We start from the raw sequence: 115,343 nt of genomic DNA, 5'->3' as shown, positions 1-115,343 counted from the left end.
ATAGATACGTTCATCATCTACTAAATGTAAACGTTCAATCAATTGTTCCATAGACTCATGAGCGATTTTCTTAAGCTCAATGTGGTCTAAACCGATTTCCAAGGAGCGAATAGCTTTCAATAAAGAACCTTCCAAGGTACGGTCGATGGCCATAACTTCGCCAGTCGCCTTCATTTGAGTGCCCAAGGTACGGTCTGCCAAATTGAATTTTTCAAATGGCCAACGAGGGAACTTAGTTACTACATAGTCAAGCGTTGGTTCGAAGCATGCTTTTGTTTCGCCTGTTACAGCATTTGTAATTTGATCCAATGTCATACCTACTGCAATTTTTGCAGCTACCTTCGCGATTGGATAACCAGTTGCCTTAGACGCCAACGCAGAGGAACGAGATACACGAGGGTTTACTTCGATAACGATATATTCGTTACTATCTGGATTCAATGCGTATTGTACGTTACAACCACCTTCAATTTTCAAATAGCGAATGATATCTACAGATGCAGTACGAAGCATTTGGTATTGAATATCGTTCAATGTTTGGCTTGGTGCCACAACGATGGAGTCACCCGTATGTACGCCTACAGGGTCGATATTTTCCATGTTACATACGATGATACAGTTATCTGCACTATCGCGCATTACTTCGTATTCGATTTCTTTCCAACCTGCAACGGAACGTTCCGCCAAGATTTGGTGAATTGGTGAAAGTTTCAAACCACGGCGTGTGATTTCATACATTTCATCTTCATTATGAGCGATACCGCCACCAGTACCACCCAATGTGTATGCAGGGCGGATGATGATAGGATAACCGATGCGATTTGCAAAGGCTACAGCCTCTTCAAGGTCATTGAAGATGTCAGATTCAGGAACTGGTTGATTGATTTCCTTCATCGCTTCCTTGAAAAGTTCGCGGTCTTCTGCATGTTTAATAGCTTCTAGCGTTGTACCAAGTAGTTTAACACCATACTCTTCGAGTACACCTGCTTCAGATAATTGAACGGCCATATTTAGACCTACTTGGCCACCCAATGTTGCCAATAAGCCCCAAGGGCGTTCTTTTTTTATAACTTCTGTTACGAATTCAAGGCTAATAGGTTCTACATATACGCGGTCTGCAATATCTGTATCTGTCATGATTGTTGCAGGGTTGGAGTTAACCAATACTACCTTGTAGCCTTCTTCACGAAGGGAACGGCACGCTTGTGTACCAGCATAGTCGAATTCTGCTGCTTGGCCGATAATAATTGGACCAGAACCAATTACGAGTACTTTTTTTGCTTCTGTGGTCATATTATTTTCCCTTTCTCATCATATCTTCAAATTCATCAAACAAATATAGGTTATCAGTCGGTCCAGGGGACGCTTCTGGATGGTATTGTACGGAGAAAATTGGCAATTCTTTATGGCGCATACCTTCAACAGTACCATCGTTCACACTGCGATGTGTGATTTCAATATAATCAGGCAAAGAAGTATCATCTACGGCAAAGCCATGGTTTTGAGATGTAATATATACGCGGCCTGTGCGAAGATCTTGTACAGGGTGATTAGAACCACGGTGACCAAATTTTAGTTTGAATGTAGTGCCGCCGTATGCTTGTGCTAATACTTGGTGACCCATGCAGATACCAAAGATTGGTTTCTTACCAAACATTTTCTTCACTTCTTCTACTGCATAACCTAAATCTTGAGGGTCTCCGGGGCCATTGGACAAGAAAATACCATCAGGATTAACAGCAAGAACATCTTCTGCTTTAGAATCTGCTGGGAATACAGTTAAACGGCAACCAGCAACCTCTAAGGAGCGAAGGATGTTTTCTTTTACGCCATAATCCATTACAGCCACATGGAATTCTGCATTTTTATCGCCACGCATGCCTTGCCATTTTGTAGTGACACGCATAACTTGGTCTGTAGGCAATTCTTGTTTAAATAATTTTTGAATATCTTCCATTGGATAATCAGCACGCACAAGTACGCCTTTCATAACGCCATGGTTACGAATGGTACGCGTAATAGCACGCGTATCTACATCATAGAGGCAAGGAATGCCATGTAGACGTAAATATTCACTGAACAAGCCTTCATTTTGCCAGTTAGATGGGAAATCGCACAACTCACCTACAATAAAGCCTTTACAGTATGGTTTAGGACCTTGTGTAATAGCATTTAATGTGCCATAGTTACCAACCAATGGATATGTTAATGTTATAATTTGATCCGCATAGGATGGGTCAGTCAAGATTTCTTGATACCCAGTCATGCCCGTGTTGAACACGACTTCGCCCACTGTTGGAGCGCCGCCCAATATGGAACCTTCAAATACGGAACCGTCTTCCAGAACTAATTTGCCTTTCATTATAGGACCACGCCCTCCTTCATAACGATATTACCGTCTACAACGGTAAGTTTTGCTTTACCAGTAACAGTCATGCCATCAAATGGGCTAACTTTACCTTTTGTATAGAATTTATTTCTATCTACAGTCCATTGTTCTGTAGTAGAGAACACTGTAATATCTGCTGGTTTACCAACTTCTAAAACACCTGCATCTAGATGCATTAACTCAGCTGGGCGCGTACTCATGTAGTACACCACTTGGTCGATGCTAAGTTTATCTGGCCCATAGGCATTTGTAATAACGCCGGCCAAGGATGTTTCAAGACCACTAAAACCATTTGGAGCACAGCAGAATTCATGGTCTTTTTCTTCAAATGCATGTGGTGCATGGTCTGTAATAATAGCATCGATAGTGCCATCTTTCAAACCTTCTAGCAATGCTTGACGATGATCTTCGGAGCGAATTGGCGGTGCCATTTTGAAAGCTGGATTATATTCGCGTAAATATTCATCCGTAAAGGATAAATGTTGGCTCGTTACTTCACAAGTTACATTAACCCCTTTAGCCTTTGCACGACGTACCATATCGACCGTATTTTTACTACTTACGTGAGCGATATGAATATGACCGCCTGTCATTTCTGCTAACAAGATATCGCGAGCTACGGCCAAATCTTCGGCTACAGCCGGACGACCGATAACGCCCATTTCATAAGATACGAAACCTTCATGCATATGACCATTTTTAGTCAAGCTAATATCTTCTGCATGGTCGATAACCATTTTATTGAACATGGATGAATATTCTAACGCACGACGCATGAAAGCAGCACTTTCTACATAGTGTCCATCATCAGAATACGCTACAACACCAGCCTCAGCCATATCGCCTAATTCAGCAAGTTCTTTACCTTCAAGGTTCTTGGATACAGCACCGATGAATTCTACTTTTACGACACCAGTAAGTTCAGCTTGTTTTTTCAAACCTCGTACAAGAGCCGCATTATCTACTACTGGTGTTGTATTCGCCATGGTCACGACGCGTGTAAAACCACCAGCAGCTGCCGCTTGTGTACCAGAATGGAAATCTTCTTTTGCTTCTTGTCCTGGTTCGCGCAAATGTGTATGAATATCGATAAGACCCGGTGCTACAATAAGTCCTGTTGCATCATATACTTCAGCACCATCTGCACTTAAATTTTGACCGATGGCTGCAATTTTACCATCTTTCACGAGAACGTCTGCTACTTCATGTTGTTGTTTTGCCGGATTGACTACCGTACCATTTTTAATAAGCAAGCTCACTACCGTCACCTCCATGAATTGTTAAGTACAATACAGCCATACGAACGGATACACCATTGCGTACTTGTTCTTGAATTACGGATTGATCCCAGTAGGCTACATCTGGGGAAATTTCAAGGCCACGGTTCATTGGGCCTGGATGCATAACCATAACATCGTCTTTTGCTAGGCTTAATACATCTTTATTGATACCAAAGATACGCGCATATTCGCGGTTTGTTGGATATAGAGCGGAGTGAATGCGTTCTAATTGAATGCGAAGTACATTGACAACGTCTGCATCTTTCACAGCTTCACGCACATCGTGATGAATGGTAACACCCATTTTTTCAAGTTCAGGATACAACATAGTACGAGGACCTGCCAAATGAACGTCGGCCCCCATTTTAGTAAGGCCGTAAACATCGGAGCGAGCTACACGGCTATGCATAATATCGCCTACAATAACAACTTTTTTACCTTCTAATGAACCTTTGCGTTCAATGATGGAGAACATATCGAGCAATGCTTGTGTTGGATGTTCATGGGCACCATCGCCAGCATTGATAATGATAGGATCAACGGCTTTTGTCGCATAGAGAGGAGCCCCTTCTGCACTACTGCGCATTACGATGGCATCCGTCCCCATATAGGACAATGTTAATAATGTATCGCGGAAGCTTTCACCCTTACCCATAGAGGAACCACTTGGTGTAATATTGATTACATCTGCCCCTAAATATTTACCTGCTAGTTCAAAAGAACTACGCGTACGTGTACTAGGTTCCATGAATAAATTGATAATCGCCTTACCTTTCAAATAAGGGATTTTTTTGTCATCAGACAAAACAACCTTCTTCATCTTTTTCGCTACATCTAGAATTAATTTAATTTCTTCAGGTGTAGCATGTTGTAACCCTAACAAATGTTTGCCATGCAAGCTCACTTGTCCCATGATTGCCTCCTAACCGTATAACAAAAAAGACCTCTTGCCCCAGGGCAAAAGGTCGAATAGTTTGCACAAAGAAGCCCTTGAGGGCGCTTCAACTATATGTCCTTTTTTAGCCTCTCTGGACCAATTTAAAAGGGATTTTGTAATGCTACAGTATCTCGTACTGTATATTGCATTTATCTCTATTCATTGTACTGAAATTACCTGTGAAAGTCAATGTAATTCCCATGAAGAAACATAAATCGGATGCCTCAAAAGGCATCCGATTTAATATGTAAATTCACCGATTCGTTTACTGTTGTTTTCTTGTCAACTGATCAATAGATACCGCATTTTGTGTAGTATCTTCATCTTGATCGGCAGATGTATTAACATCATCTAACTCAGCAAAGCTACGACGTTTACCTCCTTGTGCTGCAATACGCGCTGCTTCACGTTCTTCTGCCAATTTTTGACGTGCAATTTCTGCGTTTCGCTTAGCGATAATTTGTCGTTGTGCAGCTAAGCGGATTTCTTCAGCCCGTTGAGCTGCTTTTTTCTGAGCTTCCCGTTGAATATCAGCACGACGGCGTGCCTCTTTGGCTTGTTCTTGAGCAATTTCGTATTCACGGTACCGTTTTTCTGCCAATTGGCGAGCTTCTTCGGCTTTTCTAGCCGCTTCTGCTTGTTCCTTCGCAATCCGTTCACGCTCTGCTTTACGTGCCGCTTCTGCAGCGCGATTTTCTTCGCGGATGCGAGCTTCCTCAGCTTGTCGAGCGGCTTCCGCAATACGTTCTGCTTCCGCAATTCTTGCAGCCTCTGCCTTACGAGCCTCTTCGGCACGGCGTGCTTCTTCGGTTTTACGCGCTTCTTCGGCCCGTTTTGCTTCCTCTGCAATACGACGTTCTTCGGCTTTACGCGCTTCTTCTTGAGCTTTTGCAATAGCTGCTAGGCGAGCGTCTTCAGCTTTACGAGCGGCTTCTTGTCGAGCCATTTCGGCCTTGCGCAATGCTTCCTGACGAGCTTCTTCGGCTTTTCTAGCCTCTTCAGTGCGTTTTGCTTCGGCTGCAATTCGATCAGCCTCTGCTTTGGCTTCTGCAGCCTTGCGTTTTTCCTCGGCCTGACGAGCCGCCTCTTGACGCGCCGCTTCTGCTTTTCTAGCCGCTTCTTGGCGTTCTGCTTCGTTTTTAGCCGCTTGTTCTGCCGCTTTGTGTTCTGCCTCTATGCGTGCAGCCTCAGCTCGTTGTTCAGCCAAAATGCGTTCTTCTTCAGCCTTACGCTGCGCTTCTAACCGTTGTGCTTCTAATTTTGCTGCATATTCACGAGCTTTTTGCTCGGCTGCTTCTCGAGTAGCTTGCTCACGTTCCGCTTTTTCACGAGCTGCTTGTTCGGCTGCCATGCGTGCTGCCTCTGCTTTTTGAGCATCAGCCTTGGCTTTTTGTTCGGCTGCAATACGAGCCGCTTCAGCCTTAGCCGCATCATCTTTCGCCTTTTGCTCTGCTGCAATGCGTGCTGCTTCCGCTTTTTGGGCATCAGCCTTAGCTTTTTGTTCAACCAATTGTCGATCAGCTTCCGCTTTAGCACGTGCTCGTTCAGCAGCTGCATCGGCTTTTGCCTTAAGTTTAGCTTGTTCCTCTGCATCTCGTTTATCAAGCTCAGCCTGTCTATCTTGAGCCGCTTTATGAGCAGCAGCTGCCTTTTCAGCCGCTAATTTAGCTGCCTCTGCTAATTGATGAGCTTGTTCTTCTTTTTGCGTTTTCGCTGCTACATATTTTTCTTCAATGGCCACCTTCTTAGCTGCTTCGGCTGCTTCTTTTTGTGCCTCTGCTTCTAATGCACGCTGACCAGCTTCATTAGTAGCCAATACGCGCGCATATTGAGGGTTTGCTAACGCTTCTGGAATCAGTAAAAAACGAACTGGTAAATTCGAAGCACCAGCCGGCATGAAATCGATGGTCAACGTATCGCCACCGTAATAGTTCCCCATGTATCGAGAATCTAATACAGTATTATGACCTAATGCCATTAAACCATCATCACCACCGATATGATAGGTCATACTTTCACTAGGAGCCTTCTGCCAACGACGTTGTGCTTTCACAGTAAAAGAACCAGAATAACCGCCGCCTAATGGATTGAAATAGAGGCGGAAAGGGTCCTCGCCACTTGTAGGAATTTTAACGGTATAAGAAATACCATAGTTCCCTGCGTCCTTAACATAGGCTTTATTATCGAGCTCATCCACGCCCTCTACAAAACGGTCTTCTCTATCATTGCCCAGTTCCACATAGGCGCCACCTAATGTGGTATTATATTCTTTTGTTACTGCCATTTCGCGCTCAGCACCGGTGAAAGTACCACGCAACCGCACATGGTCTATAGGCAAATTATTCACCCAATACGAGGACTCAATAGAGTTCAGATTCATAGGAATCATCATAACCCGTGCAAATACAGGAGCACTTGTTTGCAAATCTACGATGCCTGTAAATAAAGCATCTTTAGGTATTGGGGAGTGTTCTAAATCGGTAAATACGAGTTGACGACTTTTGGGAGGCATCACAAAGGAATACAATGGTTTATCCGTCAATGGTTGCTCTAATTCCTTTCGTGATAAATCGCGGCCCGCCGCAAAATAATCTGATGTGGCGATGGATTTTAGTTCACGGAACACGGCAATACCATTTGGTTCATTACCGGTATTCTCCAAGATAATGGCAATCTTATGAGGTTCAGCCATTTCATTTACATGGTAAAAGTAGATACGCCCTTTCCCATTAATGCTACCAGCACTTAAAACGCCGCCTACGGGACCTACATATTCAGGACTATCAGATAATAGCAATGTATCCTTCTGCGCTTGTAACTCCGCTGGTAATGGAGTAAACGAAAAATATCCTATGGAGTTCAAATCAATATCGCTTGCCGCATGACCTGTTAATGCTCCCATAACTGCTAACATTGTCGCTAGCTTATATGTTTTCTTAAATAACATAATATTAAACCTCTTCCAGCCCCATAGGATCATATGTAAGGGCTAATGCTTCTAACTTTTTCAAACGATGTCCAATACCTGATTTAGATAAGGTACCATTCATCATTTCTTCTAATTCTTTTAAACTTGCTTCCGGATTATTCCAGCGCAATCTAGCTACAATTTTCAGTTTATCCGGCAATGCATCAATACCTATATGCTCATCCAATATACGGATGGCTTTCACTTGACGTACCGCTGCATCTACAGTTTTTTGTAAATTTGCAGTCTCACAATTTACCTGTCGATTGATCTGATTGCGAACGGTCTTCATGATGCGTACATTTTCAAATTCCATTAATGCCGATTGAGCACCCATGACCTGTAAACAATTTGTTACCGCATCGCCTTCTTTAAGATATACCACATATTCTTCTTTACGCTCTGTTAGGCCTGCATGAATGTGAAATAATTTCAATACATATACAATTTCTCGTGCAAAAGCTTCGTTGCCCGTCATAAACTCAAGATGGTAATCACTTTGTGGTTTATTAACGGATCCGCCCCCTAAAAAAGCGCCGCGCAAGAAGGCGCGTCGCGCCTCCATCGAGTGTAACCACTTCCGTGGCAACTGTTCGGTAACAGGCCACAGTGCCAAATCTTCTAAGGCTTGACGCCCCTCTTGTGATGGATCCACGGTTAATGTATACATATTCTTTTTCCGCAAATTTAAACCTTGGCGTACCATAACATGGGTCGGCAATTCGTATTGTTTTTTAAGTATGCCTAGCAAACGTCTAGCCACCGCATTATTAGCAGTGGCTAGTCGTATACCGATAGCTCCCCTCATACCGAGCAATAAGGAACCACCCATGCGCAATAAGCAGGATGCTTCAATTTTCATGGCCACATCGGTATCCGTTTCAGGCTCATAGGCACATAATTCATTTTTTACATCTTCTGCAAAAGACATAGGTTTTCCTTTCTAATGATCAGCACGGCGTAAATAGTATTCTAATACCCGTGGTTCCATATCTGATTTCATAGCATATATGATATCCATAAGGACCTTACCTAAACGTTCTGGGTCATGAATAGCCGGTTTTTCTTGGCTAATGAGCGTTGCTCTAACCGTGCGAATCCCCATGTCTTGTAAACGTTTAGAATCGATGGCCACAGGTTCTGAACCAACTGCGCTATACTGTTCTACCATTTGAATTGGCAAAGGTCCATCATTGGCGAGAACCGTATCGATGATGCCTCCTCCACTATGGTCGATGATAGCTTGTACGTGATCAGCCAATGTGTAGCCTGACGTTTCACCAGGTTGTGTCATTACATTGGCAATGTAAATTTTATTGGCCTTACTAGCGCGCACATGGTCCGCGATTTTGTCGGTCAATAAATTAGGAATAATACTCGTATAGAGACTACCAGGCCCTAATATGATAACATCTGCTTCATCAATGGCGCGCAATGCAGCGCCTTCTGGTTTTGGATGTTCAGGACTACTAAATACGCGTTTAATCTTCTTTCCTGCGTGTGGAATATTACTTTCACCATCCACAATTGTGCCATCAATGAGTTCAGCACTGAGTTGAATAAATTCTGTAGATGACGGAATGACACGACCGCGGACACGCAATAATTTACTAGCCGCTTCGAGGGCCTCCTCTATATCGCCATCATAAACCTGTGCCAACGCAGTGATAAAGAGATTCCCAAAGCTATGACCAGAGAGCTCATTGTTCCCTTCAAAACGATAGCGAAAAAGATTTTCCATAACACCTTCTTGTTCTGCAAGAGCTACAAGACAGTTGCGTAAATCGCCAGGTGCAATCATTTTAAAATCTTCTCGCAAGCGACCGGAAGAACCGCCATCATCGGCAACCGTAACGATAGCCGATAAATTAGATGTGTGAGCTTTCAAACCGCGCAATAAATTGGATAAGCCCGTACCACCACCAATAACGACGATTTTAGGGCCTTTATCAAGTCGGATATTTTGAAAGATAATATCTGATACCTTGCTAGATGGATCTGGTAAAACAGCACGGATAATGGTTTTAATAACCTTGCTCGTACCAACTAAAATTAAAATAGCCGATATACCAATAAGAACTGCGCCCACTAAAATCAATACATTGTAATTATAATATCCCGTTAAGGAATAGGAATAGGCAAGAACAATATCCTCTATATACGATAACCATTGATAGTTAAATAATAGTGAAATGCCTATGATTAATAAGCCTACCCCCAAGCTATAGAGAGCAAGCCAACGTTTTATATTAAGGCCCGGGATTAACCACCGGAACCAACGTTTTCGTAACATATAATCCCCTTTTAATCCCCTAGATCTGCTTGATGTGGATTAAAATCTTCTTCCACATTATTCTTCATCATATCCCGATGTTCCACCGTGACACGATAACCTTTTTCTAATAAATGAGCATACAAAGCCTCTGCCATGGCAACAGAGCGGTGCATACCGCCTGTACAGCCAACGGCTACAATAAATTGAGCTTTGCCTTCCTTCTCATAATTAGGCACAAGGAAATCCATGGTATTAAAATAGTGTGTTTTAAATTCATCCGTTACGTCAAAGGAGTGAATATAGTCGTTAACAACCTGTACACGTCCCGTTTTATGACGGTATTCTGGAATATAGAACGGATTTGGCAAGAAACGAACATCCCAAATCATATCTGCATCCAATGGCAAGCCGTATTTAAAACCAAAGCTCACAACAGTTATGGACATGCCGTGTTTATCCGCCACTTGAGTAAAGCGTTTTTTCAAGTATTCCTTTAAGGATGCGGTTTTCATATCCGTTGTATCGATAATATAATCCGCTTTGTGACGCACAGAATCTAGAATTTGACGTTCTTTTCTTAGGCCTGTTGTAATACGACCACTTGGTGCGAGCGGGTGACTACGGCGAGACTCTTTATAACGACGAATCAAGGTTTCATCACTAGCATCCATGAAAACGATTTCATAATCTACCTTCATCTCATTCAAGGTCTCTAACGAAGCAGACAAAGCTTCAAAGAATTCACCGCCACGAATATCGACAACGAGGGCCACACGATTGGTGCGGACCCCACCTTGACGACAAATTTCACTCAGTTTTGGAATTAATACAGGCGGAATATTATCTACACAAAGGTAGCCCATATCTTCTAATGCCTGTAATACCTGTGTTTTTCCAGCACCAGACATGCCGGTTACGATTAATAAACGAAATGCTTCCATACCTTACTCCATTATAATAAATGTTCTTCAATCCAATGAGCTACGCCGTCTTCATTATGATGCCCACATACCTCACAGGCTACCAATTTTACATGATCCACAGCATTTTCAACGGCTACTGAGTACCCCGTTTTAGATAACATAGATATATCGTTCTCTGCATTGCCAAAGGAAATGATATGTTCTAAACCAATTCCATATTGCTGTGCTAACTGCTCTAACGCATCGCCCTTGGATACATGAGGTGCAATGATTTCTAAAAAATCCTTTTGGCTCCGCACTAACGTAGCCGTATCACCTACAATGGGCGTCAATGTATCAATGATAGAATCTATGTTTTTAACAGTATCTATAGCAATTAATTTATTCGGCTCTCGTGAAAGTTCATACAACGAATCGCCTAAAAATTCAGCTTTAGCCCCTGTTTGACGTTCATATACATCCGATTGCCAATCCTGATGATGACACAATAGATGATCATCTACATATGACTGAATATGCCAACCATATTGACTTGCTATTTTCCAAATCCGTTGTACCGTATCTAATGGCACAGTCCGTTCAAATAGCTTACGACCTGATTCTAATTCTTGGATGAGGCCTCCAGAAAATAATATCATCGGCACATTACCAAGCTGCAATGAAATGCCAACAGGCTTTGCCGTTTGGTACATGCGCCCCGTTGCAATAGTGATACGAATGCCTTTCTCTTGCAATTGATGCAATACATCCTTAGTATACTCTGACACCGTATTATCACTGCGCAACAATGTCTCATCACAATCGATGGCCACCATCTGAATATGTGAAAAAGAAGGATTCATCAGCAGACCTCCTTATATAATTACTGTATTTATCTATTATACCATTTATAAGGGGTACAAAAAAAGAGACTCCCGAAGGAGTCCCTTTTATATTTGTAACTATCAAATTAGAATTTGTAGTTAAGTTCTGCACGGTAGAAGTCAGCTTTGTCAGTTTTAGCGCTGTCAGCTGTTTTCCAGTCGAAGCCGTAGTATGCGGACAAGCCAACGTTTGGTTGTAATGCATAGTCAACGGAAGCCATCCAACCTTTAGCGTTTTGGATGTATTTGTGGTTCCAAGTGGAATCGAATACAGGTGCGTTTTCTTTAGCGTTGAAGTATTGACCTTTAACGTCCCAAGAACCTTTTTTAGCGATGCTGTAGTCGCCAAAACCAATGCCTGCAGTCCAAGCTGTGGAGTCTTTAACGTTAGAAGCTTTTACCCATTCGCCACCAACCCAAACTTTGTCAAAGTTAGTGTTAGCATTGAAGCCATATACGTTTTTGTAAACGTTATAGTTTGCGCTACCGCCATCTTCAGCTTTAACACCTAAAGCTTTGCTATCGTTGAAACGAGCGTAGAAACCGCCTACATCAGCGTGTTTACCTACTTTACCATTTAAGCCCAAGTATACTACTTCAGCATTAGCATCTTTATCTACAGAAGCACCAGCTGTAGTTTTTACGTTGGAAGAAGTCAAGTAACCATAAGCAGCTTGGAAAGCAACTTTATCGTTACCAGCATTGAATTGAGCACCATCGAAAGTGGAGTCATATGCTAAACCAGAACCAAATGTTTGACCGAAACGACCAGCTTTAGCGGATACGCGTTCGCCAAATTTATGGTTTACATATGCACGATCCAAGGAAACTGCAGTGGAACCATTAGCATCACCAAATGTGTAAGCACCTTTGATACGAGCTACTGCTTCAGTGCGATCGTTTACTTTTGCATTGAATTGGATACGAGCACGACCGTTAGTATCGGAGGAAGCATGTTCTTGGTCTTCCCATTTAATACGCATATCGCCAGTTACTTTTACGTTACCAACGCGGTCTTCCAAACGAGCTACACGAACGCCCAAGTTGTTCAATTCGTTGGAGAATTCATCAGCCAAACGGTTGATCATAGCTTGTTGTTCAGCGTTAGCGCGGTCTTGGTTAGCCATAGCTTTAGCTACCATTTGAGCCATTTCGTAACGAGTGATATCGTTTTGGCCTTTGAAAGTGCCATCTGGATAACCGTTAACGATACCAGCAGCTGCTAATTGAGAAACTGCTTGGTATGCCCAAGAATCAGGAGTTACATCGGAGAATGGGTTAGCTGCGAATGCAGTAGTTACACCCAAAACTGCTGTTGCTGCGAAGATTGCTGCGAATTGTTTTTTCATAGTTGAATTCCTTCTTTCTGAAAAATAAGAATAAAATTGTTTTCACAAGTTGCGATTCACAATTCATTCTAATTTCAAGATTTAGAATTCTCTTGGGAGTGTCCACGTTTCCTCACCATAATTCTTCATCGAGATTTCAGTATGTTTTGCTTACCGCCTCTTGTTGCCATGATATTAGCACGAAGAAATTTTGATGTAAACCCTTTTTTCTCATTTATATTCTCATTTAAAAAAATTTATTTTTTAAAATCTTGGAAAAGTTAGATTTTATCTAATTTTATTACAACTCAAAAAAATCAAAATTTTATACAAATTTATCCATTTTTTCTTATAATGATATTTATTCTCATCATTATTATTAATTCTTACTTATTAAATACATTTCAATTATTTCTATTTATTAATATAGCTTCATGTTTGAGTCATTTTATACTCATACTACATATTGCATGTAACCATTTTCATATACAAAAAGGAGCCCTCTAAGGAGGACTCCTTTATATATACTATTATATGTTATTAAGAGATGGTTTTCATAATAGTGTTATTTGATTATCAATTAGAATTTGTAGTTAAGTTCTGCACGATAGAAATCGGATAAGTCTTTACCGCTTTGGTCTTTAGAGTTGAAACCATAACCAGCGCTTAAGCCTACGTTATCTTGTACAGCATAATCAACTGTTGCTACATAACCTTTATAACCGTTATTTGTATTAGTTAAGTCATATGCTTGATCCCAAGTGGAGCTTACGATTGGTGCATTAGCTTTTTGGTTGAAGTATTGACCTTTCACATCCCAAGTACCTTTCTTAGCGATGTCGTAGTTACCATAACCTACACCAGCTGTCCAAGCTTGAGAATTAGCTACGTCAGAAGCTTTCAACCATTCACCGCCAACCCATACTTTATCTTTGCGGAAGTCCGCATTGAAGCCGTATACGTTTTGATGATCATTTGGAGTTGCTACACCATTATGTTTTAAATTGCCGCTAGACAATCTGGAGTAGAAACCACCAACGGAGGATTCTTGACCGATTTTGCCTTTAACACCTACATAAGATACAGATGGGTTATCAGATTTAGCATTGCCTTCTGCAGCGCCTTCCATCATGTAACCATAAGCACCTTGTACTTGGATTTTATCGTTACCAACGTTTAATTGAGCACCGTCGAATGTATCATCGTACATTAAACCGCCACCAATTGTTTGGTTGAAACGACCAGCCTTAGCGGATACGTTTTGACCAAATCTGTGATCTACATACGCACGGTCAATTTTAGCAGTTGTACCATTGGAAGCATCACCGAATTCATAGCCACCTTTAACACGAACTACTGCATCAGTTTTATCATTTACTTTTGCATTGAATTGAACGCGAGCACGGCCATCAGTTAAGGATTTGCTACCATCTTTGTAAACGCCTTTGTCTTCAGAGCCTTGATAACGGATACGAGCATCACCAGTAACTTTTACATTACCTACACGGTCTTCCAATTTAGAAACGCGTACGCCCAAGTTGTTCAATTCATTGGAGAATTCATCTGCCAAACGATTAATCATTGCTTGTTGTTCTGCATTAGCTTTATCTTGGTTAGCCATTGCTTTAGCTACCATTTGAGCCATTTCGTAACGAGTGATATCGTTTTGACCTTTGAAAGTACCATCTGGGTAACCATTAACGATGCCAGCTGCTGCTAATTGAGATACAGCTTGGTATGCCCAAGAATCAGGAGTTACATCGGAGAATGGGTTAGCTGCGAATGCGCTTGTTACACCTAAAAGAGCTGTTGCTGCAAATACTGCTGCGAATTGTTTTTTCATAATAGATTCCTTCTTTCTGATATAGTCTTTTTGACTAACAAATTTAGAAAAAAATATATATTATCAGAAGACCGTACATCTAGTTATGATCTATATAAGAACATCCTGATGAGTATCCACGTTTCCTCATCTTCTGTTCTTGTATATCACCACAACTGGGTGTGTTGTCTTTCTGTGATGTCAATATACATCCTGTCAACAAATTTGTAAAGAATTTTATGCAATTAAATATGATGAAATTTCTTTCATGAAATAATTTTATACAATAAAATCAGTATTTATCTATATTTATCAAAATTAAATTTTACAAAATTTCATTTTATTTAAGTATAAAATAATGTATTTTAAGCTATTATACTATGCCAATTAATATGTAAAACTAATAAATATATTTTCAATTAATCAATTATAATAAAAAATAAGACCTATCATCTCTGATAGATCTTATTTCATAAGCATTAATTAGAATTTAAATAACAAGTCTGCACGATAGTAATCATTTACCTTATGGCTTTCTTGTGTTTTGGCATGGAAGCCATAATATGTTGTAATACCTACATTTTTTTCTGGTGCATAGGACGCACTAAGCTGCCATGCTTTATAGCCTTCATGGCGAGTCTTACCATATAAGTCATTACCTTCATATTTTTGTGTTTTGAATACAGGAGCATTCTTTTCTTGATTGTAATAATCAAGAGCTACACGCCAGGAGTTTTTCTTAGTGATTTTGTAGTCGCCCCATTTAACGCCTACGTTCCATACATCACTATTGTTAAGACCTGTTGCAGTCACCCACTCAGCATTAGTTGCGAATTTGCCACTATTGTATTGTGCATTAAAACCATATACATTGTTAAAATCATTAATAGTTTTGCCATTACCCATTTTAACGTTAGTAGTACCTACATGAGCAAACATACCACCTACATTTAAGTGTTTATTTACTGGTGCACTAAGGTTAATAAGCGCCATTTCAGTATTATTATCTTTAGAGGCCTTACTAAATCGACCTAGTGTTGGGTAACCATAAGCGGCATTTACTTTTACTTTTCCAACTTGTGTTGTATACCCAATACCATCAAAGTTACTAGAATAAATTAAACCATCACCAAAGCTTTGTGTATAGCGACCAATATCTACCATATGATTCTTGCCAAATTTGTGCTCCACATAAGCTAGATCAAAAGACATAGTATGATCTTTTGCTGCATCACCAAGTTCAATAGATCCTGTCGTTAATCGCGCTTTCACAGATGTATTCTTATTAACTTTAGCATCCATATTCAAACGTACACGAGCTGCAAATTTACCTTCCGAATCTAGATTATCAATTCCTTCCTTTTCAACATAGTTAATACGAGCATCCCCAGTAAACTTAACATTCCCTACACGGTCCTCTAAGGCGGCTACGCGTACACCCAAATTAGACAATTCATTAGAGAATTCATCAGCTAAGCGATTAATCATCGCTTGTTGCTCTGCATTAGCACGATCTTGGTTTGCCATCGCTTTAGCAACCATTTGAGCCATTTCAAAACGGGTAATATCCTTTTGGCCCTTAAACGTACCATCTGGATATCCATTAATGATGCCAGCACTAGCTAATTGCGATACGGATTGATAGGCCCAGCTATCAGGTGTTACATCAGAAAAAGGATTGGCAGCAAAGGCTGTCGTTACGCCCACAACAGATAATGCGGCAACTGCTAAAGATAGATTTTTCTTATTCATCATCTAAACCTCTCTATAAAAAATTCACATAACATAAAAATAATATCAATTTTCAATATCATTGTAAATGATATTGATTATATAAATCATTCATTGTTATATGTATAAAAGAGATAGATTGCAAGCATTATAGTATTGAGCTGTAACACTTAAGGCCTTAGATTTCTATATATTTTTATTATCTGTTATAGGGCATATTCTACAAAACCTAATACATGATCTACAGGTACAGGTCCGATGAATCGACTATCACTCGAGTGATTTCGATTATCCCCCATTACAAAAATATGTCCTTCAGGTACTACAACAGGTGTAGAACGGCTATAGTTCATTGTCGGATCTTTTGTATAAGGTTCTTGTAACTCTTCTCCATTACGCCATACGTGACCATCTTTAAACTCCAATGTATCACCAGGTCTACCAATCACGCGTTTTACCCACACATCATTTGTTTGAGCAGATTTATCGATAACACTAACATAGTTCATCAATGGTTCTTTCACATCATCCGTCCATGTACGTTCACGGTTCACTCGACTATCAATGATAACGATTTGACCATAATCAGGTACATCACGCATAATATGTTGCCACTTGGTAACAATTAAATATTGACCATTATGTAACGTATCCTCCATGGATTCACCGGATACCCGTGTTGGTTGTACGATAAAAATATGAATGACCATTGCAATAACTAGCGCCAATACAATGGCATATATCCAATCTAATGTTTCTTTTACAAATTTATTATTCATTAGAGCCCCCTTAATGTCCACTCTTAGTAAAACGTCCACCAAATACATCGTGTACATCTTGAATGGTTATAAATGCTGATGGATCCACTTCATATACAGCATCCTTCAAACGCGTAATCTCTAAACGAGTTACAACTGAATACAATGCATGCTTAGGTGTTTTCAAATAACCACCTTCACCATATAATATGGTAACGCCTCGATTTAGTTTTGCATTTAATGTATCCGCAATTTTCTCTGAATTCTCTGCATCAGTAATAATCATAACACCCTTTGATTCCTCAAGGCCTGTAATTGTAATATCGATCATTTTATAGGCGATAAAATAGGCTACTAAGGAATACATAGCACTATCCCAACTATATACAAATCCGGCAGCCCCTAAGATGACTAAATTCATGGCCATTACAATCTCGCCTACAGAAAATGTAGTTCGTTTATCAAAAATAATAGCTACGATTTCCGACCCATCTAAGCAGCCCCCATTACGTATAATAAGGCCTACGCCAATACCAAGTATGATACCACCAAAAATGGCGCCTAAAAAAGGATTGGTTGTAATCGGAGTAAATTCATGGGCAAAGGATGAAAATATAGCCATCCAAACGATAGAAAACAATGTAGATATGGTGAATACCTTGCCATTAATGCGATAGCCAATATACAAGAATGGAATATTAATTAATACTACAAATATACTAAACGATATCCCCGTAAGTTCAGCTGTCATCAAAGATATACCAACAACGCCACCATCGATGATATTATTTGGCACTAAAAATAGATCTAGGCCCACCGTATAAATCAGGGCCCCTATAATCATCCAAATACATCGCAGTAGTATACTGGACCAATGTATCTTTTTTATCACATTACTCATGTGCATCTCCTTCATTATATAATTTTTTAATTGCCGCTAAACGTTTAGCTTCTAAATCCTCTTCTACTTTACAGTCTTGAAGTTTATTATAATCCTCTTCCTTCAATTGTTTAGTATATCGCTTACCAATGACATAGGCTGTTAAGTCATCTACTGGTTCAGGTGGAAATTGCATGCCTTTTGGTACGAATCTACGCCAACCGGTAGGCGGATTATATTGCCAATATAATTTCCGAGCCTCTTCTGTGCTATGGGATTCATCAATCAAACTCGTCGTAATTTTATGATTGCGCCCAATTTGTTGTATAGATGGATACAAATGCTTATGATTGGTACCATTACCACATACGATATGATGTACACCAAGATAAGTACTTAATATACTTTCAAAGGAACCATTAAATGTCTTAGTTTCTACAATGGTTTGATATATTAGCTCACCTGCTTGTGAAAGAATAGCTACGCCGGTCTTTTCATTCCCCGGATCAACAGCGGCTATATACGATATATTATTCATACTATTTTCCTCATTCCTCAATACAATAGTTATATTTTATCACAAAATAAAAGACCTATGTATTAAATCTTAATACATAGGCCATTTATATAGAAACTAATTTGATTTTATAAGTTTACCCGTATCTGTCATCTGTGTAATACGCAATTTAATGTGTACAGGGCCAGATGAATATGTATCACCATCGGCATAGGCCTCTACATATACCTTGCCATGTAGCATGCTAATGCGACGTATCGCGGAAAATAATTCATCTCCAGGTATTGTACCAATATCACCGGACAAGGAATCTGGTATAACTCCTTTAGACTTAGCCTCTTCATTGACTTGTTTCAAGAAACGAAGCATATTGACTTGAGCATTACTACCACCATCGATAACAGACGTAGCAATCACGTCACCTGATTTATAAATAAATTGTTGTGGATACACGTGAATCGTCGCAACTGCTGGTTCACCAGCAATGATATTACCAGCTGCCACCACTTGAATAACCATAGGCGTTTTGGATTCTTCAATTTTAGAAATGGCAACCTCTATATTTTGACGGTCTACATATACAACAGATTCACCATGATCTTCAACACCTAAGCGACGAAGAACGAGTTTATTTGTATCTTCCACAATACTATTAACTGCATCACGTGCTTCATTAGGGGATAACCCATTACGCACTACTGCCTGTGCTAATAATTGGTCTACTTGGAATAAAATCGTGCCTTCTCTAAGATGAATAATCCCAGTTTTTAACTCTTCTTGTGTTTTCTGTAAGTCCGCAATATGTTTTTCCATACTAGCCCGTGTAGCTTCCAAGGCAGCTAATTTTTTAGAGGCCTCATCATAGGAGGCTTGTAATGCAGATAATTCTGCCTCTGTAGCAACCTTTGCAGCCTCTGCATCAGCTAATTCTTGACGGCTTTGTTCAACCTCTTTGCGAATTGTTTCAATCTCAGCCATACGATCTGCTAATTCTTTTTTATTAGCTTCCAATAGGGCTTTACCTCGTTCTAATTCAGCATTTTTAGCAGCTACCTCTGCTGTTAGCTGATTCATATCTGCCCGCAATTGATCCATCCCAAAGAGAGCAGTACGTACACTTTGCGATGTAATTGTAAGAACGCCAACCGTTGCGGCTGCAACGAGTAGACCTGTTACAATCGTTACAATAATCGATGTATGCTTAGGACGCAATCCAAAGAGGGACATTCTACGCTTACCGACCTTTGTTCCTAGTTTATCACCCATATAGGCAATAAGCCCGCCCATGATAGCAATGATAACGAGAATCTTTAATCCTACAAGCATGGCGTCCCTCCTTTCAAAATTAATTGTAATCCAACATACTATCTATTAGCGCGAAACACGCCAATTTAAATATAATCCGGCAATGATACCTAATGTATCAGGAATCATTGCGGCCATCCACGTTGGTAATGCACCACCCTTACCAAGAGCTCCGGCAAAGGTCATGACACCATAGTAAATAAAGATGATTAAAATACTGATACCAAATCCGATAGACGAACTAGACCGTTGTTTTTGTAAGCCCAACGGTGCGCCTACTAAGGCAAATACAAAGCTTGCCAACGGAATGGTAAAACGTTGATACATTTCCATTTCTAGTTTATTAGAATTTGTATATGCAGCTTTATATGCTTTAATTTGATGACGCAATTCTTTAATCGTCAATTCTTCTGGTTTACGTTGATCTTGTTGTACTTCATTTGGTGAAGATTTAATTGGCAATACTTGTTCTTTAAACTTCATTGTCCGCTCTACACCTTCACCGGCAGATACGTCATAGATTATACCGCTATGCATGACCCATACTTGGCCATTCCATTCAGCATTTTCCGCATTTTCTACCTGTTGTAGTTCACCTTTATCATTGAATTGTTGCACCGTAATCATGCTTAATTTTTTACTTTCACTATCATAGTGTTTAGCATACATCAAGGTACTAAGATTGTCACCATTCATAGATTTTAGCACGATATGATTTTGCGTTTGTGGCGATGCATTCTTCATAATTTCTTCGCGCACAATTGTTTGATACATATTGTTTGTACGTGGTACGACAAATTCATTAAATGCTACGGCACCAATAGAAATAAGCAACGCTAAAATATATACAGGCATTGCAAGTCGTAAGAAACTTAGGCCACCAGCCCTCATAACTACGATTTCACTAGTACTACTTAGTCTGCTGAATGCCATCAGTGAACCAAGCAATACAGACATAGGGAATGTCAATAAAATAATGCTTGGCATAGCTAAAAAGAAAGCTTTCATAACGAGTAGTAGAGGAGCACCATATTCTGTTATATATTGAGCAATGCGGAATAACGTACCTGTACCAATGAAAATACTGGTAAAAGCAAATACCCCAAATAGGAATGGACCTACAAAGGCTTTTAAAATATATTTATCTAATAAGCGCATGGTCCCTCCTATAATTTAAAATTGTTACCTAAATAATGTTCACGAGCGATTGGATTATTGGCAATTTCATCAGGTGTACCTTCCAATAGGATTTTACCTGTGCTTAGAATATATGCCTTATCAACAATGCCTAATGTTTCTCGCACATTATGGTCTGTAATAAGAATGCCGATTCCTCTATTTTTTACCTGTAAAATAATTTGTTGAATATCGGCAACTGCAATTGGGTCTACGCCGGCAAATGGTTCATCCAATAAGATAAAGTTCGGTTCTAAAGCCAAACAGCGAGCAATCTCTACACGCCGCCGTTCACCACCGGATAGTTGCATCCCCTTACGATCTCGCACATGACCAATATTAAATTCATCAATAAGAGAGTTTACAATTTGATCGATTTCATCACGATTTTTATTTGTTGTTTCCAACATGGCACGAATATTTTCCTCAACAGTCATAGATCTAAAAATCGATGCCTCTTGGGGTAAATAACCAATGCCTTCCGCTGCCCGCTTATACATCGGTAACATCGTGATATCCTTACCATCAACTGTAATAATACCTGTCGTCGGTTTTTCAATGCCTACAATCATGTAGAACGATGTAGTCTTACCAGCCCCATTAGGCCCCAATAGCCCCACGACTTGTCCTTTTTCAACATGAAGACTTACACCATCTACTACATTCCGACCATTAAATGTTTTGACTAGGTTCTTAGTTTCTATATACATACATTAATCCTTACTAGTTCGGTGTGATAACTAATGTACTACGTCCGCCTAATGTTTCCGCAGAGTTATCCTTCAAGTATAATTTTAACTCAGGCGCATTCAACACATTGCCATTTTGTACTGCATGTGCTGAGCCAGTAAGCAATACAACCCCATCATTTTGATTAGGCGTTTGCGTATATGTAGCACGATCTGCCGAACCAGATACATTTTTATCTGGATTATTAAATGTTACACCACCTTGTGCAACGGCGCGAATTTCTTTCAACCAACCTTCTACTTGGTTACCTGTCAATGTAGTGCCTTCTGCAATTAATTTAGCATTTCCCACTACCTTACCATATTCAGTATCAGAGTTGTACTCAACAGAGTCACCAAAGATTTGGCGATCATCCCGTTGCAAATGAACATCCCCCTCTGCACTGAACTGGTTATCATTTACACTATGTACAGATTGTGCTGACATGGACATATTATCACCAATCATAGAAACGCCACCTTCTAGGGATGCTTCACGAGTTTTAGTATTGTACCATCCATTCGCACCAGTCATCGTTTTATCTTGTTGTGTAATTACTACATTACCAGATGCCTCTGCACGACCTGTATTACCATCATAGGATAATGTATCCGCACTAATGGTCAACGGACCTTCATTGGCAGCCCAAGCAGTAACAGATAGCATCATCATTGCTGAGATTACAGCTAATCCCATATATTTTTTCTTATTCATCGCAATTCCTCAACTTTACTTTTTCGTCAATTTAGCATGACCAATCGCTTTGATTTGTTTCAACGACATATTACCTTCTAACTTATCACCAGTTAAGGTAATATCTTTTGAATCATAAGTGAAAGCCGTTTTTGATGTAAGCATTTTAGTTTTGTTATCAAAATGTAATGCATCGGTCTTAAAATTAGCCCCTTCCGTATTGGTAGCTGTTACACCACCATCAATATCAAGGGAACTATGATCGCCAGACAATACAGCATGAGGTGCCGTAATCGTTGTTGTCACATCATCTTGATAGAAAAGACCCTTTAAATTAGTGAGTACAATCGATTTTGAACGAGGGTCATACTCGATTTTCTCTGCAGATAGGGCCCATACCAACTTACCATCCTTCTCTTCTTGAAGCTCGGCACCTTGGAAATTCACCAGTTGCCCATTATTAGCCCCTTTAGAAGAAGAGTCTCCAGAGTCGTGCAAAATGAACGCGATTAGACCAACTAGAGCAATGACGATAGCCACGACAATAGCGATTAATTTTTTATTGTTTTTCATGTGCTCTCTCCCGAATCTCTAGTTTCTTATCATAATCAACGATTTCGCTCATCTTAGTCATCCATCGATGTTGGAACCAAATCCACTCATCAGGATGTTCACGAATAAAGTCTTCTGTTACGCGTACACACTCTTCTGTCAACGTATACATATCTACATCATCATCGCCACTATTATTGTAATGTAATGGTGGCAAGATATGAACAATATGTCCGCCTTCAGGCTTTCTAGATGTAAAAATTGGTACTACAGGAGAACCGAATTTTTTAGCAAATGTAGCCGGTCCTACAACAGCAGAAGAAGGTTGCCCTAAAAATGGCACCGGTAACCCGTGAATATATCCATCTTGATCGGCCAAAAAGCCCAACAATTTCTTCTTTTTCAATGCTTTTGCAGCAGAAACTATTTCATTACCACCGCTGGCAAACACATCGAGGCCAACCATTTCACGATATTCATTCATAAAGCGTGTAAATTGTGCATTAGGTTGTTTTTTTACAATAGTTGTAGATGGATAACCATGTGCAGCTAACGCAGCCCCCATCCATTCCCAGTTGCCTACATGCCCAGTAAGAACAATGACGCCTTTATCTTCTTTAATAGCATTATCCAAATGCTCTACACCGCGCATTTCGATATGCTCATTAATAAATTTCTTAGTCAAATTCGGCATATACAGAATTTCCATAACGCTTCGACCTAGGTTTTTGAATAGCTTTTCAATTAAAGCCTCTGCCTGTTCGTCATTCATATTCATGCCAATTTTTATATTTTTAATGCCTCTTAGCTTTTGCTTTTTTGCAATAACTCCATACAGGGGTCCTAAGCTAGCACCTATGAGCAAAATGAGCTTATACGGCAGTCGACATACAAGCCAACTGATTCCCTTAACGACATGGTATTGCCATTCATTATTCATTCTGCTCACCTCCTTTATTGACCATGGTTATGAGCCTCCATAGCATAGTCTTTTACGACTGAATCCCACATGTTTTGAGCTTTTAAAATATATTCAACAGCATCTCGCACGGCACCAGATCCACCATTGTGATTTGATACAAATTGAGCCAATTCCTTAACCTCAGCCGCCGCATCTTGAGGAGCCATCGGCAAGCCTACGAGAGATAAAGCCCCTAGGTCATTTAAATCATCACCCATATAAGCTATATGCGCCAACTCAATATGATGGCTTTCACATAGAGAACGTAGAGCCTCCGTTTTATTAGCATGCCCCATCAATAAAGCATCAAATTTTAATTCCTTAGCACGCCGTTCCACCATAGGCGATGTGCGAGCCGTTATAATGCCTAGTGAAATCCCTGCTTTATGAGCAGCAGCTAGACCTAATCCGTCTCTTGCAGAGAAGGCCTTTATTTCTTCACCACTCGATGTATAGATTAATTTTCCATCTGTTAATACACCATCAACATCGAGGATAATCCACTTAATATTCATTACACGATGCCTCGACGAAGTAAGTCTGTAATATGAACAATCCCCATTGCATGGCCTTCTTCATCTACTACAGGTAGTACTGTAATAGGACGAGGTTGATTTTTTTCCATTACATGAAGTGCTTCAGCAGCCAATTTATCCTTTGTAATAGTACGTGGCATATTCGTCATCATATCTTCAACTGGCCACTCTAAGAAGTTGCTACCAGAATCAAGACCGCGACGCACATCACCATCAGTTACAAGGCCGATTAAATGACCATCTTCATCGATAACGCTAGTGGCACCAAGTCCTTTTTCTGTCATGACAAACAAAGCATCACGAACGGTTGCCCCTTTGTGTACAACTGGATTATCTTCACCACCATGCATAATATTTTCAACAGTCAACAATAACCGTCTTCCAAGTGAGCCACCTGGATGGAAAACAGCGAAGTTTTCCGGCGTAAAATGATGACGCTCTAGTAAACATACCGCCAAAGCATCGCCCAAGGCCAATGCTACTGTTGTACTTGTAGTTGGTGCCAATCCTAACGGACATGCTTCGCGTTCAACTTGCGCCAATAATACAACATCGGAATTTTTAGCCAATGTAGATTCAGGTTTTCCTACAACGCAAATCAATTTAGCACCTATGCGGCGCAATGAAGGCAAAATACCAATGATTTCACCTGTTTCCCCACTATTAGAAAAGGCAAGTACCACATCATCTTCAGTAATCATACCTAGATCGCCATGAACACCTTCCCCTGGGTGCATAAATAATGCTGGTGTACCTGTACTCGCTAATGTAGCAGCAATCTTACGACCAATGTGTCCAGATTTACCCATGCCAGTACATACAACACGACCTTTACATGCAAGAATCATGTTAACAGCATTTACAAAACTTTGATCTAATGTTGTTATTAACTGTTCTATCGCTTGTGCTTCCTCATGAAGCACTTGAGCGGCCTGTTCTAAAATATCCAATACTATCGCCCCTTATCGTTTAACGATTTTATCAATAGCTACTAAGTCTTTTAATAAGTCTTCGAATTGATTTAAATATACCATGTTTGGACCATCGGAAAGCGCTTCTTCAGGATTATCATGTACTTCAAAGAATAAACCATCTACACCACTAGCAACAGCGGCACGTGCCAAATTTGGCACAAATTCTCGATTACCACTGGATTTTGTACCAGCCCCACCTGGTAATTGCACACTATGAGTAGCATCAAAAATTACTGGATAATCAAAGGAACGCATAATAGGGAATGATCTCATATCTACAACGAGATTATTATAGCCAAAGCTAAAACCACGTTCTGTAAGCATGAGATTTTCATTGCCCGATTCTTTCATTTTATTAAGAACATTCTCCATATCTTTTGGAGCCATGAATTGACCTTTTTTTACATTTACGCATTTGCCCGTTTTAGCAGCACCGTAAACTAGGTCAGTTTGACGACATAAGAATGCAGGAATTTGAAGAATATCCAATACTTCTGCTGCTGGTTCAATTTGTTCAATAGAATGGATGTCGCTAACAACTGGTACATTCAATTCTTTTTTGATGGACGCTAAAATTTTTAGACCTTCTTCTAGGCCTGGACCACGGAAAGAATTGAAGCTAGAGCGATTAGCTTTATCAAAAGAAGCCTTAAATACATAAGGAATGCCTAGGCGTTCACAAATTGCTTTAGCCTCTTTGCCAATTGCCAATGTGCGGTCGTAATCTTCGATTACGCATGGGCCTGCTAATACAAACAGCCCTTTACCGCCACCAATTGTCATATTACCAACGTTTACTGTTTTCATTTATTTCTCCTCTTGCTCGAATATTTCATTTACACGAGCTAAGTCTTCTGGTGTATCAACACCAACAAATCGTTTATCTGTAGTAATGACGCGAATGGAAAATCCATTTTCTAACGCTCTCAATTGCTCTAACGACTCTGTTTGCTCTGCTGCAGTAGGCTCCATCTTTGCATAGTCTAATAAAAATTGACGGCGATATGCATAAATGCCAATATGCTTTAAAGGAGCATTAACAAAATCATGACGTGGATAGGGAATTAAGGAGCGGGAAAAATACATCGCATCATTTCGTTTATTAAGGATAACCTTCACCGCAGAAGGTTCATCATACTCTTCTTTTAATAAAGGGGTTGCTACTGTAGCCATTTGTAGATGTGCATCATCTTCAAAAAGTTCTCCTAACTGATCGATTAAATGCGCATCAATCATAGGTTCATCACCTTGTACATTGATGATAACATCTAGGTCGGTATATTGTTGTGCTACTTCAGCTAATCGGTCAGTTCCAGTCGGATGATTGGCATCAGTCATAACAACCGTACCACCAAAAGATTTAACCGCATCATATACGCGTTGATCATCAGTAGCCACAATAACAACTTGTGGTCTCTTCGCCTGTGTAACACGTTCATAAACGCGTTGAATCATAGGTTTACCCGCGATATCTGCCAAAGGTTTTCCTGGCAATCTCGTGGAACCAAATCGAGCTGGAATCACACAACCAATATTCACAATAAAACCCCATTTCTTTTATTTGCGTATCTTATTATTATACACTAAATCTCTAAATTTTCTATGAATTCTTGTTTTCCAGAGATGAATTCAATACCTATGGATAGCACTAGAATCGGTATTTTCAAGTCTTCAATTGTATGCAACTGACTTAATTTAACAGCATCTTTTTCAGTAATCATAATCGCCTTAGCTTGATGAGCAAAAGCTTGCTTCCAAATTTCTACCACATCATCATCCGAAAAATCATGATGATCACCAAAACCCATTGTATGTACTACGTCGTAGCCACAGCCTTCCAGCGTCTTCGTAAAGGATTTAGGATTACCGATACCACTTACGGCCATAATAGGTAAATCGACATCAGTACCAATAGGATGTCCTTCATCACCATTAGCCCATGCCTCAAGTGTATAGACTGCACGTGGTTTATGAATGGTCTCATAAACAGGCTTTTGTGGCGCCATCCGAGCTAATCGTTTTCTAAGTGCTGCAACCAATCCTGGATCAACTTGATCTACTTTTGTAAGCACAATAATATCAGCTCGTGCAAGGCCCTCCATAGGCTCACGTAATAATCCTCTTGGCAATACATGTTCATAGCCAAAAGGATTCGATGCATCGATTAATACGATATCCTTATCTCGATGCAACGCTCGATGTTGAAAACCATCATCCATTACAAGATAATCAGCACCTAACTCTTCAATTGCTATACGTGCCGATTCTATACGATTACGACCAATAATCACACTAGATTTTGGTAGCACTTTCGCTAATAGCCAAGCCTCATCTCCACTTTCCTCTGGCTCTACTAAAATAGATCCATGCTTGGAAATAATTGTATTTTGACTATTATCTTTAGCTCTATAACCACGACTCAATACAGTTGGATGAAAGCCTTTCTGTCCTAAAATATCACAGATAAGTCTAACCATTGGAGTTTTACCAGTTCCACCAGCTGTTATATTACCAACACTAATTACAGGTACCGATACTTTTACAACACCTTTATTTACATCAAACTTTGCGTTACGCATAGTAACAGCTTTTTTATATCCCTTACTAAGAAGTGATAACCCAGCCCTGGCTACATCGCCTAAGATAGATTGATCTTCGCCGCTTACAATGCTCTTAAAAATATCTTCACCATTCATAGTAGGCACCTCCTTCCGTATCGATTACACCAATATTTCTTAAGGAATAATATGATGTGATTCAAATAGTTGACGTAATTCTTGCGTATTGCGACGCGTTGCACCACGATTTTCACTGATAATATCTAAGCAATTCTGCCCCATTTCTTTCGCTAATTCAGGGTGTTTACAGAGATGTAAAATCATAGTAGTTAAATCTTTTTGATTTTTAACTTGCTCACATGCATGTCTAGAATGTAAGAGATTAAAAATTTCCTTAAAATTAAACATATGCGGGCCCACAATAATAGGTTTTCCATGAGCAGCTGGTTCTAGAATATTGTGTCCACCTGTTTTAACAAGAGAACCGCCTACGAAGATGATATCACCTAAGCTATATAAACGGCCAAGTTCCCCTATCGTATCAAGTACTACTACAGGAATTTCCTTATGCACCGGTTCGGTCATATCACTACGACAAATGGCTTCCAAACCATAACGTTTTGCTAAGGTCTGTACATCATGGCCTCTATAAATCTCACGAGGCGCAATAAGTAATCTTGCATTAGGATACTCTACTAAAACCTGTTTAAAAGATTCAAATACGGCTTCATCTTCACCCTTGTGTGTACTGCCTGCCACGATAATAGGATGATTATGACCAAATCCAAATTCGTCTAACAAGGCTTGCTTTTCTTCTTCGGATACTGTTGCATAGGTTTGATCATACTTCATATTGCCAGTAACAGTGATTTCATCAGGGTTCGCACCAAGCTGTGCAATATATTCTGCATCAAAATTTGATTGCATACAGAATCGTTCGATAGAGCTCAACATTTCCCGCGTGAAAGCACTAATATAGCGATAGCGTTTCATACTGCGATCGGAAATACGACCATTCACCATCATAACTGGAATCTTTTCAGACTCTGCGATACGCAAGAAATTTGGCCAAATTTCTGTTTCTACTAATAAAATAGCAATCGGTTTAATGATATGCAAAATTTTACGTGTTAAGTACGGTAAATCTAAGGGGAAGAAAATTATGCCTTCAGCTTCCGGTATAATTCGATGTGCCATCGCATGACCTGTGGCCGTAACGACAGATACAACGACTACCGCTTCTGGAAACTCTCGTTTAATTTCTTTTACAAGAGGACTCGTTGCAACAATCTCCCCAACTGATGCAGCATGAATCCATATCGCACGACGTCCTTCTATTTTTTTTAATAGTGTAGCAGGCATATATCCTGCACTTTGTTTTATACGCTCATAAAAACCATCTTCAAAAGCAAGACGATATAGGATAACCGGAATTAGGCCAATCCAGTAAAATATGAGCAATACATTATATATCCAGTACATGTTTATCCTTTATTAGAGAACTGAACGGAATAAAGATGATTATATAAACCATTTTCCAAGGCTAATAGTTCTTGGTGAGTTCCCTTCTCTACCAACTTACCTTGATTTAATACAACAATTTGATGTGCATTTTGTACAGTGCTCAAACGATGGGCAATAACAAAGGCTGTACGACCTTCCATCAAGCGGTCTAACGCTTCTTGTACAAGTTTTTCACTTTCTGTATCAAGAGCAGACGTAGCTTCATCGAGAATTAAAATCTTAGGATTCTTCAAGATAGCACGTGCAATTGCAACGCGTTGACGTTGACCACCTGATAACGAACTACCTCGTTCACCTACAATAGTATCGAGGCCATCAGGCATCTTATCCACAAACTCTAATACATTCGCCGCCTTAGCTGCTTCGTAAATTTCTTCATCACTCGCATCTAAGCGACCATATAAAATATTCTCTTTAATGGATGCATTAAATAAAACTGTTTCTTGTGGTACTAACCCAATTTGATTACGTAACGATTTAAAGGTTACGTCTTTAATATCTGTACCATCAATTGTTATAGATCCACTCGTCACATCGTAGAAACGAGGCAATAGATTGGCTAATGTCGTTTTTCCTGCACCAGACGGTCCTACTAAGGCTACGCTTTCACCAGCCTTAACAGACAAGTTAAAATCACATAATGCCATTTTTTCACCATCGTAGGAGAAACTAACGTGATTAAAATCTACATCGCCTTTAATATCAGGCAATTCTATAGCGTTTTCTTTTTCCACTACATCAGCTTTTGTATCTAAAATATCAAACACACGGTCAGCTGCAGCCAACGCTTTTTGGATATTACCATAGACTTGGCTCAAACGCTTAACAGGATTTGATAGGTTAATAGCATAAATCAAAAATGCTATTAAGGAACCAGCTGTAATCGTTCCTGTAACTACGGAATAACCACCATACCACAGGATAACAGCCACTGCAATCGCTGCAGAGAACTCAACCATAGGACTTAATAAGCTAGTCAATTTAGTGGCTTTAATAACGGCATTAAAGTTATTTTGATTTTCTACTTCAAAGCGCTTAACTTCAAAACCTTCGCGGGCAAAAGATTTTACGACGCGAATAGCGGAAATCACCTCTTGTAAAAGAGCTGTAATATCAGCGATACGACCTTGTACATCATGGCCAGCTAAACGCAACTTTTTACCAAATACATTTATGATAATCAGCACCATTGGTACCGTAATAAATGTAACCAGTGTTAACTTCCAATCGATGAGCAACATGGAAACTAAAGAACCAATCAAGGTAACGGACTCTGTAATGAGAGATATTAGATTATCTACTACTGCTGATTGAAGAGCAGATACGTCATTTGTGAGATTACTCATGATGACGCCAGTTTTACGGCGATCAAAATAGGATAAGGACAAGCGTTGTAAATGCTTAAAAATTGCTTCCCGTACATCGATGATAACCCGTTGACCGATATAGGACATATTGTAAGTTTGCCCATATGTGGCAAAGCCACGAATTAAAAATATCAAAATGATGGCCCCAACGATGAGATTGAGCATAAACATATTTTTATCTTGTAATACTTGGTCAACGACGTTTTTGATTAGCCATGGTACTACGAGATATGCTGCAGCTGCTACAATCATGCAAAATACAGCAAATATCATTCGTTTATAATAGGGTCTCACAAAATACAATAAACGTGAGTAACTATTCATTAGTTTTCTCCTTACCTAGGTCATAAATCAATTGAGCCACGCGATTAACAGCACCTGACTCACCTAGTTTTTCTTTGACGTTGCGCAATTCGGAGCGCATATGTTGATTAACTTGCAAATCATCTAGTAGAGGTAAGACGGTATTCACTATAGCATCTACAGAAACATCATCTTGCAATAATTCAGGAATGACTTCCTTGCCGGCTACAATATTAGGCAACCCTACATGCGTAAGATTTACGACCATCTTACCGATGCCATATGTAATAGGCGATACCTTATATAATAATACAGTTGGCAACTCCATCATCGCTGTTTCTAGTGTAGCAGTGCCCGATGCAGCTAAACATACATCACAGATTTGCATCAAATCATAGGTGTAGTCTTCCGTAATCGTTACAGGGACATTTCGTTCATTGATGAAAGCTTCTAATTCACTGCGCTCAATCGTATGAGCACGCGGTAAAAAGAACTGCACATCTTCGTGAGACTGTAACAAACGTTCCCCACTTTCAAGCATTACATCCAAGAGGGATAACACCTCTTGTTTTCGACTGCCCGGCATCAATAGAACGCGTTTTGCTTCTGGCCTAGCCCCAAAGTAGTCCATCGCCTCCTCCTTAGTCATGGATGGATGCACGATATCTACTAATGGGTGCCCCACAAATTCTACGTCACAATTGAACTTGCGATATGCTTCTGCTTCAAACGGAAAAATAGAGGCCACCTTTGTAACAAATTTCTTAATCGTCTTGCCACGGCTACTATGCCAAGCCCAAATAGTAGGCGCTATATAGTACAATACAGGGATTCCTAACTGGTGAGCTACTTCAGCCAATTTCATGTTGAATCCCGGATAATCGATACATACGAGTACGTCCGGTTTTTCTTTCAACATAACCCGTTTTAAATAGGTGCGTAATTTAAAGAACTTTGGCAATGATTTTATGATTTCTACGATGCCAATAACGCCGAGATTTTTGATATCATATACGATACGAACGCCAGCTTGTTCCATCAAGGTGCCACCCATACCGAACATTTCTATATTGGAATCTATTTGTGAAAGCGCTTTGGCCACGCTAGCGCCATGTGTGTCTCCAGACGCTTCGCCAGCAGAAAACATAATTTTCATCATAGTTCCTTTCTAGCATCTACAAATGCTTGATCTACAGCACAAATAATAATACTATGGCGATTAGCCATTTCTAGTACATCTTCTTGTTGTACAAATATCGTCTTTTCAGCCTCTACAGCCAAAACATTACAACCACTATCAATCATGGACATTAATGTCTTAATACCTACAGCAGGCACATCAAAGCGAACATCTTGATTTGGTTTTTCAGTCTTAACGACTACGGCCTCACCTCTACCGAGTTCACCACCGCGCAATATGCATTTATCCGTTCCTTCAATAGCCTCAATAGCCATTGCTGCTTTATGCTTTACTACTACAGTTTGACCAATATCAAGCTTGCCCATCTGTTTAGCCAATTCAAAGCCGAAACAAATATCCTGCCATTGTTCTTCTGTCGGTTGTCGTTTGGTCAACACCCCAACCTTAGGCATGAACGGTTTCAAATACACAGTTTGATCTAGAACAGAAAAACCTTCTCGTTCGATTTCATCAACAATAGCGAGCATAATAGTATCATCTTTACGATTTTTCAATCGTTTAAGAACACCCAAAGTTTTTAAATCAGGGAAGGATAAGCCTTTATATAAAATTTCCTTTGTTACCTTCCCGAGCATAGTAAGCTCAGTAACGCCCTCTTTTTTCAAGGTTTTAAATATTTTGCCTAACTTAGCCACACTAATGTTGTAAAAAGAATCCGCTTCTTTCTCTAATATGGGATCTGTATCAGGCACAACTCCGATGACTACAACTTGATGCCCCAACATATGAGCAGCCCGCATGAACTCAACAGGTAAAACGCCAATACCTGCAATTAAACCTACCTTTGCCACGACTATACCTCCTATGTGAAGCCTTATATGGTCCACAATTTTTCGTCAAATCATTTGTTTTGAGTATAATTTTAAGACATACTCATATACACTATATTGTACTATAAATCACGCCATTTTACTATAATTTCAACGCTTTTCTAGCTATAAACGCACTGTATTTTCCTACATTCTTGCTCAAAAAGGATGCGTCTAAAAAGAGTATAAAATAACCACAAAAAAACTCTACATTATATAAACATAATGTAGAGTTTCATATTAATCACGACGGGTACGCATAATGCCACGATCAGCATTGCGTAAAAAGCGTAATAAGTTTTCAATTTCAACGGAAGAATCAAGTTGCATTTCCATCTCTTCAATCGCTCTAGACAAGCTAAAGCCTGAACGATAAATGATGCGGAACGCTTGCTTCAAGCTACGGCGTACCTCTTCCGAAATACCTGCACGAGATAGACCAACAGAGTTCAATCCGATAACACGAGCTGGTTGACCATCGGCAATAACATAAGGCGGAATATCTTGTACCACCTTAGCCATACCGCCAACCATAGCATTACGGCCAATTTTTACAAATTGATGAACACCAGCGAGGCCACCTATAACCACGCGATCTTCAACGATAGCATGACCAGCTAAGCCTGCGCAGTTACTCATAATAACATTATTCCCCACAATGCAGTTATGAGCCACATGCGTACACGCTTGCAATAAGCAGTTATTGCCAACACGTGTTTCTTCGCCTTCTCCAGTAGCGCGGCTAATGGTAACGAATTCACGGATAACCGTTTCATCACCTACGTAACAATAACTTTTCTCGCCTTTAAATTTTAAATCTTGCGGTTCCAAACCAATGGATGCACCTGGATAGATTTCACAACGTTTACCAATGGTTGTCCAACCACCAATAACTACATTGGCACCAATCTGAGTGCCATCCCCTATTTCTACATTTTCCCCGATGACAGCACCAGGTCCAATGACAACATCTTTGCCCAGTTTAGCATTCGGATGCACTATGGCCGTGTTATGAATGTTGGATTCCGCATTTTCCATGCCTACAACTATCACTACAATCACTCCTTAAGTCTATTATACAAGGGCAAACATGTATTCACCGCTAGCACAAAGTTTATCGCCCACATAAGCGCGACCTTCAACCTTGCCCATACGGCCCTTAATTTTTACAATGTCTACTTCCATGCGTACAACATCACCAGGTTTTACTGGATGACGGAAACGTACTTTATCAATGCCTGTAAACATAGGTGTTAATCCACGATTTTCTTCAGGATATAATAAAGCAATGCCGCCAACTTGAGCAATAGCTTCTGTTAATAACACACCTGGCATAACTGGATTTCCAGGGAAATGACCTTGGAAGAACAATTCATTGAATGTAGCATTTTTAATGCCCACAGCACGCTTCATTGGTTCCAATTCAATAATACGATCTACCAATAGCATTGGGTAACGATGTGGTAAAATTTCTAAAATGTCTTCGTGGTTAAGAATCATTGCTGTGTCTCCCTTATTTCTTCTATTATACTATGAGCCAAACGAGAATTGAGTTCATGGCTCGATTTTAACGCAATTACATGTCCCTCAATAGGTCCCAATAAATATAAATCACCAATCACATCAAGGGCTTTGTGACGAACTAATTCGTCTTCAAATCGTGGAACAGATAAACAGGTTGTATCATCGTATACAAGAGCATTATCTGTACTGCCCCCCTTTGCCAATCCCATGGCTTGCAATTGTTCTAATTCTTTTACAAATCCAATGGTTCTAGCTTGGGCAATATGTTCTTTAAAATACTCAGGTGTTACATCAAAATCACATTGTTGCGTACCAAGCAACGGATGTGGATTAATCGATGTAAATGTAACGCGATATCCATCATAAGGTACGATAAGAATAAATCTATCGCCATCATAAATGGAGTGACTACGTCTCACCTTATACACATGTCGTTCAGCTTGTTGTTCTTCAATTCCCGCCTGAAGGATTAAGTCAACAAATACGGCACTACTTCCATCGCCAACTGGTGGCTCAGGAGAGTCCATTTCAACAAAGCAGTTATCAATATTCATAGCACTGAACGCAGCCATTACGTGTTCAACAGTGAAAACCTTTGCTTCACCATGTTCCAAAGTAGTAGCGCGCATAGTGTTCGTCACATTATCAATATGTGCTCGAACGGAGGGTTTTCCTTCTATATCTGAGCGCACAAACACAATTCCTGTATTTTCAGGTGCTGGCTTAAAAACCATGGTTACAGGTTCCCCGCTATGAAGGCCAATTCCCTTATATGAAATAGCCTGTTTAATTGTTTGTTGGGGCTTACTCATAAGAATGTCCTTTCATAATCTAATTCCATGTCTACTATACACCATACTGTATTATACCCTATTTGCATAGCTGTTACAAGAATATAGGACTATTTATCAACTGACTAGATGTAAAAAATCGGCATTGCAAAGCTTTATTCAAAGACATCTGCAACGCCGATTATACTTTTTATATTTTTTTAATGAAACACATCTGGTGGCGTATCAATCTTGTCACCATAGTAACGACGAGTCCATTTCCAACGATTATGTAGCCAGAACCAATCTTCTGGATAACGACGAATATAATCTTCAATAAATTCATTGAGTTTAATTGTAGTAATCGCTATATCACGTTTTTTATCATCTGTTTTTTCTACATATAATGGTGGATGTACTTCAATTTCATGCTTTCCTGTGTACGGACTATAGTGCATGGTTACAAAGATAATAGGTACATCTTGCATACGTCCTAATACGGCAGGACCATCTGCCGTTAGCGTTTCATAGCCAAAGAATGGTACCAATACGCCATTCTCTCCAGGGTCCTGATCCATGATCAACCCTAAGAAGGCCCCCCCTTTTAAAGCTTTCACCATATCGCGCACACTCGTTTTATACATCACATGTTGATGCATAAGCGCACGATATTCATTGATAAATTTATCTGCATCACCGTTTTGTTTTAACGCAACAGAAATTAGAGGGTACCCTTCAGAAGCCAGTACACCTCCAAGCAATTCCCAGTTACCGCTATGAAGGGCAGCCAGAATAGCCCCCTTGCCATCAGCTAAGACTTCATCCAAAATATCCTTATTGGTAAAGTTGACCATATCTTTATAGCCGCCGTCTTTAATTTCAGGGTATCTCAATACATCGATAATCATACGACCAAATCGAGTCGTACTCGCCTTAGCAATTCGTTTTGCTTCAACAGGATCATCAGTGATTTTACAAAACAAAATCTGCCCGATTGCCAACCGCTTCCGTTTAGGAGGCACAGCAAGCCAAGCAATTTCACCAAGCAATGTACCTAATGCATACTGCCAACTATGAGGCAACATACAAATAAAGGCACTAAACAACTTCATAAACCTATACATAAACGTATTAGCTCTCCTTAAGCTGCGCTTTTAAAGCATCGATTTCCTTCTGCAATTGTTTTACAGTTTTTACCATTTCTGGTAAGCGATGTTCATAAGCGGATAGTTTTAACCATTCCTTATGAGGACGCATTGGGTAACCAGCCATAACGGCATCTGCTGGCACATTACCAGTAATACCTGTTTTGCCAGCAAATTTTGCATTGTCACCTATAGTAATATGCCCTGTACAACCGGTTTGTCCTGCAAAAATTACATTATTTCCACATTTCGTACTACCTGCAATGCCAACTTGTGCAATGAGGAAGCAGTTTTCACCAATTTCAACATTATGTCCCAAGTGAACTAGGTTATCAATTTTTGTACCCTTTCGAACTAATGTAGAACCCATAGTTGCATTATCGATGGTTGTGCATGATCCAATCTCTACATCATCCTCTAAAATGACATTGCCGACTTGAGGAATATGCGTATGTACGCCATTTTCAGTAGCAAAACCAAAACCTTCGCCACCAATTACTGCTTTGGCGCGTAATACAACACGATTTCCTAAGATACAGTTTTCATGAACAATGGCACCAGCATATATATCGCAATCATTACCAACACGAGTATTATGACCAATATAAACATATGAGCGAATTGTAACATTATCACCAATCACTGCATTATCATTAATTACACAATATGCACCAATAGCAACATTATCGCCTAGCTTAACATTCTCACCTATGATTGCAGTAGGATGGATTTCACGTGGTATTACAACAGGTGGATGAAATAATTGTAATACTTGTGCAAAGGCAGCCTTTGCATTATCTACAATGATTTGTGTAATTGGCGCATCGGGCACTTCTTGCTCTAAGATTACAGCACCAGCTTTACATAAGCCAATGTGTTCCACATATTCACCAATAGCAAATGTAATCGATTGAGGTGCCGCTTGTTCAAAGCCACGTGTTTCTGTGATTACTAGCGATTCATTACCAACCACCTTACCACCAATAAGTTGAGCAAGCTCCAGTACGGTCTTTTCCACTATTAAGTCCCCCCCAAGTGTTAACTAAACTATTGCGCAGCTTCAGCAGGTTGCGCTTGTTGGGCTTCACCTTGTTGAGCATCACCTTGTTGCGCTGGTTGAGCTTCTTGTTGGTTCGCTTCATTTTCTGCAGCTTTAATATCTTCATCAGATGCTTTGCCCATTTTATTGATTAAGTCATCAGTTACATCTACGCCGCCACCAACAACAGCACCTTTAAGCAATACTACATCTAGCTTTTTCTCTTTAGCTAATTCATTAACTTGTTGATCGATATATTGTTTCAACTCTTGATTTTTTGCAGTTGTGAAAGCATTAAAATCTTGTTTTGCATCAGTCGTAACTTGCGCTTTAGATGCTTCATCAGCAGCATCGATTTTGGCTTGAAGTTCTTTACCTTTTGCATTAATTTCTTTGTTAATCTCAATAGATTTCGCAGTTTGTGTCACAACTTTTTGGGAATCTACATAACCAATAGTATTGCTACCACAGCCACCAATAATTGGTAATGCCATAATCATTGTTGCACCTAAAATTAAAGATTTCATTTTCTTATTCATCGTATACTCCTTACTGAACTCGATATGACGCTTTCACAGCATCTGTTATATCTAGCCCTTTGATATTTCCACCATGATCAATCAAAACAAGGTCTAAATGACGTTCTTGAGCAATAATAGCAACGCGCATCCGCACGTCCTCTAAAATGGCCTCATGAAGTGCATTTACCTCTGCTTCTTTATCCGATAATTTCTTTGCCCAACTATCGTTCCACTCTTGAGGAACTGGCAAATTATTCGTCGATACAATCGCTTTAGCTTGATTTTGCATCATTGTATCGCGTTTCTTTGCTAGTTCAGCTTGTACAGATTCGGCATATTGTTTAAGTTCTTGTTCCCCTGCATCACGGATAGGTTTTAATTCTGCATCTACTTTAGCCCGTATAGCATCCATATCAAAATTGGATGGTTTACGTTTAGCCAGCAAGCTTTGAAGTCGGTTTTCCAATTCAGCTTTTTGTGCCTGAGCCGCTTCTTTCTGCGCATCATCGATATAAACACGGCTATCAAAAGCATATAGTTGTAATTGTAGATTTACAATCTCCAAGTCATATCCCTTGTTAGCAACTTTGAGCTCTTTCATGTATTTTTGTACCAGTTCAGCCCGTTTAGCATCTAGCTGTGCATTAAGTTGATTTTGTTTTGTAGCGATTCGCGTTTGTAATTCAATATTTAACGCATCCGACAATGTCGGGTCTAGAGACAAGGATTTAAGTTGTTCATTCTGCAGATCAGACTTGGTATTCAACGCCTCCTGTTCTATGGCATATTGAGCTTTAAGCTGTTCCAACTCTGCTTTTGCATTCTTATAATCTTCATAAGACGGATTAAACTCTAGTACATCATCAATTTGTACGACCCCAATAGATGGCCCTTCTGAAGATTGCCGATTAGTAATAAATCCATAGGCTCCATACATCGCAATCAGTGCAGCTGCTAAAAACAGAAATAATCCTATATACCGTTTATTTAGCTTCATACTGCTCACCCTTATCTGATTACCTTTGTATCATTATTATTTTGCATCAGATGCTAGTTTTTTTAGTACTTGATCAGTAATATCTACACCACCATAAAGAACTGCATCTTTAGGAAGAACTACAGATAAACCCTTCGCATTACCAACAGCTTTAGCTGCTTCCATTGTTTGGTCAGCCATCTGTTTATTCATTTCTTCCATTTTCTTTTCTACATTAGCTTGTGCTTCTTGCTTAATTTTAGCTTTAGTAGCATCATCTTGAGCAGCATCTACCTTTGCTTGCATATCTGCTGCTACTTGACTACGATAATCAGTAAATTCCTTAGCAGCTTTTACATATACAGGGTTTTCAGGATTATCCAAACGGCTCATATCAATTACACCTACATTACTAGCAGCACTAGTACCAGGTGTAGCCATTTGAGTATAGGCTAACGCACCAATACCGATAATAAAAATTGCGGCAATAACAATGGAGAATATTTTCACATTCTTCTTGTTATTCATCATTCTCATCATAATGAACATTCCTCATTTCTGTTAATCTACGCACTATGAGTGCCATAATAGAGATATTGGTGAAAGCCCCCTCTATAGAAGGTGCTTTCACCATAATATGTGTCAATATTAGAATTGTGTACCGAAGCTGAAGTGGAATTTCTTCTTATCCTTGCCAATACCATAGTCGAGTTTAACAGGACCGATTGGTGTAGTGATTCGAACACCGGCACCAACGCCATAGTTAAAGCTCTTAGTATTTTTATACCAAGGAACATTAGGAGCATCCCAAGCATCACCGATATCTGTAAATAATACGCCACTTACCTTTTTCACGATAGGGAAACGGAATTCCAATGTCGCATTATACATATTTTTACCGCGGAATTGATCATCTTCGTAACCACGTAATGTATCTGCGCCACCTAATGTGAACAATTGGCTATATGGTGCATCACCTTGGATGAAACCACCGCGTGCACGGAAGGCCAATACATTTTTGGAACCTACTTTTTTGTATGCACGCATTTCAGCTGTGAATTTATAGAAATCAAAATCACCGCCTAAGCCATGACCAGCCCATTGTGCAGTGTAGGAAATACGACGACCACGAGTTGGTTCATAAATGTTATCACGGGAATCGTATACCTTTTGCCATGTAATGGAATTGATGCGACCAAAGTTTTTACCTACATAATCCATGCCGGCAAAATCATATGTTTTATTATCCCAACCATTACCAGATGTTCCTGCAGGAGATTGACCAGCACCTTTGTCATAGCGGAATCCGGAACTATCATCAGAATCCCATTTGTATTTATCGGATCGAGATTCAAGTGTTAAGTAGTCGCGTGTATATTCGCCTGTTTGACGACCAAAGGAGATATTAAAGCCTTTGGATTTTTTGTTGTATTCTGCTACTTCGCTACCATCGCTATCATAGTCAGTGTATTCATCTTCACGGTTGAAGAAGGAGAATCCAAGAGAAGTACCTCTGTGGTCAATCCAAGGTTTCAAGTAAGAAATTTGGTAGTTTTTATATTTCTTCTTACCACCGATTTCCCAGTGAACTTTAAATTTATCACCTGTACCGCGAAGGTTATCTTCACCAAATTCAACGATACCCATCAAGCCATCGGATTTAGAATAACCTGCACCTAATGTAATAGTACCTGTTTTATGTTCCAATACATCGATTTCGATGATTACGTTATTAGGATCTTTTTCACCTGGTAACATACGTACATTTACATCATCAAAGAAGCCTAAATTGTATACGCGTTCTACGGAACGACGAACTAAGAACTTGTTGAATGGTTTACCAGTTTTTTGTACAAACTCACGAGTGATAACTTTATTACGAGTTTTCTTATTACCAGCTGGTACAATGTCTTCTACAATACCTTCTACGATATGGATATGAAGCATGCCATTGTCATCTACAGCAATACCATCTACATGAGCTAACATATAACCATCACGAGCATATGCCGCATTGATACCTTGTACCTTTTGTCCTACATATACGGAGTTCATGATTTGGCCTTCAGGAATTGCCATATATTTAGATAATACATCAGATGTATACACTGAGTTGCCTTCAAATACAACACCATGTACTACAGGGTTAGTTACTACAGCAAAGTCAATTTTTACGCCTTCTGGAACAGATGTAAAGACTGGGTTTACTTCTGAGAAATAACCACTATTGCCCAAATTTTGTACATCTTTAAATACACCATCAACGGAAACAGCATCGCCTACTTTTTCAGATAGCAATGTCATTAATTGCGCTGCTTGATCCGCAGAAACGCCAGAGATAGATAAACCTGTAATTGTTTTACCTACATATGGGTTAACAGAATCAGCACTCACACCGGTAACATATTGTGCTTCAACAGATGTTACAGCTTGAGCTTGACCATTTTCTGCAACCTTATCCAAGTCTGTGCCTGCTGTAGTTTTAGAAACCATTTTGACTTGTTTATCGTCTGTTTTTAAAGCTCCGTTATTAACGGTAACTGTACCATCGGAACCTTGAACGACAGTGCCATCAGTGGATAATGTTGTGTCACCACGAGCAGCTAAAATAGCCGCATCAGTATTATCTTGTGTATTAGCGCCCTTTTCTGTACCTGCATTGTATACAGCTGCTTTAGTCGTTGTATCATCAGTAGTCGCAGTGTCTGCTGTAGCAGTTGCATTCATATCTGGTGTATAGCCTGTTTGTACTTCTGCAGCAAAAACACTGCCTGTACCCATAACGGCAGTCAACACAGATGCTGCGAGCATACGTTTATAGGCTTTGCTTGTTAACATAAAATCCTCCTAAAATTATCCCTCTTTAAAGAGTATTAAATCTTTATTATTATATCATATAATACTGGGAATTAGTACTACTATAATTCAATTTTATGAAATTAAAATGACTATAATGAAGGCCCTTATTCAGTTTCTTCATTATAGTCATCATTGTTAGAATTCTCGTGTCCAACGTCCACCAATATAGGTACTACCTTTTGATGTATGCCAAGCATTAAACTTAACACTTCGCCGTAACGAATATTCAATACCGTATTTATTTTGTTTATTATTGATACCTTGTGTATAGGTAATCATCGTTCTCGGCAAGACATATTTGCCAATTTCGATATTATAATTCCCCGATGTTTCCCTACCAGTAGGTTCATTCGGATCGATAGAGCCGGTCGTAATATTAACACGATCTAGGCCCAATGCATTTTGCACTGCATCTTGTACATAGCCAAAAGCAAACATTTGTGCACTAGCTACGGCTAATGCATTTGCATCTTCATTGGTAATTGTACTACTATTCGACGGCTCACCGCGACCAAAGGTCAACATGGAAATGATTTGTTGGCGCGACAATGAAGGTTCTGATTTAAGCGTTAAATCCATATGATCCACAGTACCTTTTACACCAAGATAAATATTATAAGTACCTACATTAGTTTCCGCATCAAGTTGAAGCATAGGTAAGTACGACCCAGATGCAAAAGTCGCAGTGCCCTTTGTAATATCAAATGTGTGACTTAAATATTTAAAAGTACCATTGGTCACATTAAATTGCCCACTAGAAGTAGGCTCAAATACAGATCCACCAAAATGGACATCCCCTCTAATTTGCATATTATATAAGGACCGATCGTAAAGACGTACATTTTTACCAGCATGTACATTAACATCAATACCAAGATTGCGCGTACTTTCACTAGTTTCTAGGGAAAGTGGAATTTTGAACTTCATGTTCTCTAGATTTAAATCGCCCATCAATGTAGGGATTCCCTCTTTTTCAGCTATATAGAGTTCACCTTTTAATGGACCAGATATATATTCATTAGCTAAATCAAACCCATCCAATTGAACAGCCATCCGATAGTTAGTCATCTCATGACCAGTCCAATTAACCTTTGCCGCTAAACCAGCGGTCCCTTTACCAGCAGATATGCGAGATTGGAAATCGACTTGTTGACCTGAGAAAATTAAATCCCCATCGATATCCTTAAGCTCATTACCTATGGTCTTTATCTTCATGGTACCATTGCGAACAGATACTGTACCATACGCTTCTGGTTGATCAATAGTTCCTGTTACATGAACAACACCTTTTAACGCCCCAGTTGCGTCTTTTACCATAGGAGTAATCAAAGGGATAACAGCCATATCAGCCTCATTAAAGTCAATAGTCATATCCATCGCTTTAGAGTCATTCGCATCGAGATATCCAGTCGTATACAACGCAGCTAGCGGAATCTTACCATATGCACTAAGCTTATAGTCCCCTTTAACCCCTTGAATGCGTTGAACATTGATAACATGATTTTCCATAGTGGCCAATACGAACCCTTGATCAATATCGATACCATTATAAGAACCATTAGCAAGGCTTGCAGACAATTCAACCTTAGGATTTTTTGTAACCCCTGTCATATTGATAACACCGGTAATGGAACCAGTTGCATTAATATTATCACCAATAAGCGGTAAGAATGGTTCTATATCAACATCGCGAACTGCAATTTGTAAATCTGCATCACCATCTAAATCAACAGTACCACCAGCAGCAATAAGTCCATCATCAACAGGTATTTTTAATGTGCGAATTTTAAATTTACGATTTTCTAGACTTGCATCTATCTTTGCATCGCCTACTACCTTAGAATCAATAGTTACATCCTTAATTGAACCCACCACATTAAGGCTTGGATTACCATAGGTACCACCTAAATCAACTGTACCACTCAAAGAACCGTCTAGTTTATCCACCGGTTTTCCCAGTAAAGATAATAGATTGCTTACACGACCATCTTTCACCTGTAATGTACCAAATAGTCGCTTATCGCCCACAGTAGACATGCCGGCACGAGCCATATAATGGCCACCTTGTTCTTCATCGAATTCAAATTTTTCTAAATTAACGACAGTTGTATCTGCATATAATGTACCAGAAATATTGGTGATACCTTCGCCATTGATGGTTAGAAAATTAGATGTTACTGAGCCATTAAAATTAGGATTATATAAGGAGCCACCAATATGCCCCTTAGCCTGTACATATCCTTTTACATCATAATCAGTATTAACTAATAATCTACCAATATCTATATCTTTACCTTCTAAATCGATATTTAGGGCATCTTCTGACATAGTACCAGAACCTTGAATAACAGCACCATATCCTTGAATAGTAAACTTAGGTAATGTAAGAGTCTTATTTTCTAATGTATAATCTGCCTTTGCATCACTAATCAATTTGCCATTATAAGAACCGTCATATAAATGAACATGGCCCTGAACATATGGATTATCTAAAGTACCACGAATCTCATTTTCAGATTCAAACCACCCAGTAAGCGGAGCATCAGAAAACGGCCTAATTAAGTTCTCTATTCGGACAGCTTTGGCACGTGCCCGCATATTAAGTGCATTAGAATTTAAATCAAATGTACCCCCTATAGTAATGGCGCCATCTCCATCACCTATAGATGTATTTGTTAATTCTAATATATGATTTTTAATAGTAAAGCCTGCATTAATGGAATTAAAATGAGCCCCACTATAGACAATCTCAGGACTTGTAACACTACCTGTCACAGATGGATTATCTAAATTTCCTGTAATAGACGCATGACCTGTAATATTGCCAGATATACTATTACCAACAAGACTTGAAAAATTAGATGCATCTAATGAATCCGCCGACAAGGATAGATTCAATAGATTATTATCAATCGTTCCATATCCACTAAGTTGGCCATTTCCTATCGCCCCCGTAACGGCTATATTTGTCAAGGCGCCTACATTATTAAAGCTAACGCGAGCAGAATCAATAGATATACCACGCACGGATAGACTCGTTCCCACTATATTACCTTCTATGGAGGTAATATCACTATTTTTTCCTTTTACAGAAAATTCTCCATTTACAATACCTGACGCCGGTGTAGATAAATTTTGTGTAAATGGAGCTATTTCTGCATTATGAATCGTGCCATCAATGGAAAATTCACCACTATCAATGCCGTATTGTCCTTTGGCTTTTACGCTACCATTACCAATGTATAATGAAGCATCGTGAATATCCACGGTACCATTAAAGTAACTAAAATTAGCCTCTCCACTATCGATCTGATAGTTATCATACGAGATGGCATCACTCTTTATAGAACCAGATACATACGGATTAACACTAGTACCGCCGATATGAACACGGGCACCTACGTTACCAGTAATTTGATTTTTGGTGAAAGCCTCTAAAGCTACGGAATCAGCAACCACATTTAAGTTTAAACCAACCTCATCCCCTAATGTTACCAACCCATTTACCTTAACGGCTTGATCGTTTACATACCAGCCACTATGAGTGATTAAAACAGTATTATTTTGGAAGAAAATCTTACCATTGCCATGTCCAATTTGGTATGTAGTAGACCCGTTTTTATAGGTACCACCAACGCCATCAAAGGCTAAATTACCAGACATAGAATACTTGCCATCACGCCCCGTAATCTGCGCTTTTACATCATGTAATATACCAGATGTTATAGAGAAATTTTTATTGGATGGAACCATATTCATAATGCCTGATATATCAACAGACTCGGCTCGAACAAACAAATCAAAATCATCCACTTTATTCATGTCGATAGAGCCATTAACAGCGATCGAATGGTCATCTAAAAGTCCATTTAATGCCCCTTTTGTCATACCATCAACATTTAAGGCTATATTTCCATCTAGATTGGATAGCCTATGTACATTACCATCTTTAAATCGAACAGCACCTGTAGCATCATGAACGACGATATTGCCATCAAATGATTTCTTATCACTTTTAGGCGATGGTTCTAATAAAGAATTTACATTCCAAGATCCATCAGCTAATTGCCACACATGAATGTCCGGTTTTTCTAAAGTAATGGTAGAAACGATGGCTGCACCACTTGAATTCCCCATCAAAATCGATGGAACAGATGTATATTTCATCGATACATTCATAGTTGGAACAGCTGCCACCAAATGGTTATTCTCATCGCGCAATGATACATTTTGCAGTACTACATCGCCATTCCAAGCAATGTGCATAGAATCATACTGAATTGTACCTCTAACTGTATTATGTAGTTGTTCCTGTACCATGGGCGCCACATATCGCTCTGCAATTGGATTGATGGAAGTAGCTATTCCAGCTACACCCAATCCTAAAACTGCTGCACCAATTAGGCACCATTTTTTCCTTGTCATAGGAAACCCCACACCTAAAAAAATTACGCTTATTTATACATCAATATTACCATACTCTATGATATTTCAATAGTATATGATGTATAAATTTTATGAAATCAAAATGTAATACAGTTCATTCAACGATAAAAAAATGACGACCGCCGAAGCAATCGTCATTGTAAATAGAGTGTATATTATCTCTATGATTATTTTTTTGCAGGTGTAGCTGTCGCTAATGCTGCTAATTGTTCTACAGCACCACTATTAGCAATAATACTTGCCCCTTGACCTACAGGAGTATCCAAAGGGATACCTGTTGCTTGTTCAAGAGCAGAAATACTTACATTGTAATTATATAAAGCATCTACATAATTATTGCGAGATTCAGTCAATTTAGTTTCTGCATCGAGTACATCAAGGTTTGTACCCACGCCAGCGCGGTAACGAAGTGTTGCAATACGGAAGTTTTCTTGACCTTGATTTACTGCCGTTTGCGTACTTTGAATTGTTTGTTCTGCAGAACGCAAGTTAAGGTATGCTTGTTGCACAGCAAGATTTACCTTATCAACAGCTGCTAAATTAGCTTCCTTAGCCTTTTCTAATGTATCTTGAGCAACCTTAATTTTATTTTGTGTTTGGCCCCCATCCCACAAACTCCATGTAGCGGATGCGCCAATATGCCAAGATTTACTGCTTGTACCAAAGTAGCCATCTGGATCAGCATAGCCACGGCCAGCTTCGACACCTACTGTTGGTAAATAACCAGCTTTCTCAGCTTTTAAACCCTCTTCAGCTTGTTTTACAGCCATCGCAGATTGTACAAGAGCAGAACGATGAAGCATAGCATACGCTTTTGCTTGTTCTAATGTAACAGCATATGGTTTGTATTGCAAATCATGTTCTGCTGTTGTAATAGACGTTTGTGTTGGATATGCAATCACCAAATTCAAGTTTGCTTCCGCTAAATTCGCTGCATTTTGCGCTTTTACAAGGTTTGTTTGAGAGTCAGCCAAATTAGTATCCGCAGCCAATACATCAGAATTAGCTACAAGACCTACATTATATTGAGCCTTTACATTATCCACATGACCTTGGTAATCCTTAACAGCTTGGTTTGCTACGTCTACCTTGTTACGATACATAATCAATGTGTAGTATCCATTGATAGCATCATATTTAGCTTGTTGTAAAGCTTCTTCATAAGCAGCACCACTACCTTCTCGAGCAAAGCGAGACTTATCAATATTAGCATCTAACTCAGGGTTAAATACAGGGGCCTTAATAGTGAAGCTATGTTGACCAGTCTTACTAGTAACAGTTCTCCCCGTCATAGTATTGGCACCGCGATTACGAGCGCCTTGCCATGTATAGGATACATTAGGATTTTTTCCTGCTGCTGTAGCACTTACTGTGGCTTTTGCAGCTTGATAATCCCACAAGGATTGTTTCGCCGTGCGGTTATTAGCCAGTGCAAGAGAAACTGTGCTATCTTCATTTAGGTTCAATGCGACTTCATATTGTTGTGCATCTTGAGAAGCTTTTTGAGCTAATTGTTGTTGAGTTAATTGAATAGCTTCTTTTTGAAGTTTTGTGAGTTTGTCACCATTATTGACAGATGTAGAAACAACGTCACTTGCGAATGCACCTGTTGTAGCCATCGATAATATTATGGCTAATGAAAAGGCCTTCTTATTCATACGTATACCTCCACACGATATGTGTTTTAAAAGACTTGTTTAATACCAAAGTAGGTGCCTCCATTTGAAGAGCCAAATGGGCGTGTCATTTGCACAACACCGTACGTATTATTATGTAAGCGTATATCAGAACGTAGTCGATATTTAGGATGATTCAAATCATACATAGCTGCAGAAACACCAAAAGACCCACGTGGATTATAGTCAATGCCAAATCCGAGCTTGCTTTCAAAAATACCACCGCGTACTAACCATTTATTTGCGATAAATTTACCGCCATTCAAATCAAAATCGGTATCATCACCAATATTAGAAAGTCCAAATTCACCCATGCCTTTATCTGTGTAAACGCGAGCACGACCATTGATACGGACCTCTTCTTGATTTGTATTATAAAGTAAATCCACAGAAGGTTCTACTTTAATAGATGACTTTTTTTCAGAACCATTAGCCTCCGAGGAACCATTAACAGTTTCAGATGCATATGGTTTGCCACCTAACAATTTATTGACACGAGCAGAAATTTGCTCCGTATTATGCAATGTTGCTTTAATATTTTCTTGTGCTTTTGGATCCGTTACTGTTCCTTCCATGGAACGCGCCATGTGATCAACACGATCCGTAGTTTGTTTAATATTCGTCAAGATAGCACGCATGTCATTACCAGCATTACCATCGGCATTAAATTGTTGAGCCGCTTGATTTAGCTGAGCCGTCACATCTGCCATATTTTGTGTAACCGCTACCGCATTGTCAGCCATGACAGCCGTAGATTGCAACGAATGTTTTAATGCGTCTTGTGTTTTAGGGTCGCCAATAATATTATTAATGGATTGCAACATTTGTTCTGTACCAGCCATTAATTTTTGAGCACTTTGCATGGCTTTATCCATCGCATCGACCCCTTCACCTTTAACGGAATCACCATCATGTAAATATACGGTTGATTTACCAGGTGAAATTTGAATAAATTTATCCCCTAAGAATCCATCAGATCCTAAGGAAAATGTTGAATCGCTTGGTATTTGAGTTTTATCATCGACTTTCATCTTCACCAAAACACCAGATGGTGTAATTTCAATATCAGAAACCGTACCAATTGCGACACCAGAAAATTTAACCTGATTACCATTTTTTAACCCATTAACTTGAGCAAAATCACCGGTAATCGTCATCTGAGGTTTTGCAAATACGTCTATACGCCCCACAAATATGATGCCCAGCACGAACAACACAACACCTACAATTGTGAAAGCCCCTACTTTAGCTTCCGTCGTCCACTTCATTATCTGTCTCTCCTTGTTCCGATATCGATAGCCTCCGCCTCACCATGAATAAATTGTTGTACTTTAGGATTAGGTGAGTTTTTAAAATCCTCTGTTTTAGATACTTCTATAAATTTTCCCTTATCAAGTAATGCAATTCTGTCAGCCACATAAAAAGCAGATTGCATATCATGAGTTACTACGATAGATGTACAGCCCAACCGTTCTTGCATCCCCCGGATGAGCATGCTAATCGTTCCCGATGTAATAGGGTCTAGACCAGACGAAGGTTCATCGTATAAGATGAGCGTCGGGTCAAGAGCGATAGCCCGAGCAAGACTAACCCTTTTCTTCATCCCCCCAGATAACTCATTAGGCATGTAAGACTCATATCCGCTTAACCCAACCCAACCGAGTCGCTCATCAACAATATGTTGAATTTTTTCATCACTTAGATTGGTATGTTCCCTTAGTCCAAAGGCGACATTCTCCCCCACTGACATAGAGTCAAATAATGCGGAGTATTGAAATACCATGCCCATCTTTTGACGTACCTTATTAAATTCTTCTTCAGATAATGTAGTAATATCTACACCATCAACAATAATTTGGCCTGATGTGGGGCGTTGTAAACCTATAATCAAGCGTAATAGCGTACTTTTACCACTACCACTACCACCCAAAATAACAAGCGTCTCCCCATCTTTAATGGTCATATTAACAGAATCTAATATTACACGCGTGTCATAGGCTACAACCACATCACGTAATTCAATCATAAAGCCCTCGTTCGAGATAATCGATTAAAAGAGTAGAGTCGATAAAAAATAATTTAATACAAATACTAAGATAATACTTGTTACTACAGAACTAGTAGTGGAGAAACCAACAGCTTCGGCCCCCATCTTGGTATGCATTCCCTTATAGCACCCTACAAGAGCGATGACAGCACCAAAAACACTAGATTTAATTAACCCTAATGTAAAATCAGAAATGGTTGAAAACATTTGTATCGAATCTAAATAGGTGGCTGGTGCTAACCCCTTAATGGCAGTAGCTACAAAATAACCACCTGCAATACCAATGACAACGCCATAAAATGCGAGGATTGGTACCATAATCATGCAGGCTACAACGCGAGGTACAACGAGATAACCGATTGGATTTACAGCCATAACGCGTAATGCATCGATTTGCTCTGTAACCTTCATCGTACCAATTTCGGCCGTAATGGCAGCCCCTACACGGCCTGCTAATACAACGCCTACAAGAATAGGTCCTAATTCACGGCCCATCGCAACGGCCATGAGTCCGCCTACCGTACCTTGTGCACCATAGGTAATTAACACATCTGTTATTTGTAATGTCATTACACCACCTGCAAATAATAGTGTCAGACTAATAATCGGTAGTGAGTCTACGCCAAGATGAGCCATCTGTTGTAGCACATGCCATGCATTGAGCATTTTTAATTGTTTTATGGTCTGCCATAGAAGTAGCATGGCAGTACCCACATTCGATAAGCCGGCCATTACATTGCGGCCTATCGCCTCAAGCCAATTCACAACAGTCCCCCTTACTATTTGCTTATATTTCGAATTTTACTCTACTTGATCATTTGAAGGTTTATCATTAGATGGTTTCTCATTCGAAGGTGCATCACCTGCTGGTTTATCCTTGGATGGTTTTTCCTTAGATGGTTTATTAACAGACTTGTCTTTTTTATTTTGAGATGCTTTGGAATCTTTTTTATTACCTTGATCTTCTAATTCCAATTTATGTTCCATCTTAACCTGTTCTTTAGCTTCTTTAGCACGTTTAGCTAATGCTTTGTCACGGTCTTTAACACTCATAACTTGGATTGTAAATTGACCGTCCCCTTGAACAATATACTCTGTGTCGATAGCAGTTTTTTCATTTTTCTTTTCATCATCTTTGCCATCGCTAAGGTCTTCACTACCTTTTTTCTTTTTAAGATCTCCAGGACTAGGTTTATCTTCTACACCTTGAAGTTTTGCCTTTTTCACAGAACTTGTAGAAGCCTCTTCATTTACAAGACTAACGCCATCTTCTAAGATTTCTACAACAATTTGATTATTCGTATCAGTCTTTTGTAATTCATCAAACAAATCGTTAAAGTCTTTGTAAACTTTTAAACGACGTAGAACTTCATCAGTCAAATTATATTTTTGTTTTTCCAATACATAAGGCAATGGGATTTCGCCACCACCACGAACCTCTAAGGTATATTTACCTAAAGGTTGGTCTTTAGGTACTGTGAAGAATACCTCTTTATTAACTTTTTCCCCACGATATGGTTCCAATGTAACGTCAACTACAATCGTATCACCAGGAGATACAACGGTCGATGATGCAGCTGCATCTACAAGTTTTGCCGTTTTCTTATCTTGTGTTACCTCTGTTTCCACATTGATATCCGCAATTTCATAGTTAATAAAGCGATTGTTCATCAATACATCGATAACATTGTAAAATTCATCAACCGTTTTTTCACTAATAGATTCAGAGCTATAAAACATATTGGTTCGCGTTAATGATTTTTGTTCACCATTACGTGGTGTAATGGTATAGGTAATTTTAGCAGTACCGGCACCACTACGGTCTAGTGTCTTATTTAGCATATTATACAGTGCTGTAGCCGCCAATGTAGGTGTCATATCCTTATCTTCAATAACCTTTACATTAGACTGCTTGTCACGGCCCATATCGATATCTTTTAAATGAAAACGAACTGGAATCCCACTAGAAATAGTACCAGAAACACCAGCAATGCCTGCGCCACGATCCTCTGTAACAGTACCGATTTCTCGTCCCATAGAACCTAGTTTAAAGGCGGATTCATAACTTTTAACAACCGTAAAAATATTGGCATTATGCATAAAATAATTAGCAGAACCATGTTTCAAGAACGGATGTCCGAAGGCCACCATTTGTTTGCCATCAACATAGGTAACGGTCCCAATAGCACCGAGTTTTAAATCGCCATCAACCAATAATGCTGCTACAGAGCCACCAGCCTCTAACGGCTTAGCAATATCATCACTACTAGAACTAGCTGTATCATAGGTTTCGTAATTATATTGTGGTAATTTTGATTTAAAATACTCCATAGATGTACTATCAAATCCATAGGCCATCAAAGGAGTTTTCATTGGAATTAATTGTTTGTCTGACCAAGTATTTGTCAAATTCTTTTCATACGGTATATTCCATAATTTCACCATATCTTCGATAGGCGTTATCATGCCAATCGTGCCATCAGCAAAGCCCCAACCATATGCTACGGCACCTACAAGTTTCCCATTAATATATACAGGACTACCACTCATACCATGCGCAATGCCACCGGTCTGTTCCATAACAGGACCAGAAAACTTTGCAAGAATTAAATGTCCAGATGGGCCTTTATCCTTCATAACGCCCAATACCTTAACATTAAAATTCGATATCGTATCCCCTACTATTACTGTTTTTGCTATACCTTCCATACCAGTCTGTACATCTTGAACAGGCATAAAATCAACTGCCTGTGCCGATGATAGAGCACTACAGAAGAAAAGCGCCAGTATCGTTTTTCTATACCGACGCCAAGAATGAGAAAACTTCATTCCTATCTCCTTTATTTGCTTTCTACAGTGACAACGACTTGATCACGAGAAATATCCGAACCTACTGTAACATCAACTGCAGTCACAGTGCCATTCACCGTGGATTTAGCTGCCGCCATAGGGCCTGCCAATGTTTCTACAGTCACCAATGTTTGACCTTCTGTAACAGAAGTGCCAACAGCAACAGTAGAAGCAACTTTACCTGTTAATACACTTTGGTATGATACAGGGGCCGCCATTACAGAAGTAATACCTAATGCTGTTAAAGCAGCTAAGGCTAAAAGTGTCTTTTTCATAACGATCCCTCCTTTTACAATAGAATACATAAAGACATTATACTAAATCTCTAGCTTTTTTTCAAACAAAATTGTATGCAACTCATTACTTGATTATAAGTATTTTTTCATAAGCACTAGGCGTTTGATTACCTTTGTGAGTATAATGGCCATCAACCTCTACATCAACACTACCTTGATTAGATAATTCAAATCCATTGATAGCCCCTAAAGAGGTCAATAGGTTAGCCCCTTCTTCTAGTGTAACACCTACAGATGAAGCATTATGTTTATCTACAGTGGCTACAACTAGCTTTTCATCCTTTGTCGTGCCGATGAAACTTCGACTACGATTCGTAGAATCTTTAGGGCCCACATAAGTACCATTATGTAAAACCAGTGTGCCCCCTTCAACCATAGCGCCGCCAGCAGTCTCTACCTTCGCAAGTTCCGGACGTGGTTGCAATACAACAGGCGTGCCCACTTTTAAAGATTTTAATGAAGCTATGGCCTCACCATGAGCAGACAATACAAATTGATTGTTCCCTAATGCGGAATTGCCATTTCCCACCTTAAGAACCTTCCCATTACTTACTGTCACTTCATAACCGAATTCATTTGTATTTGTACTTTCACCAAAACTAGATGTATATAGCGTAAGAGCATTATTTCTACGTGGACCATTTACAGTGGTAATCACCAACGTAGATTTAGGTGTCTTAGCCTGCAACAATGGTTTCTTCTCTTCTATGAAATACCCTCTACTTGGCGTATAGCGAAGAACGCCAACGGATTGAATGCGATTTAAATCTACCTCACCAGATGCACTAACCGAATACGGTTTATCGAAGCTCTTTCCCGGAACGGATAAACCGACAGCAGCAATGTGTTGCTGTGAAATCGAGGACAAAGGCTTTCCACCGGGCACACTTGCTACCACCATTGGTGCATCATTGTTAACTGTCATCGCATAAGCGCGAATTAATCCCTCGTTAACTGCTGTTTTTATGTTAGCAGTCTGAATCGATGCACCTACACTTTTCGTTGTCTTCTGACTGTAATCTGAAAATAAATCAACAACCACACGATTGGGATTTGATAGGGTGAAAGCATGGTAATTAATCGATTGATTGGCAGATAGTCTCACTTGTAAACCATCATTAGTAGGTTGAAAGGACATACCTTTCAACACACCGATCTTATGTGTTGTACGTTCTGCGGCATTGGAAATTTTATTAGTTGTATTGGCTAAGTTCAAGGTAACCGTATTTTGGTTTGCGTTATATGACTTAGTCCAGGATAAAGGTAATTCAGTCATATCAAAAACAATACGGCTTGCACCATCATAATCGGATACTCGCACGGCTGTCAAATCACCGGCACAAGCAGTAACAGTAGTTGTTACCATAATAGATGCTATTATAGCGGCTGTTTTAAGGCGTATCATCATCGAACTCCTTTACAATATATAGAGTTTATAAATTCTGTATGTTAACGTATTCTGTTATAAATCAGAACTAGATATAACAACTCAAATTAGATTATACTTTATTATTAATTTTATACAATCTATTCACTTGTAGTATACACTATTTCTCGCAATAATACAAAAAGCTGAGACGGTTTCCCACCTCAGCTTTTCTAATTCTATTGTAAGTCTTCTAATGTATCTCGCAATGATGACATTTCATCTAATGTTTTTGCTACCCCTTTAATTACCGCATACCTTGGTAATTCGACTAAATAAGCAGCTATGCCAACAGATCGAGAAATAACACGGTCAAGTCCACTAATCAACGCCCCACCACCGGTGAGAATAATACCATGATCGCCTATAGCAGCCACCAATTCAGGTGGCGTTTTTTCCAATATAGACTTGATTGCCTCAAGAATACTCATAACTTGAGACTCTAATGCACGCTGTATTTCTAGCGAATGTAATGTAACTATCTTAGGCAAACCGCTAATAACATCACGCCCCCGAATTTCTACCTCTCGCTCTTCAGAACGCCGGTCTACAGTGCCTGCAGATATCTTTATTTCTTCCGCCGTTAGAGGACCAATGACAAGCTTTTTCTTGCGCCGTACATATTGAATAATAGCCTCATTAAAAGAATCTCCGCCAATACGCAACGATTCACTCACTACGACACCTGTATCACAAAGGACGGCAATATCCGTAGTGCCACCGCCTATATCTACGACCATAGCACCAACCTTATCCGCTTCATTTAAATTTGTGCCCATAGCCGCTGCTAAAGGCTCTTCAATAAGAACCGTCTTCTTAGCCCCAGTTCGTAGTAATGCTTCAAGAATAGCACGTTTTTCAACGGGAGTAATCCCCGATGGAACGCAAACAACGATACGTGTTTTCATGAGACGAGATGCAGGAACAACAGAACGAATAAAATACTTGAGCATAAATTCCGTCATGTCATAATCAGCAATAACGCCTGCCTGCACAGGTCGTATAACTTCAATTCCCGTTGGAGTTCGCCCAATCATGCGACGTGCGCTTTCACCTACTGCTAATACATCGCCAGTCCGAGTATCTTTCGCTACACAAGCAGGTTCATCTAGCACAAGTCCTTTGCCCTTGACATAGATTAAAACATTGGCTGTACCTAAATCGATACCTAAATCAAATGTAAGAGAACGACCAAATTTAAATACTGTCTCACCTACATTCTGATGGGACACAATACGCTTCAATGTCATAGCTGGAGTGGTCTTTGCAATCGGTTTCGTCCGTTTTTGACGGCGCTCTTTACGGCGTAATTCCGTTACCTTGACCATAGCAGCTCGTGAAGTGCGCTCTACAACCGACTCTTTTTTAGCTTTTGCATCATTATCTTGACTGCGACGCAAAGCCGGCACTTGTTTACGCCGGCTTCGTTTCTTTGTATTCTGTTTTGGCCTTTTGTTCTTATTCGTCAACCCGAACAATATCGGCACCTAACCTTTTCAATTTACCCACTAAATCATCATAACCGCGATCGATATGATGTAAACGACCTATTTCTGTTGTACCTTCCGCAGCTAAGCCTGCACAAACTAAAGCCGCCCCAGCACGTAAATCAGTTGCATTCACAACAGCGCCATGTAAGGATTGCATCCCTTCTACGATAGCTTGTCGATTATCTATATCTATATGAGCCCCCATCTTACGCAATTCAGCAACATGCATAAAACGATTTTCAAATACAGTTTCCGTTACTGTACTTGTGCCTTCCGCAATAGTAGTAAACGCCATGAATTGAGCTTGCATATCTGTAGGGAATCCAGGATATGGTAATGTTTTAATATCTACAGCTTTTAAGCCTTTGCCAGTGCTAATAACACGAATACCGTCAATATCTTCTTCTACGGTAACGCCTGCTTCTTTCAATTTAGCCACTACTGGTTTCAAATGTTCAGGTAATGCATTTTCTACGAATACATCACCGCCAGCCATAGCCGCAGCAATTAAATATGTACCAGCTTCAATACGATCTGGAATAACGGTATGGATAGCACCATGCAGAGATTCTACGCCTTCAATACGAATCACATTCGTACCTGCACCGCGAATATTGGCCCCCATCGCATTCAAGAATGTAGCTAAATCAACGATTTCTGGTTCTTCTGCAGCATTTTCAATAACTGTTTTACCCTTAGCCATAGAAGCAGCCATGATTACATTTTCAGTGGCCCCTACACTTGGGAAATCCAAGTAAATTTGAGTGCCTTGTAAGCCCTCTGGAGCATGTGCATATACATAATCTTCTGTGATTTCAATTTTTGCACCCAACGCTTCAAACGCTTTTAAATGTAAATCGATAGGGCGCGCACCAATAGCACAACCACCAGGCATAGAAATCTTAGCTTCCCCTTTGCGAGCCAATAATGGACCCATCACAAGGAAGGATGCTCTCATTTTGCGTACCAATTCATAAGGAGCTTCGGTAGCCGTCAACATGGATGCATCGAAGATAATTTCATCATCAGCTTCGTTTCGTGTAATCTTAACGCCCAAAGACTCAATAACTTGGGAGATGGTACCAACATCCTCTAAATTTGGAATTTCCAATAATTTACTCGGTGTTGATGCTAATAAAGTAGCTGCAATAATAGGCAACACCGCATTTTTCGCACTACTAACGCGCACGCGACCATTCAGCTGATTACCGCCTTTAATAACGAGCTTTTCCAAAAGAATTCCTCCTACATTTCTTATATCAAAATGGTTATGTTCATGTATAACCATATTCGTCACACTGTTATATACTAACGATTATTATACTATTTTTTAGGCTTTCTCATCAAGTAAAACCCCTAAGATTATCAATCTAATCTTAGGGGTCTACACAGACTATTTACTGAAAGCAAAGAAATTAACGAGCTTTCAATGTTGTTAATTTTTCATCTCTATGAATAGTATCTAGGAATCGTACAGTGCCTGTTTTAGAGCGCATTACAATAGTATGCGTACGAGCACCGCCTGGAAAGTATTGAATAGGATTCAATAAGTTACCACGTGTAATCGCTGTAGCAGCAAAGATTACATCGTCAGTACGCACTAAATCATCAAGTGTCAATACTTGGTTAACATCTTTGACACCCATTTCATGACAACGACGAATTTCTTCTTCATTTCCTGGTTTCAAACGGGCTTGCATATCGCCACCTGCACATTTAAGTGCTGCTGCGGCTAATACGCCTTCTGGTGCACCACCAGTACCGACAACCATATGTACGCCAGAACCTTCGATACAACATTCCATTGCAGGGTTAACATCACCATCAGAAATAAGCATAATACGAGCTCCTAAATCACGAGCTTCCTTCATTAAACCATAATGACGTTCACGATCTAGCATTACCAAGTTGATTTCATCAACCTTACGGCCCATCTTTGCAGCTACGTTTTGAATATTTTCTGTCAAAGATTTTGTAATATCAATAGCGCCAGCACCACGAGGACCTACACAAATCTTTTCCATGTACATGTCTGGTGCATGTAACAAGCCACCCTTTTCAGCAATCGCCATAACAGCAATAGCACCGTTTTGGCCTTTGGCAATCAAATTTGTGCCTTCAATCGGATCTACTGCAATATCTACTTCTGGACCGCCAGCACCAACATGTTCACCAATATATAACATTGGAGCTTCGTCGATTTCACCTTCACCGATAACAACGGTACCGGAAATACGGACAGAGTCAAAGGCTTGACGCATTGCATCAACAGCTAAACCATCGGCTTCGTCTTTTTGACCACGACCTAACAAACGACCACTACGAAGTGCAGCTGCTTCGACTACACGAGCAAATTCTAAAGATAAAGTACGATCCATTTTAGGGCCTCCTTAAAAAGATGTTTATATTACTTATTGATTAGCTTGTTTCCAATCAGCCATGAATTTTTCTAAACCTGCATCGGTCAATGGATGTTTCATAGCTTGTAACAACACTTTATATGGCACTGTTGCAATATGGGCACCAGCTTTCGCACATTGTAAAATATGCAATGGTGTACGTACGCTAGCAGCGATAATTTCAGTATTAATACCGTGAATAGCGAAGATATCCGCAATGTCTTGAATTAAGGTCAATCCATCCATGCTAATATCGTCAATACGTCCAACAAAAGGACTCACAAATGTAGCACCAGCGCGAGCCGCTAATAATGCTTGATTAGCAGAGAAAATCAATGTTACATTTGTCTTAATACCTTCTTTTGAAAGCACTGCAACGGCTTTTAAGCCTTCTGGAGTCATCGGGATTTTAACAACCACGTTAGAGCCTAGTTTTACAAGCTCATGCGCTTCTTCAATCATACCCGGTGCATCACTAGCAATGACCTCTGCACTCACAGGGCCATCTACAAGATCCGCGATTTCTTTAATTACTTGTTTTAAATCGCGTTTAGCTTTCACAATTAGGGATGGGTTTGTCGTTACCCCGTCGATAAAGCCATAAGAGTAAGCATCTTTAATTTCACTAAATTCGGCTGTATCTATAAAGAATTTCATGGGACCTCCTTATTTGGCAGGCGTAATTTTTTCTACGCCACCCATGTATGGAACCAACACCTTAGGAATCACAACGGAACCATCTGGTTGTTGATTATTTTCCAAAATTGCCGCTACGGTACGACCTACTGCAAGGCCAGAACCATTCAATGTATGAACGAATTCAGGTTTGCCTTTAGGACCACGACGGAATTTAATATTTGCACGACGAGCTTGGAAGTCCGTCATATTAGAGCAAGAAGAAATTTCTCTATATTTATTTTGTGCAGGCATCCATACTTCTACATCATACGTTTTAGCAGAACCAAAGCCGATATCACCAGTACACAATGTAATAACACGGAATGGCAATTCTAATAGACGTAATACTTCTTCTGCGTTATCTGTCAATTTTTCTAATTCATTCCAAGAATCTTCTGGTTTTGAAAGTTTTACCATTTCTACCTTATTAAATTGATGTTGACGAATCAAGCCACGTGTATCACGGCCAGCTGAACCTGCTTCAGCACGGAAACAGGCAGTAAATGCAGTGTAATATTTAGGCAATTCATCTTCACTCAAGATTTCACCGCTGTGATAATTGGTTAATGTAACCTCAGCAGTAGGAATCAAAAAGTATTCTGTATTCTCAACGTGGTACATATCTTCAGCAAATTTAGGCAATTGGCCTGTACCTGTCAACGTTTCACGAGTTACCATATATGGTGTCATCATTTCTGTATAGCCTTGCTTATCAACATGAAGATCAACCATGAAGTTAATAAGAGCACGTTCTAAACGAGCACCTAAGCCTTTATATACGGTAAAGCGAGCACCGGACATTTTTACAGCACGGTTAAAATCAAGAATATCTAATTCTTCGCCGATATCCCAATGCGCTTTTGGTTCAAAATCAAATTGACGTGGTTCACCCCATTTGCGTTGTTCTACATTTTCGTCTTCATCAGCACCAACAGGAACAGATGCATCACACATATTTGGCAACATCAATGCAGCATTGCGCAAAGATTCTTCTACTTCGCGAATGCGACCATCTAATTCAGAAATTTCATCGCCAACGCGTTTCATTTCTGCAATTTTATCATCTGCATTTTCTTTATTGCGTTTTAATTGGCTGATTTCTTCTGTTACAGAATTACGTAATGCCTTTAATTCTTCAACCTTTTGAATCAATTGTTTTCGTTCATCATACGCAGCAACAAAGGTATCAAGATCACCCTTTGTATGACGATTATCCAAATTTTGTTTTACTAATTCGAGATTTTCTCGGACAAATTTCAAATCTAACATAGTATCAGCCTCTTCTATTATGTCGTACAATTTAGTATTTTAATACATTTAAGTATACCATAAAATATAGCATTATTCATCATCTTCTTCATCGAGAAGATAATCCTTAGCCATCCATTTACGTGTGGCAGTGAAGGAGATAGTGACCCATTTCTCTGTGGGATTACCGCCGATTTCTTCATCTATTTCATTTCGAATACGATCAAGTTCTGCTATTGTTTGATAAGGAAACTTCTTTGGCACTAGAATATCAATCTCTATGATGCGCGAGTTACCATAAGCCTGTACACTCGTCACATAATCCTTAAATGAATATTTTTCCATAAAACGATCCATGATTTCTTGTACCTCATCATGCAAAGATGAAGGCGCCCATCCCAAGATTTGTTTTGTAGAAGGTACAATAATCTTAATAACAGATGGTGTCATTTGCAATGCTAGTACAATCAAAACGATAGGGTCAATATATACCGCCCAATAACTATATGATGTATCCTCTAACAAGATAGCAGCTATAAAGCTGATGAGGATGGCTGCCTCAAGCCACGCGTCAACAGACCAGCTCACATTATCAAACTTGATTAGATTCGATTGTAAACTTTTATTAATGCGATGTACATAAAAATAATATGCTGTATCGGCTATAGTAAAGAAAATAGCATAGTAAATAGCTATACCGAAATCAACATGGCGACCACCATTTAGTAAATCCCCTATACCACTAATCAATGCGTATAATACAATCAATAGGATAAAAAATCCTTCTACAACGAGCACAAGCGGCTCAAATTGCCAATATCCAAACTGGAACCGTTTACTTGTTTCGCGCGCTACCAATTTGGCCGTCATAAGCATCATAATCTTAATGATTACATCGATGAATGAAAATATACCATCTAATAATACGGCACTAGAACCAGTAATTACACCCATAATAGTACCACTAACGGCCACCAACGACATTAATGCAACGGATTGCTTTAGTAATCGTTGTTCTATGGAACGTCTTGCAGCTAATATATCCATAATTACCCCCTTTTATACCTATATTATTTTATTATACCCTAATATTGAGTATTTTTAAAATCACACAAAATAGCCCCCCACTATTAGAATTCTATACTTCTAATAGCAGAGGACTATTCAAAGGAGATAGTATCGCCAAAGTTCTTATAACAATAGCTTAATGGTACTATTTACCAATATTATGTTCTAAATCAAAACGATCGGATACGAAACCGTATAATGTCCAACCTGCAAAGGTTACAATAGAACCGTATGTCATAGCTTCAAAACCAGATGCATACAATGCATATAAGCTATATAAGGAACCGATAAAGGCGATGAATGTCGTACCTTTAAGCTCACTACCAACACGTTTTGCAGCTTTCATCAATACGATAACGGCACCCATGGATAATAGATAAGGAATAATATTCGTTACAACGGCCAAGTTAACCAATGTTTCGAATTGTTCACTTAAGGAAGGACTAATTGTCATTAAACTCATAAAAGATTGCAAGATAGTAATTGTTACCATACCAACTACTGGAGCATCTTTAGATGTAATTTTACTGAACAATTTAGGGAAGTAACCTTCGTCAGCGGCGCCTTTAAATACGTTCGCAATCGTGAACTGCCAACCAAGCAAGGAACCGAAGCAAGACATAACCATAAGGCCCATTACAATCTTACCAACTGTACCATTGAACATGGACGCAAATGCTAAACCAAATGGTGCATTACTATTAACAAGTTCGCTAGCTGGTACGATACCAAACATCATGTTAGTGGAAACGATATAAATCGCAGCAGCGCCTAATGTACCACCAAGAACGGCTTTTGGTACATTCTTTTCTGGATTATCTACAGCATCAGCGTTAGCACATGCGGATTCTAGGCCAAGGAAAGCCCACAATGTCATAGCGATGGAGTTTGTAGCAGCTTCACCAAATGGCATGTTGTTTACATTCCAGTTTGCCACATACATATCTGCGGAGAAATAAGCCCAACCTACAGTACTAATTACAAGTACTGGTGCAATAACGCCCCATACAGTAAAGCTAGATACACGACCTGTAATACTAGCACCACCAAAGTTCAATACTGTTGCAAGCCATAATGTGAAAATTGTATAAATACCAGTCATTAATGGTGTTAATGTTGCATCAGCAAATGTCGCTGCATAACCTACAGCAGAAATAGCGATTGCAATATTCGCAATCAAAAGAGATACACCATAGGTATAGTTTGCCATAAAGTTCCCCGCTTTACCGAAGGAATATTCAGCATAACCACCCATACCGCCACCCTTGCGTCCATACATACCACATTTAGCAAATGCGTATGCCAAACACATGGAGCCAACAGCTGTGATCAACCAAGAAACGATTGAAAGAGCACCTACCTGCGCCAACTTTGTTGGCAACATGATAATACCGGAGCCCATCATATTTACAGCTGTTAAAATTGTCAGCTGCAATACGGACATTTTATTTTTGCCTGTACTCATAGTTTTACCACCTTTTTATTGATTGTGGCGCCGTCAGAGAAACTCTGACGGCACACAATAGTGTTATTTTTCAAATTCTTTTTTCAATACATAGCCATAAGCTTTTTTAGTTCCATCTGGTTGTGGTGTAATGTATACGCCTTGGATTTCAGGAGCAAAGCCAGGTAACTTGTTGATGCCTTCTTGCAATGCTAAGAAGTAATCACAAGCTGTTTTGGACCAGCGTTCACCAGGTTGTACACACAATACTCCAGGAGGATATGGGAGAGCGCCTTCAAGAGCAATGCGGCCTTCAGCTTCATCTAATGGTACAAGTTCGCCTTTACCACGTTGGAATTCAAAGTTCGCTTCTTGAGGATTCATTACATATTCTGGAAGGTAGTCATGTAAGAATAAGCGTTCTTGCAATGTACTAACTTGTCTATCCTTGTAGAAATCATGCATTTCTTGGCATAATTGACGGATATGATAGCCTTTATATTTGTCGATATTAGCATAGTAAATCGATGGTAAAACATCTTGCATAGGAGCATCAGCTTCAATTAATTCTTCAAAGCGAATCAATTGTGCCACTAAATCGTCCATCTTAGTTTTGGATTCTGCTGGTGTCATCAAGAATAAAATAGTATTCAAGTCACATTTTTCAGGAATGATACCATTTTCACGTAAGTAGTTTGCAAGAATATTGGCATGAATACCGAAGTCTTCGTATTCACCAGTTTCTACGTTGATACCAGGTGTAATCAATTGGAACTTGCAAGGATCGATAAAGTATTGGCCTTTACCATAACCTTTGAAGGAGTGCCATTTAGCATTTGGTTCAAATGCGAAGTAGTCCACATCTTGAGCCATTTCTTTAGTATCCCCATCTTCCCATTTTTTACCATGTACAACAGGAGGTACTAATGGACGAAGGTATTTACAATGTTTCAATACAGATTTACGAGCATCGATAACTGTTTCTACACAGTCAATCCAAAGTTTTTTACCAGCTTCGCCTTCATGCATCTTAGCATTTACGTCAAGTGCTGCAAATAATGGATAGAATGGAGATGTAGACGCATGCATCATAAATGCATTGTTAAGACGTTTATGGTTTACATAACGGTCTTGACCTTTAACGTGTTTATCTTTTTTGTGGATTTGAGATGTTTGAGAGAAACCAGCTTGTTGTTTATGAACAGATTGTGTTACCAATACACCTGGGTCATTAGGGCCTAATTCCAAGAGCAATGGACTGCAGTCTTTCATCATAGGGATAAATTGTTCGTAACCAACCCATGCGGAGTCGAAGAAGATGTAATCACAAAGGTGACCAATCTTATCAACAACTTGACGCGCATTATAGATAGTACCATCGTATGTACCTAATTGGATAACTGCTAAGCGGATAGGACGCTCTGCTTTTGCTTTTTCAGGATCTTTTTCAGCAATCAATTCACGAATGTATTTTTCGTCGAAGCAGTGTTCCAAAATACCACCGATAGAACCGAATGGATTACGCGCTGTTTCAAGGTATACAGGAGTTGCACCAGCCATTACAAGAGCACCATGGCAAATGGATTTATGGTTGTTACGATCATATAGAATGATATCGCCAGGTGTTAATAGGGCATTCAATACAACCTTATTAGATGAAGATGTACCATTTAATACGAAATATGTTTTATCTGCATTATATACTTGCGCCGCATGTTGTTGAGCCGCACATGCTGGACCTTCATGGATTAAAAGGTCGCCTAACGCAACGTCCGCATTACAAAGGTCAGAGCGGAATACGTTTTCACCGTAGAAGTCATAGAATGCGCGACCAGCTGGATGTTTACAATAGAATTGACCACCTTGGTGACCTGGACAGTCAAATTGAGAGTTACCTTCTTCTACATAATCAGCCAACGCTCTAAAGAATGGAGGCAACATAGATTCTTCATATTTGTCAGCAGCAGCTTCGATTTGACGTTTATATAAGTCGAAGTTTGTACTAGAACCATCAATTACACGTTCCACTTTCCCCATGAATTGATCGATATCAACAGAATTATCAAAAACAACTAAGAATACAGGGATGCCAAAAGATTTTACAGTTTCATTATCTAAGATAGCTGTATCACTTTCACTAATAACGATTGCTCCTATATCAGTAAAATCGGTTTGACTTAAATCTACACTTTCATGGCCGTCTAAAGGTCCAAAGTAATATTGTGCCTTATGAGAAAATGCAACCTTCATGTGTTTCATAATACGTTCCTCCTAAAGTAAGAGTTGTAATTAAAATTAATGGAACTTATGTACATAAATATAAGATGTATACCCCTTTAGTAATTGATAGCTATCTCATTTAGTTAGGTGTATTCTTTATCTTTATGTATATTCTAACATTTATGCAATTTAATTAATAGCGTGTAATTATACGTATTATACATATAGTTCTACTTGTTATGAGTTTTATGCAAGATGAATATTACATTAAATTATAGAATATAGTCGTATAAACTTTTTCATATGTTGATAACAATTATTAATAAGCAAGGTGTATTGTACACAACAATCCATGTATATCTACTTACTGACACACAAAAAGGCTGTAACTAAAACACGGTTTTACCGCATCCTGTTACAGCCTTTTGTTTAAAATTATTCAGTTATTTCTTCTTCTTGTACTTGAGATGTTTCAGGTTTCATTAATGGGAACAACAATACATCGCGAATAGATGCAGAGTCTGTCAAGAACATAACAAGACGGTCAATACCAACGCCCAAACCTGCTGTTGGTGGCAAACCGTATTCAAGAGCATTGACGAAGTCTTCATCCATACGATGCGCTTCATCATCGCCAGCTTCACGTTCTTTCAATTGATCCAAGAAACGTTGCTTTTGGTCAATTGGGTCATTTAATTCGGAGAAGCCATTTGCCAATTCGCGACCATAGATGAACGCTTCAAAACGTTCTGTAGCCAATGGGTTTTCACGACTTGCTTTGGCAAGTGGAGAAATTTCTTTTGGATGGCCATATACGATAGTTGGTTGAATCAAGTTTTCTTCTACATAATCTTCGAAGCAAGCATTCAAGATTTTACCAATACCATCATTTTCTGTGTATTCTACATTCAAACGATCAGCAATAGCACGCGCTTCTTCTACAGTAGTTACTGCATCAAAGTCTTCACCAGTGTATTTTTTAACACCTTCTGCCATTGTGATACGATTCCAAGGTGGAGTTAAGTTGATTTCAGTGCCTTGGTATGTAATTTCTTGTGTACCGAGTACTTCTTGAGCACAGTAGGATACAAGATTTTCTGTTAAACGAATTGCATCTTCTACATCGCCATATGCTTGGTAAGATTCGATAGTTGTGAATTCTGGGTTATGACGATTATCGATACCTTCATTACGGAAACAACGGTTCATTTCGAATACGCGTTCCATACCGCCAACGATTAAGCGTTTTAGATATAATTCAGGAGCAATACGCATGTAGATATCGATATCAAGCGCATTGTGATGAGTAATGAATGGACGCGCAGCTGCACCGCCTGGAATTGGATGCATCATAGGTGTTTCCACTTCCATAAAACCATCGTTCATCATGTATTCGCGAATCTTCGCAACGATTTTAGAACGTTTAATGAATGTATCGCGCACTTCTGGGTTTACGATTAAATCTACATAACGTTGACGGTAGCGAAGTTCAGTATCCTTTAAGCCATGCCATTTTTCAGGTAATGGACGCAATGCTTTGGACAATAATGTTAATTTATCAACTTTGATTGTAACTTCACCACTATGAGTTTTAAATACATGACCTTCGATACCAACAATATCACCAATATCAAGCATTTTTACATATTTGTAATTGTCTTCGCCCAATACATCTTTACGGAAATATACTTGGATATCGCCAGATAAATCGCGAATATTGGCAAATGCTGTTTTACCATGTGAACGCATCGTCATCAAACGGCCAGCAATGACTACAGGTTGGTCTTCGTAGTTCAAGAAGTCATTTTTAATATCTTTTGCATGATCTTTAACGACAAATCGTTGACCAAATGGATAAATCCCATCAGCTTCATATTCAGCCAATTTGTCGCGGCGAATTTGCATTTGATCATTTAATTCTTCTTGTAAGTTTTTAATTTCTTCACTCATGTTATCGCCTCTTTTGTTAAAATGAAAAATTATTGAATTGCTAACACTTTGAAAGTAACAGGACCATCTGGTGTGGATACCTCTACTTCATCGCCCTTACGTTTACCCAAAATAGCTTTACCTACAGGTGATTCGTTGGAAATACGATTGTTGAAAGGATCTGCTTCGGAAGAACCAACAATAACATATTCCAATTCATCATTGTACATTGTATCTAATACGGTAACCTTGCTACCTACGGATACTACATCACCCTTAATGGATTCATCAATGATTTTTGCTGTATTAATTTTATTTTCTAACTCAGAAATATAACCTTCAATGAAAGCCTGTTCATTTTTAGCATCATCATATTCAGAGTTTTCGCTGATATCGCCGTATTCAATAGCTGTTTTAATACGTTGTGACACCTCAATACGGCGCACAGATTTATAATATGCTAAATCATCCTCAAGTTTTTTCAAACCTTCGGCTGTAAGTAATGTTTCTTTTACGTCTGCCATAGATTCTCCTAATCTTTCTACATATAAATAATAGAAAAAGTGTCATAGTACGATGACACCTTATCTTTCATCTTTAATTTTTAATCAATTATACTAAGAACCCCTGTATTTGTCAATGTGAGCCCCAGTTTTCCAATACATCTCTATAGGTTGAAAGCTCTGTTTTAAAGCTTTCAACAGTGTGAATTGTATTCACACGATTACGCCAATAAGCTGCTTCAGGCATTCCCCTCATATACCATCCCGCATGTGTTCGGATTTCTCTTACTCCTAGAGCCGCCCCTTTATACCGACAGAGTAGTTCAAAATGTTTGAGCAACATATCTAGTCGCTCTAAATAGGTAGGTTCTGGTCTTAATTCACCTGTCGTTAAATAGTGATTAGTGCGCTCAAAAATCCATGGATTGCCTTGTGCACCACGACCAATCATAACCGCATCACAACCTGTTTCTTGCATCATACGAAGCGCATCTTCAGGAGTCCATACATCACCATTCCCTATTACGGGGATTGATAAGGAATCTTTAACCGCTTTTATATAGGACCAATCCGCTCGCCCCATATACATCTGTTCCCGTGTGCGCCCATGAACAGCAACAGCTGCAACACCAGTACTTTCGATACGTTTGGCAAAGTCGACCACATTGATATGATCATCATCCCAGCCGATACGCATTTTTACCGTCACCGGTACATCAACAGCTTTTACTGCGGCTTCTGCTACGCGAGCCGCCAAGTCAGGTGTTTTCATCAACGCCGAACCGTCACCGCTAGAGACGACCTTTTTAACAGGACACCCCATGTTGATATCTACAATATCTGCACCAGCAGCTGCTACCACCTTCGCCCCCAATGCTATTGCTTCTGGATTGGAACCAAAAATTTGCATCGATACAGGATGCTCGACCGCTTCCATACGCAATAACTCATGCGTGCGCTCATTTTTATATTTGATACCCATAGCACTGACCATTTCGGTACAAACCATGGAGGCACCATGTTCTTTGGCCAACAGTCGATATGCTATATCGCTAACCCCTGCCATAGGAGCTAAAATAGCCTTACCTTGGATAGGTACATTGCCAATGGTCCATGTTTCTATCATTATAATTCACCTAATAAAACAGGTACAGCCTAAGCCGTACCTGTTGTTATACATTCATACTATAATTACAACCAACTCTATTATAGTACCATTATTTATTTCGTTCGTAAATAAGACGGAGACCTTCCAATGTAAGCATTGGCTCTACATGGTCGATACAATCGGTAGCACTGCTGATGAGCTGTGCCAAGCCACCTGTTGCCACCACAGTTACATCGCCACCCATTTCAGCTTTCATACGTGTCACTAGCCCCTCTACCTGTCCTACATAGCCATAGAACATACCGGATTGCATAGATGATACCGTATTACGATTAATAACCTGACCTGGGTCCTTTACCTCAATACGAGGCAATTTTGCAGCGCGTTGGAACAGAGCCTCTGCTGAAATCGTTACGCCTGGCGTAATAACGCCACCAATATAATCACCATTTCCAAGGACTGCACAATAAGTTGTAGCGGTGCCAAAATCAATGATAATCAATGGCCCCTTATATACAGCATTGGCCGCTACGGCATTGACGATGCGGTCAGCACCTACCTCACGAGGATTATCATATTTAATAGCGATACCTGTTTTTGTGCCAGGACCTACAATGATAGGATTTACATTAAAGTAACGCAAGCATACACGTTCTAATGTTGGCATCAATGGCGGTACTACAGAGGAAATAATGATAGCCTTGATATCCTTTGCGTTAACCTTGCGATCATGAAAAAACAAATTCATCATCAACATGCCATATTCGTCCGTGGTACGCACACGATCTGTAGAAATTCTCCAGTGTCCTACTAAATTTTTCTTATCGTAAACACCGAGAACAATATTCGTGTTTCCCACATCAATTACTAATAACATGCATTCCTCCTATTTTCGCGGACGTATAGAAACATCGCCTGCAACAATTCGTTTAACTTCCCCATTAGTCGTTTTCACCAATAAATTTCCATCGTCATCGATATCAGTTGCCACACCTTCATAGGTATTCCCCGGTGCTCTAACCTCAATTTCTTGATTCAAAGTAACGCTCAACTTACGCCATTCATTTAGGGTATCCTCAAACCCACTATCTAGCACATCGTAATATTGGTGTTCTAATTCTTCTAAGATGATTTTGAAAGCTTCTGTCCGTTCAATATCAACGCCTTCCATTAAGAGAGATGTGGCGATTTGTTTTATTTCTTCCGGTAGCTCTTCTTGTTTCGTCTTAACATTGACCCCTATGCCCATAACGATATAGGAAATTTCCTCCATCGATCCAGACATTTCAGTCAATATACCAACAAGCTTACGACCATTTACCAAAATATCATTCGGCCATTTAATACCTGCATCAGCAAGCCCCATTTTGTGAAATGCCTTAGTAAGCGCCACAGCAGCCATCAACGTACATTTAGGAGCCTCCGCAGGGGGGAAATCAGGTCGGAGAATAAGGCTAAACCACAAGCCTTTTCCAAAGGGAGAATACCAACCACGAGACAAGCGGCCACGACCAGCAGCCTGTTCCTCTGTAACGACTACGGTACCTTCCTCAGCGCCTTGTTGCGCCAATCTACGAGCTTCTAAATTCGTTGATTCAGTTGTATCCATATATACATATCGTTTACCAAAAATATCGGTATTCAATATTTGTTTCATTGCTAATGGGCTTAACAAATCCGGTTCCTCCAACAAACGATAACCACGCTTTGTATAGGACTCAATTTTATAGCCCTTTTGTCTTAGTGCTTTTATATGCTTCCAAATGGCAGTTCGTGATACATGACATGCTTCAGACATATCTTGACCTGAAACAAAGTCACCTTGATTCTGTCTTAAGAATTCTAGTACTTCATCACGCATGATAAGGCCCCTTTCTCCTGTCGGTTTACAATTCGATTGTACAAGTGGGCCCTTGAAAAAGCAAGTGTTATTTATCAATTTAATAAATAATCATTCAAAAAAATGCAAAAAATCTAGATTTTTATACCCCATTAGGTAGACAAATAGATTAATGAATGATATTACAGGCCATTAATAGTATAATGAGTAAAGGATGATGAAATTAAGGAGTAGTAATGAAACGATTTACATTAGAAGAAAAAAATGAGGTCCTGGAGACCCCCTTTATCCATATTCATCGAAAATTGGATGTATTATTAAATATTGCTAAACTACTAATGGAATGCGGTGCTGACACAGTACGAATAGTATCGGAAATCCAACAGGCTGCTACATTTATGGGGATTCCACACAATTATTTAAATATCCACATTAGTTATACAACCATTATGATTAATATTTTTCATGAAGAGCGCTCTATAACAGTTTTCCGGAAAACGCCAACCCACATACCGAATATGGCTATGATTAATGCCATATCAAAACTCACCTGGCGAGCTTTTGAACGCCATTATTCTTTAACTACCTATGAACGTTTAGTTGGGAAACTACAACAAACGATTCCCGTCTATCCAGTCTGGGTAAAAGGTATTGCTTGCGCATTAGGATCTGCCGGTCTAGCTTACTTATACAGTGCGGATATTATTGCATTAGTAGTAACATTCATCTGTTCATTATGTGGCTATTTTATGAGGGTCGTATCTCAGCGCCTTGGATTTAATGAGTATTTAGGCAACGCTATCTGCGCCTTTACGGCCATGTTTATTGCCTATGGTTTCTATACCTTCATCGAGTTAGGATCACTGGTATATGTCCTCGTCTGTTGTACACTCTTCATGATTCCAGGTGTGCCACTTATCAATTCGGTTATCGATACTATAAACAACCACATTTTATCCGGCATAACACGAGCTATTAGAACCTTACTTATCGTGGGCAGCATGACACTCGGCATGGCGATGGCTCTTTACTTCAGTCCATTGCCGGCATTTAACTTTGTGGATATTAAGCCTCATATTTTTTCTATAGCACAGATTATTGGTTCCTTTGTTTCCGCCGCCTCATTTGCTGTACTATTTAATTCACCAGCTCGTCTATTACCCTATATCGGGCTAGGCGGTGTCGTTTGCGTAGCAATTCGTAACTTAATGCTTTTAGAATACGGATTTGCCTTACCCGGTGCTACATTCATTGGTGCAGCCGTAATGAGCGTCATCTTTGTCAAACTCTCCACATGGCTACGAACATCTGGTCCGGTACTAGTCGTACCATCAGCTATCGCACTGATGCCCGGCATTTTGCTCTATCGTTTTCTATTTGATATATTACACATAAACTCACTAAACGAATCAGGTCTATTGTACATGGCACAAAACGGGACTACTGGCATTCTATCTATTGTAGGTATCGCAGTCGGTGTGGCTGTGCCAAATGTACTAGCCCAACGATACCTTCAAAAACGTAAGAATCAACGCACTCAAGAATTGATGGCTACGAGACATGCCTGTGATGGACAATAGCAAGAAAACAACTATATATACAACAAGGGGCTGTTTTCTTACAGCCCCTTTTATATTGCCTTACATATACATACCTATTTTAAAATAGAACAGGCCTGTTCTATTTTTTAGAAGCACCATACATACCTTTCCTAAATTAGTACACGCCTGTTCTATTTTTTAAGAGCCCATTTATTACATACTAAAAGTGGCCTTCGGGGCCCTTTTTGCTTAGAAATACCAAAAGCTACTAGTTGATTTCATATAACCAACTAATAGCTTTTTAAATTTAAGGGGCTGTTTTGTTACAGCCCCTTAGTTATGTATTAAGATTGTACATCAGATTCTGTAGAGCTTGTCTTAGTTTCTTCAGTAGCATTAGGCATGGAAACCATCGCATCCATATGACTTGCTGTAGGCGCTTCTGTTTCATCAGGAGCCTTAGTAGTACCATATTTATGAAGATTTTCAACAGCCTTAGCATCAATAGTTTCTTCTTCTAATAAAGCCTTTGCCATATTGTGTAAGAAATCCATGTTATCTGTTAAGAGTTGTTCTACATCGCGATATGCTTCATCTACAATATGATGAATTTCAACATCGATCTTACTTGCAACTTCTTCACTATAGTTGCGTTCATGACCAATATTTTTGCCGAGGAATACTTGCTCTTGTTGTTCTCCAAATACAATTGGTCCCAACGTATCGCTCATCCCCCAACGAGTAACCATAGAACGTGCCGTATTCGTTACACTTTGTAAATCGCCAGATGCGCCCGTACTGATATCGCCAAGTACAAGAGCCTCTGCAATACGACCACCAAGTGCTACGCGTATGTCCGCCAATAGTTGTGCTTTAGTCTTATAATCATGTTCCTCTTTAGGTAACATCATTGTATAACCACCAGCATAACCGCGAGGAATAATCGTTACTTTATGAACAGGGTTTGCATGTGGCAATAAATGAGCCACGATGGCATGACCAGATTCATGATAAGCAGTCAATTTGCGATCCTTTTCGCTCACAATGTGACTGCGGCGTTCAGGACCCATGCTAACCTTTTCACTGGCTTCTTCCAATTCAGCCATGGTGATAACCTTTTTATTTAAGCGCGCAGCTAACAATGCAGCTTCGTTTAACAAATTGCTCAAATCAGCACCAGTAAAACCAGGTGTCTTTTTAGCAATCGTTTTTAAGTCTACATCATCTGACAATGGTTTATTACGTGCATGAACTTTAAGGATTGCTTCACGGCCATGAAGATCTGGACGTCCAACAACAACTTGTCTATCAAAGCGACCTGGACGCAATAATGCAGGGTCCAAGATATCTGGTCGATTAGTCGCTGCAAGGGTAATGATGCCTTCATTGGCACCAAAGCCATCCATTTCAACGAGTAATTGGTTTAGCGTTTGTTCACGTTCATCGTGACCGCCACCAAGACCAGCACCACGTTGACGACCTACCGCATCAATTTCATCGATAAAAATGATACAAGGCGCATTTTTCTTCGCTTGACCAAATAAATCACGCACGCGAGATGCACCGACACCGACAAACATCTCTACGAAATCGGAACCGGAAATGGTAAAGAATGGAACACCGGCTTCACCGGCTACAGCCTTAGCTAATAAGGTTTTACCTGTGCCTGGAGGTCCTGCTAACAAGACACCTTTCGGAATGGTTGCACCAATACTTGTAAATTTACCTGGGTCCTTCAAGAATTCAACAACCTCTGTCAATTCTTGTTTTGCCTCTTCGGCACCAGCTACATCGCTAAATTTAACCTTTACATTACCATCGCCCATCATCTTAGCACGACTTTTGCCAAAGTTCATTACGCGACCGCCACCACCTTGGGTTTGTTGCATAATAAAGAAGAACACAACCACAAGGATAATAATAGGAATCGCAGAGCCTAATAAACTAACCCACCAAGAAGGTTGTTCAGGTGGTGCAGCAGTAATCTCAACACCATTATCTGTCAACGTTTTAATCAACGTATCATCAGATGGAGCATAGGACACAAAATCTGTACCATTTTTTAATTTCCCTTTGATTCCATGGTCATTTGTAATCGTTACAGATTCAACCTTTTTTTGTTGTACCTGTTGAACAAAACCGGTATAACTCATTTCGGCCTTATTAGTATTCTGCCCTGCAAGGGAATCTATAGCGAAAACGGCAATTGCAATGATAAGTAAGTAAAGGACGAGTTTTTTACTAAATTGACTCAAAAAATTACTCCTTTCACATGTAATGTATAACCTAATAATGCATAATGATATGCATTGTTATATTATACCATATAAGGCGAACAAATACTCGCCATTATTTAGTTATAAATATATTAACACCCTTATTGGTAAACAGATTCTTTCAAAATACCAATGTATGGTAATTGACGATATTGTTCAGCATAATCAAGGCCATAACCAACAACAAAATAATCTGGAACTGTAAAGCCTACATAATCGACATCTACATCCATTTTACGGCGTTCTGGTTTATTAAGAAGGGCAACAAGTCGAACACTCTTAGCGCCACGAGCCTTCAAATTATCCAATAAATAGTGAAGGGTTGTGCCCGTATCTACAATATCTTCTACAACGAGTACATTTTTACCTTCTACGGAACGATCTAAATCTTTTAAAATACGAACCACACCAGTACTTGTTGTACCATCGCCGTAACTAGAGCAAGAAATAAAATCGAATGATACATCTACTGAATCATCGATGGTGCGAGCTAAATCAGTATAGAAAACAATAGCGCCTTTCAAAACGCCGACTAATACAACAGATTCATTAGCATAATCTTTGCTAATCTCAGCACCTAACTCACGAATGCGAGTTGCTAATTGTTCTTGAGAATATAAAATTTCTTTTACATCTTGATGCATATATAAGACCTCCCGGATCTATATCTAATGTTTGCAATATACAAGTATTGTATCACATTGCGCGTTAATTGTAACTTTTTGTATGGTGAAAGTTTTAGCTTCCCCTGTACGTATGATATGGGCCAATTGTTCTTGATGCGCTAGGGATAATGAAACACTGGGTATCATCAATTGCCAGAATCGTCGCTGCATAGCGAGCGGTAGTGCCCGCATACGACGCCTGGATACCTGAAATCCATTATCTACAGATTGTACTAATTGTATAAACAAGCGCTGGCTTTCACCATTAAGATACGCCTCATCAACTTGAGCAATATCACCCAATCTACATAAGGCATCTACTACATTGGGATTAATGGTTTGTAGCGTAGGAATTACCTCATGACGAATGCGGTTTCTATTATATTTCACATCTTCATTAGATGCATCCACGCAATATTCAATATCCTGTAAACGAGCATATTCTAGTATTTCATCTTTTGTAACCGCCAATAGAGGTCTAACTATAGGAACAGTGTAATCATGACTTATCACAGACATGCCGGTAATACCTTTGATACCAGACCCGCGCAATATGTGTGCTAAAATGGTTTCCCCTTGATCATCCTTATGATGAGCAGTGACAATATAATCATAATGTTCACGCTCAGCTAATTCATTGAACCACTTATAGCGCTCACATCGGCCAACAGTCTCTAACGACTCCTTTCGCTCCCCGGCCATAGTGGGAATATCCTTTTTAACACCCCAAAATGGCAAATTATTCTTATTACAATAGGATGCAACCATTTGCAATTCACTTAGACTTTCTCTGCGAATAGAATGATCCATAGTAGTAACGCCAATAGTCCACCGTGCTTTTCTATGTACCTTTACATATTGCAAAACATTTAATAAGACCATAGAATCTGGGCCCCCTGAACAAGCAACTAAGATTCGTGCCTCATGAGGAAATAAACTAAAATCTTTTAAGGTCTTATTAACCATTCTATGGAGTTGTTTGATTTGTTTAGGCGTCGATTTACTGTGCTGTCTCATCATAACTTGTAATCAATTCTTGTTGTAATGCTTCCATACCATCTTGTTCACTTACAAAAATATGAGGCACCTCATAAGCATCCATAAATGATGTTAGTATTTCTGCACCACTTACAATAATATCTGCACGCCCAGGCTGTAGTCCTGGTACATGTAAACGCTCATCACGGCTCATATAGCGCAATTGTAAGATAATGCCTTCTATACATTCTCTAGAAAGCTTATGACCTTGAATTTTATGGCCATCATATTCTGTCATTTTTAAATCAATAGCCGCTAAGGTTGTAATAGTGCCTCCGATACCAATGAAATCACCGAACGTACCTTCTATTATCATAGGGTCCCATAAAAACCGTGTTTCTTCCCATACTCGTTGAGGGCCTTCATCCGAAAGAGGTCTAAGGCGTACCGCACCAACCGGATAGGAGCGACTCCAATAGATGCTATCTTTAGAACCGAGCGCCAACTCAGTACTACCACCGCCAATATCAATGGTTGCATAATGTAATCCGTCAGCTAAACGATCTTGTAAAGCGCCTTTAAATCCATAAACTGCTTCTTCATCACCACTTAAGATACGATACGTCATGGAGCAATATGTCATGGCTTGCTCCATAAACGCAATGCCATTTGATGCTTCTCGAACGGCACTCGTTGCAAATGCAAGACAATGGTCTACGCCATAAGCTTTCGCTAGAGTGGCTATTTCAGAAAACGCTTTATAAGATGCATCCATCGATTCTGTCGTTAACGATCCATCTTCATTTCGTTTGCCTAATCGCGTTGTCCATAATCGCTTTGGTTCGTTATGCCATTGACCATCTATATAAGTTCCTAGTAATAATCGAATAGAATTAGAACCTACATCGATAATAGCAGCTTTCATAGTCGCCCCTCCTTATTATCCCTTTATTAATTACCTACTATAATTGCAATTTTAAAGTATATGCACAAAGAGATGGCCGAAACCATCTCTTTATTTTAATCGCGACGACCGCCACGGCCACCACGTTTACCTTCTGTATTACGTTTTAAATCATGTAATCGCTCGTTGCTATCACGCAAGAATGATTTCATCTTTGCCTCAAAAGACTCTGCACTTTGTCGACTTTGTACACGGCGCTCTGGACGGCGTTCCTCTACTTGTGGTTTTTCTTGAGTTTGACGAATGGAAAGACCAATTTTACTACCATCTACAGATAAGACCTTTACCTTCACTGCATCTTGTACTTTTAGTACATCGTTAATATCCTCTACATAGCCATGAGCTACTTCTGAAATATGAACTAAACCTGTTTGTTTATCACCTAAATCGATAAAAGCACCAAACTTTGTAATACCGGAAACTGTACCATTTAAAACGCTACCAACTTCGATTGCCATGCAACCTCCTAATAAAACCTCAAAATATAAACTAAAACTACACTAATGATGACAAGATTATTTTACATATGGCACTTCACCTGGTTTAACGAGGCCTAATTGCTCACGTGCTACATTTTCAATATTCTTAGGATCTTGTAGCTTTGCTTTTTCTTGTTCTAATTCATCATTTCTTTGTTGCAATTCTTGCAATTGTTGTTCAATATGTTGTTTTTCTTGATATATAGCTACTAAGCGATATGCTTGTCCGAGTAAAAGCATAACCATTACTGCAACTGCAATGCGTTTCACCCACATAATGACAATCTTACGATCTTCAGCGCGTCGATTTCGTTGCACCCGTCTACGCTTTATCGGTTTTTCACGATGTTCAGATTGTTTCATGCAGAGCCCCCAAAAATAGTATTAACTATATACATAATAACAAATTATACCACAGAACCCCTAGGAAATTATAGGTAGAAAATTGTATAAAAGTAGATTTATTTTGAAATATATTTAAGGTACATTACATAGTTTCTGCTTTTTTTGCATATTCTCTAATAACCGCACAGGATTTCTTAAATAAAGCCAATTCATCCTCTGTCATTTGTAATTCAAGAACATCTTCTATACCATCCTTGCCAATGACAGCAGGTGTGGATGCAAAAACGCCTGTTTCCCCGTATTGACCATCTAAATAACAAGAACATGGCAATACTTTTTTCTCATCATGGAATACAGAGCGAATTAACTCTGTGGTGGCACTTGCTATACCAAATTCCGTAGAGCCTTTGCCTGCCAACACATGATATCCACCAATTTTAACATCATCTAACACTTGTTTATGATTTAGTTCTGGAAATCTATGAGGCAATTCTTTTTGCAATTCTACTAACGGCTTGCCTTGTACATACACATGGGACCATGGCACCATAGCACTTGCGCCATGCTCACCCATGCAATAAGCAGTAATAGTTCGATTGCTAATATCGAATATATGAGCTAACTCTTTTTGCAATCTTGCAGAATCTAGCGCTGTACCTGACGAAATAATGCGCTTTGGATTCCAATCTAAATGTTTACATAAATACGTAGCCACTACATCTGCTGGATTAGATATAGAAATAATAAAGCCCTTAAATCCAGATGCTTTAATGCGAGGAATAACATCCTTTAGTACTGCGATTGTGTCACCAAGGCTTTCTAGGCGATCTTGATATAAATTAGGTAGTGGACCTGCACTAAAAACAAGAATATCACAATCACCACATTCTTCAATCGGACCAGATGTAGCCGTTACACGATGAGGTATATAACTAACCGCATCATTAACATCCATAGCCTGTGCTTTAGCTTTCTTTTCATCAATATCCATCATATATAACTCATCAACTTCGCCTTGTAAAGCTAAAGAAAAGGCTACATGCGAGCCTACATGTCCAGTTCCAATAATACCTACTTTACGTAATTTCATAAGGGCCTCCTCAATACCATTGTTTTATAAATAATTGAAAGGACTATTATAGCCACTTACTATAATAGTCCTTTTTTTAATATATTGTTAGTCCCTTCCAAAAAAGAAACTCACTACAGCAATAACGATAACTGCACCTACAATAGAAGGAATTAACGCCATACCCGCAAGACTAGGTCCCCATGTACCAAGTAAAGCTTGACCCACAGAGGCCCCAACTAAACCTGCTACAACACGAAGAATAATCCCCATACTTTTCGCTTTCTTAGTAATACGTCCTGCTACGAAACCAATAAAACCACCCACAATAATAGACCAAAGCATACGTACCTCCTACTGATGTACATCAGATAACTCTATAGGGAATAGATTCTGTCCTTGTACATCAATTCTATTTTTCTCTACATATTGTTTACGCATATTCCATAAAATAGACAAATCTTCTGGATCTATTTTATTTAATGCATAGATTCGTATAAATTGAGAACCATAATAGCCTTTTAAGCTATCTGGAATCCCTTTCGTTCCCTCTCCTAGAATACGTGTATTAAAATATCCCTGAATTTCTCGTTTCGACCGATCAATGATGATAAATCCTGAACCATCCAATATATATAATTTAGCATCTCTTTGTTTAAGAGACTTTACATTATTTGTAATAAAAAACGCTGTATCTAAATCGATGAGAGATGATTCATAACCTGATTGATAATAAGGCTCTATATAATGAGCCCCCTTATCCGTAGCATTTAACATATCAGTAAAGTTATGCTGTTCTTCAGCTGTAAAATAACCAAAACTACCTACATTCTCAACATGGCGCACGCCTTTTTGATAGTTTTTTAGTAGCCCTGGCTCAATATGCGTTCCTTTAAATTGAACAGTATTAAGGCGAATGGTATTATCCCTTACATTATAAATACCATAACCTTCATAGCCTAAAAAATATACGTTGTCACCGATTTGCTTCATCGCCAACAGTCGCTTCGATATAATAGCATCATTCGATGTAACCATCAATGTATGCTGTTCTGGATCAACTTTCACAGACTTTGCATCATCATTAACCATTGACATTGCCCAGTAAGACAACCCCATTAAAAGAATGGCAACAATGACAAAGCCCAGTCGTTTTGCATTCATCTTAACCCCTTATGAATACACATCTCATATTATTTCTTTCTTTAATGTTTGAATCCTATCACCTATGGATTCCCCATTATACGTAAACTCTTTATCTAGTTCCATCAAGGGCGCTAACACAAATAGCCTATCCCAAAAATAAGGATGAGGAATCACTAATCGCTCATCATTAATCGACATACACGCACCACCATCTGATAGAGCATATACAATATCTAGATCAAGTGTTCTTGGTCCCCAATGAATATCCCTCTTACGTTGAGCTTCACACTCTAATGACTGTAAGACATCGAGTAATTCATGAGGTTCTAACGCGCTAGATACGCGCCAAACAGCGTTTAAGAACACATCTTGATTTGTATAACCCCAAGGCTCTGTCTCTATAATAGATGAGCTAGTAATGTTATGAACTTGAGGATGTATTGAAAGCGAAGCATATGCATCCACGATAAACTGACGGCGATTTCCTATATTAGAACCTACACTAATATAGTATGTATACATTAAATTTGACCTCGAGTCGTCACAACCTCTACATAATCTAATACACCTGCTATCGGCACAGACGGTTTTCGTACGGTTACACTTAAGCCGATAATACCTTGAAAGTGTTGATACAATGTATCGGCAATCAACGCTCCTATATGTTCTAAGAGATTACAACTTTCACCAGTCATAATGGAAGCCACCATGTCGTAAACCTCAACATAGTTGATAGAGTCCTCTAACACATCCGTTTGACCTGGTTTTGTTAAATCAGTCTTGATTTCAACATCTACGTAGAATCGTTGACCTTGTGATTTTTCAGAATCTAAATTACCATGATACCCATAAAAAGCCATATTCTTTAATATGATTTTATCCATAGTAAACTCCTTATTCGCCCCGCAACAATCCGTCTGCTACAGCTAGAGCTCGTTTATGCATCAATACATTATGCACGCGAACCATATCAATTCCTTGGAATACCCCAGTAATACAAGCAGCAACGGTACCTTCATCGCGTTCTTCTGGAGGTAGACCACCGAGCATTGAACCTATAAAGCGTTTGCGACTAGGTGCCAATAATACCGGATATTCATAAGCTGTAATTTCGCCTAACCGTTGTAATACCTCAATGTTTTGCTCCTCTGTTTTGCCAAATCCAATACCTGGGTCGAGCCAAATATTTTGTGGTTGTACACCTTCTTTTAACGCTTTATCAACAGCCGAGAAAAAATAGGCTTTCATATCTTCAATGATGTCATCATAATTTGTATCATTGCTATTATGCATAATGATAACTGGCACTCGATATTTTGCTGCTACAGCCGCCATATCAGGATCATAATGTAATCCCCATATATCATTTAAAATATGCGCCCCTTTAGAGAATGCATAATCTGCCGTTTTTGCATGATATGTATCAATGGAAACAGGAACAGAGGATGCTTCTAATACGGGATCCAGTAACACGCTTAGGCGTTCGATTTCTTCATCCGCACTCAATGGAGTGCATCCAGGGCGTGTAGATTCAACACCTAAATCGATGACATCAGCCCCATCTTGAATCATTTGTTTAGTCCATGTAACTGCTGCTTCTGGTGTATTATGCAATCCGCCATCAGAAAAAGAATCTGGTGTGCCATTTAAGATTCCCATAATCAATGTATGGTCAAATAAGCGTAATGATTTTCCATCACTCCAAGTATATTGTCTACGTTTATACATTTGTGCCTCCTAACATAGCCAATGCTTCATCTCGCAAAGAGCCAGCCTCCCTTAATAGGCCTCTACTTTCTATAGTAACAACTTGCGAGCCTTGCTGCAAAGTCCCTTTCATCAACATACATAATTGTGTTGCTTTAAGACGTACAAAAACACCTTCTGCTGATAAATCACGTTCTATAGCATCAGCGATTTCTCGAGTCAAGCGTTCCTGTAATTGTGGCTTTCTACTTAACACCGTAATTACATCATTAAACTTACTTAAGCCAGCTACACAACCACTATGTGGTTGATATATCACATCTACTGTACCAAAAAATGGCAATAGATGGTGTTCACACATTGAATAAAATGGAATGTCTGTAACGGCTACCAAACCATTGTAGTCCGTAGAAAACAGTTCCCCCCAGAGTTCCTTTGTCTCTTTTCCGACACCAGAAAACAGCTCTTCATATAATTCTGTTACACGGGTCGGTGTTTTTTCTAACTCTGGCGCCTTTGTATCAACGGATAGAGCACGTAAAAACTGTTCTATACCTTCTTTCGCAAGTTGATTCATAGGCCCTCCTAAACGATCTTCGTTGTCCAATCCTCTATATTCCAAATATCGGTAACCCAACCTTCATAGAATTCCGGTTCATGACTAACGAGAACAATGGTTCCCTTAAATTCACGCAATGCCCGTGCCAATTCGTCCTTAGCATAGATATCCAAATGATTTGTCGGTTCATCAAGAACAAGAACATTATATTTCTTCTGCATCAATTTGCAGAGTCGCACCTTTGCATTTTCTCCACCGGATAGGACTCGCATTTGAGATGTAATGTGTTCGTTCGTCAATCCGCATCGCGCTAGTGCTGCACGAACTTCGGCATTCGTCATAGCCGGATATTCATTCCAAATATAATCTAACGCAGTTTCTGAATTAGATGGTGCATCCTCTTGAGCAAAATAACCTACTTCGAGGAAATCACCCTTCACCAATTCGCCGCTGACAGGTTTTAACAGTCCTAAAATGGTCTTTAATAATGTGGTCTTACCTAAACCATTGACACCGCGAATAGCGATTTTTTTGTTTCGTTCAATTTGAAAGTCTACAGGTCTTGTGAGCGGTTCGTCATAACCAATCTCAAGGCCAAAGGCTTCAACAATAAAACGACTAGGTGTACGACCTTCTTTAAAGCCAAAGGATGGTTTGATATATTCCTTCGGTTTTTCAAGGATTTCCATTTTTTCTAACCGTTTAGCACGGGAATTTGCCATACCGCGCGTAGCCACACGTGCCTTATTGCGTTGAATGAAATCCTCCATACGCTCAATTTCTTGTTGTTGTCGTTCATAAGCCTTACGCGCTTGTGCCTTTTGAACTTCATAAGCAGCTTGGAACTGATGATAATCCCCCGTATATCGAGTAAGGACAGCTTGCTCAATGTGATAGATGACATTGACTACGGAGTTTAAAAATTCCATATCATGAGAGATTAGAATGAATGCATTCTCGTAATTTTGCAAATAGTTTTGCAACCAATGAATATGTTCTACATCTAAATAGTTTGTTGGTTCGTCTAATAGCAATATGGTCGGCTTTTCTAATAATAGTTTCGTCAACAAAACCTTCGTACGTTGACCACCACTTAGCTCAGATACATCACGCTCCAAACCAATATCCATAAGACCTAAACCTTGTGCAGTTCGTTCAATGACCGCATCAATCTCGTAGAACCCACGTTGTTCTAAGATTTCTTGCCATTCACCGACTTGTTCTAAGAGACGGTTCATTTCATCTTCTGATACATCACCCATTTTATTGTATGCATCATTGATCTTTGACTCCATAACATACAAATCATCAAAGGCACGTTGTAATACATCGCGAATTGTCATGCCCTTTTCGAGTACTGCATGCTGGTCTAAGTAACCTACTGTTACTTGATTAGACCACTCTATTTTGCCTTCATCTGGTGGTAGTTTGCCGGTAATGATGTTTAAGAAGGTAGATTTACCTTCTCCATTAGCACCTATTAAACCTACATGTTCCCCCTTTAACAGTCGAAACGATGCATCATCTAATATTTGTCGTGCCCCAAAGCCATGAGTCACATGGGATACTGTTAATACACTCATTATCTATCTCCATCGGAATAAAAGCCGTCTAAATAAGACGGCTTAGTTCACACTAATTAATATATTTATTGTACCTTGATTACACTAGATATGTCAAAATTTACACTTCTAATGATTCCGCATAACGCAAGGCAACAACGGCCATAATCTTAGCACCTTTAATAGCTTGGTCCAATCCATAAGGAGACCCTGCAGCACAAGCAAACTCAGGTGTATGTGCTTCTAACTGATTTCCTATATTTAAAGTAGGCTGCGCCGTAGGCACTTCATAGGATACATTTCCTACATCCGTACTGCCATCGGCCTCATGGGATGGTAATTTCCGTGGGCTTTCACCAAACTCAGTCATAACCTCATCAAACAAGGATAATAAACGTTCATCTTGCCTCATATCCTTAAATAAAGGTTCATAATGATGCATATCCACAGTTGCACCATAGCTTGTGGCAATGCGATTAGCCTCTGATTTAATAGCTGGCAAAATAACATCTTCTAAATCAGATACAGTAGCGCCCCGTACCGTCATCCGCAACGTAGCCTTATCGGTTACCACATTGGGTGCGGTGCCAGCTTGCGTAAAAATACCACCTACGATGGCCCCCTTTGGAAAGACATGTTGTTTCATCATCTTAATAGATTGATACAAATCGACAGCACAATCCAAAGCATTAATTCCAGAGTCCGTCAAAGATGCAATATGACATGACCGTCCGTGAAAGGTCACCTCTAACGGGTGCGTTGCCAACGAGGTTCCCCCTACCTCATTTTCACCACCCGGGTGAATGATTAACGCCCCATCATAGCCTGTAAAGAGACCTTCATTAGCCATAAACACCTTGCCACCAATCGTCTCCTCGGCTGGGCAACCAAAAAATGTGGTGCCCCATGTATCGGGAGCAGTTTGACTAAACGCTATAGCGGCACCCATGCTCATGATGGCGATCAAGTTATGTCCACACCCATGACCTAATTCAGGCAGCGCATCATATTCGCCTAAAAAAGCCATTTTATGTAAACAATCTATCCCTATATCACTTCGCATAGCGGTACGCAATTCGGGGCATGTCGTTAGCCCTACAGTCGTATCAAAGCCATGTTGCTCCATATACCGACTAATGGTGTGTACAGCACGTACCTCCTGTTGACCTAATTCAGGATTGTTATGTAAAAATAACGAAATCGATTTCATCTCATCTTGTATGCCATCGATTATGGCACAAGCTTGCGCTTCCCGTTCTTTTAAATTCATGGATGTATCCTCATATGCCTTATAACTAATAATATATGTTACTTTGTATACGGCGATAATACGATTGTATTAGAAATATATCGAAAATGAACATGCCCACCTAATGGCAATGTCTGATGCGGTGTACCATGTCCCGTTGGCACATAGCATACAAAGGGATCGGTTAGATATACCGCTCTATTTTCTTCCATATATCGAAGAGCTTCATAACCTATGTCGTAATCAGATTCGTCCTCATCCCCTTCGCAATCGGTAAAGGTGCCAATCATCATCCCCTTTATCCGACTTAACAAGCCGGATAATCTCCATTGTTGTAACATACGATCTAGTTTATATGGTGCTTCACCAACATCCTCTATAAATAAAATCGTATTCTCTATGCTATCATCCTCCAAGAAATAAGGTGTGCCACACAGCATGGAAAGCATAGTCATATTGCCACCGCGCAATATGCCGTCCCCTAGTTCTGTACCAATAGCCCCTCGAGGCGGCTCAGGTAAAGGCTCAATAACACGAAGTTTACCTTCTAACACCTCAAATAAATGGTGTATATCCTCATTTCGTGATTTAGTAAAATCTACGCCCATTGGCCCATGATACGTAACAAGACGACTATATCGATTGATAGCCATGTGTAACGCTGTACAATCACTATAGCCAATAAATGGCTTTCCATATTCACGTATAGCGGTGTAGTCAAGACGATCAATATAGCGCATCGTACCATACCCGCCACGTAACGCTAACACCGCATCACATGGGGCAGCAGTCATCATCCATTCAAACTCTTGTGCCTGCTCCTCAGGGCTGCCCCCATACAAGCCAGTGCGATAACAAGATTCACCAAATATAATCTGATAACCATGTTCCTCGCATATTTGTTGTATCGCGTCTAAAGACTCATCACTACTACTTGCAGGTGCTATACACCCAATAGTCATACCTTTTTTTAAACATCTTGGATACTTCCACTCCATAATTCCTCACATATATAGCATTGTTTACAAGGTCATGTACTAATAGTAACTATAAACGACCATACATAAATCGTAAAATACAAAAAAGACGTACAATTTGTACGTCTTTAGTGTATCTTATTTATATGCTTTTTTAAAGTCTACTTGACCAAGTACAGTCCAGAAATAGTTTTGAATAGTTCCATTAGATACATATGGTTGTGTCGTAAAGTACAATGGCATAACTAAGGATTCATCAAAAATCATGCGTTCTGCTTTATGCATCAATGCATCACGTTCTGCACTATCTGGGGTGCTACGAATACGAGCAATAAGCTCATTATATTCTTCACTATGATATTGGCTGTCATTATCTTCAGCAGAAAATACTTCTAAGAAGTTTTGTGGGTCCCCATAGTCAGCAACCCAGGATGCACGAGCCACTTGATATTTGCCAGCCTCGCGATTGGCAAGGAACACCTTAGTCTCTTGATTCTGCAATCGTACATCAGCGCCAAATGCTTTATGCCATGTTGCTTGAATGGCTTCTGCTATCGCTTTATGCATTTCACTCGTATTATACAAAATCGTAATCGGTGGCAATGGATGATTTTCATCATAGCCAGCCTCTTTTATCAATTCCTTAGCTTGCTCTACATCTTCATATACAAGATAACTACCGGCTTCACGGAAATCATCAGTTCCATTGCTTTCAAGCATACCATATGGAACAAATGCATACGCTTCTTCCTTACCACCTTTTACGATGTTCTTTACAATTTCCTTACGATTAATAACCATGGAAAAGGCTTTACGTACATCAGGATTGGTAAAAGGTTCTGCTTTCACATTAAATAGGTAATAATAGTTACCAAGCATAGGGCCTATGTGCAATAAACCAGCTTCTTCTAACCGTTGTTGATCTGCTACAGGAGGTTCTACCATCATGTCCGCTTCGCCACCTTCAACGAGAGTAAGGCGTGTACTTTGAGATTCACTAATCGGCCAATTCATCGTTTTTGTTACAACTTCATCAGCATCCCAATAGTTTTCATTTTTGACAAAATTGAGCTCTCCATTATGTTGCCAACTCAACAATTTATAAGGCCCATTAGAAACAATTGTTTCCGCATTATTGCCCCAATTTTCATTATTTTCTACAGTTTTTTTATTCACCGGATAATAGCCATGAGAGGCCAATAATTTTAAGAAATATGCTGTTGGATGTTCTAAGGTAACAACTAATGTATCGTCATCAATTGCTTCTACACCAACATCATTGCGATCGGCTTTGCCATTATTGAAAGCTTCGCCATTCTTAATCACATATAACATATAGGCGTTATCAGCACCTGTATCCGGATCCAAGGTTCTTTTCCAAGCATACTCAAAATCATGAGCTGTTAATGGTTCTCCATTAGACCACTTCAGATTAGGTCTCAAATGGAATGTATATGTTGTACCATCATCTGACATAGTCCAACTCTTTGCTATGGCAGCCTCTGGCTCGCCTTTATCATCTAAACGAACCAAACCATCAAACAGCTGTAATTGAACGGTCGCCTCAGGTGATGTACTAGACTTAGCCGGATCTAGTGTTGATGGTTCTTGTTCCAATACATATCGTATCGTATGCTCATCAACAATCTTAGGCCCGTTAGTATACCCAAAGACGAGTAGCAATATACTCACGCCAAAGGCTAGTACCACGAGCTTAAGCAATTTACGTTTATCCATCATGGTAATGCATCCTCTACAAATTCTTTCATAATGAGCCCCATCTGAGCTCCTAGTTGTTTTGCTTTATCATTACATAAATGACTTATTAATAAAACAAAACAAAAATCTCCATTCATCGTTTCTATAATGCCCGCATCATGCTCAACACAATCTAACGAACCCGTTTTATGATGGAATATTACATCCTCCCCCCAATGAAATGGCAATATATCTCTGAACTGTTGACGCCCCAGAATATTCCACATCTCATGGCCATATATGGTATGACGCAATTCATATATATGATGTAACAATACAGCCATATCCATGGCAGTAATATAATTTTCTCGGTTTTCTTTTACCGCTGTAAAATCCATCATCATACGATTGATTTCAAAATGTTCAAGCCCTAGTTGTTCAGCTCTGGCATTAATATTTTCCATGCCCAAGGCTTGTATCAATAGATTAGTCGCCCAATTATCACTGAGTACCATCATCAATCGACATAGCTCTAAATAACTAAAACTATGATTACCCACCAATTCCATCAAGGCGCCAGCCCCTTCAACACGAGGACTCCGACTCAATGCAATCGTATCGTTAAGATCGAGTTGTTCTTGTGCTGCTAGATGAAATACATATTCCAAAATCAGCGTTTTTACCATACTAGCACCAGTATGGACAATCGTTTCCTTAGAAGAAGCTACTATGGTAGCCTCCTCCCCTTCATTCAGACGCGTTACCATATAGGATACAGTGGCATCTGAAGGCAACGTATCAAGCAAAGCTGCCAATTGCATTTCTAAGGATTTCCCTACGATTAACTGTTCCATTATTTACCCCATTAAATATGCCAACATGCAATTCTTCTATCCGCCCATTCACGGAGAGGTGGTCGTTCTTCTAAACATCTACGTTCAACATCTGGACAACGATCACTAAACAAACACCCCTTAGGCGGATGCAACGGACTCGCCGGTTCTCCTCTCAATGGAGCGCCAATTGGAGCCCGCGGAACCACTTCGCCAACCATCTTCGTAAGGGCCTTTGAATATGGATGTTGAGGAAACTCATAAATATCAAGAGCCGGCCCCTCTTCCATAACAGCCCCTAAATACATGACCACCATGCGATGGCTAATGTAACGAACCATAGGCAAATCATGTGAAATAAAGAGATAAGAAATGCCATGTAAAGCTTGTAAGCGCTCTAACAACGTCATAATCTGAACCTGTATAGACACATCTAGTGCCGAAATAGGTTCATCAAGAATAATGCATTTAGGCTCCATAATAAGGGCCCGAGCAATGCCAATTCGTTGTCGTTGCCCACCAGATAATTCATGAGCATATCGCTCACCAAAAGACATATCTAAACCTACCTGTTCTAACACCTCTTTAACACGAATGACACGATCTCGAGGCGTATAATTAGGGTTTAACTCTAATGGCTCTTCTAATATTGTATTAATCTTTAATCTCGGATTAAGAGATGCATATGGATTTTGGAATACCATTTGCATCATATCCCTCGTTATATCTTTATGAATATATGGATTTACTTCAATTCCATTCATATAAATAGAACCTGATGTGGCTTGATGTACGCCCATCAAGGTATACCCAAACGTAGATTTACCACATCCTGACTCACCAACAATACCTAGTGTTTCGCCTTCCTCTTGGTAAAGACTAACACCTTGTAATGCATGTACCGTTTGTTTTGGTCTAAACAATCCGCCAGAAAGGGTAAAATTTTTAACGAGATTGTCTGTTTCCCAAATATATCCCATTAAAGTCCCTCCAACTTTGCTAACCAACATGTATACTCATGATTATTCCCAACATTGGATATCATAGGTATACGTTTTCCACATATGCGCATCGCCCATTTACAACGCGGATTAAAGGCACATCCACGAGGTAATTCATACAAATCTGGCGGTTGTCCTTCAATGGCCTTTAATTCACCATGCCATTTTCCCTGCGGCAAAGACATTAACAGACCAATTGTATAAGGATGACGTGGATCATTAAACAAATCCTCTACCGTAGCAGACTCAACACATTTACCAGCATACATAACCATAACGCGGTCACATAATTGTGCGATAACACGCAAATTATGGGAAATAAATATAATGCCTATACCGGCTTCTACAGCTAAGGTCTGCATAAGACGTAAAATTTGTGCCTCTGTGGTTGTATCCAGTGCAGTCGTTGGTTCATCACAGATTAAGATTTTAGGACGGCCCGCTACAGCCATGGCAATACAAACCCGTTGACGCATACCGCCACTCAATTCATGAGGATATTGGTTTAACCGCTTTTCCGGAGTAGATAGGCCCATTTTTTTCAACAAATCGAGAGCTATCGCCTTTTCATCATAATCATCACCGTAGGCATTACTCCGATGAATCACCTCATAAATTTGCTCACCAATTGTCAATATCGGATTCAATGCGGTCATCGGATCCTGAAATACCATGGCTACCGTAGTACCACGCAATTCATTCCAATCTTCTTCTACATACTCTTGACAATCTTCACCATCAATTTCAAATTTTTCTGATTTTATTTTAGTACGACCTTCCGGTAGTAGGCCCATCAAAGAATTAACCATAACCGATTTACCGCAGCCGGATTCACCAACAACGCCTAAAATTTCACCTTTTCTAAGCATGATGTCCTGATTGCGAATAATGCGCAAAGGGCCTCTAAAGGTATCGATGGTAATGGATAGATTTCGTACATCTACTAATATATCATTCATCATCTATCCCCTTCCTTTGGATCAAATACATTACGCAATCCATCCCCTAAGAATACAAAGCCAAGCATAGTAACACTAATTGCTAATGCAGGGAATATCAATTGGAATGGATAAGATCTCATACTACTAATCCCATCAGATGCCAAAACACCCCAACTTGCCATCGGTGCATTAACACCGAGACCAATAAAGCTCAAAAAGGCTTCTGTAAAGATGGCATCTGGAATCGCCAATGTCAATGTGATAATGATAGGCCCTACACAGTTTGGCAAAATGTGGCGCCATAGAATACGCCATTTAGGAATCCCCATTGTTTCTGCTGCAATAATATATTCCTCTTCACGAACTTTCACAATTTGACTACGTACAATACGTGCCATATTGAGCCAATACGCGATTCCCAATGCAATAAAGATTGAGGTAAGACCTGGACCAATAACAACCATTAACAAAATAACGTATAGCAATAATGGAATACCGTATAATACATCGACGATAGCCATCATAATTCTATCTGTTTTACCACCAAAGTAACCTGCAATTCCGCCATAAATAACGCCGATTACAAGATTTAATAAGGCAGCTACAATACCAATGGTTAAAGAAATACGCGCCCCATACATAACGCGAGTATAGATATCACGGCCTAATGTATCCGTACCAAACCAATGTGCTAAGCTAGGGCTTTGATTAGCATCTACTAAGGATTGATCTGCATAAGTATATGGTGAAATCATAGGGCCAATGATTGCCAACACAATCATAACGGCTATGATGCCTGCACCAACTACGGCCAACCGATTTAACTTAAATCGTTGCCACCAGTTAGGACGTACTATAAAGGAGGATTCTCGAATATTCGTATCGCGTTCAATAGGTAAAAAATCGTTTCTATCCATTACGCACGCTCCTTCTCTGTTGTTACCCGAGGGTCGATAATCGGATAAATCATATCAACAATAATATTCAAGACTACAATCAAAGTACTATAAAACACAGTAACACCAAGAATAACCGTATAGTCACGATTATAAATAGATGTTACAAAATATTGACCTAAACCAGGAATGGCAAAAATTGTTTCCACAATAAAGCTACCGGTTAACAAACTAGCAGCTAATGGGCCAATGTAGGTAATAACAGGTAAAATAGCATTGCCTAAAGCATGACGAATTAAGATGTTCCATGCACCAAGGCCTTTTGCTCGAGCTGTACGAATATATTCCTGTTGATACACATCAAGTAAGCCACTACGAGTTAATCGCGCAATAAATGCCATAGGCTGTGCGGCCAATGTAAGTACCGGTAAAATCATATACGACGGACCACGCCACATCGCTACTGGCAACCAACCCAGCTCAAAACCTACCACATATACTAAAACTGCACCAATAATAAAGGTAGGAACAGAAATACCTAATGTGGAAACAAATGTAATAGCATAATCTATTATGCCATTAGGACGCATGGCACTAATAGCACCTGCTGCGATACCTCCTACAACGGCAACACAAAGAGCCAATAGGCCCAATTGCGCAGATACAGGAAATGATTCACCTATAATATCATTAACAGAGCGTCCTTCATATTTATAGGATGGCCCTAAATCCCCTGTAACAACACCACCAATATAATCAGCATATTGCTTCCATAAAGGATCATCTAAATGATATTTCGCCTCTATGCTAGCTTTAACTTGAGGTGGTAATTTTTTCTCACTTGTAAAAGGTCCACCAGGTATAGCATGCATTAAAACGAAGGTAATACTAATAATTACCCACAGTATAACAAGTGCGCTACCTATGCGCCGTAAAACATACCTTGCCATTCTATTCTCCTCCATACAATAAAATTTCTATATTATTATACTATATCATGACTCTAAATTTAAAGGTATAGATTTAATATTGTAATAAATATTTTATTTTTTATTTATTTCTTTTAAACTACATCTATTAAAAACTCATCTATTCTTCATATTATATCATGCATTACAGGGGCTTTCTATTATTCCACTCGTTTTACAGGTTTTAACGAATACAGTACAATACATATATACTATATTGAGGAGGTCTCTATGACTACAGTACCAAGAATACTAACTATACAAGATATGAGTTCCATCGGACGTTGCTCTCTAACGGTTATGCTACCAATCATCAGCGCTCTTGGGTGCCAAGCAGTACCATTAGCAACAGCTGTATTGAGTAACCATTTAGAGTATCCATATTTTGAAATCGTTGATTTATCTGATCATTTAACAGCATTTATGGATTGTTGGGAAAAGAATGAAATTGATTTTAATGCCATCGTCAGTGGATTCTTGGCCTCACCAGAGCAAATCCATCTCGTAGAGGAAGCAATTAATCGCTTCGGTAAGGATAAAATGGTCATTGTCGACCCTGCCATGGCCGATGATGGACGCCTCTATTCTATATATACACCAGATATGGTAAAAGCTATGCGCCATCTTATTTCTAGAGCTCATATTATAAAACCCAATTACACAGAAGCTTGTTTTTTATTAGATAAACCATTCTCTACTGATTCCATTTCAAATGCTGAATTGCACGACATGTGTAAAAAACTACACCAATTGGGACCTGAACTCGTTATTATGACTAGCGTACCTTCCGACACAGATGCAACGATTGCCGTATACGAAGGTTCAACTGATACGGTAATAACATACTCTGTTCCTCTTATTCCTGTGAAAGCTACTGGAACTGGCGATATTTTTACATCTGTTTTATCTGGCGCCATTATGCGTGGTTTTACCGTTCATGAAGCTGCTCAACTGGCGATGAATTTTACTACAAAATCAATTCAAGCTACTGTAGATAACGTAAAATCCATGAAACATGGTATCGCCTTTGAACTTGTATTACCAGAATTAACTAATCTATCCAAATAATTCGTTTAAATTGTCCAAATAGCCTGTTCATGATATACTTAAACACATAGAAAATATACGTTATGTTTATTTTTATAAAGGGGACTTCATGGATTTATTATATCCAGTTCTACGAACTGTACTAATCTGCTTAGTAGGTTTTGGTATAGCATATCAGGGACGACGTAAGGGCTATACCATATTCAACCTTTCGGGGCGCTTTAACAGACTACAATTTATTATACTTTTCATAGCTTTGATGATACTCTTCTATATCGTAGATATCATCGAGGAACGTTTAATCGACTACATCGTAACGTTGCCTGCATATTGGGCTACACGTATTTTTGTAGGCGCATTACAGGCCATGTTATTTCCACTAGCCTGTGGATTATTCACTAGACGGATACATGATATTGGATTTAATGGTTGGGCTGGTATTTTATGGGCTACCATTATTATTTTCATCAATACCTATTCAGCCGTAACACCATTAAATTATTTATTAGATTTATTCGTGTGGATTATCGGATTCCTATTTTGGGTATTACCTGGTCAACCAGAGCCAAATAAGTATGGCTATCCTCCATTTATGAATCAAGAGCCAGTACAATCACAACCAATTACAGAGCCACCGACACAAGAGGAACAAGAGGTTCGAAAAAAGGTACGAAAACGACGTAAAAAAAGATAATAAACCTAGTCTAACAACAAAAGGCTGAGCCAGGAGGCTCAGCCTTTTTGTTATGCTATGTAGTTAATTCATCAACAACATTAATTCTATTAATGTACACCCAATATAAGCAATGATAAATTTAACCTTTTGTTTTCTAGCACGATCATCATCTGCTATTTTCAATCGATTAGCTAAGAACCGTTTGTCTCGAATCTGTAATAATAATTGCTTAATCCGCTCTTGACTTTGAGAGGCTACACATTCGTCACAATCTGTAGACAACGAAGCTTGCTGCATGAAAATGCGTCGGTGTAACTTACGCAATTGAATTTTTATATTATTATGTACAAATGCACTTTGCCACTGTTTTCGAGAGTCTACATACATATATACATACCGTGGAATATTCATTACTAAGAAGGATATAATAAAAATCCCTAATGAAATTAAAAAGTATGTAGAAAAAGAAAACTCTAAAGTCTCAGTTGGTAAATAGTGATGAAGAATTATAAATGTAATCCATACACCGATTGGTAACAGTAATACAGCAGCAATATCAATGGATCTAACCCAACTCGTTCTCGTTGGCACGTCAGGAACTGTAAATGTATCTACTGGATCATGAAATGCATAATAGTCTAATTGCAATACAGACTGTCCAGTTTTAGGATTTCCCAATAAAACAGGACCTGTACTACCTACATGACGTTCTGGCAATGGAATAAATTTTTTGATTCTAGAATTGGGTACTAAATCAAATTGAAGAATTCCCTTCTTCTCAAATCGCACAGTAGAGCCTAATCGGCCAATAGCAATAGGATTAAAAAATATGCCAAATAGGCTAAGGCACCAGTTGCCTAGGAGGTGGAGAATCGAGTTCAAAATAAACCCACCGGTATCTATATTAGCAGTATCTAACTTAATAGCAAAGGAAGATGAATAGTCATCGAACCACACATCTTCGATGGTAAATTCCACATTAATCACATTCCCCCATTTAGTAATAATGGAGAGAAATACTTGGTTATTCGGCTCAAATTCAAAGGTTACAGAATAGATTAACCAATGATTTCGAAACGCAGCACGGAGCATCCGATTGACCATATCCTCTTCAATATAGAGAATTCTATGATCAAATAGTTCTCGCTCCACAGGTGCAGCCATAAGTGTCGTATCCTGTTCAATAATAGGAGAACGTTCATTTAATGCGTCATCCACCAACGATCGTAACTTGGTGAAGATTTTTGTCATAGTCGCTCCAATTTATGCACACTACACAAGATTTTTATACCTCAAACATTACAATTATACCATAATTTACCCATTTTATCGAGGTATATACAGAGATCTACTAAGGCCTTTCCATCAGCTGCCACTTATACACTGGCCATCGTAAGTCGACAATATGCATAGAATCGCCCTTTCTTAGCAATTAACTCACTAAAGGTTCCATCTTCTACAATACGACCTTTTTCCATAAAGAGAATACGATTCATCAGCTCTAAGCCTTCTAACTGATGTGTAATATATAAAACAGTTTTTTCTTTTGTGAAAGCTAGAATATCATTATGCAGTTTTCGTCTTGTTACTTGGTCTAACCCCTCCAAAGGTTCATCGAGAAGTATAAGTTCAGGATTTCGCAAGAATAATCGAGCTAAAGCAACACGTTGACGTTCACCGCCGCTAAGGCCTACCCCTCCACTGCCTACAATTGTTCGTAAGCCTTTTGGCAACCGGGTAACTACATCAGATAAAACAGCTTGTTCTACAGCACGTTGTACCTCATCCGCACTTGCATGCGGCTTGGCAAGGCGAATATTGTCCTCCAGTGTGGCATGAAAAATATAAGTGTCTTGTGTGATAGATCCCATTAAATTTCGCCAAGAATCAATCGTAACACTCTTTAATTCATTGTGACCTACCGAAATATAGCCAGAGTAATCATATAGCCTTTCTAACAAGGAAAACAATGTGGTTTTACCAGACCCACTAGCACCAACAATAGCAACAGCCTGTCCTTTTGGTATATCTAATGTTAAATCTTCATATATAAGTGATGACTGATCATACCCAAAATTAACATGTTTCAATGATATCGTATCCATAGAATCTAAATCTACACAGCCTGTATCCTTGATTGGCAGAGGTGCATGTTTAATTTGTAACAATCGACGAACTGCTACTAAACTTTCATAACCATGATGAACGGATACAATCATAGGCTGCAGCGCTTCAAACCAAGCTTGAATACCAATGGCACATACTACGACCATAACACTTGCCCAAGGGCCAGTTAATACATTACTTGCTAATAGGGCCGCTAACACAACTACAATCTGTACAATAGCAATAAACATCGTATTTCCTAAATTCATACCTTTAGAAATACGCCACTTATGGTCCTCTACATCATCTATAGATTGCATCATACGTTCCATAACTAGATTTTCATTATGGTAACTAGTGATGTCTTCTAAACTTTCTAATGTATCAGTCAATGTTGACTTGAAGTGACCTTGTACCTGACTGATCATATTTAAGGATGTACGATGATAACGATATATGCCATACGGTAGTACAACACCTGTCATCAGTGCAGCACACCACACAAGCGTTGATAAATGCGCATCTATAGTACCGACACCAAAGGATACCAATATAGTTAATACAATGGCTGCTACAGGAGGAATTAAGGTGCGTAAATAAAAGAATTGCAGTACTTCAATATCCGCCATAATTCGATTGAGCATATCCCCTGCGCCCCATCGTTTAAATATAGCTGGTGCCAATGGTTCTAGATAGGTATAAAACCATACACGCAACCCATACAAACCTTGAAATGCCATTTTATGAGATGTGTACCGCTCAAAATAACGACAAACAGCACGGCTAATACCAAAGAAGCGCACACCTACGATAGCGAGACTCAAGTAAGTGATACCAGGTTGTAATGCAGCCGATGCCAGTAACCAAGAAGATACGCTCAAAAGCCCCACATTCATGAATACGGTCAGAGAAGTGAAAACTAAGGCAAGTACTAAGGACCATCGAGCAGGTTTTAATACGGAAAATAACAATTTCCAACCTTCAATATCACTATACTTAGTTTCATCGGCTTCATATGGGACTTTACTATTACTTAATGCCTCTTGTTGTTGTGGCAATGGATCCTCAAGCTTAGAAACATATGACACATCCTCATCATCCATTACAAACGAACCAGTCCCAGCATCTACTAGCGCCTTAAAATAACCATTCTGTGCCAACAAGGATTCATAGGTTCCCTGCTCAATTATTTCACCTTGACGTAATACATATAACTGAGAGGCCCACTGCATCGTTTGAATACGGTGCCCTACAAGAATAACAATTTTATCCTTCATCAAGCGCTGTAATGCACAACTGATTTGAGCCTCTGTATTCACATCCAAATGGGATGTAACTTCGTCTAAAATAAGAACTTGTCCACCATGTAAAAAAGCACGTGCCAAGGCAATACGTTGTAATTCGCCACCACTAAGTCCCATGCCTCCTTCACCAACGACAAAATCCAAGCCCTTTTCACAAATTACATCATGTAGCTCCGCTAGTTTGGATGCTTCTAAAAGCTCGTCATCACTTACATCTTGTCCAAAGGCAATATTATCTCGTAGCGTACCATGCATAACATGAGGTTTTTGAGACACATACGTAACCTGTGTACGCCACCAATCCATAGAACAAGTTGATAGATCTATATCATTAACATATACACTGTTCGAAGGAGCCTCTAAAAAGGCACCTAATATTCGTGCAATCGTCGATTTACCAGCCCCACTTTCACCAACAAGCATAATCGGTTTATTGCGACATACCTGCAATGTAATATTCTTTATACCATTGCTTGTTTCTGGATAGGTATAATTTAAATTATCTAGGCGTATGGATTCAATTGTCCCTTGAATACGACAATTGCCACCTCGAGGTAATGCAATAGGTGTATTCATAAAAGCATCAAATTTAGCGAGTGCAGTTTTACCAGACATACCGGTGTGAAAAGCAGCTCCTAATTGTCTAAAAGGTGTATAAAACTCTGGAGCCAACAATAATATAAAGAAGGCTGGAAGAAAATCCAAACCGCCATCTAATAGTGTAAGGCCTAAATACACCGCAATGATAGCTGTACTTATTGTGCTAACTAATTCCAAGACGAGGGCAGATAGAAAAGCCACACGCAATACGCGTAAGGTAGAGTCTTTAAATTCATTAGATAGTCGACTAATGACTTGTATTTGTTCCTTTGCACGACCAAACACCTTTAATGTGGTAATGCCTCGCAATACATCTAAAAAATGACCTGATAAGAGACTCATCCGATCCCATTGCTCTTGATTCATCTTTTCCGCTTGTTTACCAATCAAAATCATAAACAATGGAATTAATGGTACTGTACCTATTAAAATAGCCCCGATAATAGGCAATGTATCCATTATGGCAATCCCCATTACTAGTGGGATGATAATCGCATATATCATTTGAGGTATATAGCTCGAAACATAGGCCTCTACTTGTTCTAATCCATCAGTAATGAGATGTATCGTATCACCTTGAGATTCTCCTCGTTGAATACCTAATCTAAATAGATGCGCAAGAGCTTCTTTACGCAAAATAGATTTAACAGAATGGCCCAAACTAGACGATACATGTTCCTGTATATAAGAAAAAACTAAACGTAATATAATGAATACCGCAAGCCATGTAATTGTATTAGATTCATCCAACACAGTATGATCAAGAAAAACCAAATTATGTATTAATGTGGCAAAAAACCAAGCTTGTCCTACTATAGAAAGACTTTGTAAAATACTAGACATAATCAGTGCCAATAATACGAGCCTTTTACTTTTAATGACGCGAAGCGCCGTTTTCTGTATCATATCTAACCCCCTTTAAATCTAATTTTATCAATATTACATTCATCTTACCATAAAAATGAGGCGTGCCGCTACAGCACGCCTCACAAAAGGGCTCAAACTTTCACAATCGTTGAAAGTACCTATATTAATAATGTAAGTCTTTTTCTGTTACACGATGACGGAATGTCCAGTATACCCAAATTTGATATGCTAATACGATTGGTACAAATACCACTGCAACCGCAGTCATCAATGCCAAGGTATATTCAGAAGAAGATGCATTTGTAATGGTCAAGCTCCACGCTGGGTTCAAAGAAGATACCATAATACGAGGGAATAGACCTGCAAAATATGTAGCCGTAATCAAAATAACGGAAAGAGAGCTAAATACAAAGCCCCATTTTGTATTGCGCGTACGTGCTGCAGCCCAAGAAATAAGGAAGCAAACAACAGCTAAGGCACAGAAAATAGTAGCTAAGATAGAGCTGTACAAATCAGTGCATACATAGGATGCAATAATCAACGCAATCACACCGATTGCAGTAGGTACACCTGTAACGAGAGATGCTGCACGTGCACGTTCAGAGATAGGACCTGCTGTTTTAATAGATGTAAACAAACCACCATGGTATGTAAACACTAAAACGAAAGCAACACCACATAATACAGTGTAAGGGCTAAGTAAATCCCAGAATGTACCAACATATGTCATCGTTTCATCAATAGGTGTACCTTGGATCAAGTTACCTACTGTTACGCCCCACAATAAGGCAGGAACGATAGAACCGATGAAAATACAATAGTCAAATACTTTACGCCATGTGCGATTTGCACTTTTAGAACGGAATTCAAAAGCAACGCCACGCATGATAAGTACAGCAAGCATTAAGAACAATGCCATGTAGAAACCACTAAACAATGTAGCATATACATGAGGGAAGGATGCGAATAACGCACCACCAGCAGTGATCATCCATACTTCATTACCATCCCAAATAGGACCTAACGCATTAATCATTTGACGACGTTCAACGTCAGTTTTACCAATGACTGGTAGAAGAATACCTGTGCCATAGTCGAAGCCTTCTAAGAAGAAGAAACCTGCAAACAATACACAAAGCAAGATGAACCAGATCACATTAAGGTTATTCATAATTAGTTCCATAATCTTGCCTCCTCTTTTTCTTCTACATGGTAAATTGTTTGCCCATCAGGACCTTTTTTAATGTGTTCTACAGCTAAATACAATGCAGCAATAGCAGCCAAGATGTAAATAACTGTAAAACCAATGATAGTAGTCATGATTTCAGGAGCTGTAACGGATTTAGAAGCACCATTAGCAGTCAATTGAAGGCCATATACAAGCCATGGTTGACGACCTGCTTCTGCAACAAACCAACCAGTGGATTGAGCGATGTAAGGTAATGGTAACATCCAGAAAATAATTTTCAAGAATGTTTTATTCTCTACGAGTTTACCTTTAGCATTTAATACCAAGCCGATGAAAGCAACTAATAACATAATGGAGCCAGCAGCTACCATGATGCGGAATGTCCAGAAAATACCAGGAACATCTGGAATGTAATTACCAGGGCCATATTGAGCTTCAGATTTAGCTTGTAAATCTTTAATACCTTCTACCTTACCAGATGTAAAGGAGTTTTGTGTTAAGAAGGATAAGCCGCCAGGGATTTCAATGGCACCTGTATTTTGTTGTGCTTTTGTATCGATATTAGCTACCAAAGAGAATGGAGCTGGATCTTGAGTTTCCCAAAGAGCTTCCATAGCTGCCATTTTCATAGGCTGTTCTTTAGTAATATACTGGCCTTGATGATGACCTGCAAAAGCACCTAATGTACCAGCAATTAAGGTAATTACCATACCCCATTTTACAGAGGTTTTATAGAAATCAACATTGCTCTTACGAATCAAGTGCCATGCGCTGATAGCCATAATGATGACACCTGCTGTCATGGAACCATTTAATACAATATGAGCAAATTGGCCAGGTACATAACCATTAGATACGATGGTTGCGAAGTTTTCCATTTCCGCACGACCATTGCGAATTACATAGCCTACAGGATGTTGCATAAAAGAGTTTGCTACAAGGATCCAGAATGCGGATAAATTTGTACCTAATGCAACTAGTGTTGCCACAGCAGCATGTGCTTTATTAGATAAGCGACCCCAACCAAAGATCCAAACGCCCATAAATGTAGATTCCAAGAAAAATGCCATTAATGCTTCAAGGGCAAGTGGGGCACCAAAAATATCACCCATAAAACGAGAATATTCAGCCCAGTTCATACCGAAATGGAACTCTTGAACGATACCTGTTACAACACCCATGGCAAAGTTAATTAAGAATAATTTACCCCAGAATTTTGCCATTTTTTGGTAAACTTCTTTACCGGTGCTTACAAAGGTCCATTCTAAAATGGCTACAATAACCGTCATCCCCAATGTAAACGGTACAAATAGCCAGTGATAGATAGATGTTAGCGCGAACTGTAAACGTGCTAAATCCAGTGCTTCAAACATGTCTTTTCCTCCTTAGAATTGACTCAAAAATACACACTTGATGAATGTCTTACATCGTTACGCATGAGATACACAAGGATTCATGGTCTCTAAAATCTCTTTTTCGCGCACAGCTAATTTATCGAAAGTCACACTTTCCATCTGTCTTACAAGTTCAGCTTGTACAACAGACATAGCTTCATTAACTGCACATTGGCCCATACATGCTTTTGAGCAAGAACCGACATCATACAAACAACGCTGTAAATACGTATCCCCCTCAACGGCTCTAATCACATCGAGCATGGAAATATCTTTGGGCTCACGATTTAATGCAAATCCACCATCCACCCCGCGGAAGGATTTCATGATTCCTGCGGCAATAAGGCTGCGCATTATCTTAAGCAAAAAACGTTCTGGAATCATCTCTTGCTCAGCCAATACACCGCCTGTTACCTTCTGACCAGATGGTAACATCGCCATGTGCAAAATCATGCGAAACGCATAGTCCGTGGCTTGATTTAATTTCATAAGCACTCCTTTTCCAATAACAACGTCTACGTATTACTACATTTAGTATAAACGATATAAAACAATACTGCAATGGTATTGTTTTATAAAACTGTAAATAATATCACAAAAAAGGACTATTAGTAAGATACTAATAGTCCTTCTCATTTATTATATGTAGTTCTAAAAGAATTAGCCAAATAGAAGATGTCCTACTTCATAAGCAATGGCAGCTACTATACCCGATAGTGGAATCGTTACGAACCACGCCATAACCATAGAACGTGCTACGCCCCAGTTTACTGCTTTAATACGCTTAGAAGCACCTACCCCCAACAAAGAACCACTCACAACATGTGTGGTACTTACAGGTAAATGCAAGAATGTAGCAGTAAAAATAGTAATAGCAGAGTTTAAATCGGCTGCAAAACCATTAATGGTTTCTAATTTAAAGATTTTTGTCCCCATGGTGGAAATAATTTTCCAACCACCAACAGCCGTACCACAAGCCATCGCAGTCGCACAGCACAACTTAACCCACAATGGAACATCTAAGGTATCAATATAACCACCGCTAAGTAAGGTCAATGTAATAATCCCCATCGCCTTTTGTGCGTCATTAGAACCATGTGAAAAAGCCATCATAACGGCCGATACGATTTGCATGGATCTAAATCTATCATTTAAAACAATAGGAGAAAATCTACCAAAGAGGAGTAGCAACAATTTCATGATGATATAGCCACCAACCATTGCTACTAGTGGTGATAAGATGAGAGAAAAGAAAATCTTTAAAATCCCTGATTCATTTAAAGCATCAAAACCTACTGACCAGCCTACGGCACCAATGATACCACCAATTAGTGCATGGGATGATGAACTAGGGATTCCCCAGTACCAAGTCAGTAAATTCCATACGATGGCCCCGATAAGGGCTGCTGAAATGATACCACTATTGATAAGAGATGGAGACATAACAATATCACCACCGATTGTCTTCGCAACCCCAGTACTTACCATAGCACCCAAAAAATTAAGTGCCGCCGTCATCATGATTGCTTTTTTAGGTTCAATAGCACGGGTTGAAACAGATGTGGCAATCGCATTAGCCGTATCGTGGAAGCCATTGATGTAGTCAAATGCTAGGGCTAATAATACGACTAGCCAAACTAAGTAATGTGACTCAAGCATACTTCAATACTACCCGGCGGAATGTACCAACCAAATCTTCGCAACCATCGATTACATCCTCCATGGAGCTTAAGATTTCCTTCCATTTGATAATTTCAACTGGATCTGTACATTCTGTAAATAATTTCGCCATTTCTTCATGGTAAATATTATCTGCTTCAGATTCAAGTTTCAACACTTGATGTACACGACCTTCTACCTTCACATGATCCTTTTTAAGGCTACCCATATAACCGATAGATTTATTGATATGTTTAACACATTTTACGACGATTTCACTCATGCGAATGGCACCATCACTAGGTTTACCTACATGATACATAACCATTTTATCCATGATTTCTTTGATATTATCAAGTGTTGTATCTAATTGATCAATCAACAGTTGGATATCTTCACGGTCCATCGGTGTAATGAATGTTTTACGCAAGCGATCAACTGTTTCATTAACTAATTCATCCGCAGCTTTTTCCTTTGTATCAATTTCCAAAAATGCTTCTTCTTTAGAAACTTCGCCTTTGAAAACGCGTTCCATCATTTCCGCACTTTCATAGGTAAGTTCAGCATGATTTTCTAAAATACTAAAAAACTTTTCTTCTTTTCCTTTTAATTTAAAAGCCATGGAGATCCTCCTGATACAGTACTGTTAGCTTCTATAATTACAATACAATTATAGCATAGTAAATCAGTGCGTGCCTATCTATTTATTGACTTCTCGCACCAAATGAGGCATTTCTGGAATAATTAATTTACTCATGCCAAGAGTAACGGCTCCCACCGAACCAGGAATAGAAAAAATTAATGTATTCGAATTTACACCTGCCTCAGCACGAGATGCAATAGCTTTGGTACCAATATCCTCCGTAAAAGAAAGATATCTAAAAATTTCACCAAATCCAGGTATAGCCTTTTCAATAATAGAATCCACGGCTTCAATGGTCACATCACGCATGGCAATACCGGTGCCACCTGTAGAAATGACCACATCTATTGATTCATCATTACACCAAGGAATAATGGCATTACGGATTTCATCGTAATCATCGATGACAATCTTTCGAGCTACTACATTATGATTAGCAGCTTCTAATAATTCTTGAACCTTGTTTCCGCCTTTATCAGTTTCCATAGTCCGTGTATCAGAAACTGTTAGGACAGCGACATTGAGAGGTCGATGTAAAACTTCTTGAGACATATATCCTCCTAAAACAATGGTATCAAACCAGCCAATTTTGTAAATCCATTATCCCGTAATGTATCTCGTAATTGCCATGTATAAGTAATAAATGGCGCGCAGTGCAAACGCATCAAGAATGATAAATACGGTGTATCACCTTGGAATATGGCCAATCTTGGCAACGCATATAAATTTTGACCTGGTTTAACCGTCCCCGGTGTGACTGTGAAAGCCATCTTATACCCGCTTTCACTAGTAATGCGTTGAATTTCGGCATTATTGAAACCACCAGGATACGCTAAGTAATCGATGGGTTTTCCCATGAAAGCCTGTAATGTATCCTTACCACCTTTGATTTCATTATCAAGTTTAGAAGGATCAATGCGCGTTAAAATACTATGATGATTAGTATGACCTTCTACAATAAACTTATGAGCGTCCATAGTTTTTAATTCATTGATAGACATAAAACGTTTTGTATTAACAGCATCACTAATCATAAATATGGTTGCTTGCATATCATAGGATTCTAAGATAGGCAAAACATCCTCATAGTTGTCGATATAACCATCATCGAAGGTAAGAACTATCGGTTTATCGGGGAGTTCCTTGCCTTCTGTCACATACGCATATAAATCATCGAGGCTAATCGTATGATACCCTTCGTTATGTAAGTACTCCATCTGTTTCTTAAACTGTGCCACATCAAGTGTCAGTGCAGAATGATACTTATCATTAACTTGATGATAATTTAAAACGGGAACACCATAAATCTTATAATGTGATGATAAACACCACATACTTCCTAATGCTATGAATAGTAATGCAATACAAATAATGATCGTATATACTATACGTTTACCTATTGTTATTAACATGATTAAGAACCTTCTTACAATATAAAATTATAACTTCATACTATTCGAGGATAACATAACCGCTCTTTTGTTTCAATGAAAAACCCCTCATATGTCATTCTAAATTCATATAAATAACCTATAAGGGGATGCATTAATCATGTAACTATCTCTATATGCTTAATCAGCGACTTCCTATCACTCCTCACTGTGGATTTCTCATCGCTGCTTTGCAGCTGGAGAAATCTTACGTTCGGATGAAGGTGATGTGTGGCTCCCATACGTCGCTACGCTCCTCTGTTAGCTCACACCCTACCTTTCCCAGGTGCCCTGGTCGGACTCTACATGTAAGTATATATAATAAAAAAGGCTAACCATACGGTTAGCCTTTTTAGCTTAATCAGCGACTTCCTATCCTCCCAGGCCGTCTCCAGCCAAGTACTTTCGGCGTTTACGAGCTTAACTACTGTGTTCGAGATGGGAACAGGTGGACCCTCGTAGCTATCGCCACTGAATCTGTCAGAGTTTGTACTCTGAAAACCACATAGAAGGTATATATATTTGTTGCACATTTCCGCTTATTGTATTAAGTAAAGCCCTCGATCTATTAGTACCAGTCAGCTCCAAACCTCACGGCTCTTCCACACCTGGCCTATCAACCATGTCGTCTACATGGGATCTTACTAGCTTATGCTATGAGAAACCTCATCTCAAGGCTGGTTTCACGCTTAGATGCTTTCAGCGTTTATCCGTCCCGAACGTAGCTACCCAACTGTACCCTTGGCAGGATAATTGGTACACCAGCGGTTCGTCCACTCCGGTCCTCTCGTACTAGGAGCAGCCCCCTTCAAGTTTCTTGCGCCCGCGATGGATAGGGACCGAACTGTCTCACGACGTTCTGAACCCAGCTCACGTACCACTTTAATCGGCGAACAGCCGAACCCTTGGGACCTACTTCAGCCCCAGGATGTGATGAGCCGACATCGAGGTGCCAAACCTCCCCGTCGATATGGACTCTTGGGAGAGATTAGCCTGTTATCCCCAGGGTAGCTTTTATCCGTTGAGCGATGGCCCTTCCACTCGGCACCACCGGATCACTAAGCCCGACTTTCGTCCCTGCTCGACCTGTCCGTCTCGCAGTCAAGCTCCCTTCTGCCTTTACACTCTTCGAGCGATTTCCGTCCGCTCTGAGGGAACCTTTGGGCGCCTCCGTTACTCTTTAGGAGGCGACCGCCCCAGTCAAACTGCCCGCCTAAGACTGTCCAGCCGGTTGTTAATCGGCCTGTTAGAAATCAATTAATCAAAGGGTGGTATCCCAACAACGACTCCTCTAAGACTGGCGCCCTAGATTCTAAGTCTCCCACCTATCCTGTACATTCATTAACTAAGTTCAATCTTAGGTTGCAGTAAAGCTCCATGGGGTCTTTCTGTCCAGTCGCGGGTAACCTGCATCTTCACAGGTACTTCAATTTCACCGGGTCCCTCGTTGAGACAGTGCGCAAGTCGTTACACCTTTCGTGCGGGTCGGAACTTACCCGACAAGGAATTTCGCTACCTTAGGACCGTTATAGTTACGGCCGCCGTTTACTGGGGCTTCAATTCAGAGCTTCGACCGAAGTCTAACCCCTCCTCTTAACCTTCCAGCACCGGGCAGGTGTCAGCACCTATACATCAGCTTTCGCTTTAGCAGGCACCTGTGTTTGTGGTAAACAGTCGCTTGCGCCTCTCTTGTGCCACTCATTCATGCTCCACGCGTTACTGCCCTTCACACTACATGAGTCCTCCTTTTCCCGAAGTTACGGAGGCATTTTGCCGAGTTCCTTAACGAGGGTTTTCCCGCGCACCTTAGGATTCTCTCCCCGCCTACCTGTGTCGGTTTTGGTACGGGCGATGTGTCTCTACCTAGAAGCTTTTCTCGACAGTGTAGGATCAATCACTTCGCTGTAAACAGCTCGTCATCACATCTCAGCTTTTAGAGTTACGGATTTGCCTATAACTCAACCTACATGCTTAAACACGCACTTCCAATCGCGTGCTGACCTACCTTACTGTGTCACTCCTTCGATCAAACGATTCACACCGGTACAGGAATTTCAACCTGTTGTCCATCGCCTACGCTTTTCCGCCTCGGCTTAGGTCCCGACTTACCCTGAGACGACGATCGTTGCTCAGGAACCCTTAGGCTTTCGGTGGAATGGATTCTCACCATTCTTTTCGCTACTCATACCGACATTCTCACTTCTCACCAGTCCACAACTCCTTACGGTACTGCTTCAATCCGATGAGAACGCTCCCCTACCCATATACATTGCTGCATATGACACGACTTCGGTTTCATACTTTAGCCCCGGACATTTTCGGCGCAGAGTCTCTCGACCAGTGAGCTATTACGCACTCTTTAAATGGTGGCTGCTTCTAAGCCAACATCCTGGTTGTTTTGGAAATTCCACATCCTTCGCCACTTAGTATGACATTGGGGACCTTAGTCGGTGTTCTGGGCTGTTTCCCTCTTGACAATGGACCTTATCATTCACTGTCTGACTCCCGAGTATAAGTATAGCCATTCGTAGTTTGACTAGGTTCGGTAACCGGTATGGCCCCTAGCCCGATCAGTGCTCTACCGCCTATACTCTCAACCTCGAGGCTAGCCCTAAAGCTATTTCGGGGAGAACCAGCTATCTCCGTGTTCGATTGGCATTTCACCCCTATCCACAACTCATCCCAAAGCTTTTCAACGCTCACGAGTTCGGTCCTCCACACAATTTTACCTGTGCTTCAACCTGGCCATGGATAGATCACTACGGTTTCGGGTCTACTATCACTAACTGAACGCCCTGTTCAGACTCGCTTTCGCTGCGGCTCCATGTTTTCCACTTAACCTCGCTAGCAACAGTAACTCGTCGGTTCATTCTTCAATAGGCACGCCGTCGTCCTGATATATATACAGACTTCGACTGTTTGTAGACATACGGTTTCAGGTTCTCTTTCACTCCCCGCCAGGGGTTCTTTTCACCTTTCCCTCACGGTACTATGCGCTATCGGTCGATATCAGTATTTTGGCTTGGAGGGTGGTCCCCCCTGCTTCCCACAAGGTTTCACGTGTCTCGTGGTACTCTGGATACAGTCCCATGTATGCAAGGTTTCGATTACAGGGCTTTCACCTTCTACGGCTGAGCTTTCCAACTCTATTCTTCTACCTCATTTACACTTGATGACTGTCCTCAACCCCGGTGCGGTTGCCCGCTCCGGTTTGGCCTCTTTCCCGTTCGCTCGCCGCTACTAAGAAAATCTCGTTTGATTACTCTTCCTCTGGGTAATTAGATGTTTCAGTTCCCCAGGTGCCCTCCTCATACTCAAAGGTATGGGTGACAGTGCATAACCACTGCCGGGTTCCCCCATTCGGAAATCTACGGGTCAAAGGTTGCTTGCACCTCTCCGTAGCTTATCGCAGCTTACCGCGTCCTTCTTCGGCTGATATCGCCAAGGCATCCGCCGTACGCCCTTAAAATCTTTACTTATTTTGCGCCATAATTTGCGACTATCTTCGTTGTACTGCATTCAGCTCATCTTGCGTATACAAATACGCGGCGATTTCGCTTCATTGGTACGCCTCGATATTCATCAAATTCTGACGAAAATCAATTTGATTTTATGACATGCATTAGATACATTGTCGTTTATTTTGTAGCCGTACATTTTCATGTACGTCACCAATAAGTCAGAGAATTATTTCCTATGTGCTCGGGTCAACCTACTTAGAAATTCTAAGAGATGACCTTACAAATATATAATAATTATCTTCTATGCAGTTTTCAAAGAACAAATCTGCTGATGTATAAATCAGCTTATGTAGTTTAGCACTTAACATCATAGATGTCAAATACTAAATGGTGGAGACGAGGAGATTCGAACTCCTGACCCCCTGCTTGCAAGGCAGGTGCTCTCCCAACTGAGCTACGCCCCCATGAGTGGTTACGCTTTAGTCTCGATAATCCATTCCGAAGAATCCGTTATCTTTTTAAAGTTATACCTATGTTTAGCTCTTTTGTCTGTACTCTACACAATGTGTATTTCAAGTAATATGAGCCAACTGGTGGGCCTAGGTGGACTCGAACCACCGACCTCACGCTTATCAGGCGTGCGCTCTAACCAGCTGAGCTATAGGCCCATATCTGTAGAATTGAGAGTCTTTACAGATCTCTCAAAACCGAACAATGTTAGGCGGCCAAAGTGTCGACCTAAGTGACATCCAAGCTCTTGGCCTAGTGTATGTCTCCCTAGAAAGGAGGTGATCCAGCCGCACCTTCCGATACGGCTACCTTGTTACGACTTCACCCCAATCATCGACTTTACCTTAGACGGCTGGCTCCCGAAGGTTACCCCACCGGCTTTGGGCACTTCCGACTTTCGTGGTGTGACGGGCGGTGTGTACAAGGCCCGGGAACGTATTCACCGCAGTATGCTGACCTGCGATTACTAGCGATTCCGACTTCACGTAGGCGAGTTGCAGCCTACGATCCGAACTGAGAGAGTGTTTCTCGGGTTTGCTCCACCTCGCGGTTTCGCTTCCGTCTATTAACTCCCATTGTAGTACGTGTGTAGCCCAGGTCATAAGGGGCATGATGATTTGACGTCATCCCCGCCTTCCTCCGCATTGTCTGCGGCAGTCTCTCATGAGTTCCCACCCGAAGTGCTGGCAACATAAGATAGGGGTTGCGCTCGTTGCGGGACTTAACCCAACATCTCACGACACGAGCTGACGACAACCGTGCACCACCTGTTTTCTGGCTTCCGAAGAAGAGGAACCATCTCTGGTTCTGTCCATCAATGTCAAGACCTGGTAAGGTTCTTCGCGTTGCGTCGAATTAAACCACATACTCCACCGCTTGTGCGGGCCCCCGTCAATTCCTTTGAGTTTCAACCTTGCGGTCGTACTCCCCAGGCGGGGTACTTATTGCGTTAACTCCGGCACAGAAGGGGTCGATACCTCCTACACCTAGTACCCATCGTTTACGGCCAGGACTACCGGGGTATCTAATCCCGTTCGCTCCCCTGGCTTTCGCGCCTCAGCGTCAGTTTTCGTCCAGAAAGTCGCCTTCGCCACTGGTGTTCTTCCTAATATCTACGCATTTCACCGCTACACTAGGAATTCCACTTTCCTCTCCGATACTCTAGATTGGCAGTTTCCATCCCATCACGGGGTTAAGCCCCGAACTTTTAAGACAGACTGACCAATCCGCCTGCGCGCGCTTTACGCCCAATAATTCCGGACAACGCTTGCCACCTACGTATTACCGCGGCTGCTGGCACGTAGTTAGCCGTGGCTTTCTATTCCGGTACCGTCAAATCCTCGCACTATTCGCACAAGAACCATTCGTCCCGATTAACAGAGCTTTACAACCCGAAGGCCGTCATCACTCACGCGGCGTTGCTCCGTCAGACTTTCGTCCATTGCGGAATATTCCCCACTGCTGCCTCCCGTAGGAGTCTGGGCCGTGTCTCAGTCCCAATGTGGCCGTTCATCCTCTCAGACCGGCTACTGATCATCGCCTTGGTGGGCCGTTACCCCTCCAACTAGCTAATCAGACGCAATCCCCTCCTTCAGTGATAGCTTATAAATAGAGGCCACCTTTCATCCAGTCTCGATGCCGAGATTGGATCGTATGCGGTATTAGCAGTCGTTTCCAACTGTTGTCCCCCTCTGAAGGGTAGGTTGATTACGCGTTACTCACCCGTTCGCCACTAAGATTGATAGAAGCAAGCTTCCATCGCTCTTCGTTCGACTTGCATGTGTTAAGCACGCCGCCAGCGTTCGTCCTGAGCCAGGATCAAACTCTCCAAGATATCTTGAAGCTATTTGAATAGCTCATTGTTTGTTGTCGTTACATTTAAGTAACTTTGAATTATGGTTGGTTTTGACTTTGTCAAAACCCGCACTCTGGCATATGTTCAATCATATGATTGATTACCTATCATTGTTCAGTTTTCAAAGATCTGTACATTAGAAGTTTTAACGTTCTAACGACTTTTTAAAGTATATCAGTCATCTCATAAAACGTCAACCACTTTTTAAGAAATTTTGTTTTATTTTTGACCACTTGTGTCTCCACAATATACTTAGCATCATAACCAAATTCTCTAAAATTAGAGATAGAAAACTCACAAACTTTCGTTTGTGAGTTTTATTTGGTGGCTCATCCGCGACTCGAACGCGGGACACCCTGATTAAAAGTCAGGTGCTCTACCAACTGAGCTAATGAACCATGTTGGCAGGGGTGGCTGGGATCGAACCAGCGCATAACGGAGTCAAAGTCCGTTGCCTTACCACTTGGCGACACCCCTACAATGATTACGATGTGTAGGTTATGGGGTGAGTAGTGGGGATCGAACCCACGCGTAACGGAGCCACAATCCGCCGTGTTAACCGCTTCACCATACCCACCACCTTGTAGGTATCGAAGACACTGTCTTCGTAACAAAGAGAATTATATCTGTTTTAGAAGTTTGTGTCAACAACTTTTTCTAATTTCATTTAACTTTCAGTTTTGAAATTAACAAGCCATATACTTCTAATATAAAACCTTTTCACATCCTAATAAAAAGGAAGTACCACCGTTAAAATATTTCTTAACGAATGGTGCTTCCCTATTATACATATAAATTATTTATTTGGCAAATAGTTTTTTACAAAATTTGGTAATGCAAACGCAGCCTTTTGAATATCCTTGTTATAGTACTTAGTTTCAAAGTTTTGTTCACGATTTAGTTCCCATGTTAATGGGTCGTATTTTTTAGATCCAACCGTAAAGCAATGCATCCCGGCCGGATAGATTGGAATGTATGCGGTGTACAAACGAGCGATTGGGAAATGATTGTTTACATAACCAAACACCTTCTCAACGAGCGGTTGATGAAGCATAGGAGATTCAGTTTGTTGTACAAATAGACCATCTGCTTTTAGAGCTTTCAACGTATTCTTATAAAACTCTTCCGTAAATAATCCTTCACCAGGACCAATTGGATCAGAGCAATCTACAATAATAACGTCATAGTAATCTTCAGCCTCTGCCATAAAGCCAATACCGTCACCAATCTTTACTGTTAACTTAGGATTGTTTTCAATCATAGCCTTAGAAATAGTAGGTAGGTATTGTTTTGCCAATTCTACAACTTTACCATCAATCTCAACCATGGTAACTTCTTTAACGCAATCATGGCGTACGCATTCTCTAGCTACACCGCCATCACCGCCACCGATAATCAGTACCCGTTCTGGATTTGGATGCAAAAACAATGGTACATGAGCAATCATTTCATGGTAGATAAACTCCTCCCGTTCAGAAGTTTGGAATACACCATCTAATGCAAGCATCATGCCATATTCTTTAGACTTAAATACTTCAATTTTTTGAAATTCAGATTCACCAGAATAAAGTACCTCTTCTGCTTCAGCACTGAGACGTAAATGAGGCGTTTGCTCTTCTGTAATCCATTGACTCATAATAACCTCCTATATAGGTAGAGCGATAGCTTTCACCATCGCTCTCATAATACTAATATTATTTCTTAGTTATATAACAGAATCCACCGCCAAGGATGGTATCTTGCAACCAATGAACTAGTGAGAAATCACGGATTTCCCCTTCATCAAAAATACCGCAACGAATATCATCACCATCCATGAACATCTTATAAATAGGCACCCAATGCCATGTATAGAGCGCAGGTTCTTTACCTTTATGGCGATTTAAGAACGCTACAGGAACATCCTGTGATAATGCATCGTGAATAAACTGCGCCGCCGCCTCTACTTCTACGCGGGATGCAGAAAAGGGAGATACATTAAGCATGTGTACCTCATAAGGCAAATTCTTATCATCAAACAAACGTCTAAGGCCGCGTTCCATCCATTGCGTTTTATAAACGCCACCACCAAATCTTGGTTTTACATAGTTCCACACGACATTCATACGTTCTAATGCTAATGTATGATTTGCCGTAGTAGACACATCTAATAGGCCATCTCGAAATTCAGAATAACTCAATACCTGTGTAGCCGATGTAGGGCCACAACCAGACAAACGTTGCCATTCATCATCAAACCATTCTTGATCATAGCCGTGTGATATAGACCCATTTACATCGATATCAAGCCACTCCGGATGTTTAACAGATACATCATTCATGAGATTAACCTTCGATTACTTCCACTGTTTCCATGATATCGCCTTGATGGATACCATCAACTACATCCATGCCTTCGATTACTTTACCAAACACAGTATGTACACCATCTAAATGAGGTTGTGGTTCGTATACGATAAAGAATTGGCTACCGCCAGTATTAGGACCACGGTGAGCCATAGACAATGCACCACGTTCGTGTTTGTGTGGGTTACCAATTAATTCGTCTTTAATTGTGTAACCAGGACCACCTGTACCATTGCCATTAGGGCAACCACCTTGAGCTACGAAGCCAGGAATTACACGGTGGAAACGAAGACCATTGTAGAAACCTTTATTGATCAAATCAATGAAGTTTTGTACTGTGCCAGGAGCTTCTTTATCAAATAATTCAATTACAATATCGCCGCCGTCAGCCATATGGATTTTTGCTTTTTTCATTGTTCAGGTACCTCCAAAATTGTACGCAACACATGGGCTGCTAATATAAAACCTGCCACTGGTGGCACAAAACTACATGTACCAGGGCTTGTTGCTTCCCCACGGAACTGTGGCTTTGTTGGTTTTTCTGTAGAAAATAAAACTAATTGTTTTTTTATGCCCCGTTTTTTTAACTCCCGACGCATAACGCGCGCAAGAGGACATGTATGAGACTTATTGATATCAGCAATCATAAGTTTTTCCGGGTAAAAGCGATTACCGCCGCCCATACAAGAAATAACGGGGATACTTTCACGTTGACAAACCTCAATAATATTCAGTTTTGCCGTTACCATATCAATAGCATCGATAACATAATCAACGTGCAAACTTTGAATGAATCCAGGGTAACTTTCCTCAGTATACATAATATCATGAGTTTCTATCACCACATCCGGATTAATAGAAAGAGCTCGCGCCTTCGCTACCTCTACCTTACGCTCACCAATCGTGTCGTGAGTTGTAATCATTTGGCGGTTCAAATTACTAGGTGCTATAGAGTCTCCATCGATAAGAACGATCCGCCCAACCCCTGCACGTACTAGAGCCTCAAGAGCTCCACCGCCTACACCACCGGCACCAAAGAGAGCCACAGATGTATTCTTTAAGGTTTGGATTTTATCTGGTCCAACTAACCATTCTAAACGAGTTAACATATATTCCATTAATATTTACCCGCCGGAATGATTTCTGTCCAATATCCATCAGGATCAGCGATAAAATAAATACCCATGTCGGCATTTTCATAGGCTACAACACCCATCTCTTTATGTTTTTTTAGAGCTGCTTCGTAGTCATCTACATAAAATGCCAAGTGGAATTCATTATCCCCTAAATTATAAGGGCGATTCCAATCGCGCAACCATGTAAGTTCTAATTCATGCGCCGTATATGGACTTTTTAAATATACAAGGGTAAAAGCACCGCTTGGATCTTCCAAGCGGCGAGATTCCTCAAGTAATAAAGCCTCTTTATAGAAAGCTAAACTTTTATCAAGATCCTTAACATTTATATTATTGTGAGCAAATGAAAATTTCATAGGACCTCCTTAATTAATTCCAATATATTTTTGTAGGAATTCTCCTCTT

At 39.8% G+C, this 115,343-nt stretch carries 99 protein-coding genes, 5 tRNA genes and 3 rRNA genes (1 of these 107 cut by a window edge); 3 read left to right on the top strand and 104 right to left on the bottom strand.

Features of this window, described 5'->3' with window-relative positions; translation table 11 throughout:
• From carB to HMPREF1477_RS08960, 60 genes are all read right to left on the bottom strand, one after another.
• On the bottom strand, positions 1 to 1,293 hold the 5' portion of the coding sequence (gene carB / locus HMPREF1477_RS09255) for a carbamoyl-phosphate synthase large subunit (RefSeq protein WP_016476622.1). The gene continues 1,908 nt to the left of window position 1, outside the view; only the first 1,293 of its 3,201 coding nucleotides appear in the window; it begins with the start codon at positions 1,291 to 1,293; the stop codon falls past the left edge of the window.
• A 1-nt stretch (position 1,294) separates the two neighbouring features.
• Positions 1,295 to 2,362: a glutamine-hydrolyzing carbamoyl-phosphate synthase small subunit gene (carA, locus tag HMPREF1477_RS09250; RefSeq protein WP_016476621.1), complete on the bottom strand. Its 1,068-nt coding sequence runs from the start codon at positions 2,360 to 2,362 to the stop codon at positions 1,295 to 1,297.
• Positions 2,362 to 3,648: a dihydroorotase gene (locus HMPREF1477_RS09245; RefSeq protein WP_016476620.1), complete on the bottom strand. Its 1,287-nt coding sequence runs from the start codon at positions 3,646 to 3,648 to the stop codon at positions 2,362 to 2,364. Before HMPREF1477_RS09245 ends, carA begins: the two co-directional genes overlap by 1 nt.
• The gene (locus tag HMPREF1477_RS09240; RefSeq protein ID WP_005377928.1) at positions 3,632 to 4,582 is read right to left on the bottom strand and encodes an aspartate carbamoyltransferase catalytic subunit; all 951 of its coding nucleotides are present in this window, start codon (positions 4,580 to 4,582) and stop codon (positions 3,632 to 3,634) included. The genes HMPREF1477_RS09245 and HMPREF1477_RS09240 overlap by 17 nt, the downstream gene beginning before the upstream one ends.
• A gap of 289 nt (positions 4,583 to 4,871) precedes the next feature.
• A complete protein-coding gene (locus HMPREF1477_RS09235) occupies positions 4,872 to 7,553 on the bottom strand; it encodes a hypothetical protein (RefSeq protein ID WP_016476619.1) in 2,682 nt (893 codons plus the stop codon).
• Between the two features lie 4 nt (positions 7,554 to 7,557).
• Positions 7,558 to 8,505, bottom strand: coding sequence for a DNA-binding protein WhiA (gene whiA, locus HMPREF1477_RS09230; RefSeq protein ID WP_005383011.1), 948 nt, complete (start codon positions 8,503 to 8,505; stop codon positions 7,558 to 7,560).
• A 12-nt stretch (positions 8,506 to 8,517) separates the two neighbouring features.
• Complete coding sequence (gene yvcK, locus HMPREF1477_RS09225; RefSeq protein ID WP_016476618.1) at positions 8,518 to 9,867, bottom strand: uridine diphosphate-N-acetylglucosamine-binding protein YvcK; 1,350 nt, start codon at positions 9,865 to 9,867, stop codon at positions 8,518 to 8,520.
• Positions 9,868 to 9,878: 11 nt separating this feature from the next.
• On the bottom strand, positions 9,879 to 10,790 hold the full coding sequence (gene rapZ / locus HMPREF1477_RS09220) for an RNase adapter RapZ (protein ID WP_016476617.1): 912 nt from the start codon (positions 10,788 to 10,790) through the stop codon (positions 9,879 to 9,881).
• An 11-nt stretch (positions 10,791 to 10,801) separates the two neighbouring features.
• Positions 10,802 to 11,614: a Cof-type HAD-IIB family hydrolase gene (locus HMPREF1477_RS09215; RefSeq protein WP_016476616.1), complete on the bottom strand. Its 813-nt coding sequence runs from the start codon at positions 11,612 to 11,614 to the stop codon at positions 10,802 to 10,804.
• 107 nt (positions 11,615 to 11,721) lie between these two features.
• The gene (locus tag HMPREF1477_RS09210; protein WP_016476615.1) at positions 11,722 to 12,984 is read right to left on the bottom strand and encodes an S-layer homology domain-containing protein; all 1,263 of its coding nucleotides are present in this window, start codon (positions 12,982 to 12,984) and stop codon (positions 11,722 to 11,724) included.
• Between the two features lie 559 nt (positions 12,985 to 13,543).
• On the bottom strand, positions 13,544 to 14,806 hold the full coding sequence (locus tag HMPREF1477_RS09205; protein ID WP_005383021.1) for an S-layer homology domain-containing protein: 1,263 nt from the start codon (positions 14,804 to 14,806) through the stop codon (positions 13,544 to 13,546).
• A 462-nt stretch (positions 14,807 to 15,268) separates the two neighbouring features.
• Positions 15,269 to 16,540, bottom strand: a complete 1,272-nt coding sequence (locus HMPREF1477_RS09200) for a putative porin (protein WP_038148158.1) — start codon at positions 16,538 to 16,540, stop codon at positions 15,269 to 15,271.
• A gap of 182 nt (positions 16,541 to 16,722) precedes the next feature.
• Complete coding sequence (gene lepB / locus HMPREF1477_RS09195; RefSeq protein ID WP_005376582.1) at positions 16,723 to 17,295, bottom strand: signal peptidase I; 573 nt, start codon at positions 17,293 to 17,295, stop codon at positions 16,723 to 16,725.
• Positions 17,296 to 17,305: 10 nt separating this feature from the next.
• Positions 17,306 to 18,175 carry a YitT family protein gene (locus HMPREF1477_RS09190; protein ID WP_016476613.1) on the bottom strand — a complete coding sequence of 290 codons (870 nt, stop codon included), beginning with the start codon at positions 18,173 to 18,175 and terminating at the stop codon, positions 17,306 to 17,308.
• A complete protein-coding gene (locus HMPREF1477_RS09185) occupies positions 18,168 to 18,692 on the bottom strand; it encodes a hypothetical protein (RefSeq protein WP_016476612.1) in 525 nt (174 codons plus the stop codon). Before HMPREF1477_RS09185 ends, HMPREF1477_RS09190 begins: the two co-directional genes overlap by 8 nt.
• A 96-nt stretch (positions 18,693 to 18,788) precedes the next feature.
• Positions 18,789 to 19,997, bottom strand: a complete 1,209-nt coding sequence (locus tag HMPREF1477_RS09180) for a DUF3084 domain-containing protein (RefSeq protein ID WP_016476611.1) — start codon at positions 19,995 to 19,997, stop codon at positions 18,789 to 18,791.
• Between the two features lie 45 nt (positions 19,998 to 20,042).
• Positions 20,043 to 21,134 (bottom strand): LptF/LptG family permease, encoded by a 1,092-nt coding sequence (locus HMPREF1477_RS09175; RefSeq protein ID WP_005376634.1) that lies wholly within the window; start codon positions 21,132 to 21,134, stop codon positions 20,043 to 20,045.
• Positions 21,135 to 21,142: 8 nt separating this feature from the next.
• Positions 21,143 to 21,862, bottom strand: coding sequence for an LPS export ABC transporter ATP-binding protein (gene lptB / locus HMPREF1477_RS09170; RefSeq protein ID WP_005376602.1), 720 nt, complete (start codon positions 21,860 to 21,862; stop codon positions 21,143 to 21,145).
• 13 nt (positions 21,863 to 21,875) lie between these two features.
• Positions 21,876 to 22,595 (bottom strand): LptA/OstA family protein, encoded by a 720-nt coding sequence (locus tag HMPREF1477_RS09165; protein ID WP_005376608.1) that lies wholly within the window; start codon positions 22,593 to 22,595, stop codon positions 21,876 to 21,878.
• 15 nt (positions 22,596 to 22,610) lie between these two features.
• Entirely contained in the window at positions 22,611 to 23,147 is a 537-nt protein-coding gene (lptC, locus tag HMPREF1477_RS09160; protein ID WP_005376610.1) for an LPS export ABC transporter periplasmic protein LptC, read from the bottom strand.
• The gene (locus tag HMPREF1477_RS09155; RefSeq protein WP_016476610.1) at positions 23,134 to 24,066 is read right to left on the bottom strand and encodes a lysophospholipid acyltransferase family protein; all 933 of its coding nucleotides are present in this window, start codon (positions 24,064 to 24,066) and stop codon (positions 23,134 to 23,136) included. The genes lptC and HMPREF1477_RS09155 overlap by 14 nt, the downstream gene beginning before the upstream one ends.
• 14 nt (positions 24,067 to 24,080) lie before the next feature.
• Positions 24,081 to 24,602, bottom strand: coding sequence for an HAD family hydrolase (locus HMPREF1477_RS09150; RefSeq protein ID WP_005376638.1), 522 nt, complete (start codon positions 24,600 to 24,602; stop codon positions 24,081 to 24,083).
• Positions 24,602 to 25,573 (bottom strand): SIS domain-containing protein, encoded by a 972-nt coding sequence (locus HMPREF1477_RS09145; protein ID WP_005376628.1) that lies wholly within the window; start codon positions 25,571 to 25,573, stop codon positions 24,602 to 24,604. Before HMPREF1477_RS09145 ends, HMPREF1477_RS09150 begins: the two co-directional genes overlap by 1 nt.
• 12 nt (positions 25,574 to 25,585) lie before the next feature.
• On the bottom strand, positions 25,586 to 26,404 hold the full coding sequence (gene kdsA, locus HMPREF1477_RS09140) for a 3-deoxy-8-phosphooctulonate synthase (protein WP_005376564.1): 819 nt from the start codon (positions 26,402 to 26,404) through the stop codon (positions 25,586 to 25,588).
• Positions 26,405 to 27,136, bottom strand: a complete 732-nt coding sequence (gene kdsB / locus HMPREF1477_RS09135; RefSeq protein WP_005381737.1) for a 3-deoxy-manno-octulosonate cytidylyltransferase — start codon at positions 27,134 to 27,136, stop codon at positions 26,405 to 26,407. It lies immediately after the preceding gene.
• A 44-nt stretch (positions 27,137 to 27,180) separates the two neighbouring features.
• Positions 27,181 to 28,293 (bottom strand): tetraacyldisaccharide 4'-kinase, encoded by a 1,113-nt coding sequence (gene lpxK / locus HMPREF1477_RS09130; protein WP_016476609.1) that lies wholly within the window; start codon positions 28,291 to 28,293, stop codon positions 27,181 to 27,183.
• A 39-nt stretch (positions 28,294 to 28,332) separates the two neighbouring features.
• Positions 28,333 to 29,637: a 3-deoxy-D-manno-octulosonic acid transferase gene (locus HMPREF1477_RS09125; protein ID WP_016476608.1), complete on the bottom strand. Its 1,305-nt coding sequence runs from the start codon at positions 29,635 to 29,637 to the stop codon at positions 28,333 to 28,335.
• Positions 29,638 to 29,639: 2 nt separating this feature from the next.
• Positions 29,640 to 31,370 carry a lipid A export permease/ATP-binding protein MsbA gene (gene msbA / locus HMPREF1477_RS09120; protein ID WP_005376614.1) on the bottom strand — a complete coding sequence of 577 codons (1,731 nt, stop codon included), beginning with the start codon at positions 31,368 to 31,370 and terminating at the stop codon, positions 29,640 to 29,642.
• Positions 31,363 to 32,505 carry a lipid-A-disaccharide synthase gene (gene lpxB, locus HMPREF1477_RS09115; protein WP_016476607.1) on the bottom strand — a complete coding sequence of 381 codons (1,143 nt, stop codon included), beginning with the start codon at positions 32,503 to 32,505 and terminating at the stop codon, positions 31,363 to 31,365. The genes msbA and lpxB overlap by 8 nt, the downstream gene beginning before the upstream one ends.
• Positions 32,505 to 33,341, bottom strand: coding sequence for an LpxI family protein (locus HMPREF1477_RS09110; RefSeq protein ID WP_016476606.1), 837 nt, complete (start codon positions 33,339 to 33,341; stop codon positions 32,505 to 32,507). The genes lpxB and HMPREF1477_RS09110 overlap by 1 nt, the downstream gene beginning before the upstream one ends.
• A gap of 258 nt (positions 33,342 to 33,599) precedes the next feature.
• Complete coding sequence (gene lpxA / locus HMPREF1477_RS09105) at positions 33,600 to 34,412, bottom strand: acyl-ACP--UDP-N-acetylglucosamine O-acyltransferase (protein ID WP_005376607.1); 813 nt, start codon at positions 34,410 to 34,412, stop codon at positions 33,600 to 33,602.
• Between the two features lie 21 nt (positions 34,413 to 34,433).
• Positions 34,434 to 34,859: a 3-hydroxyacyl-ACP dehydratase FabZ gene (gene fabZ, locus HMPREF1477_RS09100; RefSeq protein ID WP_005376579.1), complete on the bottom strand. Its 426-nt coding sequence runs from the start codon at positions 34,857 to 34,859 to the stop codon at positions 34,434 to 34,436.
• Positions 34,856 to 35,695 carry a UDP-3-O-acyl-N-acetylglucosamine deacetylase gene (gene lpxC / locus HMPREF1477_RS09095; protein WP_016476605.1) on the bottom strand — a complete coding sequence of 280 codons (840 nt, stop codon included), beginning with the start codon at positions 35,693 to 35,695 and terminating at the stop codon, positions 34,856 to 34,858. The genes fabZ and lpxC overlap by 4 nt, the downstream gene beginning before the upstream one ends.
• Before the next feature lie 179 nt (positions 35,696 to 35,874).
• Positions 35,875 to 36,777 carry a lysophospholipid acyltransferase family protein gene (locus HMPREF1477_RS09090; RefSeq protein WP_016476604.1) on the bottom strand — a complete coding sequence of 301 codons (903 nt, stop codon included), beginning with the start codon at positions 36,775 to 36,777 and terminating at the stop codon, positions 35,875 to 35,877.
• A gap of 7 nt (positions 36,778 to 36,784) precedes the next feature.
• The gene (lpxD, locus tag HMPREF1477_RS09085) at positions 36,785 to 37,816 is read right to left on the bottom strand and encodes a UDP-3-O-(3-hydroxymyristoyl)glucosamine N-acyltransferase (RefSeq protein WP_016476603.1); all 1,032 of its coding nucleotides are present in this window, start codon (positions 37,814 to 37,816) and stop codon (positions 36,785 to 36,787) included.
• Between the two features lie 29 nt (positions 37,817 to 37,845).
• Positions 37,846 to 38,376 carry a hypothetical protein gene (locus HMPREF1477_RS09080; RefSeq protein ID WP_016476602.1) on the bottom strand — a complete coding sequence of 177 codons (531 nt, stop codon included), beginning with the start codon at positions 38,374 to 38,376 and terminating at the stop codon, positions 37,846 to 37,848.
• Between the two features lie 10 nt (positions 38,377 to 38,386).
• Positions 38,387 to 39,355, bottom strand: coding sequence for a hypothetical protein (locus HMPREF1477_RS09075; protein ID WP_016476601.1), 969 nt, complete (start codon positions 39,353 to 39,355; stop codon positions 38,387 to 38,389).
• 36 nt (positions 39,356 to 39,391) lie between these two features.
• Positions 39,392 to 39,874, bottom strand: coding sequence for an OmpH family outer membrane protein (locus HMPREF1477_RS09070; RefSeq protein ID WP_016476600.1), 483 nt, complete (start codon positions 39,872 to 39,874; stop codon positions 39,392 to 39,394).
• A 108-nt stretch (positions 39,875 to 39,982) separates the two neighbouring features.
• Positions 39,983 to 42,172, bottom strand: coding sequence for an outer membrane protein assembly factor (locus HMPREF1477_RS09065; protein WP_016476599.1), 2,190 nt, complete (start codon positions 42,170 to 42,172; stop codon positions 39,983 to 39,985).
• A 156-nt stretch (positions 42,173 to 42,328) separates the two neighbouring features.
• Positions 42,329 to 46,618: a translocation/assembly module TamB domain-containing protein gene (locus tag HMPREF1477_RS09060; RefSeq protein ID WP_016476598.1), complete on the bottom strand. Its 4,290-nt coding sequence runs from the start codon at positions 46,616 to 46,618 to the stop codon at positions 42,329 to 42,331.
• A 188-nt stretch (positions 46,619 to 46,806) separates the two neighbouring features.
• Positions 46,807 to 48,297 (bottom strand): TolC family protein, encoded by a 1,491-nt coding sequence (locus HMPREF1477_RS09055; protein WP_016476597.1) that lies wholly within the window; start codon positions 48,295 to 48,297, stop codon positions 46,807 to 46,809.
• A 26-nt stretch (positions 48,298 to 48,323) separates the two neighbouring features.
• Positions 48,324 to 49,583: an MlaD family protein gene (locus HMPREF1477_RS09050; protein WP_005383079.1), complete on the bottom strand. Its 1,260-nt coding sequence runs from the start codon at positions 49,581 to 49,583 to the stop codon at positions 48,324 to 48,326.
• Positions 49,583 to 50,341, bottom strand: coding sequence for an ABC transporter ATP-binding protein (locus HMPREF1477_RS09045; RefSeq protein WP_016476596.1), 759 nt, complete (start codon positions 50,339 to 50,341; stop codon positions 49,583 to 49,585). Before HMPREF1477_RS09045 ends, HMPREF1477_RS09050 begins: the two co-directional genes overlap by 1 nt.
• Before the next feature lie 24 nt (positions 50,342 to 50,365).
• Positions 50,366 to 51,127 (bottom strand): ABC transporter permease, encoded by a 762-nt coding sequence (locus HMPREF1477_RS09040; protein ID WP_009661489.1) that lies wholly within the window; start codon positions 51,125 to 51,127, stop codon positions 50,366 to 50,368.
• A gap of 36 nt (positions 51,128 to 51,163) precedes the next feature.
• Positions 51,164 to 53,191 carry a SpoIVB peptidase S55 domain-containing protein gene (locus HMPREF1477_RS09035; protein WP_016476595.1) on the bottom strand — a complete coding sequence of 676 codons (2,028 nt, stop codon included), beginning with the start codon at positions 53,189 to 53,191 and terminating at the stop codon, positions 51,164 to 51,166.
• Positions 53,192 to 53,202: 11 nt separating this feature from the next.
• Positions 53,203 to 53,487, bottom strand: coding sequence for a biotin/lipoyl-containing protein (locus tag HMPREF1477_RS09030; protein WP_009661435.1), 285 nt, complete (start codon positions 53,485 to 53,487; stop codon positions 53,203 to 53,205).
• Between the two features lie 85 nt (positions 53,488 to 53,572).
• Positions 53,573 to 54,913, bottom strand: a complete 1,341-nt coding sequence (locus tag HMPREF1477_RS09025; RefSeq protein ID WP_016476594.1) for a phosphodiester glycosidase family protein — start codon at positions 54,911 to 54,913, stop codon at positions 53,573 to 53,575.
• 200 nt (positions 54,914 to 55,113) lie between these two features.
• Positions 55,114 to 56,343: a rod shape-determining protein gene (locus HMPREF1477_RS09020; RefSeq protein ID WP_038148246.1), complete on the bottom strand. Its 1,230-nt coding sequence runs from the start codon at positions 56,341 to 56,343 to the stop codon at positions 55,114 to 55,116.
• Between the two features lie 49 nt (positions 56,344 to 56,392).
• A complete protein-coding gene (gene murA / locus HMPREF1477_RS09015) occupies positions 56,393 to 57,658 on the bottom strand; it encodes a UDP-N-acetylglucosamine 1-carboxyvinyltransferase (protein ID WP_009661423.1) in 1,266 nt (421 codons plus the stop codon).
• A gap of 181 nt (positions 57,659 to 57,839) precedes the next feature.
• Positions 57,840 to 58,802 carry a class II fructose-bisphosphatase gene (gene glpX / locus HMPREF1477_RS09010; protein WP_005376616.1) on the bottom strand — a complete coding sequence of 321 codons (963 nt, stop codon included), beginning with the start codon at positions 58,800 to 58,802 and terminating at the stop codon, positions 57,840 to 57,842.
• A 33-nt stretch (positions 58,803 to 58,835) separates the two neighbouring features.
• Positions 58,836 to 59,480, bottom strand: coding sequence for a fructose-6-phosphate aldolase (gene fsa / locus HMPREF1477_RS09005; protein WP_005383090.1), 645 nt, complete (start codon positions 59,478 to 59,480; stop codon positions 58,836 to 58,838).
• A gap of 9 nt (positions 59,481 to 59,489) precedes the next feature.
• Positions 59,490 to 60,770 (bottom strand): serine--tRNA ligase, encoded by a 1,281-nt coding sequence (gene serS, locus HMPREF1477_RS09000; protein ID WP_005379799.1) that lies wholly within the window; start codon positions 60,768 to 60,770, stop codon positions 59,490 to 59,492.
• 72 nt (positions 60,771 to 60,842) lie between these two features.
• A complete protein-coding gene (locus HMPREF1477_RS08995; protein WP_005379813.1) occupies positions 60,843 to 61,796 on the bottom strand; it encodes a cation diffusion facilitator family transporter in 954 nt (317 codons plus the stop codon).
• 166 nt (positions 61,797 to 61,962) lie between these two features.
• The gene (gene potE / locus HMPREF1477_RS08990; RefSeq protein ID WP_016476592.1) at positions 61,963 to 63,282 is read right to left on the bottom strand and encodes a putrescine-ornithine antiporter; all 1,320 of its coding nucleotides are present in this window, start codon (positions 63,280 to 63,282) and stop codon (positions 61,963 to 61,965) included.
• Between the two features lie 63 nt (positions 63,283 to 63,345).
• A complete protein-coding gene (speF, locus tag HMPREF1477_RS08985; protein WP_009661457.1) occupies positions 63,346 to 65,520 on the bottom strand; it encodes an ornithine decarboxylase SpeF in 2,175 nt (724 codons plus the stop codon).
• A gap of 396 nt (positions 65,521 to 65,916) precedes the next feature.
• Complete coding sequence (gene lysS / locus HMPREF1477_RS08980) at positions 65,917 to 67,431, bottom strand: lysine--tRNA ligase (RefSeq protein WP_016476591.1); 1,515 nt, start codon at positions 67,429 to 67,431, stop codon at positions 65,917 to 65,919.
• Positions 67,432 to 67,460: 29 nt separating this feature from the next.
• A complete protein-coding gene (gene greA / locus HMPREF1477_RS08975; RefSeq protein WP_016476590.1) occupies positions 67,461 to 67,934 on the bottom strand; it encodes a transcription elongation factor GreA in 474 nt (157 codons plus the stop codon).
• 112 nt (positions 67,935 to 68,046) lie between these two features.
• The gene (gene dusB, locus HMPREF1477_RS08970) at positions 68,047 to 69,039 is read right to left on the bottom strand and encodes a tRNA dihydrouridine synthase DusB (protein WP_016476589.1); all 993 of its coding nucleotides are present in this window, start codon (positions 69,037 to 69,039) and stop codon (positions 68,047 to 68,049) included.
• A gap of 91 nt (positions 69,040 to 69,130) precedes the next feature.
• Positions 69,131 to 69,898, bottom strand: coding sequence for a type III pantothenate kinase (locus HMPREF1477_RS08965; RefSeq protein WP_005376623.1), 768 nt, complete (start codon positions 69,896 to 69,898; stop codon positions 69,131 to 69,133).
• A 9-nt stretch (positions 69,899 to 69,907) separates the two neighbouring features.
• The gene (locus HMPREF1477_RS08960; RefSeq protein WP_005376606.1) at positions 69,908 to 70,882 is read right to left on the bottom strand and encodes a biotin--[acetyl-CoA-carboxylase] ligase; all 975 of its coding nucleotides are present in this window, start codon (positions 70,880 to 70,882) and stop codon (positions 69,908 to 69,910) included.
• Between the two features lie 215 nt (positions 70,883 to 71,097).
• Between HMPREF1477_RS08960 and HMPREF1477_RS08955 the strand changes: the two genes are divergently transcribed.
• Positions 71,098 to 72,441, top strand: coding sequence for a threonine/serine exporter ThrE family protein (locus tag HMPREF1477_RS08955; protein ID WP_009661425.1), 1,344 nt, complete (start codon positions 71,098 to 71,100; stop codon positions 72,439 to 72,441).
• Positions 72,442 to 72,746: 305 nt separating this feature from the next.
• Here the strand turns inward: HMPREF1477_RS08955 and ftsH are convergent, their stop codons facing one another.
• The 22 genes from ftsH to HMPREF1477_RS08845 form a co-directional block, all read right to left on the bottom strand.
• A complete protein-coding gene (ftsH, locus tag HMPREF1477_RS08950; protein ID WP_016476588.1) occupies positions 72,747 to 74,657 on the bottom strand; it encodes an ATP-dependent zinc metalloprotease FtsH in 1,911 nt (636 codons plus the stop codon).
• A 122-nt stretch (positions 74,658 to 74,779) separates the two neighbouring features.
• Positions 74,780 to 75,322, bottom strand: a complete 543-nt coding sequence (hpt, locus tag HMPREF1477_RS08945; protein WP_009661434.1) for a hypoxanthine phosphoribosyltransferase — start codon at positions 75,320 to 75,322, stop codon at positions 74,780 to 74,782.
• A gap of 24 nt (positions 75,323 to 75,346) precedes the next feature.
• Positions 75,347 to 76,309, bottom strand: a complete 963-nt coding sequence (tilS, locus tag HMPREF1477_RS08940; protein WP_038148244.1) for a tRNA lysidine(34) synthetase TilS — start codon at positions 76,307 to 76,309, stop codon at positions 75,347 to 75,349.
• 34 nt (positions 76,310 to 76,343) lie between these two features.
• Positions 76,344 to 77,246: a hypothetical protein gene (locus HMPREF1477_RS08935; protein ID WP_016476586.1), complete on the bottom strand. Its 903-nt coding sequence runs from the start codon at positions 77,244 to 77,246 to the stop codon at positions 76,344 to 76,346.
• A 95-nt stretch (positions 77,247 to 77,341) separates the two neighbouring features.
• The gene (locus tag HMPREF1477_RS08930; RefSeq protein ID WP_005379830.1) at positions 77,342 to 77,743 is read right to left on the bottom strand and encodes a S1 domain-containing RNA-binding protein; all 402 of its coding nucleotides are present in this window, start codon (positions 77,741 to 77,743) and stop codon (positions 77,342 to 77,344) included.
• Positions 77,744 to 77,800: 57 nt separating this feature from the next.
• Positions 77,801 to 78,127: a septum formation initiator family protein gene (locus HMPREF1477_RS08925; protein ID WP_005379832.1), complete on the bottom strand. Its 327-nt coding sequence runs from the start codon at positions 78,125 to 78,127 to the stop codon at positions 77,801 to 77,803.
• 124 nt (positions 78,128 to 78,251) lie between these two features.
• Positions 78,252 to 79,199: an L-lactate dehydrogenase gene (locus tag HMPREF1477_RS08920; protein WP_016476585.1), complete on the bottom strand. Its 948-nt coding sequence runs from the start codon at positions 79,197 to 79,199 to the stop codon at positions 78,252 to 78,254.
• Between the two features lie 87 nt (positions 79,200 to 79,286).
• Positions 79,287 to 79,523, bottom strand: coding sequence for a GlsB/YeaQ/YmgE family stress response membrane protein (locus HMPREF1477_RS08915; RefSeq protein ID WP_016476584.1), 237 nt, complete (start codon positions 79,521 to 79,523; stop codon positions 79,287 to 79,289).
• Positions 79,524 to 79,532: 9 nt separating this feature from the next.
• Positions 79,533 to 80,342 (bottom strand): hypothetical protein, encoded by an 810-nt coding sequence (locus tag HMPREF1477_RS08910; RefSeq protein WP_016476583.1) that lies wholly within the window; start codon positions 80,340 to 80,342, stop codon positions 79,533 to 79,535.
• Between the two features lie 24 nt (positions 80,343 to 80,366).
• The gene (gene folK, locus HMPREF1477_RS08905) at positions 80,367 to 80,846 is read right to left on the bottom strand and encodes a 2-amino-4-hydroxy-6-hydroxymethyldihydropteridine diphosphokinase (RefSeq protein WP_016476582.1); all 480 of its coding nucleotides are present in this window, start codon (positions 80,844 to 80,846) and stop codon (positions 80,367 to 80,369) included.
• Positions 80,846 to 81,208 carry a dihydroneopterin aldolase gene (gene folB, locus HMPREF1477_RS08900; RefSeq protein WP_016476581.1) on the bottom strand — a complete coding sequence of 121 codons (363 nt, stop codon included), beginning with the start codon at positions 81,206 to 81,208 and terminating at the stop codon, positions 80,846 to 80,848. Before folB ends, folK begins: the two co-directional genes overlap by 1 nt.
• Positions 81,209 to 81,218: 10 nt before the next feature.
• The gene (gene folP / locus HMPREF1477_RS08895) at positions 81,219 to 82,052 is read right to left on the bottom strand and encodes a dihydropteroate synthase (RefSeq protein ID WP_005379818.1); all 834 of its coding nucleotides are present in this window, start codon (positions 82,050 to 82,052) and stop codon (positions 81,219 to 81,221) included.
• Positions 82,045 to 82,608 carry a GTP cyclohydrolase I gene (gene folE, locus HMPREF1477_RS08890; protein ID WP_005379821.1) on the bottom strand — a complete coding sequence of 188 codons (564 nt, stop codon included), beginning with the start codon at positions 82,606 to 82,608 and terminating at the stop codon, positions 82,045 to 82,047. The genes folP and folE overlap by 8 nt, the downstream gene beginning before the upstream one ends.
• Positions 82,609 to 82,616: 8 nt before the next feature.
• The gene (locus tag HMPREF1477_RS08885; protein WP_005376611.1) at positions 82,617 to 84,173 is read right to left on the bottom strand and encodes an ABC-F family ATP-binding cassette domain-containing protein; all 1,557 of its coding nucleotides are present in this window, start codon (positions 84,171 to 84,173) and stop codon (positions 82,617 to 82,619) included.
• Between the two features lie 100 nt (positions 84,174 to 84,273).
• A complete protein-coding gene (locus HMPREF1477_RS08880) occupies positions 84,274 to 85,422 on the bottom strand; it encodes an amidohydrolase (RefSeq protein ID WP_016476580.1) in 1,149 nt (382 codons plus the stop codon).
• A gap of 38 nt (positions 85,423 to 85,460) precedes the next feature.
• A complete protein-coding gene (locus HMPREF1477_RS08875) occupies positions 85,461 to 86,399 on the bottom strand; it encodes an LD-carboxypeptidase (RefSeq protein WP_016476579.1) in 939 nt (312 codons plus the stop codon).
• A gap of 117 nt (positions 86,400 to 86,516) precedes the next feature.
• Complete coding sequence (locus HMPREF1477_RS08870; RefSeq protein WP_005376587.1) at positions 86,517 to 88,118, bottom strand: peptide ABC transporter substrate-binding protein; 1,602 nt, start codon at positions 88,116 to 88,118, stop codon at positions 86,517 to 86,519.
• Positions 88,115 to 88,930, bottom strand: coding sequence for a serine hydrolase (locus tag HMPREF1477_RS08865; protein ID WP_016476578.1), 816 nt, complete (start codon positions 88,928 to 88,930; stop codon positions 88,115 to 88,117). The genes HMPREF1477_RS08870 and HMPREF1477_RS08865 overlap by 4 nt, the downstream gene beginning before the upstream one ends.
• Positions 88,931 to 88,941: 11 nt before the next feature.
• Positions 88,942 to 89,889, bottom strand: coding sequence for an oligopeptide/dipeptide ABC transporter ATP-binding protein (locus HMPREF1477_RS08860; RefSeq protein ID WP_009661490.1), 948 nt, complete (start codon positions 89,887 to 89,889; stop codon positions 88,942 to 88,944).
• Positions 89,889 to 90,872: an ABC transporter ATP-binding protein gene (locus tag HMPREF1477_RS08855; RefSeq protein ID WP_016476577.1), complete on the bottom strand. Its 984-nt coding sequence runs from the start codon at positions 90,870 to 90,872 to the stop codon at positions 89,889 to 89,891. The genes HMPREF1477_RS08860 and HMPREF1477_RS08855 overlap by 1 nt, the downstream gene beginning before the upstream one ends.
• Entirely contained in the window at positions 90,869 to 91,768 is a 900-nt protein-coding gene (locus HMPREF1477_RS08850; RefSeq protein WP_005379826.1) for an ABC transporter permease, read from the bottom strand. The genes HMPREF1477_RS08855 and HMPREF1477_RS08850 overlap by 4 nt, the downstream gene beginning before the upstream one ends.
• Positions 91,768 to 92,697 carry an ABC transporter permease gene (locus HMPREF1477_RS08845; RefSeq protein ID WP_005379805.1) on the bottom strand — a complete coding sequence of 310 codons (930 nt, stop codon included), beginning with the start codon at positions 92,695 to 92,697 and terminating at the stop codon, positions 91,768 to 91,770. The genes HMPREF1477_RS08850 and HMPREF1477_RS08845 overlap by 1 nt, the downstream gene beginning before the upstream one ends.
• Before the next feature lie 249 nt (positions 92,698 to 92,946).
• Between HMPREF1477_RS08845 and HMPREF1477_RS08840 the strand changes: the two genes are divergently transcribed.
• Both HMPREF1477_RS08840 and HMPREF1477_RS08835 read left to right on the top strand, forming a co-directional pair.
• Entirely contained in the window at positions 92,947 to 93,783 is an 837-nt protein-coding gene (locus tag HMPREF1477_RS08840; protein ID WP_016476576.1) for a pyridoxamine kinase, read from the top strand.
• Between the two features lie 88 nt (positions 93,784 to 93,871).
• On the top strand, positions 93,872 to 94,456 hold the full coding sequence (locus tag HMPREF1477_RS08835) for a DUF805 domain-containing protein (protein WP_016476575.1): 585 nt from the start codon (positions 93,872 to 93,874) through the stop codon (positions 94,454 to 94,456).
• A 63-nt stretch (positions 94,457 to 94,519) separates the two neighbouring features.
• On the opposite strand, the gene HMPREF1477_RS08830 is transcribed toward HMPREF1477_RS08835, so the two are convergent.
• From HMPREF1477_RS08830 to HMPREF1477_RS08725, 22 genes are all read right to left on the bottom strand, one after another.
• A complete protein-coding gene (locus HMPREF1477_RS08830; RefSeq protein ID WP_005376590.1) occupies positions 94,520 to 95,689 on the bottom strand; it encodes a hypothetical protein in 1,170 nt (389 codons plus the stop codon).
• 125 nt (positions 95,690 to 95,814) lie between these two features.
• Positions 95,815 to 99,354 (bottom strand): thiol reductant ABC exporter subunit CydD, encoded by a 3,540-nt coding sequence (gene cydD, locus HMPREF1477_RS08825; RefSeq protein ID WP_016476574.1) that lies wholly within the window; start codon positions 99,352 to 99,354, stop codon positions 95,815 to 95,817.
• A gap of 124 nt (positions 99,355 to 99,478) precedes the next feature.
• Positions 99,479 to 100,498: a cytochrome d ubiquinol oxidase subunit II gene (gene cydB, locus HMPREF1477_RS08820; protein ID WP_016476573.1), complete on the bottom strand. Its 1,020-nt coding sequence runs from the start codon at positions 100,496 to 100,498 to the stop codon at positions 99,479 to 99,481.
• A complete protein-coding gene (locus tag HMPREF1477_RS08815; RefSeq protein WP_005375278.1) occupies positions 100,489 to 101,877 on the bottom strand; it encodes a cytochrome ubiquinol oxidase subunit I in 1,389 nt (462 codons plus the stop codon). Before HMPREF1477_RS08815 ends, cydB begins: the two co-directional genes overlap by 10 nt.
• Before the next feature lie 57 nt (positions 101,878 to 101,934).
• Positions 101,935 to 102,387, bottom strand: coding sequence for an Rrf2 family transcriptional regulator (locus HMPREF1477_RS08810; protein ID WP_005375284.1), 453 nt, complete (start codon positions 102,385 to 102,387; stop codon positions 101,935 to 101,937).
• Between the two features lie 171 nt (positions 102,388 to 102,558).
• On the bottom strand, positions 102,559 to 103,557 hold the full coding sequence (locus tag HMPREF1477_RS08805; protein WP_005375286.1) for an inorganic phosphate transporter: 999 nt from the start codon (positions 103,555 to 103,557) through the stop codon (positions 102,559 to 102,561).
• Positions 103,550 to 104,179, bottom strand: coding sequence for a DUF47 domain-containing protein (locus tag HMPREF1477_RS08800; protein WP_016476572.1), 630 nt, complete (start codon positions 104,177 to 104,179; stop codon positions 103,550 to 103,552). Before HMPREF1477_RS08800 ends, HMPREF1477_RS08805 begins: the two co-directional genes overlap by 8 nt.
• Before the next feature lie 78 nt (positions 104,180 to 104,257).
• A complete protein-coding gene (locus HMPREF1477_RS08795) occupies positions 104,258 to 104,752 on the bottom strand; it encodes a molybdenum cofactor biosynthesis protein B (protein ID WP_016476571.1) in 495 nt (164 codons plus the stop codon).
• A gap of 8 nt (positions 104,753 to 104,760) precedes the next feature.
• Complete coding sequence (locus HMPREF1477_RS08790) at positions 104,761 to 105,612, bottom strand: polysaccharide deacetylase family protein (protein WP_016476570.1); 852 nt, start codon at positions 105,610 to 105,612, stop codon at positions 104,761 to 104,763.
• A gap of 377 nt (positions 105,613 to 105,989) precedes the next feature.
• Positions 105,990 to 106,106, bottom strand: a 5S ribosomal RNA gene (gene rrf, locus HMPREF1477_RS08785).
• A gap of 72 nt (positions 106,107 to 106,178) precedes the next feature.
• A 23S ribosomal RNA gene (locus HMPREF1477_RS08780) occupies positions 106,179 to 109,107 on the bottom strand.
• 372 nt (positions 109,108 to 109,479) lie between these two features.
• Positions 109,480 to 109,555, bottom strand: a tRNA-Ala gene (locus tag HMPREF1477_RS08775).
• A 127-nt stretch (positions 109,556 to 109,682) separates the two neighbouring features.
• Positions 109,683 to 109,759 (bottom strand) — tRNA-Ile (locus tag HMPREF1477_RS08770).
• Between the two features lie 113 nt (positions 109,760 to 109,872).
• Positions 109,873 to 111,435, bottom strand: a 16S ribosomal RNA gene (locus HMPREF1477_RS08765).
• Together the 16S, 23S and 5S rRNA genes with 5 tRNA genes alongside form the textbook arrangement of a ribosomal RNA operon.
• A 343-nt stretch (positions 111,436 to 111,778) precedes the next feature.
• Positions 111,779 to 111,854: transfer RNA gene (locus tag HMPREF1477_RS08760), tRNA-Lys, on the bottom strand.
• Positions 111,855 to 111,858: 4 nt separating this feature from the next.
• Positions 111,859 to 111,933, bottom strand: a tRNA-Gln gene (locus tag HMPREF1477_RS08755).
• 24 nt (positions 111,934 to 111,957) lie between these two features.
• Positions 111,958 to 112,033, bottom strand: a tRNA-His gene (locus HMPREF1477_RS08750).
• Positions 112,034 to 112,252: 219 nt separating this feature from the next.
• On the bottom strand, positions 112,253 to 113,092 hold the full coding sequence (speE, locus tag HMPREF1477_RS08745) for a polyamine aminopropyltransferase (RefSeq protein ID WP_016476569.1): 840 nt from the start codon (positions 113,090 to 113,092) through the stop codon (positions 112,253 to 112,255).
• Between the two features lie 58 nt (positions 113,093 to 113,150).
• The gene (locus tag HMPREF1477_RS08740; RefSeq protein ID WP_016476568.1) at positions 113,151 to 113,777 is read right to left on the bottom strand and encodes a hypothetical protein; all 627 of its coding nucleotides are present in this window, start codon (positions 113,775 to 113,777) and stop codon (positions 113,151 to 113,153) included.
• A gap of 4 nt (positions 113,778 to 113,781) precedes the next feature.
• A complete protein-coding gene (locus HMPREF1477_RS08735) occupies positions 113,782 to 114,216 on the bottom strand; it encodes a peptidylprolyl isomerase (RefSeq protein WP_016476567.1) in 435 nt (144 codons plus the stop codon).
• Positions 114,213 to 114,920: a ThiF family adenylyltransferase gene (locus tag HMPREF1477_RS08730; RefSeq protein ID WP_016476566.1), complete on the bottom strand. Its 708-nt coding sequence runs from the start codon at positions 114,918 to 114,920 to the stop codon at positions 114,213 to 114,215. Before HMPREF1477_RS08730 ends, HMPREF1477_RS08735 begins: the two co-directional genes overlap by 4 nt.
• Entirely contained in the window at positions 114,920 to 115,294 is a 375-nt protein-coding gene (locus HMPREF1477_RS08725) for a VOC family protein (RefSeq protein ID WP_016476565.1), read from the bottom strand. The genes HMPREF1477_RS08730 and HMPREF1477_RS08725 overlap by 1 nt, the downstream gene beginning before the upstream one ends.
• Positions 115,295 to 115,343 lie beyond the last annotated feature (49 nt).

The organism is Veillonella sp. HPA0037 (assembly GCF_000411535.1).
GTDB classification, from domain to species: Bacteria; Bacillota; Negativicutes; order Veillonellales; family Veillonellaceae; genus Veillonella; species Veillonella atypica.
Note: the sequence above shows the minus strand (reverse complement) of the source record. Positions and strands in the feature narration are given on the sequence as shown.

Coding starts and splice junctions, on each gene's coding strand:
- lpxK (WP_016476609.1), bottom strand. CDS start 28,293: ATGAATGGTGAAGATATTTTTAAGAGCATTGTAAGCGGCGAAGATCAA.
- HMPREF1477_RS09185 (WP_016476612.1), bottom strand. CDS start 18,692: ATGAATAATATATCGTATATAGCCGCTGTTGATCCGGGGAATGAAAAG.
- fabZ (WP_005376579.1), bottom strand. CDS start 34,859: ATGATTCTTAACCACGAAGACATTTTAGAAATTTTACCACATCGTTAC.
- carA (WP_016476621.1), bottom strand. CDS start 2,362: ATGAAAGGCAAATTAGTTCTGGAAGACGGTTCCGTATTTGAAGGTTCC.
- HMPREF1477_RS09175 (WP_005376634.1), bottom strand. CDS start 21,134: ATGCGCTTATTAGATAAATATATTTTAAAAGCCTTTGTAGGTCCATTC.
- potE (WP_016476592.1), bottom strand. CDS start 63,282: ATGAGTACAGGCAAAAATAAAATGTCCGTATTGCAGCTGACAATTTTA.
- lptC (WP_005376610.1), bottom strand. CDS start 23,147: ATGAAAAACAATAAAAAATTAATCGCTATTGTCGTGGCTATCGTCATT.
- HMPREF1477_RS08840 (WP_016476576.1), top strand. CDS start 92,947: ATGACTACAGTACCAAGAATACTAACTATACAAGATATGAGTTCCATC.
- speE (WP_016476569.1), bottom strand. CDS start 113,092: ATGAGTCAATGGATTACAGAAGAGCAAACGCCTCATTTACGTCTCAGT.
- lysS (WP_016476591.1), bottom strand. CDS start 67,431: ATGAGTGAAGAAATTAAAAACTTACAAGAAGAATTAAATGATCAAATG.
- lpxB (WP_016476607.1), bottom strand. CDS start 32,505: ATGAAAATTATGTTTTCTGCTGGCGAAGCGTCTGGAGACACACATGGC.
- HMPREF1477_RS08730 (WP_016476566.1), bottom strand. CDS start 114,920: ATGGAATATATGTTAACTCGTTTAGAATGGTTAGTTGGACCAGATAAA.
- HMPREF1477_RS09190 (WP_016476613.1), bottom strand. CDS start 18,175: ATGAGTAATGTGATAAAAAAGATACATTGGTCCAGTATACTACTGCGA.
- HMPREF1477_RS08835 (WP_016476575.1), top strand. CDS start 93,872: ATGGATTTATTATATCCAGTTCTACGAACTGTACTAATCTGCTTAGTA.
- HMPREF1477_RS08880 (WP_016476580.1), bottom strand. CDS start 85,422: ATGAATTTAAAAGAACGGGAAGCGCAAGCTTGTGCCATAATCGATGGC.
- HMPREF1477_RS08920 (WP_016476585.1), bottom strand. CDS start 79,199: ATGAAATTACGTAAAGTAGGTATTATTGGAACTGGACATGTAGGCTCG.
- HMPREF1477_RS09150 (WP_005376638.1), bottom strand. CDS start 24,602: ATGAATATTAAGTGGATTATCCTCGATGTTGATGGTGTATTAACAGAT.
- HMPREF1477_RS09075 (WP_016476601.1), bottom strand. CDS start 39,355: ATGAAGCTAAATAAACGGTATATAGGATTATTTCTGTTTTTAGCAGCT.
- HMPREF1477_RS09035 (WP_016476595.1), bottom strand. CDS start 53,191: ATGAAGTTTTCTCATTCTTGGCGTCGGTATAGAAAAACGATACTGGCG.
- HMPREF1477_RS08960 (WP_005376606.1), bottom strand. CDS start 70,882: ATGCGTGATGAAGTACTAGAATTCTTAAGACAGAATCAAGGTGACTTT.
- folK (WP_016476582.1), bottom strand. CDS start 80,846: ATGTATACATACTATATTAGTGTAGGTTCTAATATAGGAAATCGCCGT.
- cydD (WP_016476574.1), bottom strand. CDS start 99,354: ATGATACAGAAAACGGCGCTTCGCGTCATTAAAAGTAAAAGGCTCGTA.
- HMPREF1477_RS09240 (WP_005377928.1), bottom strand. CDS start 4,582: ATGGGACAAGTGAGCTTGCATGGCAAACATTTGTTAGGGTTACAACAT.
- HMPREF1477_RS08795 (WP_016476571.1), bottom strand. CDS start 104,752: ATGTCTCAAGAAGTTTTACATCGACCTCTCAATGTCGCTGTCCTAACA.
- HMPREF1477_RS09155 (WP_016476610.1), bottom strand. CDS start 24,066: ATGAATAATGAATGGCAATACCATGTCGTTAAGGGAATCAGTTGGCTT.
- folP (WP_005379818.1), bottom strand. CDS start 82,052: ATGTATAAACGTAGACAATATACTTGGAGTGATGGAAAATCATTACGC.
- lpxC (WP_016476605.1), bottom strand. CDS start 35,695: ATGAGTAAGCCCCAACAAACAATTAAACAGGCTATTTCATATAAGGGA.
- HMPREF1477_RS08995 (WP_005379813.1), bottom strand. CDS start 61,796: ATGGATATATTAGCTGCAAGACGTTCCATAGAACAACGATTACTAAAG.
- HMPREF1477_RS08935 (WP_016476586.1), bottom strand. CDS start 77,246: ATGAAAGCTGCTATTATCGATGTAGGTTCTAATTCTATTCGATTATTA.
- HMPREF1477_RS08815 (WP_005375278.1), bottom strand. CDS start 101,877: ATGTTTGAAGCACTGGATTTAGCACGTTTACAGTTCGCGCTAACATCT.
- cydB (WP_016476573.1), bottom strand. CDS start 100,498: ATGGAACTAATTATGAATAACCTTAATGTGATCTGGTTCATCTTGCTT.
- HMPREF1477_RS08925 (WP_005379832.1), bottom strand. CDS start 78,127: ATGAAACAATCTGAACATCGTGAAAAACCGATAAAGCGTAGACGGGTG.
- HMPREF1477_RS09065 (WP_016476599.1), bottom strand. CDS start 42,172: ATGTTAACAAGCAAAGCCTATAAACGTATGCTCGCAGCATCTGTGTTG.
- folE (WP_005379821.1), bottom strand. CDS start 82,608: ATGAATCAACTTGCGAAAGAAGGTATAGAACAGTTTTTACGTGCTCTA.
- hpt (WP_009661434.1), bottom strand. CDS start 75,322: ATGCATCAAGATGTAAAAGAAATTTTATATTCTCAAGAACAATTAGCA.
- HMPREF1477_RS08855 (WP_016476577.1), bottom strand. CDS start 90,872: ATGATGAATGATATATTAGTAGATGTACGAAATCTATCCATTACCATC.
- HMPREF1477_RS09030 (WP_009661435.1), bottom strand. CDS start 53,487: ATGAAAAAGACACTTTTAGCCTTAGCTGCTTTAACAGCATTAGGTATT.
- lptB (WP_005376602.1), bottom strand. CDS start 21,862: ATGTATATAGAAACTAAGAACCTAGTCAAAACATTTAATGGTCGGAAT.
- HMPREF1477_RS08735 (WP_016476567.1), bottom strand. CDS start 114,216: ATGAAAAAAGCAAAAATCCATATGGCTGACGGCGGCGATATTGTAATT.
- HMPREF1477_RS09050 (WP_005383079.1), bottom strand. CDS start 49,583: ATGAAGTGGACGACGGAAGCTAAAGTAGGGGCTTTCACAATTGTAGGT.
- HMPREF1477_RS08850 (WP_005379826.1), bottom strand. CDS start 91,768: ATGGATAGAAACGATTTTTTACCTATTGAACGCGATACGAATATTCGA.
- whiA (WP_005383011.1), bottom strand. CDS start 8,505: ATGTCTTTTGCAGAAGATGTAAAAAATGAATTATGTGCCTATGAGCCT.
- serS (WP_005379799.1), bottom strand. CDS start 60,770: ATGTTAGATTTGAAATTTGTCCGAGAAAATCTCGAATTAGTAAAACAA.
- HMPREF1477_RS08805 (WP_005375286.1), bottom strand. CDS start 103,557: ATGCTTGAGTCACATTACTTAGTTTGGCTAGTCGTATTATTAGCCCTA.
- HMPREF1477_RS08790 (WP_016476570.1), bottom strand. CDS start 105,612: ATGTTAATAACAATAGGTAAACGTATAGTATATACGATCATTATTTGT.
- fsa (WP_005383090.1), bottom strand. CDS start 59,480: ATGAAATTCTTTATAGATACAGCCGAATTTAGTGAAATTAAAGATGCT.
- speF (WP_009661457.1), bottom strand. CDS start 65,520: ATGAAACACATGAAGGTTGCATTTTCTCATAAGGCACAATATTACTTT.
- HMPREF1477_RS08830 (WP_005376590.1), bottom strand. CDS start 95,689: ATGACAAAAATCTTCACCAAGTTACGATCGTTGGTGGATGACGCATTA.
- msbA (WP_005376614.1), bottom strand. CDS start 31,370: ATGAATAGTTACTCACGTTTATTGTATTTTGTGAGACCCTATTATAAA.
- HMPREF1477_RS09045 (WP_016476596.1), bottom strand. CDS start 50,341: ATGATTGAATTACGTGATGTGGTTGTAGCCTATGACACGCGTGTAATA.
- HMPREF1477_RS08965 (WP_005376623.1), bottom strand. CDS start 69,898: ATGTTATTAGTAATTGATGTGGGAAACACGAATATTGTTCTCGGTGTT.
- HMPREF1477_RS09165 (WP_005376608.1), bottom strand. CDS start 22,595: ATGAATAAGAAAAAATATATGGGATTAGCTGTAATCTCAGCAATGATG.
- kdsA (WP_005376564.1), bottom strand. CDS start 26,404: ATGAAAACAGTAAACGTTGGTAATATGACAATTGGTGGCGGTAAAGGG.
- HMPREF1477_RS09215 (WP_016476616.1), bottom strand. CDS start 11,614: ATGAATCCTTCTTTTTCACATATTCAGATGGTGGCCATCGATTGTGAT.
- HMPREF1477_RS09025 (WP_016476594.1), bottom strand. CDS start 54,913: ATGATACGCCTTAAAACAGCCGCTATAATAGCATCTATTATGGTAACA.
- dusB (WP_016476589.1), bottom strand. CDS start 69,039: ATGATAGAAACATGGACCATTGGCAATGTACCTATCCAAGGTAAGGCT.
- HMPREF1477_RS09125 (WP_016476608.1), bottom strand. CDS start 29,637: ATGTACTGGATATATAATGTATTGCTCATATTTTACTGGATTGGCCTA.
- HMPREF1477_RS08845 (WP_005379805.1), bottom strand. CDS start 92,697: ATGGCAAGGTATGTTTTACGGCGCATAGGTAGCGCACTTGTTATACTG.
- HMPREF1477_RS09200 (WP_038148158.1), bottom strand. CDS start 16,540: ATGATGAATAAGAAAAATCTATCTTTAGCAGTTGCCGCATTATCTGTT.
- HMPREF1477_RS09070 (WP_016476600.1), bottom strand. CDS start 39,874: ATGATGAGAATGATGAATAACAAGAAGAATGTGAAAATATTCTCCATT.
- HMPREF1477_RS08955 (WP_009661425.1), top strand. CDS start 71,098: ATGAAACGATTTACATTAGAAGAAAAAAATGAGGTCCTGGAGACCCCC.
- greA (WP_016476590.1), bottom strand. CDS start 67,934: ATGGCAGACGTAAAAGAAACATTACTTACAGCCGAAGGTTTGAAAAAA.
- HMPREF1477_RS09080 (WP_016476602.1), bottom strand. CDS start 38,376: ATGAATAAGAAAATGAAATCTTTAATTTTAGGTGCAACAATGATTATG.
- HMPREF1477_RS08860 (WP_009661490.1), bottom strand. CDS start 89,889: ATGGGATATATTTGGGAAACAGACAATCTCGTTAAAAATTTTACCCTT.
- lepB (WP_005376582.1), bottom strand. CDS start 17,295: ATGAATAATAAATTTGTAAAAGAAACATTAGATTGGATATATGCCATT.
- folB (WP_016476581.1), bottom strand. CDS start 81,208: ATGGATAAAATCATATTAAAGAATATGGCTTTTTATGGGTATCATGGT.
- HMPREF1477_RS09090 (WP_016476604.1), bottom strand. CDS start 36,777: ATGTATAGGTTTATGAAGTTGTTTAGTGCCTTTATTTGTATGTTGCCT.
- HMPREF1477_RS08740 (WP_016476568.1), bottom strand. CDS start 113,777: ATGAATGATGTATCTGTTAAACATCCGGAGTGGCTTGATATCGATGTA.
- HMPREF1477_RS08875 (WP_016476579.1), bottom strand. CDS start 86,399: ATGGAGTGGAAGTATCCAAGATGTTTAAAAAAAGGTATGACTATTGGG.
- rapZ (WP_016476617.1), bottom strand. CDS start 10,790: ATGGAAGCATTTCGTTTATTAATCGTAACCGGCATGTCTGGTGCTGGA.
- glpX (WP_005376616.1), bottom strand. CDS start 58,802: ATGGATCGTACTTTATCTTTAGAATTTGCTCGTGTAGTCGAAGCAGCT.
- HMPREF1477_RS08865 (WP_016476578.1), bottom strand. CDS start 88,930: ATGGAACAGTTAATCGTAGGGAAATCCTTAGAAATGCAATTGGCAGCT.
- HMPREF1477_RS08870 (WP_005376587.1), bottom strand. CDS start 88,118: ATGATGGATAAACGTAAATTGCTTAAGCTCGTGGTACTAGCCTTTGGC.
- HMPREF1477_RS09060 (WP_016476598.1), bottom strand. CDS start 46,618: ATGACAAGGAAAAAATGGTGCCTAATTGGTGCAGCAGTTTTAGGATTG.
- HMPREF1477_RS09180 (WP_016476611.1), bottom strand. CDS start 19,997: ATGCTTGTAGGATTAAAGATTCTCGTTATCATTGCTATCATGGGCGGG.
- HMPREF1477_RS09055 (WP_016476597.1), bottom strand. CDS start 48,297: ATGAATAAGAAGGCCTTTTCATTAGCCATAATATTATCGATGGCTACA.
- HMPREF1477_RS08800 (WP_016476572.1), bottom strand. CDS start 104,179: ATGGCTTTTAAATTAAAAGGAAAAGAAGAAAAGTTTTTTAGTATTTTA.
- HMPREF1477_RS08810 (WP_005375284.1), bottom strand. CDS start 102,387: ATGAAATTAAATCAAGCCACGGACTATGCGTTTCGCATGATTTTGCAC.
- HMPREF1477_RS08725 (WP_016476565.1), bottom strand. CDS start 115,294: ATGAAATTTTCATTTGCTCACAATAATATAAATGTTAAGGATCTTGAT.
- tilS (WP_038148244.1), bottom strand. CDS start 76,309: ATGGTTAATAAGACCTTAAAAGATTTTAGTTTATTTCCTCATGAGGCA.
- HMPREF1477_RS08885 (WP_005376611.1), bottom strand. CDS start 84,173: ATGAGTGTATTAACAGTATCCCATGTGACTCATGGCTTTGGGGCACGA.
- HMPREF1477_RS08930 (WP_005379830.1), bottom strand. CDS start 77,743: ATGGCAATCGAAGTTGGTAGCGTTTTAAATGGTACAGTTTCCGGTATT.
- HMPREF1477_RS08915 (WP_016476584.1), bottom strand. CDS start 79,523: ATGCTTTGGTCTATTATTGTGGGTGGTTTTATTGGTTTCGTAGCAGGA.
- HMPREF1477_RS09205 (WP_005383021.1), bottom strand. CDS start 14,806: ATGAAAAAACAATTCGCAGCAGTATTTGCAGCAACAGCTCTTTTAGGT.
- HMPREF1477_RS09210 (WP_016476615.1), bottom strand. CDS start 12,984: ATGAAAAAACAATTCGCAGCAATCTTCGCAGCAACAGCAGTTTTGGGT.
- yvcK (WP_016476618.1), bottom strand. CDS start 9,867: ATGTTACGAAAACGTTGGTTCCGGTGGTTAATCCCGGGCCTTAATATA.
- HMPREF1477_RS08910 (WP_016476583.1), bottom strand. CDS start 80,342: ATGAATGCAAAACGACTGGGCTTTGTCATTGTTGCCATTCTTTTAATG.
- HMPREF1477_RS09235 (WP_016476619.1), bottom strand. CDS start 7,553: ATGTTATTTAAGAAAACATATAAGCTAGCGACAATGTTAGCAGTTATG.